Source organism: Streptomyces sp. NPDC001292, assembly GCF_042896465.1.
Classification (GTDB): domain Bacteria; phylum Actinomycetota; class Actinomycetes; order Streptomycetales; family Streptomycetaceae; genus Streptomyces.
The window spans coordinates 115,344-230,686 of the sequence record NZ_JBIAXG010000001.1; the positions used below are offsets into that span (position 1 = coordinate 115,344).

The 115,343-nt window shown below is 70.1% G+C and carries 85 protein-coding genes, 4 tRNA genes and 3 pseudogenes (2 of these 92 cut by a window edge); 74 read left to right on the forward strand and 18 right to left on the reverse strand.

Annotated features, from left to right (window positions below; all coding sequences use genetic code 11):
• Positions 1–1,102, reverse strand: partial view of an acyltransferase family protein gene (locus tag ACFY4A_RS00465; RefSeq protein WP_390827201.1) — the 5' portion only. It extends 83 nt beyond the left edge of the window; 1,102 of the gene's 1,185 nt are visible here — the first part of the coding sequence; the start codon lies at positions 1,100–1,102; its stop codon lies off the left edge, out of view.
• 489 nt (positions 1,103–1,591) lie between these two features.
• On the opposite strand from ACFY4A_RS00465, the gene ACFY4A_RS00470 reads away from it, so the two are divergent.
• Positions 1,592–1,786, forward strand: coding sequence for a hypothetical protein (locus tag ACFY4A_RS00470; protein WP_390827202.1), 195 nt, complete (start codon positions 1,592–1,594; stop codon positions 1,784–1,786).
• Positions 1,787–1,862: 76 nt separating this feature from the next.
• Here the strand turns inward: ACFY4A_RS00470 and ACFY4A_RS00475 are convergent.
• Positions 1,863–1,933 (reverse strand) — tRNA-Gly (locus ACFY4A_RS00475).
• Positions 1,934–2,147: 214 nt separating this feature from the next.
• On the opposite strand from ACFY4A_RS00475, the gene ACFY4A_RS00480 reads away from it, so the two are divergent.
• The 5 genes from ACFY4A_RS00480 to clpX all read left to right on the forward strand — a co-directional run bounded on the left by ACFY4A_RS00480 (position 2,148) and on the right by clpX (position 6,902).
• Positions 2,148–2,224: transfer RNA gene (locus ACFY4A_RS00480), tRNA-Pro, on the forward strand.
• Positions 2,225–2,417: 193 nt separating this feature from the next.
• Complete coding sequence (gene tig, locus ACFY4A_RS00485) at positions 2,418–3,791, forward strand: trigger factor (protein ID WP_390827203.1); 1,374 nt, start codon at positions 2,418–2,420, stop codon at positions 3,789–3,791.
• Between the two features lie 248 nt (positions 3,792–4,039).
• Positions 4,040–4,645, forward strand: a complete 606-nt coding sequence (locus tag ACFY4A_RS00490; protein WP_390827609.1) for an ATP-dependent Clp protease proteolytic subunit — start codon at positions 4,040–4,042, stop codon at positions 4,643–4,645.
• A gap of 130 nt (positions 4,646–4,775) precedes the next feature.
• Positions 4,776–5,456 carry an ATP-dependent Clp protease proteolytic subunit gene (locus ACFY4A_RS00495; RefSeq protein ID WP_390827204.1) on the forward strand — a complete coding sequence of 227 codons (681 nt, stop codon included), beginning with the start codon at positions 4,776–4,778 and terminating at the stop codon, positions 5,454–5,456.
• A 159-nt stretch (positions 5,457–5,615) separates the two neighbouring features.
• Positions 5,616–6,902 carry an ATP-dependent Clp protease ATP-binding subunit ClpX gene (gene clpX / locus ACFY4A_RS00500; protein WP_100566838.1) on the forward strand — a complete coding sequence of 429 codons (1,287 nt, stop codon included), beginning with the start codon at positions 5,616–5,618 and terminating at the stop codon, positions 6,900–6,902.
• A gap of 74 nt (positions 6,903–6,976) precedes the next feature.
• Here the strand turns inward: clpX and ACFY4A_RS00505 are convergent, their stop codons facing one another.
• The gene (locus tag ACFY4A_RS00505; RefSeq protein WP_390827205.1) at positions 6,977–7,951 is read right to left on the reverse strand and encodes a hypothetical protein; all 975 of its coding nucleotides are present in this window, start codon (positions 7,949–7,951) and stop codon (positions 6,977–6,979) included.
• A 136-nt stretch (positions 7,952–8,087) separates the two neighbouring features.
• On the opposite strand from ACFY4A_RS00505, the gene ACFY4A_RS00510 reads away from it, so the two are divergent.
• The 15 genes and pseudogenes from ACFY4A_RS00510 (at position 8,088) to ACFY4A_RS00580 (ending at position 31,281) form a co-directional block, all read left to right on the forward strand.
• Complete coding sequence (locus tag ACFY4A_RS00510) at positions 8,088–10,718, forward strand: valine--tRNA ligase (RefSeq protein ID WP_390827206.1); 2,631 nt, start codon at positions 8,088–8,090, stop codon at positions 10,716–10,718.
• 192 nt (positions 10,719–10,910) lie between these two features.
• Entirely contained in the window at positions 10,911–12,461 is a 1,551-nt protein-coding gene (locus ACFY4A_RS00515; protein WP_390827207.1) for a bifunctional folylpolyglutamate synthase/dihydrofolate synthase, read from the forward strand.
• Positions 12,462–12,467: 6 nt separating this feature from the next.
• Positions 12,468–12,830, forward strand: a complete 363-nt coding sequence (locus tag ACFY4A_RS00520) for a DUF4233 domain-containing protein (RefSeq protein ID WP_390827208.1) — start codon at positions 12,468–12,470, stop codon at positions 12,828–12,830.
• Between the two features lie 63 nt (positions 12,831–12,893).
• Positions 12,894–13,307: a nucleoside-diphosphate kinase gene (gene ndk, locus ACFY4A_RS00525; RefSeq protein ID WP_390827209.1), complete on the forward strand. Its 414-nt coding sequence runs from the start codon at positions 12,894–12,896 to the stop codon at positions 13,305–13,307.
• Between the two features lie 313 nt (positions 13,308–13,620).
• Positions 13,621–14,640, forward strand: a complete 1,020-nt coding sequence (locus tag ACFY4A_RS00530; protein WP_390827210.1) for a rod shape-determining protein — start codon at positions 13,621–13,623, stop codon at positions 14,638–14,640.
• A 162-nt stretch (positions 14,641–14,802) separates the two neighbouring features.
• The gene (mreC, locus tag ACFY4A_RS00535; protein ID WP_390827211.1) at positions 14,803–15,744 is read left to right on the forward strand and encodes a rod shape-determining protein MreC; all 942 of its coding nucleotides are present in this window, start codon (positions 14,803–14,805) and stop codon (positions 15,742–15,744) included.
• A gap of 14 nt (positions 15,745–15,758) precedes the next feature.
• Entirely contained in the window at positions 15,759–16,436 is a 678-nt protein-coding gene (mreD, locus tag ACFY4A_RS00540; RefSeq protein WP_390827212.1) for a rod shape-determining protein MreD, read from the forward strand.
• A 71-nt stretch (positions 16,437–16,507) separates the two neighbouring features.
• Positions 16,508–18,853, forward strand: coding sequence for a penicillin-binding protein 2 (gene mrdA / locus ACFY4A_RS00545; RefSeq protein WP_390827213.1), 2,346 nt, complete (start codon positions 16,508–16,510; stop codon positions 18,851–18,853).
• Positions 18,850–20,049 (forward strand): rod shape-determining protein RodA, encoded by a 1,200-nt coding sequence (gene rodA / locus ACFY4A_RS00550; protein WP_390827214.1) that lies wholly within the window; start codon positions 18,850–18,852, stop codon positions 20,047–20,049. The genes mrdA and rodA overlap by 4 nt, the downstream gene beginning before the upstream one ends.
• 57 nt (positions 20,050–20,106) lie before the next feature.
• Positions 20,107–21,621 carry a CHAD domain-containing protein gene (locus ACFY4A_RS00555; protein WP_390827215.1) on the forward strand — a complete coding sequence of 505 codons (1,515 nt, stop codon included), beginning with the start codon at positions 20,107–20,109 and terminating at the stop codon, positions 21,619–21,621.
• Between the two features lie 93 nt (positions 21,622–21,714).
• Positions 21,715–23,694 carry a TIGR03960 family B12-binding radical SAM protein gene (locus ACFY4A_RS00560; protein ID WP_390827216.1) on the forward strand — a complete coding sequence of 660 codons (1,980 nt, stop codon included), beginning with the start codon at positions 21,715–21,717 and terminating at the stop codon, positions 23,692–23,694.
• A 467-nt stretch (positions 23,695–24,161) separates the two neighbouring features.
• Positions 24,162–25,088, forward strand: coding sequence for an HNH endonuclease (locus tag ACFY4A_RS00565; protein ID WP_390827217.1), 927 nt, complete (start codon positions 24,162–24,164; stop codon positions 25,086–25,088).
• Positions 25,089–25,168: 80 nt separating this feature from the next.
• Positions 25,169–25,283 (forward strand): annotated as a pseudogene (locus ACFY4A_RS00570) (peptide-methionine (S)-S-oxide reductase); the annotation flags it as partial.
• A 629-nt stretch (positions 25,284–25,912) separates the two neighbouring features.
• Positions 25,913–30,139 (forward strand): NACHT domain-containing protein, encoded by a 4,227-nt coding sequence (locus ACFY4A_RS00575; RefSeq protein ID WP_390827218.1) that lies wholly within the window; start codon positions 25,913–25,915, stop codon positions 30,137–30,139.
• A 227-nt stretch (positions 30,140–30,366) separates the two neighbouring features.
• The gene (locus tag ACFY4A_RS00580; RefSeq protein WP_390827219.1) at positions 30,367–31,281 is read left to right on the forward strand and encodes a phosphotransferase enzyme family protein; all 915 of its coding nucleotides are present in this window, start codon (positions 30,367–30,369) and stop codon (positions 31,279–31,281) included.
• A 3-nt stretch (positions 31,282–31,284) separates the two neighbouring features.
• Here ACFY4A_RS00580 and ACFY4A_RS00585 read toward each other — a convergent pair whose 3' ends face one another.
• Complete coding sequence (locus ACFY4A_RS00585) at positions 31,285–32,658, reverse strand: sporulation protein (RefSeq protein ID WP_390827220.1); 1,374 nt, start codon at positions 32,656–32,658, stop codon at positions 31,285–31,287.
• Positions 32,659–32,868: 210 nt separating this feature from the next.
• On the opposite strand from ACFY4A_RS00585, the gene ACFY4A_RS00590 reads away from it, so the two are divergent.
• Together ACFY4A_RS00590 and ACFY4A_RS00595 are read left to right on the forward strand one after the other, a co-directional pair.
• A complete protein-coding gene (locus ACFY4A_RS00590; protein ID WP_390827610.1) occupies positions 32,869–33,426 on the forward strand; it encodes an ATP-binding protein in 558 nt (185 codons plus the stop codon).
• A gap of 321 nt (positions 33,427–33,747) precedes the next feature.
• Positions 33,748–34,047: a hypothetical protein gene (locus ACFY4A_RS00595; protein ID WP_390827221.1), complete on the forward strand. Its 300-nt coding sequence runs from the start codon at positions 33,748–33,750 to the stop codon at positions 34,045–34,047.
• Positions 34,048–34,457: 410 nt separating this feature from the next.
• Here ACFY4A_RS00595 and ACFY4A_RS00600 read toward each other — a convergent pair whose 3' ends face one another.
• On the reverse strand, positions 34,458–35,237 hold the full coding sequence (locus ACFY4A_RS00600; protein WP_390827222.1) for a GntR family transcriptional regulator: 780 nt from the start codon (positions 35,235–35,237) through the stop codon (positions 34,458–34,460).
• A gap of 164 nt (positions 35,238–35,401) precedes the next feature.
• Here ACFY4A_RS00600 and ACFY4A_RS00605 point away from each other — a divergent pair, with 164 nt between their 5' ends.
• From ACFY4A_RS00605 to ACFY4A_RS00620, 4 genes are all read left to right on the forward strand, one after another.
• Positions 35,402–35,746: a hypothetical protein gene (locus ACFY4A_RS00605; RefSeq protein ID WP_376608231.1), complete on the forward strand. Its 345-nt coding sequence runs from the start codon at positions 35,402–35,404 to the stop codon at positions 35,744–35,746.
• Entirely contained in the window at positions 35,746–37,047 is a 1,302-nt protein-coding gene (locus ACFY4A_RS00610; protein ID WP_390827223.1) for an FtsK/SpoIIIE domain-containing protein, read from the forward strand. Before ACFY4A_RS00605 ends, ACFY4A_RS00610 begins: the two co-directional genes overlap by 1 nt.
• The gene (locus tag ACFY4A_RS00615) at positions 37,044–37,241 is read left to right on the forward strand and encodes a hypothetical protein (RefSeq protein WP_383057226.1); all 198 of its coding nucleotides are present in this window, start codon (positions 37,044–37,046) and stop codon (positions 37,239–37,241) included. The genes ACFY4A_RS00610 and ACFY4A_RS00615 overlap by 4 nt, the downstream gene beginning before the upstream one ends.
• Before the next feature lie 296 nt (positions 37,242–37,537).
• The gene (locus tag ACFY4A_RS00620) at positions 37,538–38,896 is read left to right on the forward strand and encodes a replication initiator (RefSeq protein WP_390827611.1); all 1,359 of its coding nucleotides are present in this window, start codon (positions 37,538–37,540) and stop codon (positions 38,894–38,896) included.
• Between the two features lie 220 nt (positions 38,897–39,116).
• On the opposite strand, the gene ACFY4A_RS00625 is transcribed toward ACFY4A_RS00620, so the two are convergent.
• Complete coding sequence (locus ACFY4A_RS00625) at positions 39,117–40,679, reverse strand: recombinase family protein (protein WP_390827612.1); 1,563 nt, start codon at positions 40,677–40,679, stop codon at positions 39,117–39,119.
• 904 nt (positions 40,680–41,583) lie between these two features.
• Here ACFY4A_RS00625 and ACFY4A_RS00630 point away from each other — a divergent pair.
• Positions 41,584–42,084: pseudogene (locus ACFY4A_RS00630) on the forward strand (trimeric intracellular cation channel family protein); the annotation flags it as partial.
• Positions 42,085–42,222: 138 nt separating this feature from the next.
• On the opposite strand, the pseudogene ACFY4A_RS00635 reads toward ACFY4A_RS00630, so the two are convergent.
• A pseudogene (locus ACFY4A_RS00635) lies at positions 42,223–42,381 on the reverse strand (transposase family protein); the annotation flags it as partial.
• 196 nt (positions 42,382–42,577) lie between these two features.
• Here ACFY4A_RS00635 and ACFY4A_RS00640 point away from each other — a divergent pair.
• The 4 genes from ACFY4A_RS00640 (at position 42,578) to ACFY4A_RS00655 (ending at position 46,651) form a co-directional block, all read left to right on the forward strand.
• The gene (locus ACFY4A_RS00640) at positions 42,578–43,150 is read left to right on the forward strand and encodes an NADPH-dependent FMN reductase (RefSeq protein WP_055703566.1); all 573 of its coding nucleotides are present in this window, start codon (positions 42,578–42,580) and stop codon (positions 43,148–43,150) included.
• 221 nt (positions 43,151–43,371) lie between these two features.
• Positions 43,372–44,652, forward strand: coding sequence for a threonine/serine exporter family protein (locus tag ACFY4A_RS00645; protein WP_390827224.1), 1,281 nt, complete (start codon positions 43,372–43,374; stop codon positions 44,650–44,652).
• Between the two features lie 629 nt (positions 44,653–45,281).
• Positions 45,282–45,896 carry a DUF1326 domain-containing protein gene (locus ACFY4A_RS00650; RefSeq protein ID WP_390827225.1) on the forward strand — a complete coding sequence of 205 codons (615 nt, stop codon included), beginning with the start codon at positions 45,282–45,284 and terminating at the stop codon, positions 45,894–45,896.
• The gene (locus ACFY4A_RS00655; protein ID WP_390827226.1) at positions 45,893–46,651 is read left to right on the forward strand and encodes a DUF2182 domain-containing protein; all 759 of its coding nucleotides are present in this window, start codon (positions 45,893–45,895) and stop codon (positions 46,649–46,651) included. Before ACFY4A_RS00650 ends, ACFY4A_RS00655 begins: the two co-directional genes overlap by 4 nt.
• Here the strand turns inward: ACFY4A_RS00655 and ACFY4A_RS00660 are convergent.
• Entirely contained in the window at positions 46,623–46,868 is a 246-nt protein-coding gene (locus ACFY4A_RS00660; protein WP_390827227.1) for a DUF5958 family protein, read from the reverse strand. The two genes, ACFY4A_RS00655 and ACFY4A_RS00660, sit on opposite strands and share 29 nt — an antisense overlap.
• 532 nt (positions 46,869–47,400) lie before the next feature.
• Here ACFY4A_RS00660 and ACFY4A_RS00665 point away from each other — a divergent pair.
• The 7 genes from ACFY4A_RS00665 (at position 47,401) to ACFY4A_RS00695 (ending at position 60,092) form a co-directional block, all read left to right on the forward strand.
• On the forward strand, positions 47,401–48,711 hold the full coding sequence (locus ACFY4A_RS00665) for a hypothetical protein (RefSeq protein WP_390827228.1): 1,311 nt from the start codon (positions 47,401–47,403) through the stop codon (positions 48,709–48,711).
• Positions 48,712–49,386: 675 nt separating this feature from the next.
• On the forward strand, positions 49,387–50,478 hold the full coding sequence (locus ACFY4A_RS00670) for a hypothetical protein (protein ID WP_390827229.1): 1,092 nt from the start codon (positions 49,387–49,389) through the stop codon (positions 50,476–50,478).
• A 139-nt stretch (positions 50,479–50,617) separates the two neighbouring features.
• Positions 50,618–51,403 carry a TIGR03936 family radical SAM-associated protein gene (locus ACFY4A_RS00675; protein WP_390827230.1) on the forward strand — a complete coding sequence of 262 codons (786 nt, stop codon included), beginning with the start codon at positions 50,618–50,620 and terminating at the stop codon, positions 51,401–51,403.
• A gap of 276 nt (positions 51,404–51,679) precedes the next feature.
• Positions 51,680–56,125 carry an Rne/Rng family ribonuclease gene (locus tag ACFY4A_RS00680; RefSeq protein WP_390827231.1) on the forward strand — a complete coding sequence of 1,482 codons (4,446 nt, stop codon included), beginning with the start codon at positions 51,680–51,682 and terminating at the stop codon, positions 56,123–56,125.
• A gap of 469 nt (positions 56,126–56,594) precedes the next feature.
• The gene (locus tag ACFY4A_RS00685; protein WP_390827232.1) at positions 56,595–57,710 is read left to right on the forward strand and encodes a DegT/DnrJ/EryC1/StrS family aminotransferase; all 1,116 of its coding nucleotides are present in this window, start codon (positions 56,595–56,597) and stop codon (positions 57,708–57,710) included.
• Entirely contained in the window at positions 57,707–58,732 is a 1,026-nt protein-coding gene (locus tag ACFY4A_RS00690; protein WP_390827233.1) for a Gfo/Idh/MocA family protein, read from the forward strand. Before ACFY4A_RS00685 ends, ACFY4A_RS00690 begins: the two co-directional genes overlap by 4 nt.
• A 76-nt stretch (positions 58,733–58,808) precedes the next feature.
• Positions 58,809–60,092: a nucleotide sugar dehydrogenase gene (locus ACFY4A_RS00695; protein ID WP_390827234.1), complete on the forward strand. Its 1,284-nt coding sequence runs from the start codon at positions 58,809–58,811 to the stop codon at positions 60,090–60,092.
• Positions 60,093–60,219: 127 nt separating this feature from the next.
• Here the strand turns inward: ACFY4A_RS00695 and wecB are convergent, their stop codons facing one another.
• On the reverse strand, positions 60,220–61,311 hold the full coding sequence (wecB, locus tag ACFY4A_RS00700; RefSeq protein WP_390827235.1) for a non-hydrolyzing UDP-N-acetylglucosamine 2-epimerase: 1,092 nt from the start codon (positions 61,309–61,311) through the stop codon (positions 60,220–60,222).
• A gap of 488 nt (positions 61,312–61,799) precedes the next feature.
• Between wecB and ACFY4A_RS00705 the strand changes: the two genes are divergently transcribed.
• Positions 61,800–63,179, forward strand: coding sequence for a glycosyl transferase (locus ACFY4A_RS00705; RefSeq protein WP_390827236.1), 1,380 nt, complete (start codon positions 61,800–61,802; stop codon positions 63,177–63,179).
• Complete coding sequence (locus ACFY4A_RS00710; RefSeq protein WP_390827613.1) at positions 63,179–65,269, forward strand: glycosyltransferase; 2,091 nt, start codon at positions 63,179–63,181, stop codon at positions 65,267–65,269. The genes ACFY4A_RS00705 and ACFY4A_RS00710 overlap by 1 nt, the downstream gene beginning before the upstream one ends.
• Positions 65,270–65,361: 92 nt before the next feature.
• On the opposite strand, the gene ACFY4A_RS00715 is transcribed toward ACFY4A_RS00710, so the two are convergent.
• On the reverse strand, positions 65,362–65,958 hold the full coding sequence (locus ACFY4A_RS00715; protein ID WP_390827237.1) for an acyltransferase: 597 nt from the start codon (positions 65,956–65,958) through the stop codon (positions 65,362–65,364).
• Positions 65,959–66,571: 613 nt separating this feature from the next.
• Here ACFY4A_RS00715 and rplU point away from each other — a divergent pair.
• The 3 genes from rplU (at position 66,572) to obgE (ending at position 68,717) form a co-directional block, all read left to right on the forward strand.
• Entirely contained in the window at positions 66,572–66,892 is a 321-nt protein-coding gene (gene rplU, locus ACFY4A_RS00720) for a 50S ribosomal protein L21 (RefSeq protein WP_009188585.1), read from the forward strand.
• Positions 66,893–66,906: 14 nt separating this feature from the next.
• On the forward strand, positions 66,907–67,161 hold the full coding sequence (gene rpmA / locus ACFY4A_RS00725) for a 50S ribosomal protein L27 (RefSeq protein ID WP_030051735.1): 255 nt from the start codon (positions 66,907–66,909) through the stop codon (positions 67,159–67,161).
• Positions 67,162–67,274: 113 nt separating this feature from the next.
• Positions 67,275–68,717 carry a GTPase ObgE gene (gene obgE, locus ACFY4A_RS00730; RefSeq protein WP_390827239.1) on the forward strand — a complete coding sequence of 481 codons (1,443 nt, stop codon included), beginning with the start codon at positions 67,275–67,277 and terminating at the stop codon, positions 68,715–68,717.
• A 26-nt stretch (positions 68,718–68,743) separates the two neighbouring features.
• Here obgE and ACFY4A_RS00735 read toward each other — a convergent pair whose 3' ends face one another.
• Both ACFY4A_RS00735 and ACFY4A_RS00740 read right to left on the reverse strand, forming a co-directional pair.
• Entirely contained in the window at positions 68,744–70,132 is a 1,389-nt protein-coding gene (locus ACFY4A_RS00735; RefSeq protein WP_390827240.1) for a glycosyltransferase family 2 protein, read from the reverse strand.
• A 118-nt stretch (positions 70,133–70,250) separates the two neighbouring features.
• Positions 70,251–71,240: a CDP-alcohol phosphatidyltransferase family protein gene (locus ACFY4A_RS00740; protein WP_390827241.1), complete on the reverse strand. Its 990-nt coding sequence runs from the start codon at positions 71,238–71,240 to the stop codon at positions 70,251–70,253.
• A gap of 546 nt (positions 71,241–71,786) precedes the next feature.
• Between ACFY4A_RS00740 and ACFY4A_RS00745 the strand changes: the two genes are divergently transcribed.
• The 7 genes from ACFY4A_RS00745 to ACFY4A_RS00775 all read left to right on the forward strand — a co-directional run bounded on the left by ACFY4A_RS00745 (position 71,787) and on the right by ACFY4A_RS00775 (position 82,612).
• Positions 71,787–76,181: a glycosyltransferase gene (locus ACFY4A_RS00745; protein ID WP_390827242.1), complete on the forward strand. Its 4,395-nt coding sequence runs from the start codon at positions 71,787–71,789 to the stop codon at positions 76,179–76,181.
• Positions 76,182–76,188: 7 nt separating this feature from the next.
• A complete protein-coding gene (gene galE / locus ACFY4A_RS00750; RefSeq protein ID WP_390827243.1) occupies positions 76,189–77,157 on the forward strand; it encodes a UDP-glucose 4-epimerase GalE in 969 nt (322 codons plus the stop codon).
• Between the two features lie 538 nt (positions 77,158–77,695).
• On the forward strand, positions 77,696–78,859 hold the full coding sequence (gene proB / locus ACFY4A_RS00755; protein ID WP_390827244.1) for a glutamate 5-kinase: 1,164 nt from the start codon (positions 77,696–77,698) through the stop codon (positions 78,857–78,859).
• Between the two features lie 164 nt (positions 78,860–79,023).
• Complete coding sequence (locus ACFY4A_RS00760; protein WP_390827245.1) at positions 79,024–79,452, forward strand: hypothetical protein; 429 nt, start codon at positions 79,024–79,026, stop codon at positions 79,450–79,452.
• A 59-nt stretch (positions 79,453–79,511) separates the two neighbouring features.
• Positions 79,512–80,798, forward strand: coding sequence for a glutamate-5-semialdehyde dehydrogenase (locus ACFY4A_RS00765; RefSeq protein WP_390827246.1), 1,287 nt, complete (start codon positions 79,512–79,514; stop codon positions 80,796–80,798).
• A gap of 63 nt (positions 80,799–80,861) precedes the next feature.
• Positions 80,862–81,452, forward strand: coding sequence for a hypothetical protein (locus ACFY4A_RS00770; protein ID WP_390827247.1), 591 nt, complete (start codon positions 80,862–80,864; stop codon positions 81,450–81,452).
• An 89-nt stretch (positions 81,453–81,541) separates the two neighbouring features.
• Positions 81,542–82,612, forward strand: a complete 1,071-nt coding sequence (locus ACFY4A_RS00775) for a hypothetical protein (protein WP_390827248.1) — start codon at positions 81,542–81,544, stop codon at positions 82,610–82,612.
• A gap of 47 nt (positions 82,613–82,659) precedes the next feature.
• Here ACFY4A_RS00775 and ACFY4A_RS00780 read toward each other — a convergent pair whose 3' ends face one another.
• The gene (locus ACFY4A_RS00780) at positions 82,660–83,781 is read right to left on the reverse strand and encodes a M48 family metallopeptidase (RefSeq protein WP_390827249.1); all 1,122 of its coding nucleotides are present in this window, start codon (positions 83,779–83,781) and stop codon (positions 82,660–82,662) included.
• 89 nt (positions 83,782–83,870) lie between these two features.
• On the opposite strand from ACFY4A_RS00780, the gene ACFY4A_RS00785 reads away from it, so the two are divergent.
• The 10 genes from ACFY4A_RS00785 to ACFY4A_RS00830 all read left to right on the forward strand — a co-directional run bounded on the left by ACFY4A_RS00785 (position 83,871) and on the right by ACFY4A_RS00830 (position 89,193).
• Positions 83,871–84,035, forward strand: a complete 165-nt coding sequence (locus ACFY4A_RS00785) for a hypothetical protein (RefSeq protein ID WP_390827250.1) — start codon at positions 83,871–83,873, stop codon at positions 84,033–84,035.
• 195 nt (positions 84,036–84,230) lie between these two features.
• Positions 84,231–84,386, forward strand: coding sequence for a hypothetical protein (locus ACFY4A_RS00790; RefSeq protein ID WP_225075111.1), 156 nt, complete (start codon positions 84,231–84,233; stop codon positions 84,384–84,386).
• 70 nt (positions 84,387–84,456) lie between these two features.
• Positions 84,457–85,131, forward strand: a complete 675-nt coding sequence (gene nadD / locus ACFY4A_RS00795; RefSeq protein WP_390827252.1) for a nicotinate-nucleotide adenylyltransferase — start codon at positions 84,457–84,459, stop codon at positions 85,129–85,131.
• A 16-nt stretch (positions 85,132–85,147) separates the two neighbouring features.
• Complete coding sequence (locus tag ACFY4A_RS00800) at positions 85,148–86,902, forward strand: LCP family protein (protein ID WP_390827253.1); 1,755 nt, start codon at positions 85,148–85,150, stop codon at positions 86,900–86,902.
• Between the two features lie 77 nt (positions 86,903–86,979).
• Positions 86,980–87,426 (forward strand): ribosome silencing factor, encoded by a 447-nt coding sequence (rsfS, locus tag ACFY4A_RS00805; protein ID WP_390827254.1) that lies wholly within the window; start codon positions 86,980–86,982, stop codon positions 87,424–87,426.
• Positions 87,417–88,094, forward strand: a complete 678-nt coding sequence (locus ACFY4A_RS00810) for a histidine phosphatase family protein (RefSeq protein WP_390827614.1) — start codon at positions 87,417–87,419, stop codon at positions 88,092–88,094. The genes rsfS and ACFY4A_RS00810 overlap by 10 nt, the downstream gene beginning before the upstream one ends.
• 118 nt (positions 88,095–88,212) lie before the next feature.
• A tRNA-Ala gene (locus ACFY4A_RS00815) sits at positions 88,213–88,285 on the forward strand.
• A 283-nt stretch (positions 88,286–88,568) separates the two neighbouring features.
• Positions 88,569–88,742: a hypothetical protein gene (locus tag ACFY4A_RS00820; RefSeq protein ID WP_390827255.1), complete on the forward strand. Its 174-nt coding sequence runs from the start codon at positions 88,569–88,571 to the stop codon at positions 88,740–88,742.
• A gap of 3 nt (positions 88,743–88,745) precedes the next feature.
• Positions 88,746–88,979 (forward strand): hypothetical protein, encoded by a 234-nt coding sequence (locus ACFY4A_RS00825; protein WP_390827256.1) that lies wholly within the window; start codon positions 88,746–88,748, stop codon positions 88,977–88,979.
• 141 nt (positions 88,980–89,120) lie between these two features.
• Positions 89,121–89,193, forward strand: a tRNA-Ala gene (locus ACFY4A_RS00830).
• Positions 89,194–89,313: 120 nt separating this feature from the next.
• Here the strand turns inward: ACFY4A_RS00830 and ACFY4A_RS00835 are convergent.
• Positions 89,314–90,924: an NADH-ubiquinone oxidoreductase-F iron-sulfur binding region domain-containing protein gene (locus tag ACFY4A_RS00835; RefSeq protein WP_390827257.1), complete on the reverse strand. Its 1,611-nt coding sequence runs from the start codon at positions 90,922–90,924 to the stop codon at positions 89,314–89,316.
• On the reverse strand, positions 90,921–92,246 hold the full coding sequence (locus ACFY4A_RS00840; protein ID WP_390827258.1) for a cytochrome b/b6 domain-containing protein: 1,326 nt from the start codon (positions 92,244–92,246) through the stop codon (positions 90,921–90,923). Before ACFY4A_RS00840 ends, ACFY4A_RS00835 begins: the two co-directional genes overlap by 4 nt.
• Positions 92,247–92,692: 446 nt before the next feature.
• On the opposite strand from ACFY4A_RS00840, the gene leuS reads away from it, so the two are divergent.
• The 8 genes from leuS to holA all read left to right on the forward strand — a co-directional run bounded on the left by leuS (position 92,693) and on the right by holA (position 104,161).
• Positions 92,693–95,566 carry a leucine--tRNA ligase gene (leuS, locus tag ACFY4A_RS00845; RefSeq protein ID WP_390827259.1) on the forward strand — a complete coding sequence of 958 codons (2,874 nt, stop codon included), beginning with the start codon at positions 92,693–92,695 and terminating at the stop codon, positions 95,564–95,566.
• Positions 95,567–95,725: 159 nt separating this feature from the next.
• A complete protein-coding gene (locus ACFY4A_RS00850) occupies positions 95,726–96,460 on the forward strand; it encodes a hypothetical protein (protein ID WP_390827260.1) in 735 nt (244 codons plus the stop codon).
• Between the two features lie 83 nt (positions 96,461–96,543).
• Positions 96,544–97,389: a DegV family protein gene (locus tag ACFY4A_RS00855; protein ID WP_390827261.1), complete on the forward strand. Its 846-nt coding sequence runs from the start codon at positions 96,544–96,546 to the stop codon at positions 97,387–97,389.
• 768 nt (positions 97,390–98,157) lie between these two features.
• Entirely contained in the window at positions 98,158–98,940 is a 783-nt protein-coding gene (locus ACFY4A_RS00860) for a helix-hairpin-helix domain-containing protein (protein ID WP_390827615.1), read from the forward strand.
• 98 nt (positions 98,941–99,038) lie between these two features.
• Positions 99,039–101,633 carry a ComEC/Rec2 family competence protein gene (locus tag ACFY4A_RS00865; RefSeq protein WP_390827616.1) on the forward strand — a complete coding sequence of 865 codons (2,595 nt, stop codon included), beginning with the start codon at positions 99,039–99,041 and terminating at the stop codon, positions 101,631–101,633.
• A 207-nt stretch (positions 101,634–101,840) separates the two neighbouring features.
• Positions 101,841–102,722 (forward strand): YceI family protein, encoded by an 882-nt coding sequence (locus ACFY4A_RS00870; RefSeq protein ID WP_390827262.1) that lies wholly within the window; start codon positions 101,841–101,843, stop codon positions 102,720–102,722.
• Positions 102,723–102,816: 94 nt separating this feature from the next.
• Positions 102,817–103,062: a hypothetical protein gene (locus ACFY4A_RS00875; protein WP_390827263.1), complete on the forward strand. Its 246-nt coding sequence runs from the start codon at positions 102,817–102,819 to the stop codon at positions 103,060–103,062.
• Between the two features lie 109 nt (positions 103,063–103,171).
• Positions 103,172–104,161: a DNA polymerase III subunit delta gene (gene holA / locus ACFY4A_RS00880; RefSeq protein WP_390827264.1), complete on the forward strand. Its 990-nt coding sequence runs from the start codon at positions 103,172–103,174 to the stop codon at positions 104,159–104,161.
• 294 nt (positions 104,162–104,455) lie between these two features.
• Here the strand turns inward: holA and rpsT are convergent, their stop codons facing one another.
• Positions 104,456–104,722, reverse strand: a complete 267-nt coding sequence (gene rpsT / locus ACFY4A_RS00885; RefSeq protein WP_390827265.1) for a 30S ribosomal protein S20 — start codon at positions 104,720–104,722, stop codon at positions 104,456–104,458.
• A 220-nt stretch (positions 104,723–104,942) separates the two neighbouring features.
• Here rpsT and lepA point away from each other — a divergent pair, with 220 nt between their 5' ends.
• The 4 genes from lepA to hemW all read left to right on the forward strand — a co-directional run bounded on the left by lepA (position 104,943) and on the right by hemW (position 113,100).
• Positions 104,943–106,811, forward strand: a complete 1,869-nt coding sequence (lepA, locus tag ACFY4A_RS00890; protein ID WP_390827266.1) for a translation elongation factor 4 — start codon at positions 104,943–104,945, stop codon at positions 106,809–106,811.
• A 271-nt stretch (positions 106,812–107,082) separates the two neighbouring features.
• Positions 107,083–108,987: an AMP-dependent synthetase/ligase gene (locus tag ACFY4A_RS00895; RefSeq protein WP_390827267.1), complete on the forward strand. Its 1,905-nt coding sequence runs from the start codon at positions 107,083–107,085 to the stop codon at positions 108,985–108,987.
• Positions 108,988–109,214: 227 nt separating this feature from the next.
• Positions 109,215–111,167: a SpoIIE family protein phosphatase gene (locus ACFY4A_RS00900; RefSeq protein WP_390827268.1), complete on the forward strand. Its 1,953-nt coding sequence runs from the start codon at positions 109,215–109,217 to the stop codon at positions 111,165–111,167.
• A gap of 700 nt (positions 111,168–111,867) precedes the next feature.
• Positions 111,868–113,100 (forward strand): radical SAM family heme chaperone HemW, encoded by a 1,233-nt coding sequence (hemW, locus tag ACFY4A_RS00905; RefSeq protein WP_390827269.1) that lies wholly within the window; start codon positions 111,868–111,870, stop codon positions 113,098–113,100.
• 40 nt (positions 113,101–113,140) lie between these two features.
• Here hemW and ACFY4A_RS00910 read toward each other — a convergent pair whose 3' ends face one another.
• The gene (locus ACFY4A_RS00910; RefSeq protein WP_390827270.1) at positions 113,141–113,947 is read right to left on the reverse strand and encodes a DUF3097 domain-containing protein; all 807 of its coding nucleotides are present in this window, start codon (positions 113,945–113,947) and stop codon (positions 113,141–113,143) included.
• A 32-nt stretch (positions 113,948–113,979) separates the two neighbouring features.
• Positions 113,980–114,729 (reverse strand): MBL fold metallo-hydrolase, encoded by a 750-nt coding sequence (locus ACFY4A_RS00915; RefSeq protein WP_390827271.1) that lies wholly within the window; start codon positions 114,727–114,729, stop codon positions 113,980–113,982.
• Positions 114,730–114,928: 199 nt separating this feature from the next.
• Between ACFY4A_RS00915 and hrcA the strand changes: the two genes are divergently transcribed.
• Positions 114,929–115,343 carry the beginning of a heat-inducible transcriptional repressor HrcA gene (gene hrcA / locus ACFY4A_RS00920; RefSeq protein ID WP_390827272.1) on the forward strand. Its footprint extends 602 nt past the window's final position, so 415 of the gene's 1,017 nt are visible here — the first part of the coding sequence; it begins with the start codon at positions 114,929–114,931; its stop codon lies beyond the right edge, outside the window.

Genomic DNA, 115,343 nt, shown 5'->3' on the forward strand with positions numbered 1-115,343 from the left:
GGAAGGCCCATTTCATCTCCGGCTCCATCACGCACCGGAAGATCCGCCGCACGGGCCGCGTGCACAGCAGGGTGATGGCCGTCGCCGCCAGGACCGTGACGAGGATCTCGCCGAACGGGCCGCGCAGCCAGGCGTGGTCGAACCAGCCCTGGTAGTCGGCGCCCTTCAGGACGAAACCGTGCAGCAGATAGCCGTACAGCGTGCCCGCGCCGAGCGCCGTGAACCACATCCGGCGGCCCGGCACCCAGGCGAAGAAGCAGGCGGTCAGCACCAGCGAGCAGCCGAACAGCGCCAGTGTCATCACCGGGCCGACCCACCAGGGCGCGCCCAGATCCTGCGCGGCGTCACGGTGGTAGAACCAGGAGGCGTTCATCCGTGGCGCCGCCCACCAGGCGGTGATCAGCGCCGCCGCGAACACCGGCACCGACGCGATCCGCACCGAACGGCGGCGCACCAGCCGGAAGTGCTCGGCCTTCATCGACAGGCCCAGCACGAAGAACGGCAGGAACTGCAGCACCCGCTGCATGTCCAGGTCGTTGCCTATGGCCGGGCCGGCCGACGCCAGCATGGCGATGACGAGCGCGAGCGGCAGCGGCCGGCGGACCAGCTTCCAGAAGGGGGCGGTCAGCCGCCAGACGAACAGGGCGCACAGGAACCAGGTCAGGTACCAGGGGTCGAGGAGGCTGATGTCCTGGTCGGGGCTGTGGCCGACGTAGCGCTTGAAGAGGGAGAGGGCGGTCTCGAAGACGATGTACGGAACCACGACACCGGTGACCAGCCGTTTGAGCCGGTCGGGCCGGGCGTCGAAACTGCGCGAGAAGTAGCCGGAGATGACGATGAAGGCCGGCATGTGGAAGGCGTACACGAACATGTACAGGCCTTGCAGGACGCGGCTGTCGTCCCTGAGCGGCGTCCACGAGTGACCCACTGCCACCAGCACGATCGCCAGGTATTTGGCGTTGTCGAAGAACGCGTCGCGCTGTTTGCCCGGTCTTCCGTCCGACTCGCCCGATCCGCGCGGACTCGGTACTCCCGGGGCCGGCGACCGTGCCGGAGGGAGCGGCGTTCTTTTCTGGCCGGGGGACGAGGCAGCGTGGAACATCTGAGGCACCCTAGTGTTGTCCGGGGGTTCCGTAAAAGCCCCGCCGTCATGCGTGGTTATTCGCTGCGGCTACCCCGGATTCGACGAAGTCGGCATGCCTTCACGGGTGACGATCGACACATCTTACGAGCCTCTTCGCGCGAACAGTCACACCCTCAATGTCCGGACTCATCCTGATGAGTTGGTGCACCGGTTTGAGTCCTGGGCGACAAAACGAATTCCTTGCGAAAATAATGTGCAGGCATGGAAACGATCTCTAATGAATTCCCTGCCGGGGTGGGCGGCGACCGCCGTCGAAATGCCGTACGGATCACGGTCGGAGAAGCGCTCCGCCCCAGGAGGTGAGGGGGCCCCGGAGCGAGGGACTTGGCCGATGGTGCGTCAGCCGCCGCATACCGGGGCCGGGTTGGTGGCACGATGGTTCCAGCGGGGTGCGCGGGGCTGGCGTCCGCGGGCCGGGAGAGCGACCGACCGAGGGTGTGATCAGTTGTGGCCATTTCACTGTCAGTGGTGCTGCTGTTGGCGATCATCCTGGTGGTGCTGCTCCGAGGCGGATCCATCAAGGCCGGCCCGGCCATCATCGCCATACTCTTCGGCTTCTTCCTCGCCTCCACCGGAATGGCGCCGTCGATCAACCGCTTCCTGAACTCGATAGCGCACACGATCAACTCGATCAGTTTCTGACGCGGAAGCGGCGTGACGAAAACGATCAGGGCCGGGTCGGAGGAAGCACCCTCCGACCCGGCCCCGAGCCGTACAGAGCGGGCGACGGGAATCGAACCCGCGTAGCCAGTTTGGAAGACTGGGGCTCTACCATTGAGCTACGCCCGCACACAAGGCGCCGCTGGTCTGCCGACCGCGGCACACAAGGCATCGTAGCGGGTCGTGTGCCATCGACGCACACTCCGTTCCCGCGAGGGCCTCGCGAGCCACGTCCGTGGGCCGTCCGGGCCGCGTGGGGGCGTGCCGGGCGGCGCGCTCCCGGTGGTCGTGGAATGCGGCGTCCGCACTGCCTGCGGGCATGTACCCTACGTGTCGCACCAGACGGGGTGTGGCGCAGCTTGGTAGCGCGTCCGCTTTGGGAGCGGAAGGCCGTGGGTTCAAATCCCGCCACCCCGACCATCCGCCGGCCACCGGTCGGCGTCACCACGCGTGATCGCCTTTGGGGGCGCGGAGTGGCTGCGGTTACTATGCAAACTGCGCGCCCGTGTGTCCGGTCCTGCTGGGCCTGCGAACTCCTCCGGGCGGGGCGAAATCCGCCGGACCCGTCTGGCCCCGGCAGAATCCAAGCAGTCAGCCACAAGGAGACCGAACCGTGAAGAGCGCCGTGGAGACCCTGAACCCGACCCGGGTTCGGCTCACTGTCGAGGTGCCCTTCGAGGAGCTCAAGGACAGCCTCGACGCGGCGTACAAGAAGATCAACCAGCAGGTCACGGTGAAGGGCTTCCGCAAGGGCAAGATCCCGGCCCGCGTCATCGACCAGCGGTTCGGCCGCGGTGCGGTTCTGGAGGAGGCCGTCAACGACGCGCTGCCGAAGTTCTACACCGAGGCGGTCAACGAGGCGGAGCTGAACCCGCTGGGCCAGCCCGAGGTCGACATCACCGAGCTGAAGGACGGCGAGACGCTGAACTTCACCGCCGAGGTCGACGTCCGCCCGGCCATCGAGATCCCGGACTACTCCGGCATCGAGGTCGAGGTCGACGCCGTCGAGGTCGCCGACGAGGACGTCGACAAGGCCGTCGAGCAGCTGCGCGAGCGCTTCGCCTCGACGAGCCCGGTCGAGCGCGCCGCCGAGGACGGCGACGTGGTCACCATCGACCTGGAGGCCAAGGTCGACGGCGAGGTCCTCGAGGACGGCGTGGCCAACGGCGTCTCGTACACCATCGGCTCCGGCGAGCTGCTGGACGGCATCGACGACGCCGTGAAGGGCCTGGAGGCCGGTGGTGAGGCCACCTTCACCTCCGAGCTCAAGGGCGGCTCCGCGGTCGGCAAGGAGGCCGAGGTCACCGTCAGGGTCACCCAGGTCGCCGCGCGCGAACTGCCCGAGCTGGACGACGACTTCGCGCAGCTCGCCTCCGAGTTCGACACCCTCGAGGAGCTGCGCGCGGACAGCCGCAAGCGCCTGGAGAACATGAAGCAGTACGACCAGGCCACGCAGGCCCAGGAGCGCGTCCTGGACAAGCTGCTCGAGCTGGTCGAGGTCCCGGTCCCCGAGAAGCTGCTCGAGGACGAGATCAACACCCGCAAGCACAACCTGGAGCACCACCAGCTCGGCCAGATGGGCCTCACCCTCGACAAGTACCTGGAGATCCAGGGCAAGACCGCCGAGGAGTTCGAGACCGAGACCCGCGAGGCCGCGGTCAAGGGCATCAAGACCCAGTTCGTGCTCGACGAGCTGGTCAAGACGGAGAAGCTCAACGTCAACCAGGAGGAGCTCACCGAGCACCTCATGCGGCGCGCCGCCTCCTCCGGCATGTCCCCCGACCAGTTCGCCCAGGCGGTCGTCGAGCAGAACCAGGTTCCGCTGCTGGTCGGCGAGGTCGCCCGTGGCAAGGCACTGGCCGTCGTGGTCGAGGCCGCGACCGTGAAGGACACCAACGGCGAGATCGTCGACCTGGACGACGAGGAAGACGAGGCCGACGAGGCGGAGACCGCCGCCGCCGAGGGCGAGGAGAAGGCCGAGGCCTGATCCGTACGGCCCACGGATGCGCACGGAGGACGGGCCCCGGGTACGTTGGTGACCTGGGGCCCGTTCGCCTTTCCGGAGACCGCGCTACGCCCCCGGCGAACACTCCCCTCAGCGGGATTCGCCGAAGGGAGCCGCGCGTTAGGGTCCATGAGTACGGGGGCAGGGGAGTCCCCTGAAGCCCCTGGCAGGAACACGTGAGACGGCCCGGCGCCGTCGTAAGACGAGCAGGTGGATACGTGACGAATCTGATGCCCTCCGCCGCCGGCGAGCCTTCCATCGGTGGTGGCCTCGGCGACCAGGTCTACAACCGGCTGCTCAACGAGCGGATCATCTTCCTCGGCCAGCCGGTCGACGACGACATCGCCAACAAGATCACTGCACAGCTGTTGCTCCTTGCCGCGGACCCGGACAAGGACATCTACCTGTACATCAACAGCCCCGGCGGCTCGATCACGGCCGGCATGGCGATCTACGACACCATGCAGTACATCAAGAACGACGTGGTGACCATCGCCATGGGCCTCGCGGCCTCGATGGGCCAGTTCCTGCTCAGCGCGGGCACCCCGGGCAAGCGCTTCGCGCTGCCCAACGCCGAGATCCTGATCCACCAGCCGTCCGCGGGTCTGGCCGGTTCGGCCTCGGACATCAAGATTCACGCCGAGCGGCTGCTGCACACCAAGAAGCGCATGGCCGAGCTCACCGCCTTCCACACCGGCCAGTCGGTCGAGCAGATCACCCGCGACTCCGACCGCGACCGCTGGTTCGACGCCCACGAGGCCAAGGATTACGGCCTCATCGACGACGTCATCACCTCGGCCGTCGGCATGCCGGGCGGCGGCGGCACCGGGGCCTGAGCGGCTCCCACGGGGCCCACGAGGCCCCCTGAGCCGCTCCCGCGGAGTCCCGGCCCCGTGCGGGTGTCCGAGACCTCCGCGCAGCCCAGCCAGCCCCAGCCGACCGCCCAGCCCCTTTCCAGGAGACACCGTGAACGACTTCCCCGGCAGCGGCCTCTACGACCGTACGCGCGCCGAGTACACCGGCCCCACGGCCGAGTCCCGCTACGTCATCCCGCGCTTCGTGGAGCGCACCTCCCAGGGCATCCGCGAGTACGACCCGTACGCGAAGCTCTTCGAGGAGCGCGTGATCTTCCTCGGCGTCCAGATCGACGACGCCTCCGCCAACGACGTCATGGCGCAGCTGCTGTGCCTGGAGTCGATGGACCCCGACCGTGACATCTCGGTCTACATCAACAGCCCCGGCGGTTCCTTCACGGCGCTGACGGCCATCTACGACACGATGCAGTTCGTGAAGCCCGACATCCAGACCGTGTGCATGGGCCAGGCCGCCTCCGCCGCCGCCGTCCTGCTGGCCGCGGGCACGCCGGGCAAGCGCATGGCGCTGCCCAACGCCCGGGTGCTGATCCACCAGCCGTACAGCGAGACCGGCCGCGGTCAGGTCTCCGACCTGGAGATCGCCGCCAACGAGATCCTCCGGATGCGTTCGCAGCTGGAGGAGATGCTGGCCAAGCACTCCAGCCAGTCGATCGAGAAGATCCGTGAGGACATCGAGCGCGACAAGATCCTCACGGCCGAGGAGGCACTGTCGTACGGGCTGATCGACCAGATCATCTCGACCCGGAAGATGAACAACGCGTCCGTCCGCTGACGGGAGGCAGTATCGTCTGCCACTCCTTGGCACGGTGCACGTCAAAGCGAACCGTGCCAAGGGGGGCCCGAACGGGGGGCCCGGCAAGGTACCGTCGACATAAGGCAGCACCAGGAGCCGCTGGACGTAGGCGTCTCCCAGGCGAAGGGGAAGCACACCGTGGCACGCATCGGTGACGGCGGCGATCTGCTCAAGTGCTCGTTCTGCGGCAAGAGCCAGAAGCAGGTCAAGAAGCTCATCGCAGGGCCCGGTGTGTACATCTGCGACGAGTGCATCGATCTCTGCAACGAGATCATCGAGGAGGAACTCGCGGAGACCAGCGAGGTGCGCTGGGAGGAGCTGCCCAAGCCCCGCGAGATCTACGAGTTCCTGGACGGGTACGTCGTCGGCCAGGAGGCCGCGAAGAAGGCCCTGTCCGTCGCGGTGTACAACCACTACAAGCGCGTCCAGGCCGGCGAGAACGGCGGCGCGCAGGGCCGTGACGACGGCATCGAGCTCGCCAAGTCCAACATTCTGCTGCTGGGCCCCACGGGCTCCGGCAAGACCCTGCTGGCCCAGACGCTGGCCCGCATGCTGAACGTCCCGTTCGCCATCGCCGACGCCACGGCGCTGACGGAGGCGGGGTACGTCGGCGAGGACGTCGAGAACATCCTGCTGAAGCTGATCCAGGCGGCCGACTACGACGTCAAGAAGGCCGAGACCGGGATCATCTACATCGACGAGATCGACAAGGTCGCGCGGAAGAGTGAGAACCCTTCCATCACCCGCGACGTGTCGGGCGAGGGCGTCCAGCAGGCCCTGCTGAAGATCCTCGAGGGGACCACGGCCTCGGTCCCGCCCCAGGGCGGCCGCAAGCACCCCCACCAGGAGTTCATCCAGATCGACACGACGAACGTCCTGTTCATCGTGGGCGGTGCCTTCGCGGGCCTGGAGAAGATCATCGAGGGCCGGGCGGGTGCCAAGGGCATCGGCTTCGGCGCGACGATCCGCTCCAAGCGGGAGCTGGAGACCAAGGACCAGTTCGAGGACGTCATGCCCGAGGACCTGGTCAAGTTCGGCATGATCCCGGAGTTCATCGGCCGCCTGCCGGTGATCACCTCGGTCCACAACCTGGACCGCGAGGCGCTCCTGAAGATCCTGGTCGAGCCGCGCAACGCCCTGGTCAAGCAGTACCAGCGCCTGTTCGAACTCGACGGCGTGGAGCTGGACTTCGAGCGCGAGGCCCTGGAGGCCATCGCCGACCAGGCCATCCTCCGCCAGACCGGCGCCCGAGGCCTGCGCGCCATCATGGAGGAGGTGCTCCAGGGCGTGATGTACGAGGTCCCGTCCCGCAAGGACGTGGCCCGCGTGGTCATCACGGCCGACGTCGTCCTCTCCAATGTCAACCCGACCCTGATCCCGCGCGACGCGCGCGGCCGCGGTCCGGGCGAGCAGAAGACGGCGTAACAGCCGCCGCACGAACGACGAAGGGGCCCCGGTCGACCGACCGGGGCCCCTTCCTCGTCTGCCAGGTGCCGGCGTCAGGCCTTGACGCGCACGTCCTTGCGGAGCTTGGCCGCGGTCTCGGCCGCGTCCTCGGGGCTGCTCGCCTTGCCGGTCATGGCGGATGCGAAGTCGACCGGCATCACCAGTCCGAGGGTGCTGTGGTCACCCCAGATGCAGACCGGCATCGTCATGTTCTTGGGGGCGCCGGCCGAGCTGCCCGACGAGCCCATGTCGACCTTGATCTCCTGGCACTTGAGGACGGCGCCGTCGAGGCCGCTCGGGCTGTAGGCCTTCGGGCTGCCGAGGAGCTCTCCGCCGTCGCTCTTCTCCTTCTCGGCGTTCTTCTTCATGTCCGCGAACATGTTGTCGACGGCCTTCTCGGGGTCGTCGATGGTGCCGTAGACGCCGCCGAAGGTGATCATCTTCTGGCCGAGCGGGTTGCTCTTGTCCCCGGACTGGTAACTGGCGCTGACGTCCTTCGGGCTCTTCACGCCCCAGCTCTCGGCGTCCTTCAGGTCCGACTTGGACATGCCGTCGTTCCCGGAGTCCTCGGCCTTCTTGTACTGGCCGGCGAGAACCGTTGCGGGCGTGATCAGCTTGTGCGGGCCGTCGTCCGCGACGCTGGAACCGCCGCCACCGCCGATCAGGAAGTACGCGCCCACCGCGATCGCCGCGACGACCGCCACCGCGCCGATGATCAGTCCCGTCTTCTTGCCGCCGCCACCGGCGGCCGGGGGCTGCGGAACGGCGCCGTAGGGCTGGCCGTACGGGGGCTGCTGGCCGTAGGGAGGCTGCTGGCCGTAGGGGCCCTGCGGCGGCGGGACGCCGGGGCCCTGCTGCGGGTAGCCGTACCCTGGCTGCGGCTGAGCGGGAGGGGCCTGCTGGGGGTAGCCGTAGCCGGGCTGGGCGGGCGGTCCCTGCGGCGGCTGCTGGCCGTAGGGGCCCGGCTGGCCGTACGGCCCGGGCTGCTGGGGCTGCCCGCCGTACGGGCCCGGCTGGTTGTTGCTCATTCCTGGGTTCCCCTCCAGATGCTTATGTGTCCCTGACATCCTGGCCCAGGTACGGCGACGCCGTGTCATCGGGGTCGCCACCGTTACGAAACAAATGCGGTTCGGGACGGCGCCGTGACGCCTCTAAACTGACCCCGTGACCGACAACGCTCAGCAGCAGCCACCAGCGCCCGACACCGAACTGCCGACCCAGTACGCGCCGGCCGATGTAGAGGGGCCGCTGTACGAGCGCTGGGTGGAACGGGGTTACTTCGAGGCGGACGAGAAGAGCGACAAGCCGCCGTACACCGTCGTCATCCCGCCGCCGAACGTCACCGGCTCGCTCCACCTGGGGCACGCCTTCGAGCACACGCTCATCGACACCCTCACGCGCCGCAAGCGCATGCAGGGTCACGAGACCCTGTGGCAGCCCGGCATGGACCACGCCGGCATCGCGACCCAGAACGTCGTCGAGCGCGAACTCGCCAAGGAGGGCAAGTCCCGGCACGACCTCGGCCGCGAGGCCTTCGTCGAGCGTGTCTGGCAGTGGAAGAACGAGTCCGGCGGGCAGATCTCCGGCCAGATGCGCCGCCTCGGCGACGGAGTCGCCTGGTCGCGTGAGCGCTTCACCATGGACGAAGGGCTGTCGCAGGCCGTTCAGACCATCTTCAAGCGGCTCTACGACGACGAGCTGATCTACCGCGCCGAGCGCATCATCAACTGGTGCCCCCGATGCCTGACCGCCATCTCCGACATCGAGGTCGAGTACCAGGACGACGACGGCGAGCTCGTCTCGATGAAGTACGGCGACGGGGACGACACCATCGTCGTCGCCACCACCCGTGCCGAGACCATGCTCGGCGACACCGCCGTCGCCGTTCACCCCGACGACGAGCGCTACCGCCACCTCGTCGGCAAGCTCATCAAGCTGCCGCTCACCGACCGCTCCATCCCGGTCGTCGCGGACGAGCACGTCGACCCCGAGTTCGGCACCGGCGCCGTCAAGGTCACCCCGGCCCACGACCCGAACGACTTCGAGATCGGCCGGCGCCACGACCTGCCCGCCATCACCGTGATGGACGAGCACGCCGTCATCACCGTCCACGGCCCCTTCCAGGGCCTGGACCGCTTCGAGGCCCGCTCCGCCATCGTCGGCGCGCTGCGCGCCGAGGGCCGGATCGTCGCCGAGAAGCGCCCGTACGTCCACTCCGTCGGCCACTGCTCGCGCTGCAAGACCACCGTCGAGCCGCGCCTGTCCATGCAGTGGTGGGTCAAGGTCGGTCCGCTGGCGCAGGCCGCCGGCGACGCCGTCCGGGACGGCCGCGTCAAGATCCATCCGCAGGAGATGGAGAAGCGGTACTTCGACTGGGTCGACAACCTCCACGACTGGTGCATCTCGCGGCAGTTGTGGTGGGGCCACCGGATCCCCGTCTGGTACGGGCCGAACGGCGAGGTCGTCTGCGTCGGACCCGACGAGGAGCCGCCCGGCACCGAGGCCGAGGGCTGGAAGCAGGACACCGACGTCCTCGACACCTGGTTCTCCTCCGGCCTGTGGCCGTTCTCCACCCTCGGCTGGCCCGAGCAGACCGAGAGCCTCGCGAAGTTCTACCCGAACTCCGTCCTGGTCACCGGCTACGACATCCTCTTCTTCTGGGTCGCCCGGATGATGATGTTCGGCCTGTACGCGATGGACGGCACCCCGCCGTTCCACACCATCGCCCTGCACGGCATGGTCCGCGACCAGTTCGGCAAGAAGATGTCGAAGTCCTTCGGCAACGCGGTCAACCCGCTGGACTGGATGGACAAGTACGGCTCCGACGCCCTCCGGTTCACCCTCGCCCGCGGCGCCAACCCCGGCGTCGACGTGCCGATCGGCGAGGACTGGGTCCAGGGCTCGCGCAACTTCGCCAACAAGATCTGGAACGCCACGCGTTTCGCGCTGATGAACGGCGCGACGGTGGACGGACCGCTGCCGGACGCCTCGAAGATGTCGGCGACCGACCGCTGGATCCTGTCCCGGCTGAACTCGGTCGTCGCCGAAGTCGACGCGTACTACGACGACTTCCAGTTCGCCAAGCTGTCGGACACGCTGTTCCACTTCGCGTGGGACGAGGTCTTCGACTGGTACGTCGAGCTGTCCAAGACGACGTTCCAGGCGGGCGGCGAGCCGGCCGAGGTCTCCAAGCGGGTCCTGGGCGAGGTCCTGGACGTCACGCTGAAGCTGCTGCACCCGGTGGTTCCGTTCGTCACGGAGACGCTGTGGACGACGCTGACGGGCGGCGAGTCGCTCGTCATCGCCGAGTGGCCGACCGACAGCGGCTTCCGGGACGCGGCCGCCGAGCGGGAGATCGTGACCCTCCAGTCCGTGATCACCGAGGTGCGCCGGTTCCGCGCCGACCAGGGGCTCCAGCCGGGCCAGCGCGTTCCGGCCCGCCTGGTCCTGGACGGTACGGCGCTGGCCACGCACGAACCGGCCATCCGCCAGTTGCTGCGGCTCCAGCCGGAGGGCGACGGCTTCACCGCCACGGCGACGCTGCCGGTCGCGGGAGTCGAGGTCGCGCTGGACCTGTCCGGGGCGATCGACGTCGCCGCGGAGCGCAAGCGGCTGGCCAAGGATCTGGCCGCCGCCGAGAAGGAGAAGGCCCAGGCGCACGGCAAGCTCGGCAACGAGGCGTTCCTGGCGAAGGCGCCCGACCACGTGGTCGAGAAGATCCGTGCGCGGCTGGCCAAGGCCGAGGAGGACATCACGCGGATCGCGGCGCAGCTGGAGCGGTTGCCGCAGGCGTGATGGCCGTATGTCGCTGAGGGCGCCCGGAGCTGTCAGGTTCCGGGTGCCCTCGGTTGCCCTAGGGGTGGGTGCGCTTGCCCGCGCTTGCAGTGCGCCTCCCCCGAGTTCCCAGCCCACCCGTGCCGCCCTGGGGGTCCCCCCAGGCGTTCAGCACTGGGGGAGGCACGACTGCCCGCAGGCCATGCGGCACGCATGCCCGCAGGCTGCGTACGTAGACTGGGCCCCGTGAGTGAGCTCCCCCCGGACAGCAGCGGCCGGCCCGACCCCCTCGACACCTTCGACGAGATCATCGCCACCGAGACCGACCGCGATCCAGATCTCGCGGTGATCGAGGCCGGCAGCCGCACCCTGCGGACGCAGGGCGGCCCGCCGCAGGCGGGCGTACCCGGGCGCCCGGAGGACCCCGAGGTCGACAAGGCGCTGCGCGAGGTCGAGGCGGAGCTGGCCACCCGCTGGGGTGAGACCAAGCTGGAGCCCTCGGTCAGCCGGATCGCCGCGCTGATGGACGTCCTGGGCGAGCCGCAGCGGTCCTACCCGTCCATCCACATCACCGGCACCAACGGCAAGACCTCCACCGCCCGCATGATCGAGGCCCTGCTCGGCGCCTTCGAACTGCGCACCGGCCGGTACACCTCCCCGCACGTGCAGTCGATCACCGAGCGGATCAGCCTGGACGGCGCCCCGATCTCCGCCGAGCGGTTCGTCGAGACGTACCACGACATCAAGCCGTACGTGGAGATGGTCGACGCCTCGCAGGAGTACCGGCTGTCCTTCTTCGAGGTGCTGACCGGCATGGCGTACGCCGCCTTCGCCGACGCGCCGGTCGACGTGGCCGTCGTGGAGGTCGGGATGGGCGGCAGCTGGGACGCCACGAACGTCATCGACGGTGACGTCGCCGTGGTGACCCCCGTCGACCTGGACCACACCGACCGCCTGGGCGCCACGCCCGGCGAGATCGCGGGGGAGAAGGCCGGCATCATCAAGCAGGACGCCACGGTGATCATGGCCCAGCAGCCGGTGGACGCCGCCCAGGTGCTGCTGAAGAAGGCCGTGGAGGTCGATGCGACGGTCGCCCGCGAGGGGCTGGAGTTCGGTGTCGTGGCACGCCGGGTGGCCGTGGGCGGGCAGCTGCTGACCCTGCGCGGCCTGGGCGGCGACTACACCGAGGTGTACCTGCCGCTGCACGGCGCCCACCAGGCGCACAACGCCGCCGTGGCGCTCGCCGCCGTCGAGGCGTTCTTCGGCGTCGGCTCCCAGCGCGCCGAGCCGCTGGACGTGGAGACCGTGCGCAAGGCGTTCGCGTCCGTCGCCTCGCCGGGCCGGATGGAGGTCGTACGGCGCTCGCCGACCGTGGTGCTGGACGCCGCGCACAACCCGGCGGGCGCGCGGGTGACCGCCGATGCGGTCCAGGAGGCGTTCGACTTCAGCCGGCTGATCGGGGTGGTCGGGGCCAGCGGCGACAAGAACGTGCGCGGTCTGCTGGAGGCCTTCGAGCCGATCTTCGCGGAGATCGTGGTGACACAGAACTCCAGCCACCGCGCGATGGACGCCGACGAGCTGGCGGCGATCGCCGTCGAGGTGTTCGGCGAGGACCGGGTCCAGGTCGAGCCGCGGCTTCCGGACGCGCTGGAGGCCGCGATCACGCTCGCCGAGGAGGAGGGCGAGTTCACCGGCGGCGGTGTGCTCGTCACCGGTTCCGTCATCACCGTCGGTGAGGCCCGACTGCTCCTGGGGAGGGGCTGACCTCTCGTGCGTACGCTGTGTTCCTCGACCCTGATCGGCGAGTTCTTCGTCATCGGCTTCGCCGCGCTGGTCGCGATGAAGGATCCCGGCCTGTCCATGGCGAGCGTGTGGACGGTCAGCGGCATCGCGATGTTGCTGTGCCTGCTGCTGTGCGGCGTGGTGACCCGGCCCGGCGGTGTGGTCCTCGGCTGGGTGCTCCAGGTCGCGCTGATCGCGTCCGGCCTGGTCGTGCCGATGATGTACTTCCTCGGTGCGGTCTTCGCGGCGCTGTGGTGGGCGTCGGTGCACTTCGGGCGGAAGATCGAGGAGGCGAAGGCCAGATTCGCGGCCCAGGCCGCCGAGGCCGGCCCTCCGGCTGACGCTGCGTGACAGGGGCGGCGACACGCCCTGTAGCCTCGTCCCACCGCACATCTGCCAGGAGAAGGAGCCACCGTGACCCAGCGCACCCTCGTCATCCTCAAGCCCGACGCCGTCCGTCGTGGCCTGACCGGCGAGATCATCAGCCGTATCGAGCGCAAGGCCGGCTGGCAGATCACCGCGCTGGAGCTGCGCGGCCTGGACACGGAGACCCTGGAGCAGCACTACGGCGAGCACAAGGGCAAGCCGTTCTACGAGCCGCTGGTGGCGTTCATGTCGTCCGGCCCGGTCGTGGTCATGATCGTCGAGGGTGAGCGGGTCATCGAGGGCGTGCGCGCGCTGGCCGGCCCGACCGACCCGATCGCCGCCGCTCCGGGCTCGATCCGCGGCGACTACGGCGTGATCGTCCGGGAGAACCTGATCCACGCCTCCGACTCCGAGGAGTCCGCCGAGCGCGAGGTCAAGATCTTCTTCCCGGGCCGCGGCTGACCCCGAGAGCCCTCTCCGGCCCCGCCCCGGCTGACGATCCGTCAGCTCGGCTTTCCGCCTGACCTGGGCGGCCGCACGATCCCGGCCGCCCAGTGGCATACGCGGTGCCGATCGGGGGAACGAGTGCCCCCGATGGACCGTCTCCGGAAGCGAGGCGGTACGCCATCTGCTGACAATGGCGAAGACCCTCGCGCAGTGTTCGTGCAGGCGCGTCTACGATGGAAGCCTTCACGTCACAGCACCCACCTCGCCGTACCTGAATTGCCGTCAAACGCTCCCAGGGAAGGCCAGACGAATCCTGATGGGGAACTCAATGTCGTTCATCGGCCGTGACATGGCTGTCGACCTCGGGACCGCCAACACGCTGGTGTACGTCAGGGGTCGCGGGATCGTACTCAACGAGCCGTCCGTCGTGGCGATCAACACCAACACCGGTGGGATCCTCGCGGTCGGCGCCGAGGCGAAGAAGATGATCGGGCGCACGCCGGGCAACATCGTCGCCGTGCGTCCGCTCAAGGACGGCGTGATCGCGGACTTCGAGATCACCGAGCGGATGCTCCGCTACTTCATCCTGAAGATCCACAAGCGGCGGTATCTGGCTCGTCCTCGCGTCGTCGTCTGCGTGCCCTCCGGTATCACCGGCGTCGAGCGCCGCGCCGTCATCGAGGCCTCGTCCCAGGCCGGCGCACGCCAGGTGCACATCATCGAGGAACCGATGGCCGCGGCCATCGGCTCCGGCCTGCCGGTCCACGAGGCCACGGGCAACATGGTGGTGGACATCGGCGGCGGAACCACGGAGGTCGCGGTCATCTCGCTCGGCGGCATCGTCACCGCCCAGTCCATCCGCGTCGCGGGCGACGAGCTGGACAACGCCATCATCCAGCACGTCAAGAAGGAGTACTCCCTCCTGCTGGGTGAGCGGACGGCCGAACAGATCAAGCTCACGATCGGTTCGGCGTACGACCTCGACTCCGACGAGCACACCGAAATCCGCGGCCGGGACCTCGTCTCCGGGCTGCCGAAGACCGTCGTCATCTCGGCCGCCGAGGTGCGCAAGGCGATCGAGGAGCCGGTCAACGCGATCGTCGACGCGGTCAAGACGACCCTCGACAAGTGCCCGCCGGAGCTGTCCGGCGACATCATGGACCGCGGAATCGTCCTGACCGGCGGCGGAGCGCTGCTGCGCGGCCTGGACGAGCGGCTGCGCAGCGAGACCGGCATGCCGATCCACATCGCCGAGGACCCGCTGGACAGCGTGGCGCTCGGCTCGGGCAAGTGCGTCGAGGAGTTCGAGGCACTCCAGCAGGTCCTTGACTCGCAGCCCCGCAGATGACACAACTCATCGACTCCGCCGTACGAGATGATCTTTTCTCGTACGGCGGATCGTTGATATAGAGGCATAAGCTCCCGCAAATGGGCCCCTTGGGATTGCGCGCCCAGACCGCGCTTCGCCGGGGCCACCCAGTTCCTATGAGGAAGGGCACGGCCGCCGCACGTGAGGGACACGAAAGAGAGCCGGCTGCTCCTGGTGCTGCTGATCGCCATCGCGTTCGCACTGATCACGGTGGACATCCGCGGCGGGGAGAACTCCCCGGTGGACGGTGCCCGACAGGCCGCCGCCACCGTCTTCGGCCCGATCGAGAACGGCGTGTCGGCCGCGGTGAACCCGGTCGGCAACGCGGTCTCCGCGGTCCGCGACTCCGGCGGGCGCCACGACCGGCTCGCCGCGCTGGAGAAGGAGAACGCCGCCCTCAAGGCCGAACTCGGCAGCGACGACCGCAAACGCAGCCGCCTCACCCAGCTGAACAAGATGCTGAAGCTGGCCGGTGACGGCCAGTACGGCATCAAGGGCGCCCAGGTCATCGCCATAGGGGCGACCCAGGGCTTCTCCTGGACCATCACCATCGACGCCGGCGCCGACGACGGCATCCAGCGCGACATGACCGTCCTCAACGCCGACGGACTGGTCGGCCGCGTCACCACGGTGGGCCCCAGCACCTCCACCGTGCTGCTCGCCAACGACCCCGACTTCACCGTCGGCACCCGTATGGAGGGCAGCGACGAACTCGGCTTCGCCTCCGGCCAGGGCGACCGGCCGCTGCGCGTGCAACTCCTCAACAGCAAGGCGGACGTGAAGAAGGGCGACCGCCTGGTCACCTTCGGCTCCCAGGCCGACAAGCCCTTCGTACCGGGCGTCCCGGTCGGTGTCGTCTCCCGTGTCGACCCCTCCGGCGGCGACCTGACCCGCACCGTCTACGTCACGCCGTTCGTCGGCTTCACCAAGCTCGACGTCGTCGGCGTCGTCGTTCAGGCCCCGAAGAAGGACCCGCGCGACGAGGTCCTGCCGCCGAAGCCCAAGCCGACACCGACGCCCACGGTGACCGTGACGGTCACCCCCTCCGCCGACGCCTACCCCACCGACCGGCCGCAGCCGTAGGAGCTTCACGTCCCATGCGCCTCAACCGGATCCTGCTCTCCACCGCGTTGGTCGTCGTCGTCCTGGTGATCCAGGTGAGCGTCCTGTCCCGGCTGCACCTGCCCGGAGCCGTCCCCGACCTGTTGCTGCTCACCGTCCTCGGCCTGGCCATGGTCTACGGCCACGTCGGCGGCGCCCTGGTCGGCTTCGGCGCGGGACTGCTCGCCGACATCGTCCCACCCGCCGACCACGCCGCCGGCCGCTACGCCCTCGTGCTGTGCGTCATCGGCTACTTCGCCGGACTCATCAAGCCCGAGACCGGCCGGGTCAAGTCGGCCGCCGGCCCCCTGGTCGTGGTGGTGGCCGCCGCCATCGGCTCCACCCTGCTGTACGCGGGCGTCGGCGCCCTCGTCGGCGACACCGCCGCCCGCCATGTCGGCCTGGCCGGACTGCTGCTGACGGCCGCCGTGTACGACCTGCTGCTCGCTCCCTTCGTCGTCCCCGGAATCATGTGGCTGGCCAGACGCGCGGACAACGACCCGCTCGCCGAGTCCGGCTCCGCCGTCAAGACGACCGACATCTCCTCCGGCTGGCTCTCCTCCGGCACCGGACTGAGCATCGGCGGCCGGCGCGGCACGCTCGGCGGCCTGAAGACCAAGGCCCGCACCCGCACCACCCGGGTCGGCCGCATCAAGGGGGTCAAGCGGCTGTGACAGCACGGCAGTCGGCCGCCCTGCCGGCCGCACAAGTCCGTTACACGCACTGAGAGGGGGAGGCAGCACCCGTGACCAACATCCCTGAGACCGGCCGGACCCCACGCGTCCAGACCCGGCTCGTCGTCATCCAGATCCTCGTCCTCTCCCTGCTCGGCACCCTCGGCGGCCGGCTGTGGTACCTCCAGATCCGCGAGGGCGCCCACTACCAGAGGCAGGCCTCCGGCAACCACGTCCAGCAGGTCGTCCAGCCCGCCGTGCGCGGCTCCATCCTGGACGCCCGCGGTGTGGCGCTCGCCGACAACGAGACCCGGCTGGTGGTCTCCGCCTCCCGCACCGACCTGCTCAAGCAGAAGGACGACGGCAAGGCAGTCCTCGCCAAGCTCGCCGGCGTCCTCGGCATGGACGTCGACGAGGTCATGCTGAAGGTCCGGTTGTGCGACGCCAAGACCCCGCAGCCCTGCTGGAACGGCTCGCCGTACCAGCCCATCCCCATCACCGACGAGGCCACCCCGCGCCAGGCCCTGCAGATCCGCGAACGCGCCGAGGACTTCCCCGGCATCACCGCCGAACCCGAGGCCGTGCGCCGCTACCCCGGGCCCGGCAAGTCCAACTCCGCGCAGGTCCTCGGCTACCTCTCGCCGGTCACCGACGACGAGATCCAGCGGGCCAAGGACACCGACTCGCCCTATCTGCGCTCCGACATGGTCGGCCGCTCCGGCCTCGAACGACAGTACGACCGGGAACTGCGCGGCAAGGCCGGCGTCACCCGCTACGAGGTCGACAACCTCGGCCGCGTCATCGGCAAGTCCAAGTCGGACGACGCCCAGGCCGGCTCCAGCCTGGTCACCAGCATCGACTCCCGCGTCCAGCGGATCGCCGAGTACGAGCTGGACAAGGCGATGAAGGCCGCACGTACTCAGTGGGACAAGATCACCAACACTAACTACAAGGCCGATTCCGGGGCCGTCGTCGTGATGGAGGCCGGGACCGGACGCATCGTCGCCATGGCGTCCGCCCCCACGTATGACCCGAACGCCTGGGTCGGCGGCATCTCCGCCAAGGACTACAAGGCGCTCACCGGCAAGGACTCCAACTACCCGCTGCTGAACCGGGCCATCCAGGGGCAGTCCGCGCCCGGTTCGACGTTCAAGGTGGTCTCCACGGCCGCCGCGGTCGAGGCCGGCTACGACTTCAACGGCAACTACCCGTGCACCAGCTCCTACTCGGTCGGCAACCAGGTCTTCAAGAACTTCGAAGGGGAGAGCTTCGGCCCGATCTCACTCGGCCGGGCCCTGGAGGTCTCCTGCGACACCGTCTTCTACTACCTCTCGGACAGCGAGTGGAAGAAGGACGGCGGCATCAACCCCAAGAAGGGCAAGCCCAAGGACTACTTCTACAAGGCCGCCCACCAGTTCGGCCTCGGCAAGGAGACCGGCATCGACCTGCCCAACGAGGTCACCGGCCGCGTCCCCGACCGCCAGTGGAAGCAGCGGTACTGGGAGGCCAACAAGGACGCCTGGTGCAAGTCCGGCAAGAAGGACGGCAGCTACGTCGAGAAGATCGCCTACGAGAACTGCCTCGAGGGCAACAAGCTGCGCGAGGGCGACTCGATCAACTACTCCATCGGCCAGGGCGACACCCTCCTGACGCCGATCCAGGAGGCCGTCATCTACGGCGCGATCTCCAACGGCGGCACCATGTACACCCCGACCATCGGCAAGGCGATCGTCAGCCCCGACGGCAAGCACGTCACCGAGATCAAGCCGAAGTCCCACGGGAAGCTGCCCATCACCAAGGCCACCCGCGACATGATGGACCAGGCCCTGGCCGGCGTGGCCACCCGCGGTACCGCCGCCTGGAAGTTCTCCGGCTGGCCGCAGGACAAGATCCCGCTGCACGCCAAGACCGGCACCGCCGAGGTCTACGGAAAGCAGACCACGTCCTGGCTCGCCACCTACACCAAGGACTACACGGTCATCATGACCATCGCCCAGGCCGGTACCGGCTCCGGCGCCTCCGGTGAGGCCGTCCGCAACATCTACAGCGCCATGTACGGCGTCCAGGCCGACGGTTCCATCGACAACAAGAAGGCCCTGCTGCCCACCCCGCAGAAGAGCCTGCCGCAGATCCGGCCCGACGGCTCGATCGCCGCCCCGAAGGTCCCCGCCGACCCGGCCAAGGACCAGGAGGAGGCCGCCAAACAGGCCGCCGAGCAGGGCGGTACCGCCCCGAACGGCCAGCAGGGCGGCACGACGCCGAACGACCAGCAGGGCGGCACCACGCCGAACGACCAGCAGGGCGGCAACGCACCGAACGACCAGCAGCCGCCGGCGACCACCGCCTCGCCCCCCACAGGCAACCGCGACACCCGCAGGCGCCAGCGCCGAAAGGGAAGCCGGAGGATGACCGCATGACCGGCGCGAACAGCTTCTCCATCTCCGGATACGGACCCGAACGGGGCGGCTGGACCAGGGTCTTCGCCCGTGACTCGGCCGCCCGCCGGCTCGACTGGCCGATACTGTTCTGCGCGCTGGCGCTGTCCCTGATCGGCGCCGCCCTGGTCTACTCCGCCACCCGCAACCGCACCGGGATCAACCAGGGCGACCCGTACTACTTCCTGGTCCGGCACCTCATGAACACCGGCATCGGGTTCGCCCTGATGGTCGGCACCGTCTGGCTCGGCCACCGCACCCTGCGCAATGTCGTGCCCATCCTCTACGGGCTCTCCGTCCTCGGGGTGCTGCTGGTGCTCACCCCGCTCGGCGCCACCATCAACGGCAACCGCAACTGGATCGTCCTCGGCGGCGGCTTCTCCCTCCAGCCCTCCGAGTTCGTGAAGGTCACGATCATCCTGGGCATGGCGATGCTGCTCGCGGCCCGGGTCGACGCGGGCGACAAGATGTACCCCGACCACCGCACGGTCCTTCAGTCGCTCGGCCTGGCCGCCGTACCGATCATCGTCGTGCTGCTCATGCCCGACCTCGGCACGGTCCTCGTCCTGCTGACCATCATCCTGGGCGTGCTGCTCGCCTCCGGCGCCTCCAACCGCTGGATCTTCGGCCTGCTCACGGCGGGCGTCCTCGGCTGCATCGCCGTCTGGCAGCTGCACATCCTGGACGAGTACCAGATCAACCGGTTCGCCGCCTTCGCCAACCCCAGCCTCGACCCGGCCGGTGTCGGCTACAACACCAACCAGGCCCGCATCGCCATCGGCTCCGGCGGCCTGACCGGCGCGGGCCTCTTCCACGGCTCCCAGACCACCGGCCAGTTCGTACCCGAACAGCAGACCGACTTCGTCTTCACGGTCGCGGGCGAGGAACTCGGCTTCCTCGGCGCCGGCCTGATCGTCCTGCTGCTCGGCGTCGTGCTCTGGCGTGCCTGCCGCATCGCCCGTGAGACGACCGAGCTGTACGGCACCATCGTCGCCGCCGGAATCGTCGCCTGGTTCGCCTTCCAGTCCTTCGAGAACATCGGCATGACCCTGGGCATCATGCCTGTCACCGGCCTGCCCCTGCCCTTCGTGTCCTACGGCGGCTCGTCGATGTTCGCGGTCTGGGTGGCGGTCGGACTGCTCCAGTCGATCAGAGTGCAGCGGCCCATGTCGGCCTAGCGGCGACCCGCGCCCGGACCCCTGCCGCCGGAGCCGGACCCGCACTAGATTCGGGTCATGGCGGATATGAAGGCGAAAAGGGAGATCGAGCGGAAGTACGAGTCCGGCGACGGCCGGCTGCCCGACCTGACCGGCGTCGGCCCGGTGGCGGCCGTCGTCGACCAGGGTGTCGCCGAACTCGACGCCGTCTACTACGACACCCCCGACGAACGCCTCACCGCCGACGGACTCACCCTGCGCCGCCGCACCGGCGGCACCGACGCCGGCTGGCACCTGAAGTTCCCGGTCACCCCCGGCGTACGCGACGAGATCCACGCCCCCCTCTCGGACACCGTGCCACCCGGCCTCGCCGGGCTCGTCCGCTCCCGCGTCCGCGACGGCGAACTGACCCCGCTGGTCCGCATCCGCTCCCGGCGCGGCATCCGCCACCTCGTCGACGCCGACGGCACCCCGCTCGCCGAGGTCGTCGTCGACGCCGTACGGGCCGAACGGCTGACCGGTCACCGCGGCGCGGCCCAGTGGACCGAGATCGAGGTGGAACTCGCCGACGACAGCGACCCGGCGCTCCTCGACGCCGTCGACGAACGCCTGCGCAAGGCGGGCGTACGACCCTCCCCGGCGGCCTCCAAACTGGCCCGCGCCCTGACCGAGACCGCCCCGCCGGACCACCGCCGCCCCGCACCGCCCCGGCAGGGGACGCCCACGACGGCCGGCGACCACGTCCTCGCCTACCTGCGCGCCCAGCGCGACGCCCTCGTCGCACTCGACCCCGCCGTACGCAGGGACGAGTACGACTCCGTCCACCGCATGCGTGTCGCCACCCGCCGCCTGCGCAGCGCCCTGCGCACCTACCGCAAGGTCCTGGACCGGACCGCCACCGACCCGGTCCGCGCGGAACTGAAATGGCTCGGCACCGAACTCGGCCGCGACCGCGACCAGGAAGTCCTCACCGAACGCCTCACCGCCGGCCTCGACGCCCTGCCCTACACCCTGGTCACCGGACCCGTCCGCACCCGGCTGCGCACCTGGTCGCAGGCCACTCGCGGCGACGCGCGCCGACGGCTCCTCGCCGACCTCGACGGCGACCGCCACCTGGCCCTCCTCGACACACTGGACGCCCTGCTGGCCGACCCGCCGCTGCGCCCGGCGGCCGCCGGGAAACCGGCCAAAGTGATCACCAAGGCCGTACGCAAGGACCTCGCGGCGCTCTCCGCCCTGCTCCGGCACGCCCTCGACCTGCCATCCGGCCACGACCGCGACCTCGCCCTGCACGAGGCCCGCAAGAAGGCCAAGGCCACCCGGTACGCGGCCGAGGCGGCCGTGCCCGCCCTCGGCGATCCGGCCTCCGGGCTGGTGAAGGCGGCGAAGTCGCTGCAGGGCCTGCTCGGCGACCACCAGGACAGCGTCATGGCCCGCAGGGCCCTGCGCGAGCTGGCCGGCCAGGCACACGCGGCGGGGGAGAGCGCGTTCACGTACGGGGTGCTCCACGGACACGAGGAGCAGCGGGCGGCCGAGCTGGAGGCGCGGCTGCCGGAAACCTTGCGGACGATCAGGAAGGGGACGGCCCTCTGAGCGCTGCGGGCCCGCTTTCGGAGCGTTCGGGACAGGCCCGGGACCGGGTTAGGCTTGGTGGTCACCCCTGTCAGCTCACGAAGGTCCGTCGAGATGCCTGCCGAAGCCGCCGAGACCGTCGAGTCTGTGTTCCCGCAGCTCGAAGCTCTGCTCCCGCATGTGCAGAAGCCGATCCAGTACGTCGGCGGAGAACTCAACTCCACGGTCAAGCCCTGGGAGTCCTGCGACGTCCGCTGGGCGCTCATGTACCCGGACGCCTACGAGGTCGGCCTGCCCAACCAGGGCGTCATGATTCTCTACGAGGTCCTCAACGAGCGCGAGGGCGTGCTGGCCGAGCGCACCTACAGCGTGTGGCCCGACCTTGAGGCGCTGATGCGGGAGCACGGCGTCCCGCAGTTCACGGTGGACGGCCACCGCCCGGTGAAGGCCTTTGACGTCTTCGGCCTCTCCTTCTCCACGGAGCTCGGCTACACGAACATGCTGACGGCCCTGGATCTGGCCGGAATCCCCCTGGAGGCCAGGGACCGCACGATCGACGACCCGATCGTGATGGCGGGCGGCCACGCGGCCTTCAACCCCGAGCCGATCGCCGACTTCATCGACTGCGCGGTCATCGGCGACGGCGAGCAGGCGGTGCTGGAGGTCACGGAGATCATCCGCGCCTGGAAGGCGGAGGGCCGCCCGGGCGGGCGTGAGGAACTCCTCTTCCGCCTGGCGAGGACGGGCGGGGTGTACGTGCCCGGCTTCTACGACGTCGAATACCTCCCCGACGGCCGCATCGGCCGTGTGGTCCCCAACAAGTCGGGCGTCCCGTGGCGAGTGTCGAAGCACACGGTGATGGACCTGGACGAGTGGCCGTACCCCAAGCAGCCGCTGGTGCCGCTGGCGGAGACGGTCCACGAGCGCATGTCCGTCGAGATCTTCCGCGGCTGCACGCGGGGGTGCCGCTTCTGCCAGGCCGGCATGATCACCCGCCCGGTGCGCGAGCGCTCCATCACGGGCATCGGCGACATGGTGGAGGCCGGTCTGAAGGCGACGGGCTTCGAGGAGGTGGGCCTGCTCTCCCTGTCCTCAGCCGACCACTCGGAGATCGGCGACATCGCCAAGGGCCTCGCCGACCGGTACGAGGACGACAAGATCGGCCTCTCCCTGCCCTCCACCCGCGTGGACGCCTTCAACATCGACCTGGCGAACGAGCTGACCCGCAACGGCCGCCGCTCGGGCCTCACCTTCGCCCCGGAGGGCGGCTCGGAGCGCATCCGCAAGGTCATCAACAAGATGGTCTCGGAGGACGACCTGATCCGCACCGTCGCCACGGCCTACGGCAACGGCTGGCGCCAGGTGAAGCTGTACTTCATGTGCGGTCTGCCCACGGAGACGGACGAGGACGTCCTCCAGATCGCCGACATGGCTACCCGCGTGATCCAGAAGGGCCGCGAGGTCTCCGGCTCCAACGACATCCGCTGCACGGTCTCGATCGGCGGCTTCGTCCCCAAGCCGCACACCCCGTTCCAGTGGGCACCCCAGCTTTCCGCCGAGGAGACGGACGCGCGCCTGGAGAAGCTCCGCGACAAGATCCGCGGCGACAAGAAGTACGGCCGCTCGATCGGCTTCCGCTATCACGACGGCAAGCCCGGCATCGTCGAGGGCCTGCTCTCGCGCGGCGACCGCCGGATCGGCGCCGTCATCCGCGCGGTCTACGACGACGGCGGCCGCTTCGACGGCTGGCGCGAGCACTTCTCCTACGACCGCTGGATGGCCTGCGCGGACAAGGCCCTGGCCCCCTTCGGCGTGGACGTCGACTGGTACACCACCCGCGAGCGCACCTACGAGGAGGTCCTGCCCTGGGACCACCTCGACTCCGGCCTCGACAAGGACTGGCTCTGGGAGGACTGGCAGGACGCCCTCGACGAAACAGAGGTCGAGGACTGCCGCTGGACCCCCTGCTTCGACTGCGGGGTGTGTCCCCAGATGGACACTTGGGTACAAGTGGGCCCGACCGGCAAGAAGTTGCTGCCACTGACGGTCAAGAACGCTGGTCAGGGGCCCGCTTCGAGTGGCCACGAGCACTGACATGAGCGAGGCACTCGATCGGGTGATGGAGGCGCTGGCGGGGGCGAGTGAGGAGGAGGTGGCGGCTGCGCTAGCTGCGGTTGGCGGCGCACGTCCTCGCCCGCCGGCGCCTTCCACCGCCTCTCGGACGCCGCTGCCAGGCCCCGGAGGCGCCTCACAGATCGTCTCCGAGGTGGAGTGGCTTTGATGAGGGACAGTCCCAGATTTGTGTCCGACTGCGTTGCCGGTTGAGCCCTTTCTCTGTTGGGAGGGGGCTTGCAGGTGTCTGGTGGCGTGTGTGCCCCTGGCCGGCCGACCCGAGGCCCCTTGCGCTGTGGTGTCACGGCCGTGCCCAAGAGGCCAAAGAGTGCTGCTGCGCCCCTGAGCAGGTCTTGGAAGGCGGGGACCACGGCCAGGGGGCTCGCCCCTTCCACGCGCACTTCCCTAAACCTGGGGCTAAGCGCATCTGGTTGCGCTTTGCTTGTCGTATGACGGGCCAGGAGACGCCGCCGGTCGGCGGCGAGCCGGATCGGCGATGGACAATCAGCGATGTGCACGGCCGTGGGTCAAGTCCTCAGAAGGGCTTGGCCACTGTCCACTCCATGTTGCTACAAGCAGCTGACGGCTCGGAGTTCCGCCTTGGGCGCATCGACACGAGTGACGGCGTGGAGTACAAGGCAGAAATTGTTGCGGTGGCAGAGCCGAGACGGTTTGACTGCTGTCCGATCTGCCTCGCCCCAGATCCATCAAGTGATGAGCACGTGCCACCCAAGGCAGTTGGCGGATCGATAATGACATCGACCTGTCAACGCTGCAATAACCGGTTTGGGTCTGTGCTGGAGCGGGCGCTCGTCGACTGGTGGGAGGATGCGGTCGGTTCGGTCTCGCTCTCGCATGAGGACGTACGCGGAGTTCGCAAGACCTCCCGGGTGCTGATGCGTCAGAAGGACAGCGGCGAGTTCGTGCTTTTCCTCGATGGAGGGGCCATAGATCCAGAGATCATGCAGAGCATGATGACCCAGCCGAACTTTGCAATGACATACTCACCACCAGATGCCCGCCGCTATCGACTTGCAGCCTTGAAGAGTGCGTACCTTGGTGCGTGTCTGCTGATTAAGAGCATTCCGGAGACTCCCGAAGCTGTCGCGATACGTGCTGAGTTGATGGAAGTACGCGATCTTCCACCGCGTACACGGCCCAACGCCAGTGCTCTGTGTGACCGTCTGTCCATCACCAAGTCACAGGGGCCGGCCGTGCCAGGGGAGATCGCACTCGTCAGAACTAACCCATCAGACGGCGGAGTCCCCGAGTTCGCCATCTCGCTGTCCCGCACCCTGATGGTCAGCTGGCCAATCGGTGGCTACCTCGTATCCGTTGACGACAAGGGCAATGCCATCGGCACTGTGCAACTGTAGATGAAGCGCGCCTCGCGGTGAGCCAATCACCCGAAGATGGACAGGTTCATGCAGCTCCCTGTAGAGGCCGACTCCTTCGCGGCCGAGTGCTAGCACCAGCAGTACCTTTCGGACAGCAAAACCCGGGCGGGTACTGGGGGCTGGGCGGGACTGGGGGTCTCTTGCCCGATCGGTGTCGCGCCGGCCGATGGCTGACGGCTCGGTGCCCACGGCACAGAAGTGGGTCAAGCACCCGTCGTCGCTTCGCTCCTCCGGGCGGGCGCGGGTGACCGGCGGCGCCCGCCCAAGAGGCAGGCGCACAGAGCATGAGGTTAGAACACGTCGTGGCTGGGGCGGTCGCCTTCACGGCTTTAGGCCACATTGGCGCGAGCCTCGCAGATCACGGCCTAACATCGGGCATTAATGGACAGGTCCACAAGCCTGCCCGATCCGCGGGCCAGTGTGTGGGCCGTGATCACTCACGCCGAGGCAGTTCCAGCCCAAGCCGTTCCCCCGACCTAACATGGATGGTCAGGCCTTCGGTCGCAACGGCGCGGCGTCGGCCCTCACCGATCCCGCCAGTGACGTAAGCCTCCGCGATTGGTGACCCCCGCCCGCCGAGACCGTCCGTACGGAGTACGCATTGTGGACTTGACGAGCCGTCGGGCCCCCTGCGTAGGCGCTGGCACGATCGAAGCCTCTCTCCCCGGCCCGCGAGTGCCTGCCAGCTGACACACAGGTGTGGCAGCCATCAATCTGAACGATCACATGACGCGTCATCACATAGCCCTCTATGCTGAGTGGTCCAGCTCAAGAGGGCCACTTAGGGAAGAGGCAACGCCACTGTGCCGCAGTACAACCTCAACGCACTCGGCGCGTCGGAGTTCGAGAGACTCTCACAAGCGCTTGTCAAGAAGGTAATCGGCCTAGGCTCCATAACGTTTGGAGCAGGTCGAGACGGCGCCCGTGAAGCAACCTTTACAGGCACCTCTTCGATTTTCCCTTCCCCCAATAGCCCCTGGAAGGGAAACTGGATATTTCAAGTTAAATTCCACGACCTCTCCCTAACCACTCCCGAGAAGGCCAGGAGTTCCATACTTGCCGAGGTCGATCAAGAACTTGACAAAGTTTTCAATAAATACAAGCATCGCTGTGACAATTTTGTCATGATCACTAACGTGCCCATTTCCGCCGTCGCTGAAGTGGGGACGATTGACGCGGCACAGAAGCTCGTTAGCGCCAAGTACAAGGATTTGAAGAACTTCGCTTTCTGGGGAGCGGACGAGGTATGTAGATTTCTTGATGTGTTTCCCTCTGTGAGGCAGCCCTATCTGCACTTGCTGGTCACGGGTGACCTCATCGCACAGCTGCTTAACGAACGCAGGGCTCGACTTGATGAGCTGGCCACGACGATGAAGACGTACGTACGGACGAGCTACACCCGTGAGATGCATGCACAACTCGATCAGGCGGGAGACGTTTCAGATCAACCCGTGAGACTGCAAGATGTCTTCTTCGATCTTTATGCTGAAATTGACGAAGAGCGCGGCGTCGCACATCTCCACAGGAACCAGCAGGTACGAGATGTGCTGAGGAAGCATCAGTCACCTCAAAGATCGAGCGGAACGCTGGGGGCGAGACTTGGCAGCCTCTTGTTGTCAGAGGGGGTAAACCGGCTAGTTATCGTAGGAGGTCCCGGGGAAGGAAAGTCGACAGTCGGCCAGTACGTGGCCCAAGTCCATCGCTCGATGCTCCTCGGCCATGTGCGAGATGTGGCTTTGCGTCGGGGAACGGAAGTAGATGAGACCTACATACCACTCACACCCCGCATTCCTTTTAGGGTCATTCTTAAAGATTTTGGCCAATGGCTTGCCGAGAAAAAAGATCGAGGCCAACCAAGCGCTGGTACAATTGACGAATTCGTCTGCTCACAGATATCGGCGATAACCTCTCGGAACGTAACACCTGACGATTTTCATCACATCCTGAGGGAAAATCCAGCTCTGCTCATCCTGGACGGCCTGGATGAGGTGACGGATCCTGATCTGCGTAAGATTCTTCTTAGTCGCGTCGCCGAATTTGTGGATCGCTGCGAGACTCTGGAAGCTAACCTTCAAATCCTCGCAAGCACTCGGCCTACAGGCTACACGAAAGAATTTGACCCTGCAGTTTTCCTGCACATGCGTTTGAGTAAGCTTGAGCCAGCTCAAGTCAGGTCGTATGTCGCTCGTTGGGCTAAAGCCAAGTCTTTGGACGAATCCAAGTCCAGCCGAGTAAGACAAACGATGGACGAGTGTCTTCAGGACGAACAGATTCGCCTTCTGACGAACACTCCGCTACAGGTCACGATCCTATTGCTGATCATATCATCGGGAGGGACGCCACCGCGACAGCGAGAAGCGCTATTCAATGAGTATTTGGACATCATGTACCGGCGAGAAATGGCGAAGGGCAGGCACATTATCCAGTCCGAGAAAGAACTACTGCTCGGGCTTCACAAATACGTTGGATATATGTTGCACGAGAAGACGACTCGCGCTGAGGCAATGGCGTCTGTACTCCCTCGGCCAGACTATGAAAAGCATGTGCTCCAGTTCCTGACATGGCATGACCCATTCTCCTCGTCGAGTAAACGTCAAGCGGAGCTGAATGCAATCACCACTGAGGCCGGTGAGCGCTTGGTTCTGATCGTCGAACCAGCAGCCGACGTCTTTGGCTTTGAGCTGAGATCAATCCAGGAATTTTTTGCCGCCTGCCACCTAGCGGACACCTCTGCAGACACCGCTCAACGTTACAACAGGTTCGAGGCCATTGCGCGACTTCCGCACTGGAGAAACGTCGCGCTCTTCTTCGTCGGCCGCGTAGGCAGGAACTATGCCGGAGAAGCTGCAAATATTATCGAGGTGTGTCGAGGCATTGATCGCGACGCTCCAGACACATTTGTTCACCGCGGCGGCGCCCTAGCTCTGGAACTTGCGGCTGACCGAGCCTTCGGCCCCAACAGGAGAAGGCAGAATGCCCTCCTGGAGCTTGGTGTTGAGATTTTTGATAGGCACATCTCTGAGAACCGGCGTCAGCAGGTTCAAGATTTTCTACTGCGCCTTCCGATTGAAGATCAAAGGGATCTCGCAATCCCACTCCTTGAGAAAAAGATCGCCCTCTTGAACTCGGCGTATCTGGGTCCATTGCTGCGCACTCTTCACCGCTTGGACTCACGGAATCGACACGTTGTCCTCGCTTTTGAAAGGATGACAGAGAACGCAGATCTCATTGAAGAAGCGCTTACCCTCTATTTCGAACTCCGGCTCGGCACTGAGCAGGCCATCGAAACAGTGCGAAAGGTTGCGTCTCTTCTAGGAGCATCAATTTTTGGTCGCGTGCTGTCCCGTCTCCGCCTACAAGCGATATGGAGGGGATGCCAAGACCTGATGCACGCCGGCATGACTGACGAATTCGTGTCTCAAGCAGTACTAGAAGCCGTGCAGCGCGGGGCTTTTTCGTGGGTGAGAACTGAAGAACGTGACTTCTTGAACGACATCCTTAAACGTCCGTGGCCAGCGGACTGCGCCTCCCTAATCATGCGTTCTACGGCCCTCCTTCAGATCCATTCAGTTATCCGATCTACAGGCTCTGCGGGTTGGATTGTCCCGGAAGAGCAGGTTGTCGCATCAGACGACGTAATGGCAGGTAGCATCACACTCCTGGGATCTGAGGATTCTCCGTTCGATAGGAAACTTGCTACCACCCCGCTGTGGCTGTGCCACATTCTCCTAGGCCACGTAACGCCCGCCTCGGCAAGTGCAGCCATAGAATTCTTTCGCGCCCTACCGAAAGAATCCTCGTCTTTGGTGCCAATGTTCGGTGGTGTCTCATACGAGGTTTCTCCGGTAATTGACCTCATCTGTGTGGCAATCGAGAAGGGGGGCGAGAAGGATTGGAAAATCGCCGAGCATGCTTTGATCAAATGGGGAGGTAGGAGTGGCGTTACCCGTTGGCGCCGGCTTTGCGACGCACTCCTCAAAAGTCTGCTCGGCACACCGGCCTTGGAGCGCACTCAGGACTCTTCAGACCTCCTCCAAAGCCTTGAGGTGCGCCTATCGTCAGAACGGACAATCCTTGACATCCCCAGAGAAGTTTTTCCCACACTTATGGATTACGTGTGGGCACTCGCGGTTAAGAAAAGGCCTGGTAAGTATGCAGTAGATAGCACGGTTTTTGAACAAGCCGTGCGGCATGTGCTTGGTGGCTCACCAGTTCCTTCTGTATTGGGCGAACTCGCCATCAGGCTGTACACGGAAATGCCGCATTGGATAAGCAACCCCGAATTGCACCGCATGCGATCGGATGTGCTTACCGCTCTTCTCGACTCACCCAATAGCGCAGGTATCGCCGATATGATCCCTATCGCCGTGCGTGCGTGTCTGGAGTCAGGAGAAATCCCCGATCCCACTTTCCTCAGGGCTTGTGCCGCAGTTGGACGCAGGCACAAATTTCCTGGCTCCACCATCGTGCGAATTCCTGGGCGCAGCAACTCGGCAACTTTTAAGAGACTGCTGGGCGTTGTGTTTTCCGACGTGGAGGCGGAGATCCGAGAAGGCGCTCTGGTCATGATCAGAGACTTCAGTTACATGCACTCATACGAAACATCTCTTCGTGGAAGGCATGCTGCACGAGGGTCTCGCATTCGCGTCAACGGATTCGCGCGGATGCATCGCTTGCTAGCGAAGTCCAAGGCGGACATGGAGAGGGATGCGGGTCTGTGCATGTTCTCGGTGCGTGCGCCGAGCACACGCGAGGATTGGAGTATCCTTTACGACGCGATTCTCTCCTGTCGAGACCTGCGAACCGTGACATACGTCAGAATCGCCTTGAGGGATAACGCAAATAGCGAAAATGGGCAAGACTTGGCCGAGTGGATCTCCTTCATGCAGGAGTGCCTTCAGCATACTGAGTATCCGCCTCTACAGGCGTTGCTCACTGATACTCTCGACGAGCTCCTCGCATCGCAAGATCAAAGTCTTCGTCGATATGAAGACGACTTCGGCCTGCCGTTGTCGACGATGGTCCCATAGCGTTCGATCGAGACGCCGGGTGTTGACGACGCCGGTGCCAGATCGTGCGGGAAATCGCGGGGAACACCGGGGAGTCAACGGACCTGCTCACCAGGCTGAGGGTTCCTGCTCTCGCTGAGACAGCTTCTCCTGGGTACCGTCGTGGTCGTGTGTCCAGTGCACGTCGGGTTGGTCACCCGTAGGCGTGCGCTGGTTGATCGCGTGCAACTAGGGGAGCTGGTACGGGCATGGCGGTTGACGTTGCTCGGTCGGAAGAGGGGTTCACTTCGGCGGGGGCCACGCGGGTGATGGTGGCCGCGTGCCGGATTTCGGGGCTCGATGACAGGGGCTCGGAGTTGATCCGGCTCGGGGAGAATGCGCTGTTCCGGCTGGCCTCGGTGCCGGTGGTCGTGCGCGTGGCTCGTGGGCGGGAGTGGCTGACGACGGCTCGCAAAGAGGTAGCAGTCTCGCGGTGGTTGGCGGATGAGGGGTTCCCGGCCGCTCGTATCGTCGAGGATCTTGAGCAGCCGCTCGTGATCGACGGTCACCCCGTGACCTTCTGGCACCTGATCGTTGAGGGGGACCGGAAGGCGACGTATGGGGAGCTTGGGGCCACCCTGCGGGATCTGCACGCCTTGGGGGTGCCAGAGGGTCTTGAGCTGCCCTCGTTCGACCCCTTCGACAAGCAACAGCGGCGGCTCGATCTGGCTGTGATCCCGGAAGACGACAAGGTGTTCCTCCGGAAGCGGTGGCAGGAACTGCGGGACAAGTACGCCGAACTGCGCTTCGAGACGCCCAAAGGGCCGGCGCACGGTGACGCGCACGTGCAGAACCTCATGGTGGACGATCAGGGGCAGGTCATCCTGATCGACTTCGAAGCCTTCTGCTTCGATCACCCCGAGTGGGATCTCATGGTCACGGCCGTTGAACATCACAGCCTTGGGTGGCAGACCGACGAACAGTACGCCGAGTTCGTGGCCGCGTACGGGCGGGACCTGTATGACTGGCCCGGATACGAGACGTTGCGGGGGCTGCAAGAGTTTGGGATGACGACGTGGCTCATGCAGAACGTGCAGGAAGATGAGAGGACGGCTGCCGAGTACCGCCGGCGCATCGCTGGCCTGCGCAACGACGATGCGCCACGAGACTGGCAGCCCTGGTAACTGCTACTCGTCGTCGTCCAGACGGGCAAGCGCGTCCCGCACTTGGTCGTTGAAGGCGGCCACGATCGGGTTCGCTGCGTGGACGCTTACCTCGGCCTGGAAGTCGGTCACGTAGCGCTGGAAACGGGTGGACTGGAGGGAGTCACCGCCGTCGACTGCAAGGCTCGCGGTGGTGACGGCGGCCTCCAACTCGCCGTTGAGTAGCTGGCTCTGCGCGAGCACCATGCGACAGAACCCGAGGGTTCGGGCGTACTTCGGGTCGGTGCTGTCCACGGCGCGCTGTGCCTGTTCGACTGCTTCGCGGCGCATCTTGAGGTCACGGAAGCAGTGGCAGAGTTCGCCCATGAGTTCCGCGGAGTCAAAGTAGCCCAGCCATGCCGGGTCTTCGGCCGTGTCGGCGTGCTCGAAGTGGTGTTCTGCCTCGTTCATCGCGCGGCCTGCCGCGATGCGGTCGCCTGCGTTGGACAGGGCGCGCGCCTCCATCGCCGAGTAGTTCGCCATGGCGCGCGGGGTGGCCCGGCCCTTGGCGCCCTCGACGGCGGCGCGGGCAAGTTGGATTGCCTGGGCGTGGTGGCCGAGGTAGTTGGCCTGGTGGCTGAGGTTGCCGAGGATGCGGGCGCCGAACATGCGGTCGTCGATAACCTGTGTCAGGCGCAGAGTGGACGTCAGGTAGCGGTGGGCGAGACGGTGGTTTCCCGTGTCGTAGGCGGTCCATGCGAGCAGTTGCGAGACCTCTGCGGCGGCGCTGAATAACGCGGTGCCCGTCTTCTCGCTGTAACTGGCGTCCAGCAGGGGCAGGACCTCGTGTCGGAAGTAGTGGCGTAGTGCCTTGTGGCCGTGGCCTCCGCCGTATTTGAAGTCGAGTTGCATGAACATGCTCGCTGCGTCCCTGATGGCCCGGACGTCGCGCATGCCGACTCGTTGGTGAGCGGGCCGGTCGTCCCGGACGCCGTCGGGACGCGCGATCATCCATGACAAGACCGCTGCACTTAGATCGCCATCCGCGATGGTCAGCTGATCGGCGGCCGAGGCCTCGGCGCGCTCATCGGCAAGGCTTCCCAGCAGGGACAGCGCGTCGGGCACCGTGCTCGGGTATCCGACCGGCTGAGGGGCGGCCGGCCGCGCGAGATCGAAGAACCCGAGATCACCGGGTGTGATGCGGTGGCCCAGTTTGGCGCTCAGGACGTCAGCCATGATGGCCGCTGTCTGCGGCTGGATGCCCGCGCCCTCGCGCCATCGCTTCACGGAAACGTGAGTTGTTCCGAGGCTTACGCCGCGCTGTGCGGCGGCGTCCTGCATCCGCTTCGCCAGACCCTTGTTCGAGACCTTGGCCTCATCCATGACGGCGATCAACTGCGCGTTCGGCTCTCGGTTCATGCTCCCCTGCCAACCCGAGAATGACGGCGAGTGTTCATCGTGTCATAGCAGTCTCTCGTTGGGGGGTTCATTGGTGAACCCCCTTTGCGTTTGCCGGTGTTCACGTGAATCCCCTGGTGAACGCTCCCGGTCAGGGGCCTTCCGCCGTGTACTGGCTTGCGTGCAGCAAGCGGTGTCGGGAGAGCCGTCGAAGGCCCGGAAGGGGACATGATGGATGCGGGGAAAGCCAAGCGCCTGGCGGGCGAGTTGGACGCGTACGCCCACTGGTTCGTGGCGCCGAACGCGTCCTCCACTGGACACTTCCTGACGCTGACGCTCTTCGCCGAGTGCGGCAACACGGCACGTGTCGCACGCGATCACACGGCCGAGTTCCTGCGGGGCGCGGGCGCCTCTGACGTGATGGACGATGCCCGGCTTGTCGTCTCGGAGCTGGTCGGAAACGTGGTGAACCACGCGGTGCCGGATCGGGATCTGGCCCATCCGGGTGGCTGTCGACGCATCGACGTGATCTTCAAGGTCTGGCCGAAGTGGCTGTTCATCGGCGTTGCCGATGAGGACTCGACGCCTCCCCTGCTCCCGGTGGGCGACACCTTCTCGCCGGGCCTGGTGGCGGAACTGTCCGAGGCGGTGTTGCCGGACGCCGGGCGTGGGCTCCTCATTGCTCAGCGACTGGCCACGGCCGTGTGGTGGACGCCGGGAGACGGGGGCGGCAAGACGGTCTGGTGCCGCTTCGACCTGGACAGCGGGGCTGAGCACAGACCGCGCTGATGATCTCCGATTCGCCGCCTGGGGTTCTCCCTCGCGATCGGGAGCAGGCGGCGGACCGGACACCGATCGGAGCTTGACCTACTCCGGTCACGGGCGCGGCCTCTCGGGTCGCGGAAGCTCCCCTCTCGCCTGAGGGGACGCGCCTCACAACCACATACCGAGACCGGGCCACCCCATCAGCCCTGGAAAGCGAAGGGTGGCCCGGCTGGGAACACGGCGGTTCCCGGTGCCTGATGGTACCGGGGCCGTCGTGCTGCTCGTCTGCCCTGGGCCAAAGAGAGTTGATGATCCGTTACCTAGATCAGGGCAGAGGTGGGCAAGGTGACTGGCTCGGGTGAGAGCTGGCTGAGCGATGGCCTCGATGACGTGATGGGCGTCGACCACGGCCTGTGGGTGCCGGGGGTCGACTACGTGGCGGGCTGGCGGGAGGCTCGTGAGGTTGCCGACCGGTTGAACCGGGCGCTCCTCGGTGCGGGCTTCGAGTTGTCTGCCGTGCGGGCGGTCGCCTCGACGGGCGAGGACGGGCGCGGGGTCGTGCGGCTGGCGGGCTGGCCGGACGCGGTGGACCGGCTCGCCGGGCTCCTGGAGGCGCTTGCCGATGGCTACGGCGGTGCGCGGTGAGGGGTGTTTCCACTGGTGAGCGCGGTACGTGGGCACGTCGCTGGCCGGAGAGACTTTGGGCAGTAGCTGCCATGGGGCGAGTGAACAGGGGGCCTTACGCTGGCCCGGCGAATCGGGCAGGTACTGGACCTGCCCGCGGTTGTGTCCGATGGGCCCCCTGTTCTTCGAGGCTCGCCCCATGGGAGCTGCGTAAAGTCTCGGAGGCCGGCGACCCCCAGCCCACCACGCCCCGGCCTGCGATGGCCGGTCGACGCTGCGACTTCTCCGGCTGGCTGCGGCGTGGGGCGTCCGGCGACCGGACGGGACCGGCGGCCACGCCGCACGCCCGGCCGGGGCGGCCGGGCGCCCCGGCGCGCCGCAGGCGCGCCCTTGAGGAAGTGAAGGATGTTTCGACCGATGCCGGTTGCTGCTCAGGCGCGGGCGCGTCGCGCGGGCTGTTTGTCGGCGGTGATCCGGTAGGCGAGTTCGGCACGGTCCGCGCCGATGCGCAGCTCTTCGACGATCAGGGGGCGGTCGTCGGTGCCGTGCGTGACTCGGGCCATGTGCAGGATCGGGGTCGCATCGGGGAGCCGGAGCGTGGCGCGTTCGTCAGGCAGCGGCATGCGGGCGCGTACCGCCTCGGTCCACGACAGCTTGTGTCCGGCCTGGGTGAGTACCCAGTAGATCGCTGCCGGAGGCTTGCACGGCTCCTTGCCGAGCAGCGGGACAGCCTCGGCGATCTCGAAGGGAATCAGTGTGCGGTGCATGGCGCGCGTCCCGGTGCCGGGGTCGGTGAGCAGCCGGTCGCAGCCGAACAGCGCTTTCTCCTCGCCGAGTTGAAGCAGGCGGCCGGTGTCCTTCGTGGTGTGGGTGCGGTAGGTGCTCGGCTCCTCGGCCTCCTGCCAGACGTCGCCGTTGGGCATGACGAACTTGCCCTCGGCGGTGCGGCCGATGCGGCGTTCGACGGTGAGCACGGGCTGTCCGCTGGAGCGTACGAAGCTGCCCTTGCCGTGGCGGACATCGATCAGGCCTTCCGCGCGCAGTGCGGCGATGGCGTTGCGGACCGTGGGGCGGGAGACGCCGTAGCGGGCCATGAGCTGGGCCTCGGACGGAAGCAGGGAGTCGGGGGCGAACTCGCCCGTGAGGATCGCTTCCCTGATCGCTGCGGCCACCTGCTGGTAGAGGGCTCCGGGGCGCTGGATCTCGGTCATCTCGGCTTCTCCGGGTCGTGGTCGTAGGCACGTCGCACGCGCGACATCACTCGTCAGCATAAGTAGTTGCACCCCCGCCGTACAGAACTCCATAGTCATAACTCGTAAGGACAAGTGACGTCAGCACAACACTGGCGTCCTGACTGGCCAGGGAGGCCAAAGAAATGCAGTCCATTCCCGTGGACACGACGCGGCTGGGCGTACTGCGGTGCGCCATCGCGCCCGAAGCGAAGATCAGCAACCCCGAGACACAGGAGGTGAAGAAGGACCGGGACGGCAACCCGGTCTACACCGTCGCGGTCACCGTGCGGCAGGACCGGCGGCGGATCTCCGTCATCGAGATCGCCGTGACCGGTGAGCCCAAGGGCATCGAGGAAGGGCAGATCGTCAAGGTCACCGGGCTGACGGCGTTCGTCTGGTCGATGGGCGAGCGGCACGGCGTCAGCTTCCGCGCGGATGCGATCACGCCCGTGCCCGGTCCGGCGCACGTCAAGGGCGGTGGCGCCTGATGGGGCCGATCCTGCTCGCCTTCGCGCTCGCCGTGCTGGCCTGGGTGCTGGTCGTCGGTGATCTGGTGCGCCGGCATCGTCCGGCCTGGCACTGGTACTTCGTGGGCTACCCGGCCGCCGCGTGCCGGGTGGTGTTCACTTGGCGCAAGGTCGCCATGCTCAACGACCTCGCCGTGTCCCGGCGTCCGCCGCGTGGGCTGCTCGGGGACCTGGTGGTCAAGGGTGATCCGCTGCGGCCGGTGGCTCCGCGCATCTCCTTCCCGCGCGCCACGCGTATGGGCCTGACCGTGGTCGTGCGGCTGCACGCGGGCCAGACCCCGGCGACGTACCTGAAGGCGGCGGACGCGTTCGTGCACGCGTGGAAGGTGCACGCCGTGCGGGTCACCTCGCCGGAACGCGGGCTCGTCCTGCTGACGGCGACGGCCACGGATCCGCTGGAGCGGCCCGGTTTAGCGACGGCTCCGGCCGAACTCCTTTCCGCCCTGATCGGCGTGCTGGAGTCCGGCGGGGCCTGGGTGATGAACCTGCGGCTCGTGCCGCACTGGCTCATCGCCGGGGCCACCCGCTCGGGCAAGTCCACGCTGCTGGCACGGCTGATCACCCAGCTCGCTGGGCAGCCGGTGGCCCTGGTCGGCATCGACTGCAAGGGCGGCATGGAACTGGGCCTGTTCGCCGGACGGCTCAGCGCGCTGGCGACCTGCCGCAGGGAAGCGGTCGCCGTGCTCTCCGCGCTCGTGGTCGACATGCAGGACCGGATGAGCGCCTGCCGGTCCGCCGGGGTGCGCTCGATCTGGGAGCTGCCCGAGAGGTTGCGGCCGGTGCCGGTCGTCGTGCTCGTCGACGAGATCGCCGAACTATATCTCTCGGACGGCACCCGCGAGAGCAAGGCGGAAGCAGACCAGTGCTCCACGCTGCTGCTCCGGCTCGCCCAGCTCGGGGCCGCGCTGGGGATGCACCTGGTCGTCGCCGGCCAACGCGTCGGCTCCGACCTCGGTCCCGGCGTCACCGCCCTGCGGGCCCAGCTCGGCGGCCGGATCTGCCACCGCGTCAACGACCCCGGCACCGCCGAGATGACCTTGGGCGACCTGAACAAGGACGCCGTGGCCGTCGCCCAGTCGATCACCGCGGAGGAACGCGGGGTGGCCGTGTGCACCGGGCCGGACGGCGGCTGGAGCCGCGCCCGCTCCCACCTCACCCCCACACAAGAAGCCGTGGCGACCGCGAGGAAGTACGCGGCGACCACGCCCGAACTGCCCGGCCTGACGCGCGCCGTTGAGGCGCTGGAAGGAGACGAGAAGTGATCGGCGAAGGTACGGCGTTCACGTTCGCGGTGATCTTCGGGATCATCACCGTCCTCCTCGTCCGCTCCCGCGACGTCCGCGCCTGGGAAGCGGTCTGCGTCGGCCTCTTCGGCGTCTACCTCGGCCAGACCCCCGTGGTCTTCACCATCCACGGCCTCGTTACCTGGCTGATCAACGGCTTCTCCCACCCCTGACCAAAAAGGACACGCACACATGCCCATGCCCCGCGTGAGGTGCCCCCATTGCAAGGGCGACGGAGCCCGCAAGACCTGGACCGGACGACAGCGGCGCTGCCGCGTCTGCCGCGGCACCGGAACCATCCGCTGACCCCGCCCCCACCCGACCACGCAACGGAGGCGATCCCCATGACCCACAGCGCACCACCCACCATCCACCCGGCCGCCTCGGTGGCCCACCCCGGAAGGTCACCACCATCACCCCGCAGACCAGTCCCGCTGACCGGCGCGCCGCCCTCGACCGCGCGGCGCGCCTGCGTCAGCTCCCCGAAGCAGACCGCGACGCCATCCGCCTCGCACAAGACCCCAAGTTCGCCCGCTGGCTGGAGCAGATCACCGCAACCGGCGGCTGCTCCCACCCCGTCCACCTCTCCGGCTCCACCACCACCCTCGACGGTGCAACCGGCGAGATCCTCCACCACTACGACACCCGCACCGAGCCCGGTGAACGCCTCCTCGTCCGCTGCCGCAACCGGCGCGCAACCGTCTGCCCGGCCTGCTCCCGACTCCACGCCGGAGACACCTACCACCTCGTCCGCGCCGGCCTCCTCGGCGGCAAGAACGTCCCCGCCACCGTCCGTCACCGCCCCCGGCTCTTCGTCACCCTCACCGCCCCGTCCTTCGGCCCGGTCCACCGGTCCGGGGAGCTATGCCGCCCCCGCCGCGACGGCGCAACCTGCGAACACAGCCGTCCCCTCGGCTGCGGCGCCGTCCACGCCCCGGATGCACCGACTGTCGGGCAACCGCTCTGCCCCGACTGCTACGACTACACCGCCCACGTGCTGTGGCACGCACACGCATCCAAGCTATGGGACCGGTTCGTCATCGACGTTCGGCGGCGCCTCGCCTCCGCCGTCGGCCTCGTACAGTCCCACTTCGCCCAACACGCCCGGCTGTCCTTCGCCCGTGTCGCCGAGTACCAGAAACGCGCGGCCGTCCACGTGCACGCCGTCGTCCGCCTCGATGGCCCGAACGGACCCGCCGACGAACCCCCGGCCTGGAGCACCCCAGACCTGCTCATCGACGCCGTGCGCACCTCCGCCCGGCGCGTCCTGGTCCGCACCCCCTACAGCCCGGCCGTGGGCGAGCTGACTTTGCACTGGGGCGCCCAGGTCGACGCCCGCCCCCTGCGCACCGATGGCGACGGACCCGACGATGACGCAGTCGCCGCATACGTGGCCAAGTACGTCACGAAAGGCGCCAGCGAGACAGGCGCCGGCCTCGACCACGCGCTCTCGACCTTGGGCGACATCGAGTCGGCACCGGCCAGCGAACACGTTCGGATCCTCATGCGCACCTGCTGGCGTCTTGGCGGCCTTCCCGAGTACGCCCACCTCCGCCTCCGGGACTGGACCCACACGCTCGGCTACCGGGGCCACATCCTGACCAAGTCCCGTGCTTACTCAACGACGTACGCGGCACTCCGCGCCGAACGCGCCCACCACATGGGCCACGCGGACCTGCCCGACATGGTCACCGAGCGGCACTGGCTCTACGTCGGCTCGGGCCACACCCCCGGCGCTGCCCTCATCGCGGCCGGAATCGCCGAGGACCTTGCGGAGTCCCGATGGCTCGGCCTGGAAGCAAGGCAAGAGGGGGAGTGGTGTCGATAACTGCCCTGCCTGAACGGGAACTTCAGCAGCCTGGACGCTCGTCGCTGCCCCGGACGTCCAACGACAGGACCATGAGCCTGATTGAGAGCGAGATCGTGATCATTGACGATGACGGCACTGAAGAGCCGTTTGACCCTGTGTCTTGGTTCTCGTGAAAGGGGAAGCCGCCTCCCCGTGTGCCTCGGGAAGGCGGCTGCACTCGTACGTCGCCTGTGCTGTGTCAGAAGGCTTCTGCGAAGTCGTCCTCTCGGATCACGAGCCGCTCGCGTACGTCCCTCGGGATCAGCAGGCGGAGGTGCACCTTCGGCGCTCGCACCTTCGGCACCTTCGTGCGGGTGACCTCGCACCGGACGCCGACTCGGTACAGGTCTGCGGCCATGGCTTCCATGCCGCCTTCCTGCCAGTGCTCGCGGAAGGTCTTACCGCCGTGAACGTTGACCCAACGGTCCTTCGCCGTCTCGGGGTCGATGGCTTCCAACTCCCCGATGAGTTTGTCGAGCGTCGCCTCTGCTTGCTCCTTCGTGAATCGGGTCTTCGTGTACCGGCCCCCTGGTTCGAGCTCCTTCATATAGAGAGCGATGGACTCCTGAAGGCGCTTGATCTCCCGCCGTACCTCGGCACCCTCGGCGTACTGGCGAACCTGCACCGGGAAGTCGCCGAGGACCTTGAGCACGTCCTCCACGAGACGCCCGTAGACCTGGTCAGGGTTGGGTGCGCCGAGTCCGCCGCTCTTGCAGTTGCGGCACCGAAGGTAGTGGTAGATCCCGAACTTGTTGTTCGTGATCTTTACGGTCATGTTCGTCTTGCAGTCGGCGCACAAGAGCACGCCGAGGAACTGAGTCGCTCCGCCGACACGGCGCGGTGGCTGGTTCTTCTTGCGCTTGTCGAGAGCGGCGCCGAGGGTCTCGAACTCCTCTTCTGTGAAGATCGGGGGAGCAACCTTGATCGGCCTGCCGTCCTTGCCGAGGATCGCTTTCGAGCGCCGTTGCCCTCCCTGTTTGTCCTCCTCTACTCGGTAGCCCAGAAGCGCAGGGTTACGGAGGCGGCGGTGGAGCGTTGCCACGGTGAGCCCCTGGCTCATGAGCCCGGACCGCTTCAGGCAGCGCACCATGAACCGCGCGGAGCGTCCTCGGAGTGCCATGCGTCGAGCCCAGTGCAGTGCCTTGTGGGCATCGGGGTCTATGACGAGGACGGGCTTCCCCGAGTGGTCCTCACCCGTAACGTAGCCGTACGTCGGCTTGCCGATGATCCATTCTTCCTGGGTCTTCGCGTAGTCCCACAGGCTGGTGACTCGAGTGGAAGTGTTGGCTGCTTCGATCTCGGCGATACCGCCAATGATCGTGACCATGATCTTCCCGGCGGTCGTTGTGAGATCAAGGCTGTCGTTCTTCGAGACGAGGTTCTTCCCGCGTTTCAGGCTCCACTCGATCATCGTCGAGAGATCAGAGAGGCGGCGCACGAAGCGGTCGAGCTTCCAGAACAAGAGCTCATCGAACTCTGGGGAGCGGTTGTTCAACCAGTCCCCGAGTTCCTTCCTCTTCCATGGCGGAACCTTCGTTGCCGACACGTTCAGGTCTGAAGCGACGCCGACGACACGACAGCCTCGCTCCCTTGCCAGGATGCGGAGGTCTAGCTCCTGCCGCACCGGCGACGTGGTTTCGTCCGTCAGTACAGACAGGCGGACGGATAAGAGAGCCCGAGGAGCGTCCTCGGGCAGTAGGGCCTCAGCTGCCTTCAGGTCCTCCAGAAGTGCGAGATCTGCGTCAGTCCACTCGGCCTTCACTGAGTACTGCCTCTGGTCGGCTGCTGTGCGCTTCCGTGTACGTGTCCCCATGTCTGCGACCGTAGAGCTGGTTTTGACCGTGTGTCCATACGCCCGCAGATGGACACCGCCATACAAATCGGCCCGACCGGCAAGAAGTTGCTTCCTCTGACGGTCAAGAACGCTGGTCCGACGCCAGCTGCGAGTGGTCACGCGCACTGACGTGAGCGAGGCGCTCGATCGGGTGATGGACGCGCTGGCGGGGGTGAGCGAGGAGGAGGTGGCGGCTGCGCTGGCTGCGGCCGGCGCTTCGGTCCCTCGCTCGTCGGCGCCGTTGGCGCCCTCCCGTACTCCGCTGCCGAGCCCAAGGAGCGCCTCGCGGATGGTCTTGGAGGTGGAGTGGGTTTGAGGTCCGTACCAGCTTGTGCGTGACTGCGTGGCTCCGCGAACCTCCGCCGAGCTGCCCGGCAACAGCGCGTAGGAGGTCTCGTTGGCGGGTTGCTGAAGCTGGCCAAGCTCGGCAAGGTTGAGGAGCCAAGCAGAAGATCGGATACCGGCCGCCGTCGTGGAGAATTCGCAGGCGGTCATCCTCGCAGTCGGCGATGGCACCGGGGCGGTCCCTCGAACGTGACCCGCATGCCGCCCTGCACGGTCAGTCCGTAGCTGGTGCGGATGCGCTCGTTTGAGGGGCCGGCTGGAATCCCACTCGATCCGTTGGGCCGTCTGGGTGCCTGGTGTGGAAATGATGGCCGCTCGTTGAAACCGACCACTCCCTGCTCGGGGGTGACCTGCTCAGTCGATCTCCTCACCCATACGGCACCTGACCTGTGAGCGGACGCCACAGTCGCAGTCCGGCTGGCCAGTGGTTGGAGAAGCTGCCTCGCATGCCATGCCCGGCGGGCACGTAGCGCCTTTGGCTGCTTCGATGGCGGAAGTGCGAAGGGAGACGCTGGTGTCTGTGGCCCGGTCGTTGTCGCCTGAGAGCGTGACCGAGCTGACCCGGGCGCTGGACCTGAGCGGGGTGTTCGCCAACGGCACGCTCGGCGGGGTGCTGGCCCGGGCCAGTCGTCTGGATCTGTTCGGCTTCCTGGTCATCGGCATCGTCTCCGGCCTGGGCGGTGGAATCCTCCGCGACACCCTGTTGCAGCACGGCACGCCCGTGGCCTTAACCGACTACACCTATCTCACGGTCGCCACTGCCGGTACCCTGCTGGCTTTCGTAGCCGATCTGAGCCGCCACACGTCCGGTTGGGCCTTCAACCTCCTGGATGCCTCGGCGCTGAGCGTCTGGGCGGTCGCCGGGGCGCAGAAGACGCTCGCTGTCGGCCTGGGCTGGCTGCCAGCCGTGCTGCTGGGGACCATCACAGCGGTGGGCGGCGGGGCGATCCGGGACCTGCTGCTCGCGCGGACCCCTTCCGTCTTCGGCGGCACGCCGTTGTACGCGACCGTCGCGATCGTGGTGAGCGCGGTGATGGTGGTGTGCAGCCGGTTCGGCGCACCCACCGTAGGCGTCCTGGCCGGAATCACGGTTGGCGTCTCGCTGCGGCTGGCCGCGTTCCACTGGGCGGTTGGGGCTGCAGCGGGATCGGCGGAAGATCCGCCAGGACTTCAGGCGTGCGACGCCGCGTTCGACCGGTGCCCGTGCCGCCGCCAGGGCCCGGTTGACGTTCTTCTCCGTGAGGGTGAGTTCTTGAAGGGGCCTGCGTTTGATGCCGGTGGCCCCTGGGTGACCACCGGCATCAAACGCTGTGCCGGCGCCGAAGAATGCGGGCGGGCCACGGTGGACGCACGCAGTCACTTAGACGGACCTGTCAGCACGCGCTCCGCTCCCGACTGTGGTTTCGTTCCTTGCACAACTCCCCGCCCGTCCGAGCGGGCGATACGAACGAACGTAATACGCGCATTGAATCGAGGAAAAGATGACGACGTACCGGGTCGGCTACTTCGTGGGAAGTCTGGCGACTCACTCCATCAATCGGACGCTCTCGAAGGCTCTGATTCGGCTGGCCCCGGCTGATTTGGAATTCTTTGAGATTCCGATCAAAGATCTTCCCCTCTATAGTTACGACTACGACAGCGACTATCCTGCCGAGGGTAAGGCGCTCAAGGATGCCATCGCCTCCGCAGACGCCCTCCTATTTGTGACCCCCGAGTACAACCGATCGATTCCGGGCGCCCTCAAAAACGCCATCGACTGGGCCAGTCGCCCCTGGGGGAGCAACTCATTCGCGCACAAACCCTCCGCTGTGATCGGAGCGTCGCCGGGTGCCCTCGGCACTGCCCTCGCCCAGCAGAGTCTGCGCGGTGTCCTAAGCTTCTGCGACTCGCCGCAAATGAATGCACCGGAGGCCTATGTCAGATTCAAGCCCGATGTTTTCACCAGCAACGGTGAAGTCGTCGACGAGCATACGGAACGTTTCCTCCGAGATTTCATGGAGGAATTCCGGGATCACGTTGTCCGGGTTCTTACGGTGCTCCCGCGAAAACCCTGAGGCTTGTAGATTTGTATTCGTTACGATCAGTAAGAGGCAACACGAAAGGTTCATGCGGGTCGGCCACGGATAAACGAAGAGCGCTTCTACCTGTATCCCATGAAACGTGTAGTAGTCGTTCTGGATAACGAAGAAAAAACTATCGATTGAAGCCGTAAGGGACTACGACGCCTTTCGCGCCTTGCGCCCTGGTCTTCCCGGCGCCGGCAAAGGAGGCGGACATGGGGCATGCGGCCGCCGACCTGGACGATCTGACCGCCTTCCTGGCCCGCCTCACCGCCTTGCTGCTGCGTTCTTCCGCTGAGGGCGCTTACTCCATCGAGCGAGCTGTGGGCACCAGCGCTCAGGCCTTCGGAGGCCAGGCGTCCGTAGTCCTCGTGCCCGAAGCGGCCGTGCTCTCGATCGTCGCGGCCGACGGCCGGATGCGCACCGTCTGTGTGCACGGCTTCCCGGAGGTGTTCCGGCTCGATCAAGCCGCGGCACTCAAGCCCTTCCTGGCCGACGTAAAGACGGGCCAGCTCGGGGTAGCCGAGGCCAACCGCAGGCTGGCACGCATCGAAGCCGCACCGCCGCCGTACCCCTGGTGGCTTAAGTTCCTCGGCGTCCTGCTGTTCTCCCTGGGCTTCGCCCCGCTGGTCCAGCCCACCTGGTACGAGATCACCACCACAGCCGTCCTGGGCGCGATCGCCGCGGCACTCGTGGTCGCCGCCGTTCATGCGCCGCGACTGTCCAAAATTCTCCCCCTGGTGGTCTCGGCCGTCGTCTCCGTCGTCACCATCGAAGCGTTTGCCGGCGATCCGGCACACGGCGGCCCGGTCCTGTTGATGCTCCCGGCGCTGTTCTATTTCGTTCCGGGTGACTTCCTGAGCGCATCGACCACCGAGCTGGCTGTCGGCCTCATCACCACCGGCGCGATCCGGCTCGTCTACTCCATATTCCTGCTCGTTCAGCTCTACCTTGGCGTCCTGATGGGCATATTCGTCACCGGTACCCCCCTCAACGCCCTCTTCGACACCGCCGCCAGAGCCGACCTACCCAAGTGGGCACTGATCCTGGGCGGGATCGCCTTCACCGCTGGCACGGTCCTGGCCTTCGCAATTCCCCACCGCTTCTTCGGGACTCTCCTCGTGCTGGTTTACGCCACCGTCGGGGTGCAGTCACTGTTCACCAAGCTGATCCGGGAGACCGGGGGCACATTCGTCGCTGCCGTGGTGCTGGCCGCCGCAGCCAATCTGCTGGACCGCAACCCCGCCTGCCCACCTCGATTGATCCTCATCCTTCCTGGCTTCTTCGCCCTCACCGTCGGCTCGCTGGGCCTGCGCGGCCTGACCACCCTGGCCGGGGGCTATGTCATCGAAGGCTTCCAGGACCTGCAGAAACTCATCACGATCGTCACCGCTATCGCCATCGGACTGGTCGTCGGCATGGCACTCACGCATTCCCGCACCACAACGCGGCCCACACCTCCCCATGCCTCCTCGACGTCCCAGCGATCGCCCTGACCAGGTTTCGCCGCACCGCCCACGGCAACTCATGGCTAGACCGTGGACAGTGGCGCCTGCGTCCTGGCCAGCCGTGCGACCGTTTCACCGGTCGTCGTCGGCACCGACTCGACCGCGAAAATCGACGGTGGCCGGCCCGGGGCGCCGGAACCTCCACGACCTCAAGTGCTCTGCATACCGTCTCCGAGGTGGAGTGGGTCTGAGGGTGGTTCCAAGTCTCTGCGCGTCTGCACGGCCCCGAGCCCCCTCTCAAGCTGATGGAAGGGGGCTCGTTGGTGTGCGGTGGCGTGTGAGTGCGCGGGCCTGGCACTGTGGAGGCCTTCAACGCGGCTGAGCTGCAACCTCCTCTGCCTCGTCAAAGTGGCTCGTTGCGCTCCTCACGCGCGGCCTGGCCCCCGTCCGGCCTGCGACTGTCCTCCGCCCTACTCCAACCCGGCCGGCCCCCGTGCCGTGCGCACAGCAATGGGGGGCGCTGGTGCCCACGACCCCGTACTCCTGGTGAGTTGCACCGGCAGTGGATCTGCGCGACGAGGGATGTCGGGAATAGCCTGGAAAAAGGGACTTCGGGGTGAGATGGACCCTCCTGAGGTATCCAAATCGTCGAGGGGGACGCGAAACAGGGAGGAAGAATGCCCTGGAATCTGAGCGGCACGTACCTGGAGAGCTGCAACTGCGACGTGGTGTGCCCCTGCACCACCTCGGGCCTCACCGCTCCGGCCGACCACGAGCGCTGCCAGGTGACCTTCGCGTTCCACGTGGACAGCGGGACCGTGGACGGCGTGGACGTCTCCGACCGCAGCGTCGCCGTCTTCATCGACGCACCCCGGGTGATGGCCGAGGGCAGCTGGCAGGTCGCGCTCTACGTCGATGTTTCGGCCGACGACAGTCAGGCGGAGGCGCTGGGCAAGGTCTTCTCCGGCCAGGCCGGTGGGCCGATGGCGGCGCTCACTCCGCTCATCGGCGAGGCTCTCGGCGTGGAGCGCGTCCCCATCGACTACCGCGACGACGGCCGCCGCCACGCTGCGCGGGTGGGCGACGCCATCGACATCGAGATCGAGGACCAGGTCGCCCCGCAGTTCGGCGAGGACGGTCCGGTGATGGGCCTGACCGGCATGTTCCACCCTGCGAACAGCACGCTGACGATCGCCCGGTCCATCCGGGCGACGGGCGCCGGCGTGTACGGCCGGTCCTGGGACTTCACCGGCGGCAACGGACACTCAGCGCCCTTCATGTGGTCCGCATGACCGATGGACCGGTCACCGGCCGCCGCAGGGCGTGCCCTGCCGGGCTTCTGCTGGTCGCTGCGGCCATCGCCTGGAGCTGGGTGGTGACGCGCTGGGGCGGTATGCAGGCGACGACCGCCACCATGGGCCTGGGACTGACCGCTTTCCTGGTCGTGTGGACGCTGATGACGGCCGCGATGATGCTGCCCTCCACGGCGCCCGTCGCTGCGCTGTATGCACGCACCATCACCGTGCGCCGGTCGAGGCGCATGGTCGCTTTCACTGTTGCCTACCTGCTCGTCTGGGCCACGGCCGGGCTGCCGGCGTACGCGCTGGCCGTGGGCCTGGGCCGGGCGGCGACCCTCCCCGCCGCGGCAGGGACCGCAGTGGCCGCGGCCGTGTTCGCGGTCAGTGGCGTCTACCAGCTCACGCCCCTCAAAGACCGCTGTCTGGCGAGGTGCCGCTCGCCGATCGGGCTGATGCTTCGCTACGCCTCGTACCCAGGGCCCTCTCGCGACCTGCGTGCCGGAGCCCACCACGGTGCCTTCTGCCTGGGCTGCTGCTGGCCGCTCATGCTGCTCTTGACGGCGTTCGGTCTGATGAACCTGTGGGCCATGGTGGTACTGGCCGTCGTGATCACCGCTGAGAAGCTCGCTCCGGCCGGCCGCCTGGTGGCCCGTGCCGTGGGTGTCGCCTCGATCGCTCTGGCCGTCGCCGTGTTCTGGGTCCCGGCCCTGGCTCCGGGTCTCACCGATGGCGGTGTGATCGGCATGTGACGAATGCCGCGCCCGTGGCGGGGGTTCGCCGCCGTTGGGGCGAAGTAGACGTTGACCAGCCGGTGTGTAGGTCCGGGCGCGTCCTGAAGCATGCGATGGCATCGTTGGCGTCTTCCGCCGCGGCGTGTGCTTGCGTGCAGAACTGCGCCAGCTCCCGCAGGGCTGAGCGTTGCTCGACCGCAGCGAGGCCGGCGAACCACTCGACGCCTTGCGCCATGGGACGACTCCCTGCGCAAGCTCGCTCAGCACAGCTCTAGATCTCGCACGGACTGGGTCGTGGAGAGGCCTCGCGGATCGTCTCCGAGGTGGAGTGGGTCCAAGCGCGCGAGTTGTGCCGGTCGAGTCCCTTCCCTGTCAGGGAGGGGGCCCGGTGCTGCTCAGCGGTTCGGGCTTGCGGCAGGTGTTGCCCAGTCCCCAGCCCCGACTAAAACTGACGGACGTTATATGACAGGCGGGTCGCTCCGCTCCCCGCACGCGGCCCGAAGCTCCGGCCGGGCCGCGGCGATAGCCAGCTCACCCAGTCCGAGCAGGATGAGCCGGTCTACGCGCAGCGCGCGAGGTGTCCTCTCCCTGATCCGTGCCGAGCCCAGCAGGGCGGCTCCGCCGATGTGACGCTCCTGCGTGGATTTCCATCCGCCCACCGCCCACACGTCACTTCATATTTGCGCAATCTGGAAACTGTGCCGTTATGCTGCCGCCGATTCGCGACAGAGGCTCGCTCGCCGCGGCGTCTGGAGGGAGGACGGAACGTGCGGAACGCGGGTACGGCGGCAGGCGCGCCCAGGACCGGGGTGCGGATCGGCCGGCTCGGACGGCATCCGGTGAGGTGGCACACCGCTCTGCTGACTGTGTGGACGGCCCTCTGGTTCGTCGTGGCCGATCGCCACGGCGCCGTGTCCTGGCACTATCTGAGAACCGGTGAGGAGCTGCTGTTCGGTGAGATTCCGGGCGGCGGCCTCGCACTGTACGCCAACCACCCCGAACTGCAGATCGGCCCGGTCAGTTTCGTGGTCGCCGGCCTGTTCACGCCGTTCCCCGAGGCCGTGGGCGAGAAGCTGGCGGACGCGTTCATGTCGGGCCTCGGGCTGTACATGCTGGTCCTGGTCGGTCGCACCGCCGCCGACCACTACCGGGGGACCGGACTGAACCACCGGCGCCTCCAGCAGCGCGTACTGGTCGCCGGGGCCGCCTTCATCCCCATGTGGGTGGAGGTCGCGGTGCGTTTCGCGCATCTCGACGACGTGCTGGCGCTGTTCTTCACCACCCTCGCCGTGCGCGCGCTGGTGCGCGGCAACGCCACCGCCGTCGGGGTCCTGCTGGCCCTGGCCGTTGATTCCAAGCCCTGGGCTGTGGGCTTCCTGCCGCTGCTGCTGGCGCTGCCCCGGCCAGTACGGCTGAGGGCGGGCGCCTGGGTGGTCGGGCTGGTGGCCGCCGCCTGGCTGCCGTTCTACTTGACCCATCTGGACACCTTCGCTGCGGCGCACTTCACCATCCCCAACCAGCCGGCCTCCGCCCTGCGCTGGTTCGGCGTGAACGACCCGGGCACCCCCTGGTGGGATCGCCCCGCGCAGATGACCCTCGGCATGGCCCTGGGCGCGCTCGCGGTGCGCAGGCACCGCTGGGCCGCCGTGGTGCTGCTGGCCGCCGATGCGCGGATCGTGCTGGACCCAAGCGTGTACACGTACTACAACGCCTCGGTCCTGCTCGGCACGCTGATCTGGGACTCGATCGGTCAGCGGCGGCTGGTGCCCTGGGTGAGCTGGATCGCCCTGATCTCCCTCTACGGCAGCACCCTGCTGATCCCCTCCGACTCCGCGCGGGGCCTGATCCGGCTGGCCTTCGCGGTCGGTTCCGCCCTGTACGTCCTGTGGTGGCCGCAGCGCACCCTCCGCAGCCGACGCGGGCCGACCGGTTCCGCCGGCCCGTCGGCCGAGCAGGATCCGGTCGCACGGGTTCCCGGCGCGGGGTCTGTCAGGCGGGTACTTCCGGGGCAGCGGCCCCGGCCGGACGGTCAGGCGCGGCCGGTCAGTTCGTCGGCGTACACCTGCGACAGCGGCTGAGGTTTCACGTACTGCCGGCAGTTGCACTGCCCCGCCTCGAAGCGCAGCGGCTTCTTGTGGGGGGCACATCACCGAGGCGCTCGGCTTCGCCATCGCGGTGGCCGAGTCCGACGCCAAAGCGATGGCCGAGGCCGAGGCTCAGGGCAGGAGCGGTTCCTGAACGGCTGCCGCCGCTGACGGCCGGTCAGCGGCGGCCCTTCCACCGGATCGAGTAAGCCCCCTCCCGAACGGGACGCTGTTGGTGAATCCGGGGCCCGCGTGACGACGGCCTGTGCGTCCCCGTTGGGGTTGTGCAGGCCGTCGTCGTGTTCGGGATGGGCTCGTCCAGTCGAACAACCGGGCCTGGACTGATTACGCCACATCAACTTCACTGACGGGTCGGGCGGTTATATGAGTCAGACCGTCAGTGCCGCGCGGGTCGAAAGAAGACGGTCGGAACCACCTGGGGGCTTTCGGCGGCGGGCGGCAGCAGGATCTGCGGGTATCGGCACAATTACCCGGGGACCAAGGCCTGCGCGACGATTCACAAGTGATCCGAGGCGCGGAGCGGGTGGTTCGGCCGCTCCGTTGTCGTGTGCGGTGAGTGGGGAGCCGGGGTCCGGCTCCTGCGGCTTCCTGACGAGTGATGTGTACACCTCGTGGATCCGGCGGGGGTGCCGCTGCGTCCTCTCCGGTATGGATCTGGAGAAGCGGGGGACCGGGGAGCGGCCGCCCGAGGGGTGCCTCGTGGTGGCGGTCCGCATGCCTGTGCGGATCGTCGTGCTGGTTCTGGTCGTGCCGGTGCGCGTGGCGTGGGACGCGCTCGTCGTCGGCGGGCGGTTCCTGCGCGACACCGTGCTGCGACCGCTCGGCCGGGCGCTGACGTGGCTCGGGCGCGTACTGGTCGTCGTACCACTCGTATGGGCGTACCGGTGGCTGCTGACGCCGATCGGGCGCGCGCTCGTGTGGTTCGCGCGGAGAGCCGGGGACCTGCTGGCGTGGGTGTACGCGCGCGTGCTCACGCCGATCGGGCACGCGGCGGAGTGGCTGCTCAGGAGGCTCGGCCTCGTGCTCGCCGCCGTGGGAGCGGCAGTGCTCGCGGGCGCGGCCTGGCTCGTGCGGTGGCTCCTCGTGGCCCCCGCCACGTGGTGCTGGACGTGGATCCTCACACCGGTCGGCCGTGCGCTCGTCTGGTGTGGGAGGGGGCTGTGGCGGGTCCTCACGGCGGTGGCCGCCGGGGTCGGTGTGGCTTTGTGCTGGACCTGCCGTGTCCTGTTCGTCCTGCCCGCGCTCGCGGTGTGGCGATGGGTGCTCACGCCGGTCGGCCGTGCGCTCGTCTGGTGTGGGAGGGGGCTGTGGCGGTGGGTGCTCGTCCCCGTCGGTCGCGCTCTGGCCGTCGTCGGGCGGGAGGTGGCGGACGCCCTCGGGCACGCCTGGCGGGTGGCCGGGCGGATCTCCCTCGCCGTCGGGCGGTTCCTGGGGACCGTTCTGCGGTGGCTCGTCGTGGAGCCGGTGCGCTGGGCGTACCGCCGGGTGCTCACGCCGGTCGGGCACGCCGTCCGGGAGGCCGTACTGCGCCCCGCGGCGCGGGCCGCGCGCCAGGTGGGCCGTGCCACCCGGCAGGCGTTCGCCGCGGCACGCGGCATCGCCCGGCAGACCGGCACCGACCTGCGCCGGGCGCTCCTCGGGGAACCCCGGCCGGTGGCCCGTCGGGAACCTGTGGCGGCCGAGACGCGTACTCTAGAGACAAGGACCGGGCGCGAAGTCTCCCCGCCGACGCGGGGGTGATCCGGACGGGACGGCACCGGGAAGGTGTCGCCCGGACGCTCTCCGCCGACGCGGGGTGGCGCCACGGACCGTCCGCCGTACACGAGGAGAAGTTCCACTGGGCAAGCGACAGCCCGAAGGCCCGCCGCCCGCACCTGCGGTGCAGCGCATCCGACTGCGCTACACCAAGCGTGGCCGCCTCCGGTTCACCAGCCACCGTGACTTCCAGCGCGCCTTCGAGCGTGCGCTGCGCCGTGCCGAGGTGCCGATGGCGTACTCGGCGGGGTTCACGCCGCACCCGAAGGTCTCCTACGCCAATGCCGCACCCACCGGCACGGGCAGTGAGGCGGAGTACCTGGAGATCGCGCTCACCGCGCCCCGTGACCCGGAGCGTCTGCGTGAGCTTCTCGACGAGTCGTTGCCCTCCGGGCTGGACGTCGTCGAGGCGGTCGAGGCCCGTACGGCGGGGCTCGCCGACCGGCTGGCCGCTTCCGTGTGGGAGCTGCGGCTGGACGGCGTCGACCCGGCCCAGGCCGAACGAGCGGTCGCGGCCTTCAAGGAGGCCGAGACCGTGGAAGTGCAGCGCCTGACCAAGAACGGCGTGCGCACCTTCGATGCCAGGTCCGCGGTGGTGGACCTGGAGAGTGTTCAAACGCATGGTTCGGCGGCCGATGGGCCGACCGACCAGCCTTGTGCGATACTGCGGCTGGTTGTTCGGCACGTGACGCCTGCCGTACGACCCGACGACGTCCTGTCCGGTCTCCGCGCCGTGGCCGACCTGGCGCCGCCGGTCCCCGCAGCGGTGACCAGGCTGGCGCAGGGGCTGCTCGATGAAGAGACCGGCACGGTGACCGACCCGCTCGCGCCCGACCGCGAGGCAGACCCGGCCGCCCCGGCCGATTCAGTGGGGGCCGCCGTCCCTGCCGCCGCGAAGGCGCCTGCGTAGGGACGGTTCCGCACCGGGACGGACGTCGAAGCGCCGCCCTCGTACTTGGGAGCCACCTGGGTCGGGCAGCGCACCGACCAGAAGACTTTCGCCAGGCCGTACACGACAAGGCGTACGGAACCGGCGAGACAGGACACAGAGAGCTCCCGTGCGGCGCCCGCGCCCCGGACGGCGGCCATCGCGCACCGCGCGGCCGCGGACGTCAACGGTGTCGATCGACGTGATCGGCGCCGGACCAGGCGCGGCGCCCGGGAGCCTGACGGGAGATTCGCCCGCATGCTCGAACCGACCGAACCCATCGAGGGTTCCGAAGAACTGAACACCCCCAGCGACACCCTGCCGCCGCGTCGTCGGCGCCGTGCCGCGTCCCGCCCGGCGGGTCCGCCCGCCGCCGCGTCCTCCGAGGCCGCGGCCGAGATCACCGCTCCGGCCGTATCGGCCGCCGTCTCCGCGGAGCTCGCGGAGCAGGTGGAGGAGCTGGAGATTCCCGGGACCGCGGAGGCCGCCGAGGCCGTGACCGCCGAGACGGCCGCGGTCACCGGTGAGGAGCCGGAGGAGACCGAGGAGACGGAGGAAGCGGCCGAGGCCGCCGCCCCCGTGGAAGCCGCTGTCGAAGAGGCGGCGCCCGCGCGCCGCTCGCGCCGCCGTGTTTCCGTGCCCGCCGGGACCCCCAAGGCCATCCGGGGCGAGGCTGCAGCCGAAACCGTCGTGCCGGCGGAGGCCGTCGCCGAGACGCCGGCCACCGGATCCGGTGCCGTAGAGACGCCCGCCGGGTCCGTGGAGGTCGGCGAGGCCGCCGCTCCGCGGCGCACCCGTCGGCGTGCCACGCGCAGCGTGGCCGCGCCCGCCGCGTCCGTGGAGGCGGTCGAGACGGTCGTCGCCGCCACGCCTGCGGAGAGCGTGGAGCAGCCGGCGGGCGCCGAGGCTGTCGCCGAGCCGGCGGCGGAGGCGCCCGCGCCCGCCGCTCGTGCGCGGCGCCGCGCGACCCGGAGCGTGTCCGCGCCCGCCGGTGCCTCGGCACCGACCGAGGCCGCCGAGGCTCCCGTGGTGAGCTCCGCTGCCGGGGTCACGGCCCCCGAGACCGCTGCCGAGAGCGCCGAGCGCGAGTCCGTTGCCGAGGTCGTGGAGGACGCGGCTCCGCGCCGGGTGCGCCGGCGTGCCACGCGCCGCGGGTCCGAGCCCGCCGTGGCGGAGTCCGGGAGCGACGCCCCCGCCGACGAGACCGCGCCGCAGGCCGCTGCCGAGGAGGCCGCGTCCCAGGGCGTCTCCGCCGCCGTCGAGCCCGAGACCGCTGCCGAGAGCGCCGACGAGTCCGTTGCCGAGGTCGTGGAGGACGCGGCTCCGCGCCGGGTGCGCCGGCGTGCCACGCGCCGCGCGTCCGAGCCCGCCGCCTCCCACGCCGTCACCGAGGCCTCCGCGGCCCAGCCCGCTGAGGCTTCCGGCGAGGGCGAGGCCCCCGCCGCCGTCACCTCCACCACCCCCGCCGCCGAGGCCGGGGCCGAGGAGTCCGGGACGCGGCGGAGCCGGCGTCGGGTCGTGCGCCGTGCCGCTACCGGGTTCTCCGAGCCCGCCGCGGAGTCCGCCGTCGGCGACGGCGAGTCGCCGCGCCGGCCTGCACGGCCCCACGTCGCCGTGTTCCAGGCGCCCGTCTTCACGGAGCCGATGTTCCAGACCCCGGAGCGGGCTGCCGCCGCCGCGGCGGCCGAGGCAGCGGAGGGCGAGGCAGCGGAGGGCGAGGAGTTCCTGGAGGAGCGGGCCGAGCAGGCCGAGCATCCCGACCAGGGCGGCTCGCGCCGCCGCCGTCGCCGCCGGGGCTCCGGTGGCGAGGAGTCCGAGACCCGGGCGGCCGCGACCGCCGACGAGTCCGCCGAGGACGAGACGGAGGAGGAGGCCGCCGAGTCGGCCGAGGAAGCCGTCGAGGGCGAGGACGGCGAGGAGTCCGGTTCCCGCCGTCGCCGTCGCCGCGGTGGCCGGCGCCGTCGCCGGGGCGAGTCCGCGGAGGCCGGCGGGGACGAGGACGCGGAGGAGAGCGAGGAGCTCGCCGCCGAGCAGGCCGCGCAGGACGCCGAGGACACCGCCGAGCAGCTCGAGGAGGACGACGAGGACGCGGCCGGGGCCGCGGAGTCGGCCGAGGAGGACGAGGGCCGGCAGACGGGCGGTGGCTCCAGCAGCAGCCGCCGTCGCCGTCGGCGTCGTCGCCGGGCCGGTGACAGCGCCGCCGACAGCGAGCCGTCCGCCGACGACCCCGAGCGCACCGTCGTCAAGGTCCGCGAGCCCCGCAAGGCCGCCGAGCCGTCCGACGAGGTGCAGTCCATCAAGGGCTCCACCCGCCTGGAGGCCAAGAAGCAGCGCCGCCGCGAGGGCCGCGAACAGGGCCGCCGCCGTGTGCCGATCATCACCGAGGCCGAGTTCCTGGCCCGCCGTGAGGCCGTCGAGCGCGTGATGGCGGTCCGGCAGCACGGGGACCGTACGCAGATCGGCGTCCTGGAGGACGGCGTGCTCGTCGAGCACTACGTCAACAAGGAGCAGTCGACCTCGTACGTCGGCAACGTCTACCTCGGCAAGGTGCAGAACGTCCTGCCCTCGATGGAGGCCGCCTTCATCGACATCGGCAAGGGCCGCAACGCCGTCCTGTACGCCGGTGAGGTCAACTTCGAGGCGCTGGGCCTGGCCAACGGCCCGCGCCGGATCGAGTCCGCCCTGAAGTCCGGGCAGTCCGTCCTCGTCCAGGTCACCAAGGACCCCATCGGGCACAAGGGCGCCCGCCTGACCAGCCAGGTCTCCCTCCCGGGCCGCTACCTCGTGTACGTCCCCGAGGGCTCGATGACCGGCATCAGCCGCAAGCTGCCCGACACCGAGCGGGCCCGGCTGAAGACCATCCTCAAGAAGATCGTCCCCGAGGACGCGGGCGTCATCGTGCGCACCGCCGCCGAGGGCGCGAGCGAGGACGAGCTGCGCCGCGACGTCGAGCGGCTCCAGGCGCAGTGGGAGGACATCCAGAAGAAGGCCAAGAACGGCAACGCGCCGACGCTGCTGTACGGCGAGCCGGACATGACCGTCCGGGTCGTGCGCGACATCTTCAACGAGGACTTCTCCAAGGTCATCGTCAGCGGTGACGAGGCCTGGGAGACGATCCACGGGTACGTCTCGCACGTCGCCCCGGACCTCGCGCCGCGTCTGCAGCGCTGGACCAGCGAGGTCGACGTCTTCGCCACGTACCGGATCGACGAGCAGCTCGCCAAGGCGCTGGACCGCAAGGTCTGGCTGCCCAGTGGCGGTTCGCTGGTGATCGACCGGACCGAGGCGATGGTCGTCATCGACGTCAACACCGGCAAGTTCACCGGCCAGGGCGGCAACCTGGAGGAGACGGTCACCAGGAACAACCTGGAGGCGGCCGAGGAGATCGTGCGTCAGCTGCGGCTGCGCGACCTCGGCGGCATCATCGTGATCGACTTCATCGACATGGTCCTGGAGTCCAACCGCGACCTGGTGCTGCGTCGCCTGCTGGAGTGCCTGGGCCGCGACCGTACGAAGCACCAGGTGGCCGAGGTGACCTCGCTGGGCCTGGTGCAGATGACCCGCAAGCGGGTGGGCCAGGGCCTGCTGGAGTCCTTCTCCGAGACCTGCGTGCACTGCAACGGCCGCGGTGTCATCGTCCACCTGGAGCAGGCGAGCGTCAGCGGTGGCGGCGGGAGCAAGCGCCGCAAGCGCGCCCGCGCCGGTGCCGAGCAGCCGCACGAGTACGAGGCTGTGGCCGCCGAGGCGGTCGTCCCGACCGCCGAGGAGGAGGCGGAGACCGAGGCGGAGGCCGCCGAGCCCATCGCGGTGCCCGCGCTGGAGATGGCCCCGGACGAGGAGCTGTACAGCAGCGTCGCCGAGGCGGAGGCCGCGGCGAGCCGTGGCCGTACACGGCGCCGCGCGGGTCGGCGGGTGTCCGCGCCCGCCGGCGCGCCGAAGGCCCACGCCGACGGTGGCACCCCGGCTCCCACGGCCCAGGACGTCACGGCCGCCGAGGAGGCCGCGCGCCCGGTGCTCCAGGAGTCGGCCGAACAGGCTCAGGCCGAGCCCGTGGCCGTCGAGGACCCGGCCGTCCCGGCGCCCGCGGCCGAGGCCCCGGTCGAGGAGGCCGCCCCCAAGGGCCGTACGCGTCGTCGCGCGACCCGCAAGGTGTCGGCGCCGGCCGGTTCCCCGGCGGGTGCCGGGGAGGCCGTGGTGACGGTGACGGAGACCGCGCCGGCGGCGCCCGCCGAGCCGCAGGACGCCGCGGTCGACGCGGCTCCGGTTCCGGCGGGGCAGCCGGAGGCTCCGGCCGAGTCCGCCGCCCCGGCCCGTCCGCGCCGCCGCGCCGTGCGCGAGACCACCGCTCCGACCGCGCCCGAGGACACGGCCGTCGTGGTCGTCCCGTCGGGCACGGCGGAGGAGGCCGAATCGGCCGCGGCCGCTCAGGCCCCCGCGGAGGAGCCCGCCTCGGAGGCGACTCCGGCCAAGAAGGCGGCGGCCCGCAAGACGGCCAAGAAGGCGACGGCGAAGAAGGCCGCCACCAAGAAGACCGCGGCCAAGAAGACAGCCGTGAAGAAGGCCACGGCCAAGAAGGCGGCGAAGACGACGACCGCCAAGAAGACCGCGGCCAAGAAGACGACGGCTAAGAAGACGACGGCGAAGAAGACCGCGGCGGCGGCCCAGCAGGCGCCGTCCTCGGCCGGCTCGTCGGTGGAGGAGTGACGAGGGCCTAGCCCCGGCCGCGTGCCCCGGCCCGGACACCCCTGCGGTGTGCCGGGCCGGGGCACGCGGCTGTTTCCGGCCCGGCGGGGTGAGCGGCGCGCCCGGTGACGCGCCGCCGCCCGCGCGAACGCACCCGGCCCGCCCGGGCCCCGGTCGAACGCCTGAGGTAACGGAGAGGTGGCGAACAGGGGAACACACGTGCACCTTTGATAGCCTGAACGGCGGTATCGGCCGCTGCCGAGACGTACGCCCAGGCGTTTGCCGAGGACCACAGCCGACGAGCACACCGGACATCTCGCTCGCGGCTGACTCTCCCTCAGGGCTCCCCGTCGGCGGGGGGATTCGGGGGAGAGCTGTACGCCGTCCCTGAGCACCGGTGATCCACGGGAAGCGGACGAACGTGCCAGGCGGCCACCTCCCGGCTCAGGTACGTCGTGCGGCTGCAAGGCCGTTGAAGAGGAGGACGCCGATGGCGGACGCCCTGGAGCCCATCCCGGCTGCCCGGCCGGTGATCGGCGATGAGGAGATCGAAGCCGCGGTGCGCGTGCTGCGCAGCGGCAGGGTCGTGCAGGGGCCCGAAGTGGCCGCCTTCGAGTCGGAGTTCTCCGAGTTGGTCGACGGACGCCACTGCGTCGCCGTCAACTCCGGGACCTCCGCGCTCCATCTGACCCTGATGGCCCTCGGTATCGGCCCGGGCGACGAGGTGATCGTGCCCTCGTTCTCCTTCGCTGCCTCCGCCAACGCCGTCCGCCTGGTCGGTGCCGACGTCGTCTTCGCCGACATCGAACCCGGCAGCTTCTGCCTCGACCCGGACGCGGTCGAGGCGGCCGTCACCCCGCGCACCGCCGCTGTCATGCCGGTCCACCTGTACGGGCACCCGGCGGCCATGGACCGGCTCCTGCCGATCGCCGAGAAGTACGGCCTCGCCGTCGTCGAGGACGCCTGCCAGGCCCACGCGGCACGGCTGAACGGCACCCCGGTCGGCGCGTTCGGCACCGCCGGAACGTTCAGCTTCTACCCGACGAAGAACATGCACGCCCTGGAGGGCGGCATGGTCACCACCGCCGACCCTCAGATGGCGCGCACCCTCAGGCTGCTGCGCAACCAGGGCATGGAGCAGCGCTACGCCAACGAGATCGTCGGAGCCAATACGCGGATGACGGACGTCGCGGCGGCGATCGGGCGGGTGCAGCTCGGGCGGCTCGCGGAGTGGACGGACCGCCGCCGCGCCAACGCCGCCCACCTCGACGAGCACATCACCGCGCTGGTGACGCCACCGGTCGCCGGGGGCGCGCGGCACGTCTACCACCAGTACACCGTGCGGGTGCCCGAGGGCATGGACCGGGACGCGGTGCAGGAGCGGCTCACGGCCGCCGGAGTGGGCAACGCGGTCTACTACCCGACTCCCATCCACCGGCTCACGCCGTACTGGGAGCCGGACCGCAAGGCCGGCCGGACCTGGGACCTGCCGCAGACCGAGCGGGCCGCCGCCCAGGTCGTGTCGCTGCCGGTTCACCCGTCGCTGACCGACGCCGACCTCGTGCGCATCGCCGACGCCGTGAACACCCTGGGAGACACACTGTGAGCAGGGCGAAGCTGCGGGCCGGTGTCGTCGGCCTGGGGTCCATGGGCCGCCACCACTGCCGGATCCTGTCGGAACTCGACGGCGTGGAACTGGTCGCCGTCGTCGACCCGATGGGCGACAAGTTCGGTAGCGCGCGGGGCGTGCCGGTCCTGGAGTCCGTCGAGCAGCTCGTCGCGCTGGGCGTCGACTACACCGTGGTGGCCTGCCCGACCGCGCTCCACGAGGAGATCGGCCTGCAGCTCGCCGAGGCCGGAGTGCACGCGCTGGTCGAGAAGCCGGTGGCCGACACCGTCGAGGGCGCGCGGCGCCTGGTCGAGGCGTTCGAGTCCCGCGGCCTGGTGGCCGGCGTCGGCCACATCGAGCGCTACAACCCGGCGCTGCAGAGCCTGCGGGCCCGCCTGGAGGCGGGTGAACTGGGCGAGGTCTTCCAGGTCGTGACCCGCCGGCAGGGGCCGTTTCCGCACCGAATAGCCGACGTGGGCGTGGTCAAGGACCTGGCGACCCACGACATCGACCTGACCGCCTGGGTCACCGGCAAGCCCTACGCGTCGGTCTCCGCGCACACCGTCTCCAAGAGCGGCCGCCCGCACGAGGACATGGTCGCCGCCGTCGGGCAGCTGGCCGACGGCACCATGGTCAACCACCTCGTCAACTGGCTCAGCCCGCTCAAGGAACGGTTCACCTCGGTCACCGGCGAGCGCGGCTGCTTCATCGCCGACACCCTCACCGCGGACCTGACCTTCCACTCCAACGCGGCCGTCGCGACCGAGTGGGAGGCCCTGCAGGCGTTCCGCGGTGTCGCCGAGGGCGACATGATCCGCTACGCGATCCCCAAGCGGGAGCCGCTCCTCGTCGAGCACGAGTTCTTCCGGGACGCCGTGCTCGGCCGCTCGCGCCAGATTTCGACGCTTCGCCAGGGCCTGCGGACGGTCGAGGTGGCCGCCGCGGTGCTCGAATCCGCCGCGACCGGCGACACCGTGCGGCTGGACACGGCCGACGACGCCGTGCCGTCCGGGGCCTGAAGCCTCAGCCCACCGCTTCCGGCCGGGTCCCGTGTCCCGGCCCCGCAGACCGCCCCGAGAAAGAGGCACCCCGTCCATGAACATCTGCGTAGTCGCCCTGGGGAAGATCGGCCTGCCGCTCGCCGTGCAGTTCGCCTCCAAGGGCCACCGGGTGATCGGCGTCGACGTCGACGAGAGGGTCGTCGACCTGGTCAACGCCGGTACCGAGCCCTTCCCCGGCGAGCACGCCCTCGACGTCCGGCTCAAGCGGGCCGTCGACGACGGGCTGCTGTCCGCAACCACCGACACCGCCGACGCGGTGGCCCGGTCCGAGGCTGTCGTCGTGGTCGTGCCGCTGTTCGTGGACGCCGAGGGGGTGCCGGACTTCGGCTGGATGGACGCGGCGACCAAGGCCGTCGCACAGGGCCTGAAGCCGGGCACCCTGGTGTCGTACGAGACCACGCTCCCTGTCGGCACGACCCGCGACCGCTGGGCGCCGATGCTCGCCGAGGGCTCGGGGCTGACCGCGGGCGAGGACTTCCACCTGGTGTTCTCCCCGGAACGGGTCCTCACCGGACGGGTCTTCGCCGACCTCCGGCGCTACCCGAAGCTGGTCGGCGGCATCGACGAGGCGTCGACGCGGCGCGGCGTGGACTTCTACCGGCAGGTCCTCGACTTCGACCAGCGCGACGACCTGCCGCGCCCCAACGGCGTGTGGGATCTGGGCACTTCGGAGGCGTCCGAGATGGCCAAGCTCGCGGAGACCACCTACCGGGACGTCAACATCGGCCTGGCCAACCAGTTCGCGCGGTTCGCCGACACCGTGGGCATCGACGTCAAGAAGGTCATCGAGGCCTGCAACAGCCAGCCCTACAGCCACATCCACCAGCCGGGCATCGCGGTCGGCGGCCACTGCATCCCGATCTACCCGCGGATGTACCTGTGGAACGACCCGCAGGCCACCGTGGTGCGCGCCGCCCGTGAGGCCAACGCGGCCATGCCGGTGTACGCCGTCGACCTCCTCGCGGCCGCCTACGGCGACCTGACCGGCGTGAACGTCCTCGTGCTGGGCGCCGCCTACCGGGGCGGAGTCAAGGAGACCGCGTTCTCCGGCGTCTACGGCACGGTGGAGGCGCTGCGCGAGCGCGGCGCGGTGCCCTGCGTCTCCGACCCGATGTACACCGCCGAGGAGCTGACCGCGCACGGCCTGCCCCCGCACGAGGGCCAGACGGTGACCGCCGCCATCCTCCAGGCCGACCACGCCGAGTACCGCGAGCTGTCGGCAACCGACCTGCCCGACGTACGCGTTCTGGTCGACGGCCGCCGCACCACCGACCCGGCCCGCTGGGAGGGCGTGCGCCGCGTCGTCATCGGCGGCTGACCCGGCCCACTGAGCACGACGTGGACCTCCTGCCCGAGCACGACGTGGGCCCCTTGCCCGAGCACGACGTGGGCCCCTTGCCCGACGATCCTCGGGCAGGGGGCCCACGGCCGTCCGGTGACCCGGGTCAGGCGCCGGCCGCTTCCTCCATGAGCCGCACCACGCGGCGGGCCGCGGTGCCGTCACCGTAGGGAACGCCGCGCGGCGCCTCGGGCGCGGGGCGGCACGCCGTGGCGGCCCACTGAGTTGCCGGCAGTTCGTGCGGGTCGGGCACGAGGACGTTCCAGCCGCCCTCCAGGGTCTCGACCCACTCCGTCTCCGGCCGCACTGTGGTGCACGCCCGGTCGAGCAGGTACGCCTCCTTCTGGAGCCCGCCGGAGTCGGTGACCACGCCGGCGGACGCGAGCACCGCGGCGACCAGACCCGCGTACGGCAGGGGACGGCCGACGCGGACGGATCCCTGCTCCAGCTTGATGCCGTGCTGCTCGGCGCGGGCCACGAGGCGCGGATGGGCGAGCAGCGCCACGGGCAGCGGAAGCCCGGCAAGTGCCCCCACAAGCGCGGAAAGACGCTCCGGGGCGTCGGTGTTGTCCGGCCGGTGCAGGGTGGCCAGCAGGAACGGCTGCGCCGGGTCGATGCCCTCGGGCAGCGCCGGCGCCGGGTGTTCCCCGGCGAGCACCGCGTCCCGGATGCGCAGGCAGATGTCGACCATGACGTCGCCGGACAGCCGAGCGCGGTGCTCCAGTCCCTCGCCGACGAGGTGGCGCATGGCCTCCTCGGTGGGCGCGAGCAGCAGGTCGGCGCAGTGGTCGGTGAGCACGCGGTTGTGCTCTTCCGGCATGCGGCGGTTGAACGAGCGCAGCCCCGCCTCGAGATGGGCGACCGGGATGTGCTGCTTCACGGCGGACAGAGCGCCCGCGATGGTCGAGTTGGTGTCGCCGTACACCAGGACCCAGTCCGGCCGGTGCGCGTCGAGGACGGGGTCCAGGGCGGACAGAACCGCGCCGGTCTGCACGCCGTGGCTGCCGGAGCCGACCCCGAGGTGCACGTCCGGGTCCGGGATGCCCAGCCCGCTGAAGAAGACGTCCGACAGGTCGGCGTCGTAGTGCTGGCCGGTGTGCACGATGACGTGCTCGTGCTCGGTCTGCGCGAACGCGGCGGCTATCGGGGCCAGCTTGACCAGTTGGGGACGGGCTCCGACGATGCTGATGACTTTCACGGCGTCTCTTCTTCTCGGTCAGGGGGGCGGTGGCCCGGGCGGGCGGCCTCACTCGGCGGGTGCTGTCCGCGGTCGCGTCCTCGGCACCGAAGGGCGAGGTCCGATTCTGCGCAGCGTGCGTTCCGCGGGGCGTTCGAGCCACTGGGCGGATGACTATTTTCATGGATCAGGTTCGGGGCGAACGACCAGTGTCCCAGCGGCAGCGGCATGCGGGGACGCAACGATGATCCGCCCGGCGACGCGTGGCGGGGAGTCAGGAGTTGCCGTGAGACGGACGGTGGCCGTCGGCGAGGGAAATTCTCGTCGAACGTGTGTGATAATCCCTCCATTTGGAGGCGGCGGGACCGACACGTCACCGAAGGGTGGAGGAAGGCCACGACCACCAGGGAACCGGCCTGGCCCCCAGTCCGTGTGCGCCCCCGCTCTCACCATGGCTGAGCGAGGAAGCACGGCCGCCACAGTCAACCACTCCAGTCGAGGACAAGTCTGTGCCACCCGCCGACCTGACATCCGCCGAGGGCCAGGACAAGCCGCATCTGCTGTACTTCGCGATCGGTTTCCCGCCCGCGGCCAAGGCCTGTGCCTACCGCATGCGGGAGACCGCCAACCAGTTCGCGGCTCACGGGTGGCGGATCACCGTGGTCACCATCGAGGACGAGTCCTGGATGATCGACACGGGTATCGACCCGACGCTGTCCGCGCCGGTCGACCCCAGGATCGACGTGGTGAAGCTGCCGCTGTCCCGGGACGACCTGGAGACGGACCTGCGGAAGTTCTCCCGCGAGCGCGCGGTCGACCCCGACGCCTGGCTCCGCAAGGCCCGCGAGGACGTCCAGGAGGTCTTCCCCGACCCCGTGTTCGGCGACTGGCGCCCCGACCTGGAGGAGGCCGCCCTCCGCATCCACGCCGAGAATCCCGTGACCCTCTCGATGGCCAGCTGCCTGCCCTATGTGCAGCTCGCCGCGATCCGGCGCCTCTACGACGATCACCAGGTCCCCTACGCGGTCGACTTCCGCGACGGCTGGTCGCTCGACGTCGTGGAGGGTGTCGAGGCGTTCCTGGAGGACTCTCCCGCGGGTGTCTGGGAGTCCCGGATGCTGGCCGACGCGGTGGCCTTCTGGTGCGTCAACGACCCGATCGCCGAGCACTACCGCAAGCGCTACCCCGACGCCCGCTCCCGGATCCACGTCGTGCGCAACGGCTACGACGCCGACAGCGTCGACCTGCCGGCCACCGTGCGCGACCCCGACGCCCCGCTGGTCTTCGGCTACCTCGGGACCGTGACGTTCCCGGCGCCTCTGCTGGCCAAGGTCCTCGACTCCTGGAAGGCGGCCCGCGAACGTGAGCCGCTGCTGGCCGACGCCACACTCGAAGTGCGCGGACACATCGGTGCCGGAGCGCGCCAGGGGGCGAACCGGCACCTGGAGATGCTGTACGAGGCCGCCGCCGACGGCGTCGTCGTCGGCGGACCGGTGCCCAAGGGGCAGGTGTCCGAGCTCTACGGACGGTGGAACGCCCTGTTGTTGATCATCGTCGGCGGCAAGTACGTCACGTCCGGGAAGGTCTACGAGTACATGGCCACCGGGCTGCCCGTCGTCTCGGTCCACGAGCGTGAGCACGACGCCTCGGACCTGCTCGAGGGCCATCCGCTGTGGACCGGCGCGTACGGCCTCGACGTCGAGAAGCTCACGGAGTCGTTCTGCCGGGCCGCGCACATGGCGACGTCGGCCACGGACGAGCAGCGCCGGGGGGCCAAGGCGCACGGGGCGTCCTACCAGCGGGGCGCGGTGATGGCGCCCGCGGTCCGCGAACTGACCGAACTGGTTCTCGACGCGCGGAACGCGGCGAAGGAGAAGGTGGAATCGTGATGGACGTGCTCGTCGTGGTGGGGCGCACGCCCAACACCGACATCCTCCGGACGTTCGTCGGCGAGATGAAGAAGCTGGACGTCCGCGTGCATCTGGTCGGGACGTTCGCGCAGAACCGGATCGACGCGGAGTGGGGGATCGACACCGTCCACCGGGTCGCGACCGACGGCGCCAACCTCGACTGGCGCGCCCGCGGCCGCGCCGTGCACGCGCACCCGCACGAGCGCTTCTGGGCCTACGTCGGCGCGGACGACAAGGTCCTGCGCCTCGCCAGGGCGGCCGGTGTCATCGTCGCGGTCGACTCCAAGGCCTGCTACAGCGGCTGGGAACTGGCGCGGCTGAACACCGGCGCGCACGCCTGCGTCGGCCTCGGCGCGGCCCAGCGCCTGGTACGGGCGCTGAAGGACGGCAACGCCCCGGCCGTTTCCGTGCCCGACGCGGTGGACGACGGTCCCCGGCGCGACCGGATCTCCGACGGCGCGCTGCTCCTGGGCCACGAGAAGGTGCTCGGCTCCCGGATCGGTTCCGCCGTCGCCCGGCGGGTGCCGCTGCTTCCGCTGCCCCGCCGGACCCGGGTCGATGTGACACGCAGTGTCATGACCGGCCTGTTCGGCCTCCGCGAGGCCCGGGCGGCGGTGACGACCGCCGGCGCGGTCGCCCAGCGGCTGCGGGACACGGAGTCGCGGGCCGAGGTGCTGCGCACGGCGACGCGGCGTGCGTTGAGCCAGGGATTCACCCCCGACACACTGCTGGCGTCCGCCGAGGCCGATCTCGCCCACGCCGACAGCCTGTTCGCGGCTGGCGACGCGGCCGGTGCGGCGGAGTTCGTGCACCACGCGCTGCAGACGGCGTTCCACCGGGTCGCCCACATAGATCAGCGGGAGAGCCCGCTGCCGAAGCGGGCGGAGGAGTTCGCCCGTCTGACCGCGGCGTCGACGGCCGCGTCCGCCGTGACCGCGGGGCGCGGCCGGGCGCATCCGGTGGCGGAGCCGGAGCCGGGCCGGCCGCGGCGCCTGCTGGTCGTGACGGACGGCAACGACAACTTCCTCGGCCTGATCAGGGATCACTACGAGTCGAATCCCGACGTCGAGCTGAGGTTCCTCGACATCGCCGACTACCCCGGCATCAAGCGGCTCGCCGGCAACCGCCGCCGTCTCCTGGAGAACCGCCTCGGCGGCGATCCGATGTACGGCTTCACCGCCGAGCAGCACCTGCGTCCCTACCTCGACTGGGCCGACACGGTGTTCATCGAGTGGTGCGCCGCGGCCGCGGCGCTGTTCACCAGCGTGGACCCGGGCACCGCCCGCATCGTCGTGCGGCTGCACCGCTACGAGGCGTTCTCCTACTGGCCCCGGCTGACGGACTTCTCCCGCGTCGACGATCTGGTCTTCGTCGCGGACCACATGCGTGACCTGGCCCTGCGTTCCGTGCCGGCCCTGACCGGACCGCGGGCGCCGCGCACGCACGTCGTCGACAACGGCATGGACCTCGCCGGCTTCGCCCTGCCGAAGAACCCCGACGCCCGCTTCACCGTGGGCATGGTGGGCTTCGGGCGGGTCGCCAAGGACCCCCTGTGGGCCCTGCACGTCATCCGGGAACTGCGCCGCCGCGACGAGCGCTACCGGCTGGTGATGATCGGCGGCGCCATGGACACGAAGGCGAGTCAGGCGGCCGCCGCCTATCAGCGCTCCTTCCAGCGCAAGGTGACCGCGCTGGAGGCGGAGGGGGCCGTGGAGCGCCGGGGAGCCACCACCGACGTGCCCGGCCAACTGCGGGACGTCGGCGTCATCCTCAGCAGTTCCGTGAGCGAGGGCTGCCACGTCGGCGTGATGGAGGGCGCCGCCAGCGGGGCGGTTCCCGTCGTCCGTGACTGGCCCTTCTTCGCGGGGCAGAAGCACGGCGCCTCGACGCTCTACCCGGCGGACTGGGTGGTGAGCACCCCGGAGGCGGCCGCGGACCGGATCCTCGCCGTCACCGCCGACGAGGAGACGTGGGCGGGGCACGGCCGCGAGAGCGGGAAGTACGCCCTGGCCAGGTGGGACTGGCCGGTGGTCCGGGGAGAGTTCGACCGGCTCTTCGGCATCGGCTGACGTCGAGAGCCGGCCCTTGGTCCAGGAGGGCATGAGACGGCCCGTGGTCCGCAGGCACGCTCCTGCGGACCACGGGCCGTTCGTCCACTCCCTCAGGCGTCGCGCTCGCTGAGGACGCCGTCCTCCTCGTCGTACAGCGCACCCGTCTGCGGGCACTGCCACACCCCGGCCTCCTGCTGCACGAGCTTGTGCCCGGCGCGCCCCACCCAGCCGGTCTGCCGCGCCGGCACGCCCATCACCAGGGCGAAGTCCGGTACGTCCTTGGTGACGACGGCTCCAGCGGCGACCATGGCCCAGCGGCCCACGCGGACCGGGGCGACGCACACCGAGCGGGCCCCGACGGACGCCCCCTCGGCCACCGTGACGCCGACGGCCTCCCAGTCGCCGCCGCGCTTCTGCTTGCCCTCGGGGTCGACGGAGCGCGGGTTGTGGTCGTTGGTGAAAACGACGGCCGGCCCGATGAAGACGCCGTCGCCGAGTTCGGCCGGCTCGTAGACGAGTGCGTAGTTCTGCAGCTTGCAGTTGTCGCCCATACGCACGCCCGAGCCGACGTACGCGCCGCGGCCGATCACGCAGCCCTCGCCCAGACGGGCGTCCTCACGGATCTGCGCGAGGTCCCACACGCTGCTTCCGGCACCGATCTCGGCGCTCTCGTCGACCTGGGCGCTGGGCTGGACCCTGTAGTTCACCTGGCTGCCTTCCCCTGTTGGCTTCGGCAGCGAGCATATTCCCCGCCGCGGGAGGACCCGCGCCCGCCCGCTACGCACGCGGACCCCAGCGGCGTGATCATCCCGGGCCCGGCAGGCGGGTGGACGCCAGCGAGTGGCGCCGCCTGGAGGCGTCCGGCCAGGTTGTCATGCACGAGGCTGCCGACCGGTTCCTCGTGGAGCTCCGGGGTTGTCCTCTCCCTCGGCGGGCACCGGCATTTCCATGGCACGCCCGCCCTTCGAACCGGATCCCCTGCTGTGCATGTTCCATCAGGTGATCGACGTACTGAGCCGCTTCGGGGAGGGGCGTGCCGGGGTGGAGGGCCTGATCCTGGGCATCGCTCCGAAGCCGCTCATCGACTGTTCGGCTGAGCCACCCGCCGAGGCAGGCAGAGGGGGCGGGGCCCGGTTTGACCCCTCGAGCCGGGCCCCGTAATCTTGACCGTCGGCGTGTCGCCAGACCCGCCTCATCCCCGTAAACCTCTTCCTCCCGGGAACGGGCCCGCACGGGCCGTGGCCGGGAGAGGCCGTTCGCGTCTGTCGCAGGGCGGCTGGACTGCGGGGATGCCGTTCCGAGCGAGAGAGTGAGATCCGCGTGTACGCCATCGTGCGCAGCGGTGGTCGCCAGCACAAGGTTGCTGTCGGCGACATCGTTGAGGTTGACAAGATTTCCACCGCCAAGGTTGGCGACACGGTCGAGCTCTCGACCCTGCTCGTTGTCGACGGCGACGCTGTGACCAGCGACCCGTGGGTGCTGGCCGGCATCAAGGTCCAGGCCGAGGTCGTGGACCACCACAAGGGCCAGAAGATCGACATTCTGCGCTACAAGAACAAGACCGGCTACCGCCGTCGGCAGGGCCACCGCCAGCAGTACACGGCGATCAAGGTCACGTCGATCCCCACGGCTGCGAAGTAAGGGACTGAGGAGACATGGCACACAAGAAGGGCGCATCGTCCACCCGGAACGGTCGCGACTCCAACGCCCAGCGGCTCGGCGTGAAGCGCTTCGGCGGTCAGGTCGTCAACGCTGGTGAGATCCTGGTCCGCCAGCGCGGCACCCACTTCCACCCGGGCGCCGGCGTCGGCCGTGGCGGCGACGACACGCTGTTCGCGCTCCAGGCCGGTGCGGTGGAGTTCGGCACCAGCCGTGGCCGCAAGGTCGTGAACATCGTTCCGGTCGCCTGATCGGAAGCTTTCGCGAGGCGGACCTCACTTCCCCGGCGGGAAGGCGGGTCCGCCTTTCGCGTGTTACGCAGTAACCACATCCGTACATTTGCGCAGTGCTGGAGGCACACACCATGACCACCTTCGTGGACCGCGTCGAACTGCACGTCGCCGCGGGTAACGGAGGCCACGGCTGTGCCTCCGTGCACCGTGAGAAGTTCAAGCCGCTGGGCGGCCCGGACGGCGGCAACGGCGGGCGCGGCGGCGACGTGATCCTCACTGTCGACCAGTCCGTCACGACGCTGCTCGAGTACCACCACTCCCCGCACCGCAAGGCCACCAACGGCAAGCCCGGCGAGGGCGGCAACCGCTCCGGCAAGGACGGCGAGGACCTGGTGCTGGCGGTGCCGGACGGCACGGTGGTACTGGACAAGCGGGGCAACGTGCTCGCCGACCTGGTCGGCCACGGCACGTCGTTCGTCGCCGCGCAGGGCGGCCGGGGCGGCCTGGGCAACGCGGCGCTGGCCTCCGCCCGGCGCAAGGCTCCCGGCTTCGCGCTGCTGGGCGAGCCGGGGGACCTGCAGGACATCGTCCTGGAGCTGAAGACCGTCGCCGACGTGGCGCTGGTCGGCTACCCGAGCGCCGGCAAGTCCTCGCTGATCTCCGTGCTGAGCGCGGCCAAGCCCAAGATCGCCGACTACCCCTTCACCACCCTGGTGCCCAACCTGGGTGTGGTGACGGCCGGTTCGACCGTCTACACCATCGCCGACGTGCCTGGACTGATTCCGGGTGCCAGCCGGGGCAAGGGCCTGGGCCTGGAGTTCCTGCGCCATGTGGAGCGGTGCAGCGTGCTCGTGCACGTGCTGGACACGGCGACCCTGGAGTCCGACCGCGACCCGGCGTCCGACCTCGACGTCATCGAGGAGGAGCTGCGACAGTACGGCGGCCTCGACAACCGCCCGCGCATCGTGGTCCTGAACAAGATCGACGTTCCCGACGGCAAGGACCTCTCCGAGATGGTCCGGCCCGATCTGGAGGCGCGCGGCTACCGCGTCTTCGAGGTGTCGGCGGTGGCGCGCACGGGGCTGAAGGAGCTGTCCTACGCGCTCGCCGACCTGGTCGCGAAGGCGCGTGCCGCCCGTCCGCAGGAGGAGGCGACCCGGATCGTCATCCGGCCGAAGGCGGTCGACGACGCCGGCTTCACCGTCACCCGCGAGGACGACGGCCTCTTCCGCGTCCGCGGCGAGAAGCCCGAACGCTGGGTGCGGCAGACCGACTTCAACAACGACGAGGCGGTCGGTTACCTCGCCGACCGGCTGGGCCGCCTAGGTGTCGAGGAGGCGTTGATGAAGTCAGGCGCCCGGTCCGGCGACGGCGTCGCCATCGGACCCGAGGACAACGCGGTCGTCTTCGACTGGGAACCGTCGGTCATGGCGGGTGCGGAGATGCTGGGACGGCGTGGTGAGGACCACCGCTTCGAGGCGCCGCGTCCGGCAGCCCAGCGGCGCCGGAACCGGCAGGCCGAGCGGGACGAGGCGGAGCAGGGGTACGAGGGGTTCGACCCCTTCGCCTCGTAGACCGGCTTCATGGTGCCGGCGCCGGGTCATTCCGCCGGTGCCGGCACCGGCAGCGGCCATGCCATCGCCGACAGGTCGATCCAGCCCGGCAGGGCCTCCATGCGGGGCAGCGACAGGGCCAGCACGCCGCCCGGTGAGATCTGCAGAGTGGCCACGTTGACCGTGGACGCCGGCAGGGTCTGCAGCAGAGCGACCCCGCGGTGGGTGCGGGCCGGGCTCACCGCCGTGTCCAGCACCGCGCTGACGGGGGTCGTACTCGAGGTCCACCGGGATCCGAAGCCGCCGCCGTCGGCGGGGGCGATCGAGCCGGTGAGTTCGACGCGGTCGCCGTTCAGCCGGTAGCGCGGCGGGTCGCCGTGAGCGGCGACGGCCGGATTCAGCGGCAGGTCCCGCCATACGCGGTCGGCCGGCCGAGTGCCCTCGGGCAGCAGGGGCCAGGGGCCCGCGAGCCAGTCGCCGAGCCTGCCCGACTTCGCCGCCGCCTGGAGCGCCGCGTCCCCGCGGCCGGTGACGAACTCCCGCAGAACGTCGTCGCGGATGCCCCCGTAGAGCCTGCCCACGTCGGGCAGGAGCGCTGCGACGTCGAGTCCCGGCGGAGCCTCGGGGAGCCTTCTGAGGAAGCCTAGATAGGTGAAGGCGGCGTACCGCTCCATCAACCGCCGCACCCCGGGGCCGTGGCGCGTGCCCACGTCGAGCAGGTGCAGGTTGAGGTCGAGGTGGTCGCGGTAGTTTCCCGCGTCGGCCCGCAGGGAGTCCATGATGGAGGAACCGTCGCCGCGCTGCCGGTAGAGGTAGACGGAGCGGTCCAGCAGGTTGACGCGGCGCGCGGACAGCAGCGCCGGGACACTGAACCAGGCGTCCTCGAACAGTACGCCCTCAGGGAAGGCCGCCCGGATGCGCCGCAGGAACGGCACGGAGAACAGCTTGTTCCACACGCTCGCCGAGAACACCAGGTCCGGGTACTCGGTGATGTCCTCGACGCACCGGTCGCCGTCTCCGAAGTACCGCTTCCAGCGGCCGTAGGGGCGCAGCGGGACGTTGGTGAAGTCGGCGACGACCAGGTCGGCGTCGTTGCCGCGGGCCGAGGCCAGCATCGCGGACAGCCCGTCGGGCACCATCACGTCGTCCGCGTCGGCGAAGGCGACATGGGCGGCGCGGACCTCGCGCAGCCCACGGTTGCGAGCCGCCCCGGGGCCCGCGTTGGGCTGGGTGATCAGTTCGGCCTGCGGATGGCGGTCGGCGAACGCGGCGAGCAGTTCGCGGGTGCCGTCGGTCGATCCGTCGTCGACCAGGATCACCTGGGTCCGGTCGAATCCGTCGAGGGCGGCGACCGAGTCCAGGAATCGGGGCACGTACCCGGCCACGTCGAAGCAGGGCACGATGAGCGCGGCGTCGTACGAGGGCTGGTCCGTCACCGAGGGCTCCAGTGCTGGGGAGGGGCGATGCCTGCGGGGACGCGGCGCGGGAAAACGCCGATGCCGGTCTCCGACGTGTTCAGGAGACCGGCATCGGGGTGGGCCGCGTGCGGGGGCGTCAGCCGTCGACCGAGGCGGACACGGTGACCGGCTCCACGGCCGCGGTCGCGGCCGCGGCGGTACGGCGGTACGAGTCCATGGCGCGCTCGAAGTCGCGGGTCGAGAGCATCAGTTTGTAGATGATGGAGAGTTCGAAGAGCACCAGCAGGATGCCGGCCCCGATCGTCACGCCCATGATCGCCCCGACGAGCGGGGCGATGATGAACACCGCCATCTGGAACTCGATGCCGCTGACCAGGTGGGTGCGGATGCGGTGGCTGATCAGGAAGTCGCGGACGCGGTTGTAGCGCGTGAACCGGCGCACGAACGACTGCTGCGTGACCACCCCGAGGGAGGGGGCGGCGGGCTCCTCGGCGCGCGGGCCGGCCACCGTCTCCTCCTCGCCGGCTTCCACGGCCTCGTCCTTCGCCTCGGCGGTGATGCGTGCGGCCGCGGCGACGCGGGGCGCGGGCGCCCGGGTCACCTCGGCGACCTCGGCCGCGGCCTGCTGGAGCTTGGTCCGCATGCCCTGGCGGACCTTGTAGATCTGCAGGGCGTCGATGTACCGGAGCATGTCCAGGAAGACGACGGCCAGCGCCAGCCAGATGTACGTGACGTCGCCGGTCTGGTGGTACTGGCCGCCCATGAGGGCGACGGCGCAGACGAGGACCCGGATGCGGTCGAAGACGTAGTCCAGCCAGGCGCCGAACTCGGATCCGTTGCCGGTGAGCCGGGCGAGCTTCCCGTCCATGCAGTCCAGGATGAAGCTGCAGTGGTACACGACCGCGCCGACGACCAGCCAGGGCCACTCGCCCTGGGCGAAGCAGGCGGCCGCTCCGAGGCCGAGCACGAGCGCGGCCCAGGTGATCTGGTTCGGAGTGACCCTGGTCCACTTGGCGGTCCACCGGACCAGGGGCGTGGCCACCGGGTCGACGAGGAGAACGGTCCACCAGGCGTCCCGCTTCTTCTCAGTGCGGCGGCGCACTTCGGCGAGCGGAGGTATGTCCATGGTCGGCAGGAAGCCCTTTCGGGGGTGGCCCTCGGCGAGGCACCGAGGAGCGCGCGGAGTGGTCGGACGTGCCACGCGAGGCGACCGGGGCATGCCGGTGCGCCTTACGTCAAAGGACGTTGGTTTTACCACGGTAATCCAACAGTCAAAGGCCATCCTAGGGCGGACCGGGCGCGGCCAACCATACGCCGTTCGCCAAGGCTTAAGGCAATGCTCAGGCGATAGTGGTTGCCCCGTTCACCCAAAGCTGTGTCAAGAATCACATGTGGCCGGGACATAAGGTGGATGGTGTCTGAATCGTCCCTGATTGGGGGCCAAGTGGGCGCGCGGGTTAGGCTAATCTGCTCTTGAGTCAGCCGCTTCCTCGCGCCACTTGGTCTTTGCCGCCTGGCGCGCCTCCGTGGGGGGTTCCTCCCGGAGTCGCCTTGCCGTGCGAGCCGAGGTTCGGGCACCTTCCAGGCCAGTGCCGACGCGAGGGCGTCCGGCGTGGGAGCTGTGATCTCCGACTTTTCAGTGCTTGGCAATGGAGGCGTGATGTTCCCGCGCGTGGACGCTGCACCTGGCATCACCGTCGTCGTCCCCGCGTACAACGCCGCGGCGACTCTCGGCAGGGCCCTCGACTCCCTGGTGGTGCAGACGTGCCAGGACTTCGAGGTCGTGGTCGTCGACGACGCGTCGCGAGACAGTAGCCGGGCCGTCGCGGAGAGTTACGCGGATCGAATTCCGCGGCTGAGGGTCATATCCCGGCAGACCAACAGCGGGGGCGTGGGAGCACCCCGCAATGACGGAATTCGTGCGGCACGCGGCGAATACGTCATGTTCCTGGACTCCGACGACGAACTGCCGGTCAAGGCATGCGAACTGCTGCTGGAGTCGGCCCGGAACACCGGCGCCGACATCACCGCCGGGCGTGCCCACCGGATCAACCTCCGGCGTGACACGACGCAGGTGTGGCAGTCCATGCTCTACGGCGCGGACCGGACCGTGGACGGCATCCGGAACTGGCCGGAGCTGATCAACGACCCCATCGCCGCCGCGAAGCTGTACCGGCGGGACTTCCTGCTCGAGAACGAGATCTTCTTCCCCGAGGGAGTCTTCTACGAGGACACCTTCTTCTCGGCCAAGTCCTACACCCTCGCCTCCGGTATCTCCGTCCTCGCCGAACCGGTCTACCGGTGGATCTGGGAGGACGCGCGGGACGGCACCGCCTCGATCACCAACCGGCGCGCGGAGATCCGCAGCATCTCCGACCGGGTGGCGGTGCACCGGCTGGCGGACGAGTTCCTGCGCGATGCCGGCGCCGGGGACGTCAAGGTCTACAAGGACGCTCGCTTCATCAGCCACGACGTCCGGCTGTACGCGAAGGAACTCCGCGCGGGTGACGAGCAGTTCCGCACCGCCTTCCTGGACGTCGTCTCGGAGTACCTGACCGAGATCGACGAGCGGGCCTACCCGCTGTGCGGGCCGCTCGACCGGGTGCGTGCCTTCTACCTTCGGAACCGGCTGGTGGACGAGGCCCTCACGGTCGCCGACTTCGAGCAGCGCCGCGGCGTCGTCTCCACCGACCTGGTGCGCCGCCAGGACCGCGTGTACTGGTCGGCACGCCATGCCGACCTGCCGGGGGCGGACGAGTTCCTCGACGTGACCGAACTCGGCCTGCAGGACGAGTCGTTCGAGAACTGCAAGCTGTTCAATCGGGTCACCTCCCTCGCCGTCGACGGCACGACGGTCACGCTCGAGGGCGAGATCCTCAATCAGTTCCAGCGGATCGGAACCGGCGACGCGGTACGCCTGGCGCTGCACGTACGTGCCAAGGAAACCGGCGAGCGGACCGTCGTGGAGGTGCCGGACGTCCGGGTGGACGAGTCCCGGATCTCCTACCAGGTCTCGTTCGACCTGGGTTCGGCGGCCGCCGTGATCGCCTCGCGGAGCCTGGTCAACCTCAACATGCAGGTCCTGTGGCAGGGGCGCAAGCACACCACGGCCCTCTGCGTCCGCGGCAGCAACCTGGCACCACTCGGTCGCGTGCTGGAGCCCTCCGGTCTGTGGCCGGACGTCACGGGCAGCGGCAACCTCGTGTGGCGTCCGGCCGAACCGGACGACGCCAGGGGGGCGACGCGCAAGGCGCCGGACGCCGCGCACTGGCAGTGGTGGCAGGGGCGCGAGCTGCCGGCGAACACCCCGGAGCCCGCCGAGCCCGCCGCGACCGTCGTGGTGTTCTGCGCCGGATACGGCGACGAAGCGCTGCGGGCCGCCCTGAACTCCCTGGCCTGCCAGGAGGAGTTCGGCCGTACCCGGGTGCTCCTGGTCACCGCCGGGACCGGTACGGACGCGCCCGCCGCGGTCGAGTTCGCCGACCGCTACGGCAACGCGAGCCTCGTCCGCACCCCGGACGGCCGCGACGCCGGGGCCTCCAGGCAGGTGGTCCTCGACCGACTGGCAGGTCCGTACGCGGCTTTCATGGACGGATCCGGTGTCCTGGCCGAAGGCGCGCTGGCCGGGCTGCTCGCCGCGGCCGCGGACGACGTCGACGTCGTGGTCGCCGACACCTGGCAGGCCTCCGAGGCGCTGCGCGAGGCCGACGTGTTCCTGTACGAGTGCTTCGCGGCCGGTGACCGGACCGTCGACGGCCTCGCCGACGCCCCCGACCTGCTCTTCGCCGCGTCGCCCGGCGGCAAGCTGTTCCGCTGCGACCTGCTGCGCGAGTGCGGTTTCCACGTCGGGGACGGCTGGGACCTCGAGCACATCACCCCCGTGGCCACCGCTCTGCTGAGGGCCCGCCGCATCCGCGTGACCCCGGCGCTCGTCTACGGCGTCACCGACGACGCCCGCTCCGGGCTCCCCGCCCGTGACCGCCGGGAGACCGTGCGGAGCCTGCTGGCCCTGCACCAGTCGCTGCTGGACGGCCACGCGACGGCGGGCCCGGAGCGGCGGGCCGCGCTCCAGCGCTTCGTGGCGGGAAGCTTCCACCCGTACCTGGTGAGCCTGCCCAAGATGATGGTCGGCGAGGAGCTCGAAGCCCTCTACCCGAAGCTGCGGACCCTCTACCGCGACATCCCGGACGATCTCGTCCTGGACTGCGCCGGTCCGAACGCCTCGCTCCTCGCGCATCACGCCGTGAAGGCGGGCAACGCAGCGCTCTTCACCCGTCCGTTCGAGGAACCCCGTTTCCTGCCGGAGCTGTCGGTCGCCGGACCGGTGCTCTTCCGCAGGATCGAGGGCGACGTGGACGTCTCCACGCTGCTGCGCGTCAAGTCCCGGTCGGCCCAGGCGGAGTCCGTCCGTCCCGTCGACGGCGAACTGCGCGTCGAGGGGTTCCTGACCCTTGGTCACGTCGACATCTCCGAGGACTTCGGCAACCGGCTGGAACTCGTGTTCAGCGGGCCCGGCGGCCGGGAACACGCCGTACGGGCGCAGCAGGTGTACCGCCGCGACCGCTGGCACATCCGCAAGCAGCGGGATTTGCACAGCGGCTGGCGGGCCGACCTCGGCCGCGAGGAACTGGCGGCTCTGCACGGCGGCGCGTACTCCCTCGCGGTCCGGCTGCACGGCCCCGGCGGCTTCGTCGACATCCCGGTGACCGCCCGCCCCGCGTTCCACCGCTTCAAGGGCGTCGACCGCATCGGCGCCTTCCGCTACGAGGTGTCGGCGGACACGGAGAACGTGGCCCACGTGCGGGTGGCCCGGCGGCGCTCGGTGGCGGGTGTCGCCGACCGGATGCGGCGCCTGGGCCGCGAGACGGGCCGGATCGTCACCCGGCAGCCGGGCTGGCTGCTGCGGCTGCTCTACTGGCTCACCCGCCCCGTGCTCGCCCGCCGCGACATCTGGATCGTCGGCGAGCGCCACGACACCGCGCAGGACAACGGCCACCACTTCTTCCGGTGGATGCGTCAGAACCACCCCCGGCGCAACGTCTACTACGTCATCGACGCGAAGGCGGCCGATCGCGCGAAGGTCCAGGACTGCGGCAACGTCCTCGCGCTCGGCTCGCTCAAGCACCGGCTCTACCTGCTCAACGCGGCCCGGCTGATATCGCCGTACGACCTCGAGGCCTACCTCGCGCCGCCCAGCATGGGCAAGCTCAACTACCTGCGCATCTTCGGCGACCTGCTGAAGTACCGCCGGGTGTTCCTTCAGCACGGCGTGACGTACAACGACGTCTCGCAGTCCGCGCACCGGCAGGCCACGAGCGTCGACCTGTTCGTGGCCGTGTCCCGGGACGAGGCCGCCTACATCCGCGAGGAGATGGGCTACCGCCCCGACGAGGTCCAGGCCCTGGGCTTCCCCCGGTTCGACAAGCTGCAGCCCGTCGAGGGACAGCCCACCGTGCTGCTCATGCCGACGTGGCGACGCGACATCGTGGTGCCGTCGTACAACCGCAGGCGCCGGCCGCGCGTCCAGTTCCCGGCCTCGGAGTACTTCCGGTTCTTCTCCCGGCTGCTGGAGGACGAGCGGCTGCGGGCCGGGCTGGAACGCTCCGGCGTCCGGCTGGAGTTCTACCCGCACTACGAGATCCGTCCGTACCTGCGCCACTTCAAGGTCGACCACCCCAACATCACCGTCGCGGACCAGACCAAGCGTGGTGTGCAGGAGGCGATGAAGGAGTGCTCGCTCCTCGTCACCGACTACTCGTCCGTCTTCTTCGACGTGGCCTACATGGGCAAGCCCCTCGTCTACGTGCCCTTCGACGAGGACGACTTCTACGGCCAGCACTACCGCCGCGGCTACTTCGACCTGACCCGCGACGGGTTCGGGCCGGTGTGCCGGACGGTGGAGGACGCCGTCGACGAGATCGTCGCGGCGATCGACCGCGGCTTCTCGGTCGGCGAACCGTACGCTCAGCGCGTCGACGAATTCTTCGGTCAGCGCGACACGGAGAACTGCGCACGTGTCTTCCGGGCCATCGACGGCCTGGACGGGCGGCGCGACGGAAAGGGATGACCCAAGCATGTGGATGATCACGGGTGGTGCCGGTTTCATCGGGGCGCACGTCGTGCGCGCGATGACCGAGGGCGGCCGGAAGGTCATGGTCTACGACGATCTGTCGACCGGCAGCCGGGACCGGGTACCCGCCGGGGTGCCCCTGGTGGTCGGCAGCGTGCTCGACCGGCCCCGGCTGGAGGCGGCGATCCGCGAGCACGGCGTGACCGGCGTCGTGCACATCGCCGCCAAGAAGCAGGTCGGCGAGTCCGTGGAACGCCCCCTGTACTACTACCGGGAGAACGTCACCGGCCTGCAGACCCTGCTGGAGGCGATGACCGGGACCGGCGTCGAACGGCTGGTCTTCTCCTCCTCCGCGGCCGTGTACGGCATGCCGGACGTCGACCTGGTCACCGAGGAGACCGAGTGCGTCCCGATGAGCCCGTACGGCGAGAGCAAGCTCATCGGTGAGTGGCTGATCAACGCCGCCGCCCGGGCCCACGGCATCCGCAGCGCGTCACTGCGGTACTTCAACGTCGCCGGTGCCGCGTCCCCGGAGCTGTCCGACTCCGGCGTGTTCAACCTGATCCCGATGGTCTTCGAACGCCTTGAGGCCGGCGAGGCGCCGCGGATCTTCGGCGACGACTACGCCACGCCCGACGGCACCTGTGTCCGCGACTACATCCACGTCCAGGACATCGCCTCCGCCCACCTGGCCGCCGCCACACGTCTGGAGACGGCGCCGGCGGGCACCGCATTGACACTCAACGTCGGGCGTGGCGAGGGCAGTTCGGTCCAGGAGATGGTCGACCGCATCCTGAAGGTCACCGGCCGGGAGGGCACGGTCCCTGAGGTGACCGAACGCCGTCCCGGGGACCCGGCCCGCGTCGTCGCCTCCGCCGACCGCGTCCGTGAGGAACTCGGCTGGTCCGCCCGCTACGGCCTGGACGACATGATCGAGTCCGCCTGGCAGGGCTGGCGCCACCGGCACGACTGACCGGCCGGTCGGCGGGTTCCGGGCTGCGGGTGCCCGAAGGCGTCCTGGCCGGGCGTCAGGGTGTCCTTGTGGCGCTTCGGGCAGGGCGCGCCCCACGGCTGCCCCGGCCGGGACGGCGCTCCTGTGGCGTTCCGGCTGCTGAGGCGGGGGCGTCCGCGTTTCCGTCGCCGCCCCCGCCGTTCCGAAGACCGCCGCCGAAGCCGCCCCCGGCGTTGCTCCCCGGGGGCTGTCCCGAGGCCGTCCGCCCGGAGCGGCCGGGCGTGTCGGGACCAGTGCCGGCAGTGCTCCTCGGCGTTGAGCCGACGGCCCCGACGGCGAGTCCTTCGCCCTGCCCCACCGCGGGACGCTCCGGCGGGGCCTTTCCCGGCAGCCCCGGCCGGAGGAACCGGAGAGGGCGTGCACCCGCCGGGCGGCCCGCCCCGCGGGCCCCCGGCCCACCGCCCTGTCCGGTGAGTGGACCGGCGCGCGGCCCGCGATCCCATTCGCGTAGATTGCCAGGCAGGGCAGCCGGAAACCGGACGAGGGGGCACAGGGCAAGGTGACAGGGGCAAGGCAGGCCGTGCGCGAGGCCCGCAGGATCGTCGTCAAGGTGGGTTCCTCGTCGCTGACCACCGCCTCGGGCGGCCTGGACGCCGACCGCGTGGACGCGCTCGTGGACGTTCTCGGCAAGAGCCTCAAGGAGGGCGTCGCCCGAAGGGACTCCGCCGAAGGCGGCGGAGGACGGAGGGAGATCGTCCTCGTCTCCTCCGGTGCCATCGCCGCCGGCCTCGCCCCGCTGGGCCTGCGCCGCCGCCCCCGCGACCTCGCCCGTCAGCAGGCCGCGGCCAGCGTCGGCCAGGGCCTGCTCGTGGCCCGCTACACCGCATCCTTCGCCCGCTACGGCATCCGCGTCGGCCAGGTGCTGCTGACCAGCGACGACACCAGCCGCCGCGCCCACCACCGCAACGCCTCCCGCACCCTCGACAAGCTCCTCGCGATGGGCGCCCTCCCGGTGGTCAACGAGAACGACACCGTCGCCACCGACGAGATCCGGTTCGGCGACAACGACCGGCTCGCCGCGCTCGTCGCCCACCTGGTCCGCGCCGACCTGCTGGTGCTGCTGTCCGACGTGGACGGCCTCTACGACGGCGACCCGAGCAGGCCGGGTACCTCCAGGATGGCGGAGGTCCGGGGCCCCGGCGACCTGGCGGGCATCGAGATCGGCAGCGCCGGCAAGGCCGGCGTCGGCACCGGCGGCATGGTCACCAAGGTGGAGGCGGCCCGGATCGCGGCCGCCGCCGGCATCCCCGTGGTGCTCACCAGCGCCGTCCACGCCGCCGACGCCCTGTCCGGCGGCGACACCGGCACCTACTTCCACCCCACCGGCAAGCGCTCCGCCGACCGGCTGCTGTGGTTGCAGCACGCCTCCACCCCGCAGGGCTCGCTCACCCTCGACGACGGCGCGGTCCGCGCGGTCGTCGACGGCCGCAAGTCGCTGCTGCCCGCCGGGATCGCGGCCGTGGAAGGCGAGTTCACCGCCGGCGACCCGGTCGAGCTGCGCGACGGCGCGGGGCGCGCGGTGGCCCGCGGGCTCGTCAACTTCGACGCCAAGGAGATCCCCCGGCTGATCGGCCACTCCACCCGCGAACTCGCGCGCGAGCTGGGACCGGCGTACGAACGCGAGGTCGTACACAGGGACGACCTGGTGCTCCTGGAGCCGTAATGCGCCGAAACGTCCGGCCACCCGGGTGCCGAAGGTGGGGGACGTTCCGTAAAACCGCCCCGCGGAGCCGTGCGGCCTGTTCCACTTTGAGGCAGGGACGCATTCCGCATGAGCGGGACCAGCGGTACAGCGATGCCAGCGAGCGCTGCGTGAAGGAGGACGTCGTGAGACGAGTGCGCCCTGGGGCGGCGGCGTCCCGCGGTGGCCTGACGAGCGTGGCGGCCGCAGACGGCTACGAGGAGCCGCAGGACCTGCCCCGGCTGTGGCACGTCACACTCAGCGTCTCCGGCGCCCAGGCCCCGCTGAAGGAGGTGCGGCGCGGTCTGGAGCAACTCGCTCACGACCACCCCTTCCTGCTGACCAGCCGGTACGCGGGCGACCACGCCGAGATCCGCTACTGGGAGGAGGCCCGCGACCTCCACGACGCGGCCGCCGTCGCCCTGCGCCTGTGGGGCGAGCACCGGCAGAGCGCCCAGCTGCCGCCCTGGGAGATCGTCGGTCTCGAGGTCGTCGACCGCGAGACCTACCACCAGCGCCTCGCCGAGGGGTACGGGGCGCCGCCGGCGACACCGGTCGGGGTGCACCCCTTTTGACCCGTCTCGGGGTGTGGGATGACCGGTGGCCGCCCCTCGCGGCGCACTACCCTTCCCTCATGACCACGCTCTCGCCGTACGACTCGATGCCCCCGGTCACCCAGGCCGCGTACCGCGCCAAGGCCGCCGCCGCCGACCTCGCGCCGCTGCCGCGCGTGGCGAAGGACGACGCCCTGCTGGCCGTCGCGGACGCCCTGGAGGTCCGTACCGGCGAGATCATCGAGGCCAACGCCAAGGACGTCGCCAAGGCCCGCGAGGCCGGCACCAGCGACGCCATCGTCGACCGGCTCACGCTCACCCTCGAGCGGGTGCGCGCCATCGCCGCCGACGTGCGGGACGTGGCGGCGCTGCCCGACCCGGTCGGCGAGGTCGTCCGCGGCAACACGCTGCCGAACGGGCTGGACCTGCGCCAGGTCCGCGTCCCGCTCGGCGTGGTCGGGATCATCTACGAGGCCCGCCCGAACGTCACCGTGGACGCCGCCGCCCTCTGCCTGAAGTCGGGCAACGCGGTGCTGCTGCGCGGCTCGGCCTCCGCCTACGAGTCGAACACCGCCCTGGTCCGGGTCATCCGCGACGCCGTGGGCGGGGCGGGGCTGCCCGCCGACGCCGTGCAGCTGGTGCCCGGCGAGAGCCGCGAGAGCGTGCGCGAGCTGATGCGCGCCCGCGGCCTGGTCGACGTGCTGATCCCGCGCGGCGGCGCCTCGCTGATCCGGACCGTGGTGAACGAGTCCACCGTCCCGGTGATCGAGACCGGCACCGGCAACTGCCACGTCTACGTCGACGCGCAGGCCGACCTCGACACGGCCGTCGACATCCTGATCAACTCCAAGGCGCAGCGGCCCAGTGTCTGCAACGCCGCCGAGACGCTGCTGGTCCACCAGGACATCGCCGCCGAGTTCCTGCCGCGCGCCCTGGACGCGCTCGCCGAGGCCGGGGTCACCGTCCACGCCGACGAGCGGGTCATGGCCCACGCCAAGGGCTCCCGCGCCACGGTCGTCGAGGCCACCCCGGAGGACTGGGAGACCGAGTACCTGTCGTACGACATCGCCGCCGCCGTGGTCGACTCCCTCGACCGGGCCGTCGCGCACATCCGGCTGTGGAGCTCCGGGCACACCGAGGCGATCGTCACCACCTCCCAGCAGGCCGCCCGCCGCTTCACCCAGCTGGTCGACTCCACGACCGTCGCGGTCAACGCCTCCACCCGCTTCACCGACGGCGGCCAGTTCGGCTTCGGGGCCGAGATCGGCATCTCCACGCAGAAGCTGCACGCCCGCGGCCCGATGGGGCTGCCCGAGCTGACCAGCACGAAGTACATCCTCACGGGGGACGGGCACACCCGGCGCTGACGCTGTCCGGCCCTTGGCGGGGCGTCTCAGCGGGCGGATGAATTTCCATACCGTCTGCCCAAATTGACCCGTCAGGTCTACTCTGGATCCGTGCCGGAGGACGTGGGGGGCACGCCGTTCCCTGACGGCTGGGAGCCCGACGACGACCACGACCGCGGGGTGTCGGACGAAGAGTTCGCCTCCGTGGTCTTCGACGAGGCCTTCGTACGCGCGGCCGTGATCCACGAGCCGACCGCGGTCGAACGCCTCCTGGCCGCCGCGCAGGCCAGAGCCGAGGCCTCCGAGGCGGAGGCTCGCCGCGCCCACGCCAGAGGCGAGCGCTACGAGGACGGGTACGGCCCCGGCCTCGGCCCCGACCACCCCTACGGCGACCTGGACGACCCCGACGTGCTCGAAGGCCGCCCCGGCGCCCCGGGGACCTTCGGCAAGCACGTCCGCTGGCACCGCCCCGTCGCCTGGGTGCTCGCCCTCGTCATGGGCATCGGCATGGTGGCCCTGGCCTTCGCGGCGGTCTACCGGGGCGGCTCCTCGGGCAGCCGGGACCAGGTCCCGCCGCCCGCCTCGACCGGCCTGGAAAAGGGCAGCGCGGCGGCGCCCTCGGCCTCCGCCGACTACTCCCAGCCGCCCGTCCCCGCGGCCCCGCGCACGCCCTGACGGCGGGGCGGCGGTTCTGGTGAGAACCTGTCAGAACTTGTCGCACATCAGGGCGTTTACCAGGGCTTGCGGAGACCTACCCTGAAGATATGGGAGGGCCTGGAGAGCCACCTGAGGGGACACCCGAGGGCGTCCCGGGAGGTGCGGAGGACGAATACCGATCCGTCGTCTTCGACGAGTCGTTCGTGCGGGCTGCCCGCCTCCAGGAGTATTCCGCGCGGGAGCGGATGACCGACCACACCCCGGCCGTGCGCCGCCGCCCGCCGCTGCGCCGCGGGCTGTCCCGGCAGGCGCTGCTGCTGGTCCTGCTGATCATCGTCGCCTTCGGCACCGCGATCTACATGGGCGTACGCCATCCCTACCAGAGCGCGCAGGCCCAGCGGCCCGTGGAACCGCTGCGGATGACCGTCGTCCCGCTCGCCCCGCAGGGCAAGGTGCCCGGCGCGGCCGACCCCGAGCACCTGTACGCGCACAGCCCGGCCGCCCAGTTCGCCATCGGCGCGGAGGGCGTACCGCTGCCCGCCGTCCGGCGCACCGCGCACTTCTCCGACAGCCAGGTCGTCGCCGCGCTGACCACCGCGAAGGAGTACATCGTCGCGTCCTCCCTCTACCCGGAGGTGCTCACCGGCGGCCAGCCCCGCCCCGTCCGGGCGCTGCTCGACCCCAGCCAGCTCGACCAGTTCGACCAGAGCTTCGACCGCCCCGCCGCCGACGGCCGGCACGCGCCCACCGGCTGGCTCGTCCGCTTCGACCCGGCCCGGGCCGAGCTGGCCGACCGCAGGATCCGGGTGCAGGGCAGCCTCCAGGCCGCCGAGGCCGACTCGTCCACCCTGGCGGTCAGCGCGGACCACACCTTCGTCTACGCGCTGAAGCCGGCCGGCTCCGCGGCGCACGCGCCGGCCTCGCTGTTCACCGTCCGGCGCGAGCTGCAGTTCCGCTTCACCCAGGACGACCTGCGGCTGCACCAGGTCCAGCTCGTCGTCTCCTACGTGCAGGCCGGCCCGCTCTCCTGCGTCGGGGACTCCGCGGGGCGCTTCGAGCCGCTGCTGGCCGGCCAGACCGCCAAGGCGGGCAGCCCGCCCGGCACGGACCCGTACGCCACGGACACCGCGGCGGCCCTGTGCGGCTCCCTGGCGCGCAGCGCCGAGCCGAGGGTGTGACGCCGCCGCGGACGGTGTCCGCGCGGACCGGTCCGCGCCCGGATGGGTCAGTCCCCGTCGCGGGGCGGGGTGTCGGTGGGCGGCTGGTCCTTGCCCCGGTCCTTGGGCGGGGCCGATCCGGTGAAGCCGCCGAAGCCGCGCCGCACCCGGTCGCCCAGGTCGCCGGCGCCGCCCGCCAGGTCGCTGACCAGCTTCATCAGCGGGTCCTTCGAGCTCTTGACGTGGTTGGCGTAGTGGGCCGCCGACTCGCGGAAGGAGTCGCTGACCGAGGTGTCCTTGTCCTCCGTGCGGCGCGGGTAGTGGCCGTCCATGATCCGCTGGTAGTCGCGGGACTCGGCCCACTTCTTCAGCTCGGCCGCCCGCACGGTGGTGAAGGGGTGCGAGCGCGGCAGCACGTTGAGGATCTTCAGCACGGAGTCGCGCAGGTCGCCCCCGGCCTCGTACTCCTCGGCCTGCTGGAGGAACGCGTCCACGTTCATCTGGTGCAGGTGGTTGCCGCCCGCGATCTTCATCAGGCCCCGCATGGAGGCCCGCAGATCCTGGCCGACGAGCAGACCGGCCCGGTCCGCCGACAGTTCCGACTTGCGGAACCACTCGCGCAGCCCGGTGACGATCGCCATGATCGCGAGGTTGCCCAGCGGGATCCAGGCGAGCCGGACGGCCAGGCTCGTCAGGAACAGCAGGATCGTGCGGTACACGGCGTGCCCGGACAGGGCGTGACCCACCTCGTGGCCGACGACCGCCCGCATCTCCTCCTCGTCGAGCAGCTCGACCAGGCCCGTGGTCACCACGATGATCGGCTCGTCCAGGCCGATGCACATCGCGTTGGGCTGGGGGTCCTGGGTCACGTACATCGGCGGGACCTTCTCCAGGTCCAGGATGTAGCAGGCGTCCCGCAGCATGTCGTTCAGGTGTGCGAACTGCTGGTCGGAGACGCGTACGGAGTCGGACAGGAACAGCAGCCTGAGACTGCGCTCGGGCAGCAGGCCGCTGAGGGCCTTGAACACCGTGTCGAAGCCGCTCAGCTTGCGCAGCGCGACCAGGGCGGAGCGGTCGGCAGGGTGCTCGTACGCGCGCGAGGAGATCTCCGCGAAGCGCCTGCGCTGCCGGCTCGGCAGGTGCTCCTGCCCGTCTTGTTCGCGGCCGTCGTCGGACATGTGGTCCCCCATGTGTGTCAGTGTCCCAGTGCGCCCCCGAGGCAGGGTCCAGCCTAGGCGGAGTTACCGTGGACGGGCAGTGCAACGAAGGAGTCCACGCCATGGAGCACCATCCCGCAGCCGCCTGGCTCACCGAGGCCGCGAGCGCCGCCGTCCAGCACCAGGGGGCGGGCTACCTGCTCCGGGTCGTCCTGATCGTGATGGTCCTGGGCTGTATCCTCACCGGCTGGTTCCTCCTCCGCGGCTACAAGCGGGACGACGACTGACGCGGCGGAAAGGTTCCCGAGACGGCTCCCGAGGGCGCCGGGCCCGCACCGCCGGGGACGCCCGCGGTCACGCGGGTGCGTGGGGCCTGAGGGCCAGGAGTGCAAGGGTGGAGTCGGGGTGAGCGGTGCGTCGGGGGTTGCTTACGATGGGCCGACATCCTTGTCCCGCTCACTCCCGGATAGGTCCTGCCAAAGATGAGCTACCCCAGCACCGCTGCCCAGTTGGTCAACCTCGCCGAGGCCGAGGGGGGCAACCACGAGAGCCTCAGCCCCTTCCTCACCGGAGGCGGCGCGCTGTTCATCCTGCTGCTCCTGCTGTGGATCACCACGCGTTTCAACCGCGACCGCTGAACCCCTGTCCGGCCCGTCCCCGGGATCTGCCTCACGGAGTCCTCAGGCCGGGCCGGTAGGGTCTGCACGCATGGGAGAGCAGGACATGCCTACCGGTCCGGCGAGTGACACGGTGAAACCCCTCGAACACGGGCCCGGCGGCGGGCCTTCGGCGTCGGGCAAGCGGCGCCTCGGCGTCATGGGCGGAACGTTCGACCCGATCCACCACGGGCACCTCGTGGCGGCCAGCGAGGTCGCCGCGCAGTTCCACCTGGACGAGGTGGTGTTCGTACCGACCGGGCAGCCCTGGCAGAAGTCCCACCGCCATGTCTCCCCGGCGGAGGACCGCTACCTGATGACGGTCATCGCGACCGCCGAGAACCCGCAGTTCTCCGTGAGCCGCATCGACATCGACCGCGGCGGTCCCACCTACACCGTGGACACCCTGCGCGACCTGCGCGCGCTCAACCCCGACACCGACCTGTTCTTCATCACCGGCGCCGACGCGCTCGCCCAGATCCTCACCTGGCGGGACTCCGAGGAACTGTTCTCCCTCGCGCACTTCATCGGCGTCACCCGGCCCGGCCACCACCTGACCGATCCCGGCCTGCCGGAAGGCGGCGTCTCGCTCGTCGAGGTCCCCGCCCTCGCCATCTCCTCCACGGACTGCCGGGCGAGAGTCGCCAAGGGCGACCCGGTCTGGTATCTGGTGCCTGACGGAGTCGTGCGCTACATCGCCAAACGCCAGCTGTACCGAGGCGAGTGAGCCGAGAGGGGCACCGGTGAACGACCGATACGACGCTGGTCACGGAGGCGACCAGTACGAACTCGTCGGCTACGACGAGTACGGCCGGCCTGTGTACCGGCAGATCCCCGTCCAGCAGACCCCGCAGCAGACCTACGACGCGTACGGACAGCAGGGCTACGGCTACGACCCGTACGCGACCGGTGGCCAGCAGCAGCTCGATCCCACGTCCTACCAGGGCGGTCACGACGGCGCCCACCACGGCGGCTACGACACCGGCTACGACCCGGGCCGGCAGGCGCCCGACCCCTCCGCCCACGGCGTCCACGGCTCCTACGACCCGTACGGCTCCGGCGCGACGGCGGCGCCGTACGACCCGTACGGCCGGACCGCGACCAGTGGGCAGCAGCCACGGGTCACCGAGCAGACCGCCCACATCCCGCAGCAGACCGGCCCGGCGGACGCCGACCGGGCGGCGCAGGGACCGGACCGCGACGCCGCGGACGAACCCGAATACCGCACCGAGCAGTTCGCCTTCGTCGAGGAGCCGAGCGACGACTCCGAGGACGTCATCGACTGGCTGAAGTTCACCGAGAACCGCACCGAGCGACGCGAGGAGGCCCGCCGTCGCGCCCGCAGCCGCGTCATCGCCCTGACCGTCGCGCTGGCCCTGGTCGCGGTGGGCGGCGTCGGCTATCTCTGGTACGCCGGAAAGCTGCCCGGTCTGTCGTCGTCCGGCTCCGGGGCCGGCACCACGACCGCGGCCGGCGCCCAGAAGCGCGACGTGATCGTCGTCCACCTGCACGACACCGAACGGGGCGGCACCTCCACGGCGCTGCTCGTCGGCAACGCCACCACCAAGCAGGGCACCACCGTCCTGCTGCCCAACTCCCTCGCCCTGACGGACGACGACGGCACCGTCACGACCCTCGCCGAGTCGGTCAAGGGCGACGGCTCCTCCGGAACCCGCGACCAGCTCGACACGGTCCTCGGCACCGACATCGAGGGCACCTGGCGCCTGGACACCCCCTACCTCCAGAACCTCGTCGACATGGTGGGCAACGTCGACGTCGACACCAACGCCGACGTACCCGACCCGGACGCCAAGAAGAAGGGCACCTCGCCCCTGGTCCGCAAGGGCAAGGCGCAGACCCTCAGCGGCAGGATGGCCGTCGCGTACGCCACCTACCACGCCTCCGGCGAGGACCAGAACGCCCAGCTCGAACGGTTCGGCCAGGTGATGCAGAGCGTGCTGCGCAAGACCTCCTCCGACGCCTCCGGCGCGACGACGACGGTGCAGACGCTTCAGCAGATCCTCGACCCCTCGCTCACCGACGAGGACCTCGGCACCTTCCTCGCCAAGCTGGCCGAGTTCGCCAAGGGCGGCGACTACAGAACGGCGCTGCTGCCGGTGCAGACGGACGGCACGCTGAGCGCCCAGACCAGCGAGAGCGTGGTCAAGGACGTCCTGGGCGGCACCGCGAAGAGCCCCGACCAGTCGTCCGCCGTCCGGGTCTCCGTGCAGAACGCCACCGGCGCCAAGGACAACACCGAGAAGGCCCGGGTCGTCCTCCTGGGCGGCGGCTTCACCTTCCTCGAGGGCGGCACCGCGTCCGCCGTCCGGTCGGCGTCCGAGGTCGTCTACGCGAACGCCGCGGACAAGCAGAAGGCCACCGAGGTCGCCAAGACCCTGGGGCTGCCCGACACCGCGGTGACGAAGGGCAAGGTCACCTCGAACGCCGACGTCTCGGTCGTCCTCGGCCAGGACTACAGGGGCGCGTCGGAGCAGTGATCCCTCAAATGCGTCGGGTGTCCTCGGCGGTCCGTGAGACCCTTGGTGTCAAGTGACCGCCGAAGGAAAGCCCTGTAGTGACCGCGACCGATCGCTCTCTCGACCTCATCCACACCGCCGCCCAGGCGGCCGCCGACAAGCTCGCGCACGACATCATCGCGTATGACGTCAGCGACGTGCTGTCGATCACGGACGCCTTCCTGCTGGCGTCCGCGCCCAGTGACCGCCAGGTCAAGTCGATCGTCGACGAGATCGAGGAGCGGCTGCTGAAGGAACGCGGCGCCAAGCCGGTGCGCCGAGAGGGCGACCGCGAGGCCCGCTGGGTCCTGCTCGACTACGTGGACATCGTCGTGCACGTCCAGCACAGCGAGGAGCGCGTCTTCTACGCCCTGGAGCGGTTGTGGAAGGACTGCCCCGAGCTCGAACTGCCCGCCGACGCCAAGGCCACCCGGGGCAAGGCCGAGGAGCATGCCAAGCGGCAGGCCGCCCAGGAGGCGGCCGAGCCCGGCGGTGACTGGCGGTGAGCGCAGTCGCTGAGGGGCCCGGCCGCACGCCGGGCCGGGGCCGCCGCATCATCCTGTGGCGCCACGGCCAGACTCCCTGGAACGTGGAGCGACGCTTCCAGGGCAGCACGGACGTCGAGCTGACCGAGAGCGGCGTCGGCCAGGCCCGTCGTGCCGCCCGCCTGCTGGCCTCCCTGCGGCCCGACGCGATCGTCTCCTCCGACCTCGCACGGGCCACCCGCACGGCCGCCGAGCTGGCCGCGCTCACCGGCCTGGAGGTCGCCCGGGACGAGGGCCTGCGCGAGACCTACGCGGGCGTCTGGCAGGGCCTGACGCACGAGGAGATCATCGACCGGTACGGCGAGGAGTACGCCGCCTGGAAGCGCGGCGAGCCGGTGCGCCGCGGCGGCGGCGAACTGGAGACCGAGGTCGCCGACCGTGCCGCCCCCGTCGTGCTGCGCTACCTCGAGAAGGTGCCCGAGGACGGCACGCTCGTGGTGGTCAGCCACGGCGGCACCATCCGCACCACCCTCGGGCGGCTCATCGGCCTCGAGCCCCGCCACTGGGAGAGTCTGGGCGGCCTGTCCAACTGCTGCTGGTCGGTCCTCGGCGCGGGCGCCCGGGGCTGGCGGCTGCTGGAGCACAACGCCGGCACGCTGCCCGAGCCCGTCCTCGGCGACGACGACTGAGCCGCCCGCGGCCCGTGCGACCCGGATTTCACTTTCCGGCAGGTCGCAGGCTAAAGTTCTTCTTGTTCGCCCCGCCGAGCGGAGCGAAACACCACGCGGCCGGGTCGCGTGGCGGCAAGGGGCTATAGCTCAGTTGGTAGAGCGCCTGCATGGCATGCAGGAGGTCAGGAGTTCAATTCTCCTTAGCTCCACAAACCGGCACTCCGTTGAGTCGCCGAAGATCGTTTGTCAGGATCCCGTCCCTCACAGGGGGCGGGATTTTCTGTATTCCTCCGAACCGGCTTGAGTCACTTGGGGCCCCGGGGCGTATACCTCTGCGAGCGCGCTCTCGGGGTGCATGGACGCGCCGGCCCGGACGGTCCCGCGGCGCAGGTCGTGGCCGTACTGGTACCGAGGCGTCGCTGACCGTATCGGCCCGGCCGTGGCAGAATCAAACGGCCGGAAGGGGGCGCGGCCCGACGGGAGGGAGTAGCGATGCCTGCCTGCATCCTCGAGGAGGTCGGTGACCTCCTCGGTGCGGCGTTGATACGGGACACGGTCACCCGCCTCGTCTGCCCCTCCTGCGGCTCCCTCGATGTGGCCCAAGTCCTCGGCGACAACGGGGGGATCTCGTACGTGTGCACGACCTGCGGCCACAGCTGGAGCTGACCCATGGGTGCACACAGGCGGAAGTGCGACTGGTGCGGCAGCGGCACCCCGATCGTCCGCGACATGGAGCCGATCAACTCCGACTACCAGTACTGGTGTGAGGAGTGCGCACGGGCGCTGATCATAAAGGGCGACCCCATCGAGACCTACCGCGAACTCGAGGGCGAGCCGATCTACGGTCGGCTCTTGGAGGAGCACTGCACTCTGAAGCGGTTCTATTCGTTCGTGACGGCGTGATGCCGCCCCTTCGCCCGGCGGCCGTACGGGGCGGAGCGAAACCGATTTGGTGTTCCACCCCCTGGACCGTGTAATGTTGGCGTCGCCGCCGGGGAAACCGGGCGACGCGGTCGAATACGCGGCTTGGCCGCGTGGCCACAAGGGGCTATAGCTCAGTTGGTAGAGCGCCTGCATGGCATGCAGGAGGTCAGGAGTTCAATTCTCCTTAGCTCCACAGGAAGTGAGGGCGAGTCATCCACCGGGTGACTCGCCCTCGACGTATGCCCGGACGCGTACCGAGCGACAGCGCGACGGCGGGTCGCCCCCTGGGAGGGCGACCCGCCGTCGCGTGCGCTCAGCGTCCCAGAGCGCGGCGGCCGCGGCCCTGGGAGAGGACCGGCAGATTGCGCGACGGGGCCTGCGAGCGGGTGTCCTCCACGAGGCGCAGGGCCAGCGCCGGGCAGCGGCGCACGGCGCGCAGGGCCTTGGCCTCCGCGGAGCGCGGAACCTTCGCCTGGGCGACGGTCGGAAAGCCGTCGGCGCCCAGTTCGAAGACCTCCGGGAGGATGTCCGCGCACAGGCCGTGTCCTCGGCACAGCGTCCAGTCGACGTAGATCTTCTGACGGCTGGACCCGGACTCCTCGGCCTCGACGCCGCCCGGGACGCCGGTGGGAGCCCTGCCGCCCTCGAAGAGCGGCAGGACGCCCTCCACGGGCCGTCCGCAGCCGTTGCCGAGGACGTGCGCGGCCAGGTCGTCGGTGAACGCCTTGATGGTCGACTCCAGGAACATCGCCGAGCCGTCGGGGTGCGAGCAGGCGCCGCGCCGCTTGACGTTCTTGGCGACCTGCTTGAGGGCCTCCAGAGCGGCCGGGCCGCCGCCGTTCAGGATGTCCTCCATGCCGCGCGCGGCGGCCGGCAGACCGAGGTAGCAGGGACCGCACTGGCCCGCGCTCTCCTCCGCCAGCCACTTCGCCACCTGGAGCGACTCGCCCAGCGGGCAGGTCTCCTGACTGATCGGCAAAATCGCCCCGGCGCCGAGCGAACCGCCCACCGCGTCCAGGGAGTTGCGCGAGACGATCGCCTCGTTGACGGTCGCCGCGTCGATCCACTTGCCGTGGTAGCCGCCGGTCAGCACGCCCTGCGGCACCGGCGGGGCGCCGGCGAGCTGGAGGACGTAGCGCAGCGGCACGCCGGCGGGGGCCTCGACCACCATGGGGCGGGCGACGGCACCGGAGATGGTCAGCATCACGGTGCCCGGCTCGTCGTACAGGCCGGTGTTGCCGTAGCGCTCCGGGCCGATGCGGGCGGCGATCGCCAGCTGGGCGAAGGTCTCCGCGTTGGACAGCAGGGTGGGCGCGCCGCCCACGCCGTTCTGCGAGGCGCTGGTCTTGCGGCCCGGCGGGATCGCCGGACCGCCGTCGATGGAACGGATCAGCGACGCGGCCGCGCCCGTGACCATGCGCACCGGGTTGCGCTGCACGCTCGCGCGCAGAGCCGACCTGCGGCTGTTGCTCAGTCCGCGTTCGGCGAGCGCCGCCTCCATGGAGCGCTGGGTGGAATTCCGCGTGACGCCCACCACGAGGGTGCGGGCGCCGAGGGCCTCCGCGCACAGCAGGGCCCCGTCCAGGATGAGGTGCGGGGCACGGTTGATCAGGACCGTGTCCTTGCGGCAGGCCGGCTCGTCCTCGCTGCCGTTGACGACGACTACCGGCCGTACGCCGCGCTTGATCGCCGACTCCGCGACCGAGCGCAGCTTCCTGTGGAAGGGGAAGCCCGCGCCGCCGCGGCCCTTCAGATTGATGGCCTCGGCGAGCTGCGCGAGCTGCTCGCCGCCCATCGGTTCGAGCGGCCCGTGCACCTTCAGGTGCATGGGCAGACCGAGTCTTTCGACAAGGTCGAAGCCCGACGTGAGCTGGGGAAGCCCGACCACGCGGACTTCGGGGACGTCGGGCAGGGCCTCGTTCACCTGTAGCCTCCGGAAGGCGTGTTCCAAGGTTCGCCCGAACCCGGCGCGTCGTAGGAGGCGCCGGGCGGTGTTTCAGTGGCGGGACCGCCGTTGTACGTGTCGTTCGGGTTGTACGCGTCGTAGGGGGCGTTCGTCTCAACGGTGTCGTACACATCACGTCCGCCGTACCCGGTGGCGCCCGCGGCCGCGCCCGGATTGTTGTAGGCCGGGATGTCGTACCCCGTGTCGTTCAGCGGGTCGTGGGCCGATGGCGGCGCCTCGACGACCGGCGGCGGCGAGGGGATCGGCCAGCCGCCCGAGGTGCTGTCGGGGCCGTCCACGCGCGGCGTCGCTCCGGTGGCCTGCGGGTCGAACGGCATGTTCATGCGCGCGGTCTGGTCGGCCGCGAAGGGCTGCCGGTCGTGCGGGGGCGTCGCGACGGCCCGGTAGGCGGCCGCGAAGCCGGGGGTGGGCTCGGGCTCCGCGGCGGGAACCGGGGTGTCGTAGAGCGGGGAGGAGGGACGCGGACCGCGCGGCGCCGGTCTCGTCGCATCGGCGCGGGAGGGTGTCACGCCGCGTGCGTTCTCGTAGCCCGGCCGCGCGGACTCCGACGCCCTGGCCCGGCTCGCGTCCAGGTGCTCCAGCTCCGGCCGCTCGCCGCCGCCCAGCACCGACACGAGCCGGTCGGCGAGCCTGCGCTTGAACGGGCGCGGCGCCGCGCGCACGGCCAGGGCCGCCATGACGCCCAGAAGGGACAGGCCGTAGAGGATGAAGAAGATCGGCTTGGCCTCCCGGCCCGCGTACAGGCCGTGCACCAGCGCCGCGCACCAGGCCGGGTACGCCAGCATGTGCATCGCCCGCCAGCGCGCCGCGACCGGGGCCGGGCCGGCGAAGCTGCTGCGCAGCGCGCCGGTGATGCCGACGAAGATCATCAGTATGCCGGCCAGGGAGCCGAGGCCGACCAGGCCCTCGATTCCGGTGACGCCGAGCGAGAACGGGATCAGCGCGGCGATCAGCTGGGTGTGCCCGAGTACGATCTTGGTGGTGATGTGCACCAGGAGGAACGCGATCGAGGCGACCGCGGTGGTCCGGTGCGCTGCCTGGCCCACGATCCGCTGGCGCGTGTTGAGGATGATCCGGTCCTGGGCGACCAGGCCCCAGATCACCGAGCAGCTGAGCGAGACGAGGGAGAGCACGCCCGCGCCGAAGTTCAGGAACTCGCGGAACTGGCTGCCTCCGGCCAGCACGGCCACGGGTATGAGGAGCAGGACGACAGCCGACGCCACCCCATAGGCCGAGCGGCCGGGTTTGGGGAGCGAGCTGTTACTGCGACGAGGGTTCATGGGGGCGACTCCGAGCGGTTCGGGAAAGCGGTCCCGAGCACGCACTGTAGGTGGCTCCCTACCGACCAGTACGCCGTTTGAGTTATTGCGTTGTCATCAACGGAGCTCCCCGGCTCGTGTTGTCCCCATAGGCTCCGTTACGCCGGGTGTAAATTTGAACGATGTTCAGTTTTCTGAACCTTCACAAACGAATCCCCGGCCCCTCACGACTCGCCGGGGTCCGTGTCCCGCTCCGCGGACGCTCGTCGCCCCGCACTCGACGGCTGCGGTACCCTGACGCCATGCGTGCCGTACGCCTTCTGCTTAGCGAGCCGCGCTGATCAGTCCCGACCGCCGGACCAATCGGATGGTCGGCATCGGCGCGGCGTCCCCTCCTGTGCGAGGGGATTTTTCGTTTCCGAAAGTCGCAGCCGTGGGCAGAGACGATCGATGGAGCTTTGAGGATCATGAGCGAGACGAACCCCGCTGCCCCCTCCGAGGTGGCAGCGCCGCACCGCTACACGGCCGCCGTGGCGGCCGACATCGAGGCACGCTGGCAGGACTTCTGGGACACCGAGGGCACCTACGCGGCGCCGAACCCCAAGGGTGACCTGGCGGGCGACCCCGAGCAGGTCGCCCGGCCCAAGAAGTTCATCATGGACATGTTCCCGTACCCCTCCGGTGCGGGCCTGCACGTCGGTCACCCGCTGGGGTACATCGCCACCGACGTGTACGCCCGCTTCCAGCGGATGACCGGCCACAACGTCCTGCACACCCTGGGCTTCGACGCCTTCGGCCTGCCCGCCGAGCAGTACGCCGTGCAGACCGGCACGCACCCGCGGGTGTCCACCGAGGCCAACATCGAGAACATGAAGGCCCAGCTGCGCCGGCTGGGCCTGGGCCATGACAAGCGCCGGTCGTTCGCCACGATCGACCCGGACTACTACAAGTGGACCCAGTGGATCTTCCTGCGGATCTTCAACTCCTGGTACGACGACGAGGCGAAGAAGGCCCGTCCGATCTCCCAGCTGATCGCCCAGTTCGAGTCCGGTGAGCGGGCCGTGCCCGGGCACACGCGCGCGTGGCCCGAGCTGAGCGCCGCCGAGCGCGCCGAGGTCCTGGGCGAGTTCCGCCTGGCCTACGCCTCCGACGCGCCCGTCAACTGGTGCCCCGGCCTGGGCACCGTGCTGGCCAACGAGGAGGTCACCGCAGACGGCCGGTCCGAGCGCGGCAACTTCCCGGTCTTCAAGGCCAAGCTGCGCCAGTGGAACATGCGCATCACCGCCTACGCCGACCGGCTGCTGGAGGACCTGGAGGAGCTGGACTGGCCCGAGGCCATCAAGCTGCAGCAGCGCAACTGGATCGGCCGCTCCGAGGGCGCCCGCGTCGACTTCCCGATCGACGGCGAGCGGATCACGATCTTCACCACCCGCCAGGACACCCTGTTCGGCGCCACCTACATGGTGCTGGCGCCCGAGCACCCGCTGGTGGAGAAGTTCACCCCGGCCGCCTGGCCGGAGGGCACCCACGAGGTGTGGACCGGCGGCCACGCCACCCCGGCCGAGGCCGTCGCCGCCTACCGCGCCCAGGCCGCCTCCAAGTCGGACGTGGAGCGCCAGGCCGAGGCCAAGGACAAGACCGGCGTCTTCACCGGCGCGTTCGCCACCAACCCGGTCAACGGCGAGAAGGTCCCGGTCTTCATCGCCGACTACGTCCTGATGGGCTACGGCACCGGCGCGATCATGGCCGTCCCCGCCCACGACAGCCGCGACTTCGCCTTCGCGCGCGCCTTCGAACTGCCGGTGCGCTGCGTCGTGGAGCCGAGCGACGGCCGCGGCACGGACCCGTCGACCTGGGACGACGCCTTCGCTTCGTACGACGCGAAGATCGTGAACTCCACCGGCGACGACGTGAAGCTGGACGGCCTGGGCGTCGCCGACGCCAAGGCGCGCATCACCGAGTGGCTGGAGCGCAGGGGCATCGGCGAGGGCACCGTCAACTTCCGCCTGCGCGACTGGCTGTTCAGCCGTCAGCGCTACTGGGGCGAGCCCTTCCCGATCGTCTACGACGAGGACGGCGTGGCCCACGCTCTGCCCGAGTCGATGCTGCCGCTGGAGCTGCCCGAGGTCGAGGACTACTCGCCGCGCACCTTCGACCCGGACGACGCCGACACCCAGCCCGAGACGCCGCTGTCGCGCAACGAGGACTGGGTCAACGTCACCCTGGACCTGGGCGACGGGCCGAAGAAGTACCGCCGCGAGACCAACACCATGCCCAACTGGGCCGGTTCCTGCTGGTACGAGTTCCGCTACCTGGACCCGCACAACGACCGGCAGCTGGTCGACCCGGAGATCGAGCGCTACTGGATGGGCCCCCGCGAGGGCATGCCCCACGGTGGCGTCGACCTGTACGTCGGCGGCGCCGAGCACGCCGTGCTGCACCTGCTGTACGCGCGCTTCTGGTCCAAGGTCCTGTACGACCTGGGGCACGTCTCCTCCGCGGAGCCGTTCCACAAGCTGTTCAACCAGGGCATGATCCAGGCCTACGTCTACCGGGACGGCCGCGGCATCGCGGTGCCCGCCGCCGAGGTGGAGGAGCGCGACGGCGCCTACCACTACCAGGGCGAGAAGGTCTCCCGGCTGCTGGGCAAGATGGGCAAGTCACTGAAGAACGCGGTCACTCCGGACGAGATCTGCGCCGAGTACGGGGCCGACACGCTGCGCCTGTACGAGATGGCGATGGGCCCGCTGGATGTTTCCCGGCCGTGGGACACGCGCGCGGTGGTGGGCCAGTTCCGGCTGCTGCAGCGGCTGTGGCGCAACATCGTCGACGAGTCGACCGGCGAGGTCACCGTCGTCGACGCCGAGCCCGACGAGGAGACGCTGCGCGCCCTGCACAAGGCGATCGACGGCGTCCGCCAGGACCTGGAGGGCCTGCGCTTCAACACCGCCATCGCCAAGGTGACGGAGCTGAACAACCACCTGACCAAGACGGGCCGGCCCGTGTCGCGCTCGGTCGCCGGGGCGCTGGTGCTGATGGTCGCCCCGCTGGCCCCGCACATCGCCGAGGAGCTGTGGCACAAGCTGGGCCACACCGGCTCGGTCGTCCACCAGGACTTCCCCGTCGCCGACCCGGCGTACGTCGTCGACGAGACCGTGACCTGCGTCGTCCAGGTCAAGGGCAAGGTGAAGGCGCGCCTGGAGGTCTCCCCGGCCATCTCCGAGGAGGAACTGGAGAAGGTGGCGCTGGCCGACGAGAAGGTCGTCGCGGCGCTGGAGGGTGCGGGCATCCGCAAGGTGATCGTGCGGGCGCCGAAGCTGGTGAACATCGTTCCGGCGTGAGCGAGCGTTCGGCGTGAGCGTGTGAGGGGCGGGGCGTGAGTGCCTCGGGGTAGTCCCCTACGGGCAGGTTCGGGGTTCTTCCGGAACCCGGGGCCTGCCCGTTGCGTTTACCGTGGAAGGGCGGCGCGCCGGTGCCGCGCGAGCCGGAGGAGGAGCGCCGTGGAAACAGTCGGCACCGTCCTCGTCCTCCTCTTCGTGGTGTTCGTGGTGCTCGGCGCCTACGCCGCGGTGAAGGTGGTCGGGGCCGCCAAGCGCAGTGTGGACCGCACCATCACCCAGGCCCGCCGCACGGTCGAGGACCACACGCTGCGGGCCAAGTCCTTCGCCCAGCCCGGTCCGGCGGGGGAACTGGCCCAGCTGCGGCTCACCCTGCGCACCTCGATGCGCGCCACCCAGGACGCCCTGTACGCGGGCGTGCGTGAGGACGAGTCCCTCAAGGAGTCCATCGCCCTGTTCGAGCGGCTCAGCGCGCACGGGCGCGAACTGGACGGCGACCTCAAGCGCCTGGAGGCCGAGCCGGACCGGGCGACGCTCACCGAGCGGCTCCCGGCCCTGCGCGAACGCACGCGGCGCATCACGGAGTCGGCCGACTCCCTGCGTTGGGCGGCCCGCGACCGTGCCCGCCGCTTCGCCGACGACGACCTGGACGCGCTGAGCGCCCAGATCGACGTGGAGGCCGGCGCGCTGCGCCACTGGACCAAGACGGAGCCGACGACCGGGCCGACGACCGGGCCGACGACCGCGCCACCGGGTGCCGCGGCGGACCCGCAGGTCTGGCCCGGGGGCCCGCGGCAGGCCTCCGCCGAGGAGCCGACCCAGCCCGCCATCACCCCGCCGGGCCGTCGCCCCACCTACCCCTGGCAGAAGAAGCCCCGCCCCGAGAGCACGACTTGACTTCGGTCCGATCCGGCCACACGTGACCCGGTGAGAGGGGGCTGGGCTGCCGTCGGGGCACTACGGCAGGTAACCTCCAGCTCATGTCCCGCCATGTCGCGATCGTCACCGATTCAACGGCCTACCTGCCGCCGCGGACGATGGAGCGCCACGGGATCACCGCGGTTCCGCTGACCGTGGTCCTCGGCGACCAGGCGCTCGAAGAGGGCACCGAGATCTCGACGCGTTCACTCGCTCAGGCGTTGCAGAAGCGGCGGCCCGTCACCACCTCGCGGCCCAGCCCGGAACTGTTCGCCGAGACCTACCGCAGGGTCGCGGCGTCCGGCGCGAGCGGCATCGTCTCCCTGCATCTGTCCGCGGAGCTCTCCGGCACGCACGACGCCGCGGTGCTCGCCGCGCGTGAGGCTCCGGTGCCGGTACGGGTGGTGGACACCGGGATGGTCGCGATGGCGCTCGGCTTCTGCGCCCTGGCCGCGGCCGAGACCGCGGAGGCCGGCGGCACGGTGGACGAGGCGGTCGCCGCCGGCGAGAAGCGTGCCGGGGGCACCTCCGCCTTCTTCTACGTCGACACCCTCGACTATCTGCGCCGCGGCGGCCGCATCGGCGCGGCGCAGGCGCTGCTGGGTTCCGCGCTCGCAGTGAAACCGCTGCTCCAGTTGCAGGACGGCCGTATCGAACTCCTGGAGAAGGTGCGCACCGCCTCGAAGGCGATCGCCCGCCTCGAGGAGATCGTGGCCGAGCGCGCGGCCGGCGCCGACGTCGATGTCGCCGTCCACCATCTCGCCGCTCCCGAACGGGCGTCGGCCCTCGCGGACCGGCTGCGCACACGGGTGTCCGGCCTGGCCGACCTGCACGTCAGCGAGGTCGGCGCGGTGATCGGCGCGCACACCGGTCCGGGGCTGCTGGGGGTCGTGGTCTCGCCCCGGTGACCCGTACGGGTGAGCGAGTTGTCCACAACCGGGCGGTAGTCCCCGGAAATTGAGCAAGATCATCGCGACTGTGCCGGGTGGGCCGATGCTCCTGGCATGGCACTTCGATCACGCTCACGCACAGCGGCGGCGACCAGCGGCCCGGGCCGCGCCCCCGACTCGGACGGCCGTACCCGCCACCGCCGCCCACCGGCCCGCCGGGGCTCACACGCCTCGGCGGAGGATCTGCACCGACGCGCGCGGGCACTGTTCGCCGAACGCGTCACGCGGGCCGGGGAGCCGGGCAGCGCCTCCCCGGAAGCAGCGCCCAAGCCGAAGACCGGCGCTGACCCGGCGCCGCCGATACGGCCTCTGCGCCCCAGCCCGTCCTGGGCCACCGCGACGCCGGACGGGACCGACCGCCCACCGGACGAGACACACGCGGGCCTGCTTGGGGTGGGCGGCACGGGTTCGAACGGCGTGGCCGATGTGGGTCTTGGCGCTGCGGGGAAGACAGGCGTGGCTGCCGAGGGTCCGCTTGCTGTGGGCGACACGGATTCGACTGCCTTGGGCGAAGGGGGTTTTGTCGCCGTGCGGGAGGTGCCCCCGGCTGTGGTGGCCAGTACAGGCTCGGCTTCGGTGGCCGATGTCGGCCCGGCTGTGGTGGACGACCGGGGTTCGGGGGACGGGAGTCCGTCTGGCGCGGGTCGTGCGAGCCCCGATGCTGTGGGCGAAGTCAGCTGCTCGGCCGCGCCGGTTGGGGCGGGCCCCGTGGCTGTGCGGGGTGTCGTGGAGACGGGCGCCGGCGCCGAGGCGGGGCGCGTGGGTCCTGCCGGGGTGCCGGACTGGCGGGAGCGGGCCGGGGCCGCGGTGCGCGAGCGGATGCCATTGTGGTTGCAGACGCGGTGCGGGCTGGAGCGCAGGAACGTGGTGGCGCTCACCGCGCTGTTCGCCGTCGCCGCGCTCTTCGCCGTGCAGCACTTCTGGACCGGTCGCACACAGACGGTCCAGGCACCCGAGGTGGTGCGTGCCGTGGCTCCCCACGAGGGCCAGGCACAGGGAAAGGGCACCCCGGCCGGGGTCCCGGTCACCGCGCGGGGCGCCCCGCCGTCCCCCGGCACGGAGATCGTGGTGGACGTCAGCGGCAAGGTCCGGCGCCCCGGGATCCAGCGCCTGCCGGCCGGGTCGCGGGTCGCCGACGCGCTCCAGGCGGCCGGCGGGGTGCGTCCCGGCACCGATACCGACGGCCTGAACCGGGCCCGCTTCCTCGTGGACGGCGAACAGGTCGTCGTCGGCGGCCCGGCCCCCGCCGCCGTACCGGACGCGCCCGGGCCGGGCCTCGCCGGAGCGACCGGTACAGGTGCGGCGGGCACCTCCACGGCCCCGGTCTCCCTCAACACGGCCACCGCGGAACAGCTGCAGACCCTGCCCGGCGTCGGTCCCGTGCTGGCCCGGCGGGTCATCGACTACCGCACGCAGCACGGCGGCTTCCGTTCGGTGGACCAGCTACGTGAGGTCAGCGGCATCGGCGCGCGCCGCTTCGCCGATCTGCGCGACCTGGTCAGCCCGTGAACCCCGACACCCACACCGACGGCGAGCGAGGCCCCGCGCTTCCCGGCCGTCCCGCCTTTGCCGAGCCCCCACTCACTCCGCCCCACGTCCGCCCGGCGGTGCACGCCGCCTCCGGCAAGCGGCTGGGAGCCGCCCATCCCCGGCAGGAAGGACCGGCAGATCTCCGGCTCGTCCCGCCCGCCCTCGCGGCCTGGGCGACGGCGGCGGTGGCGCTGGACGCCTCCACGGGCCGGGTGACCGGCTTCGTGGTCGCCTGCCTCGCCGTTGCCGCCGTACTCCTGCTCGGCCGACGACGCGGAAGACGTGGAACACCCGCGGTGGGACAGCCGCCCGCCCCTACCGCAGGGCGGACGTGGGCGCGTGCCGCCTGGGCGCGTTCCTCCGCTGCCGCCGCGCTGCTCGGTGCCGCCGCTGCCGCCGCGTCCGCCGGGCTCCACGGAGCGGACGTGCGGCGGGGTCCGGTGCCCGCTCTGGCGCGGCAGTTCGCCACGGTGACCGCCGAGGTGGAGCTGACGTCCGACCCCCGTCTCACCCGCCCCCGGGTGCGTGGCGACCGCCAGGCACCCGCCTCCGTACGGATGGACGCCGTGGTGCTGCGCGTCGAGCGACTCGGCCGGGCGGAGGCCGTGGTGACCCGGACTCCGGTGCTGATCCTCGTCAACACCGGCTCGCAGACGGCGACCCGCGCCGAGGGCCCGTCAGGGAGCCCCGGACGCCCGCAGGACGGGCACGACGGGCACCCGGCGGAAGGGGCGCGGCGCTCGCCCTGGCTCGGGCTGCTGCCCTCCACGCGGCTGAGAGTGACCGCGCGGCTGGAGCCCCCGATGACGGGTGGCGACCGGATCGCGGCGGTCCTCCGGGTCCTGGACCGGGCGGCGCCCGAGGTGGTGGCGGAGCCGTCCGCGCCGCAGCGGCTGGCGGGCCGGCTGCGAGCCGGGCTGCGCGCGGCGACCGACGGTCTGCCGGCGGACGCGCGGGCGCTGCTGCCTGGCCTGGTCGTCGGGGACACCTCCCGGATCACCCCCGAACTCGACGAGGCGTTCAAGGCGACGGACCTCACGCACCTCCTGGCCGTCTCCGGGAGCAACCTCACCATCCTCCTCGTCGTGTTCCTGGGGCCACCGGGCCTGGCCCAGCGGGTGGAGCGCCGCGGTCTCGCACCGCGGCTCGGCCTCCCCCTGCGCGGCACCGCGCTGCTCGGGGCCGCGCTCACCCTGGGGTTCGTCGTCGTGTGCCGGCCCGACCCGAGCGTGTTGCGGGCCGCGGCCTGCGGAGCGGTGGCGCTGCTCGCCCTCGCGACCGGGCGCCGCAGATCGCTGCTCCCGGCCCTGGCGACGGCCGTCCTGCTGCTGGTGCTCCACGACCCGTGGTTGTCGCGCAGTTACGGCTTCCTGCTGTCGGTGCTGGCCACCGGAGCCCTGCTCACCCTCGCACCCCGCTGGAGCGCGGCGCTGCGCCGGCGCCGGGTGCCCGCCCGGGCGGCCGAGGCGCTGGCCGCGGCGGCCGCGGCGCAGGCGCTGTGCGCGCCCGTCGTCGCCGTGCTGTCGGCCCGGGTGAGTCTGGTGGCGGTGCCGTGCAACCTGCTCGCGGAGGCCGCCGTCGCGCCCGCCACCGTGCTGGGTTTCGCGGTGCTGGCGACGGCACCGGTAGCGATGCCCGTGGCGAAGGTGCTCGCCTGGTGCGCGAGTTGGCCGGCCGGGTGGATCGCGGACGTGGCCCGGACCGGGGCGGCCCAGCCCGGCGGGGGAGTGGACTGGCCGGACAACTGGACCGGGGCGCTGCTGCTGGTCCTCGTCACGGCGGCGGCCGTGTTCGTGGGCCGGTGGCTGCTGAGACACCCATGGCTTTGCGGGGTCTGCGGGGCACTGCTCCTGCTGGTGGTCGTGCAGCCGCCGCCGCTGACCCGCGTGATCACCGGCTGGCCGCCGCCGGGGTGGCGGTTCGCGATGTGCGATGTGGGGCAGGGTGACGCGACGGTGCTCGCCGCGGGCAGCGGCGCCGGTGTGGTCGTGGACGCCGGACCCGACCCGGCACTGGTGGACCACTGCCTGCGCAAGCTCGGCGTCACCAGGATCCCGCTGGTCCTGCTGACCCACTTCCACGCCGACCACGTGGCCGGCCTGCCAGGCGTGCTGCGCGGACGCGCCGTGGGCGCGATCGAGACGACCGGATACGAAGAACCCGCGCAGCAGGCCGAGTTCGTACGGAAGGAGGCGGCCCGCCGCGGCGTCCCGCTCACCCAGGCAGGTGTCGGGGAACAGCGCGGCACCGGTGACGTGACCTGGCAGGTGCTGTGGCCGCCACCGTCCCCAGCCCGGGACCCGGACGGACCCAACGACGCCAGCGTCACGCTGCTCGTCCACTCCGGCGGACTGCGGCTGCTGCTCCTGGGTGACCTCGAACCCCCGGCCCAGCAGGCGCTGTTGGACTCCCCGATGAGCGCACGACTGGCGGGCGTGGACGTGCTCAAGGTCGCCCACCACGGCTCGGCGTACCAGAGCCCGGACCTGATACGCGTGGCAGCCCCGCGGCTGGCCCTGATCTCCTGCGGCGCGGACAACCCCTACGGACACCCGGCTCCCCTCACCGTCGCGGCCCTGCGCGCGCTGGGTGCGGTGGTGCTGCGCACGGACCGGGACGGGGCGCTCGCGGTGACCGGGACGGGTGCGGAGGTGCGCGTGGCGCTGGACTGAACGCCGGGAGTGCGTGCCGATTGTGAGGAAGGTGACGTGAAAATGTTCACTTTCTGTCAATGAGCAGCCAGTTGATGCTCCTTGTGTGCAGTCCCATGGCATGTGCCGGATTCTCGCGATGTGGGCTCGTGTTGCCGGTAATGCCCTGTTGGTGATCGAATACTTCTTCGGCAACAGAGATGTCGAGGCATGCATGGGGTGGCGTAGATGTTCGGCCGCTGGCTGGGAAACCGGGGGAACCGGGTGCAACAGGCGAGTCCGCTCGCGGCGGTGCGGACCCCGCCCGACGCCGGGGTGCTGAGCTGCCGGGTGCTCGATCCGGTCAACGAGCCGGTGACGCACGCGGAGTTCACCGTCAGCGACACCATGGGGCGCACGGTGGTCAGCGGCGGCACGGATCCCTACGGGTTGTTCCTGGCGACGGTGCCGGCGGGGGAGTACCGGCTCGCCATCTCCGCGGAGGGGTACACGCCGCACCGGGCGACCGTGTTCGTCGGCGAGAACTCGCTGGCCCCGTTGGGCGATGTGACCCTCCAGGTCGCCCAGCCGCCGGACCTGCCGGCGCCGGGCGACTGGGAGATAGAGGCGACGCATTCCTCGATCGGCTTCACCGCCCGGCACATCGGGCTGGCCCGGATCCACGGGCGGTTCAACTCCTTCGCCGGGGCGGTGCGGATCTCCGATCCCGTGGAGCGGTCCGCGATGCACGTGGTGATCGACGCCGCGTCCATCGACACCAACGTGCGGATGCGCGACGACCATCTGCGCTCGGCGGACTTCCTGGACGTGGCGAACTTTCCGACGCTCGAGTTCTACAGCGAGCGGTGCGTGCACAGGGGCGGCAGCCGATGGGCCGTCACCGGCGCGCTGTCGCTGCACGGGGTGACGCGCACGGTCACACTCGACACGGAGTACCTCGGGCTCGGCAACGGCATCCAGGGCGAGGTGCGGGCGGCCTGCCGGGCCACCACCGAGCTGCACCGGGACGACTACACGGTGAGCTGGCAGACGATGCTGGCGCGGGGGATCGCCGTGGTCGGGCCCACCATCCAGGTGGCCCTCGACGTGCAGCTCGTCCCCAAGGCCTGAGGGCCCACCGGGCACGGCCGTTCGGCAGACGGCCGGGCAGGGCCGTTCGGCGCCGCCCGGCCGCCGTCATGGCGGGGTGCCGGACAATGGCCCCGTGAGCGATGTGAGACACGTGCTGGTGCTGCCCGACCGCGATGCCGCGGAGGAGGTGGCGCATGCGCTCGCGGAGCGGTTCGCGGTCGACGAGGAGCCGCGGATCGTCCGCGACGCGCTGGCCGGTGAGGACGACGCCGAGGACGCGCAGTGGCTCGTCGTCCTCCGTGACGAGGAGGAACGGCTCGATCCGGCGGAGCTGGACGCGTTCGCGGCGGAGTGGGAGGGCTGGCGCGAGGAGCCCTAGGGTCTCTCGTTCGGATCAGGCCGGAAGGGCGTCAGTCAGTGGCTGGGCCGCGACCGCCGGAACCCGCCTACGAGTATCGATGTCAGTGGTCCGTGGGATGCTTGTCGCGATGGCCAGGAAGACTGCGAACGACGACCCTCTCGCCCCGGTGACGCTAGCCGTGGGGCAGGAGGACCTCCTGCTCGACCGTGCCGTGCGGGAGGTGGTGGCCGCCGCCAGGGCCGCCGACGCCGACACGGACGTACGGGACCTCACCCCGGACCAGGTGCAGCCCGGCACGCTCGCCGAGCTGACCAGTCCGTCGCTCTTCGCCGAGCGCAAGGTCGTGGTCGTACGCAACGCGCAGGACCTGTCGGCCGACACGGTCAAGGACGTCAAGGCGTACCTGGGGGCGCCCGCCGAGGAGATCACGCTGGTGCTGCTGCACGCGGGCGGCGCCAAGGGCAAGAGCCTGCTCGACGCCGCGCGCAAGGCCGGTGCGCGCGAGGTGGCCTGCCCGAAGATGACCAAGCCGGCCGACCGGCTCGCCTTCGTGCGGGGTGAGTTCCGCGGGCTGGGGCGCTCGGCCACACCTGAGGCGTGCCAGGCGCTCGTCGACGCGATCGGCAGCGATCTGCGGGAGTTGGCGTCGGCGGTGGCGCAGTTGGCCGCCGACGTCGAGGGGACGATTGACGAGGCCGTCGTCGGTCGCTACTACACCGGGCGGGCCGAGGCGTCCAGCTTCACGGTCGCCGACCGGGCCGTCGAGGGGCGGGTGGCGGAGGCGCTGGAGGCGCTGCGATGGTCGCTGGCCACCGGCGTGGCACCGGTGATGATCACCAGCGCGCTCGCCCAGGGCGTGCGGGCGATCGGGAAGCTGTCGTCCGCGCGCGGCGGCCGCCCGGCCGACCTTGCGCGGGAACTGGGCATGCCGCCCTGGAAGATCGACCGCGTCCGGCAGCAGATGCGCGGCTGGACCCCGGACGGCGTGGCCGTCGCCCTCCGCGCGGTGGCCGAGGCCGACGCGGGTGTCAAGGGTGGCGGCGACGACCCCGAGTACGCCCTGGAGAAGGCGGTGGTCACCATCGCCCGGGCGGCCCGCTCCAGAGGACGCGGCTGAGGCGGCCCGCGACCCCACGGCATGACGGCCCGCGCCACCCCACGGCGAAGGCCTCTCTTCACGCTTCCGCGACCTCCACGCTTCCGCGACACGCCGAAGACCCCGTCGCTCTCCCTGGGGAAAGGGAGTGTGACGGGGTCTGCGGGTCACGCCGTTCGGTTCCGCGCCCGCGTGGCGAACGCAGGCCGCGCGCGGATCCGGGGGTGCCGGTCGGGGGCGGATGAGAGAGGGCCCGCCCTCGGTCCTTCCGGCCAAGTCGGATCCCTGGGGATCCGTTCAGATCAAGGAAGGGGCTCAGCCCTTGAGGGCCGTGACCTTGGAGGCCAGCGCCGACTTCTTGTTGGCGGCCGCGTTCTTGTGGATGACGCCCTTCGAGACGGCCTTGTCGAGCTGACGCGCGGCAGCGCGCTGGAGCTCGGTGGCCTTCTCGACGTCACCCGCGGCAGCGGCCTCGCGGGCCTTGCGGATCGCGGTCTTCAGAGAGGACTTGACGGCCTTGTTGCGCAGCCGGGCCTTCTCGTTGGTCTTGTTCCGCTTGATCTGGGACTTGATGTTCGCCACGAATGAGCCTTTTCAGGTTCTGGTACGGGGCCGCACGGGTCCCGTACCGGTGATTTCTTGAGATGTGCCTCGCGCGAAGAGGGCATGAGACACAGTCGCCCAGGCTACCAGCGGCCCGCCGGGCGGCCCAAACCGGTCGCCGGTCCCCGCCCGTGGGACCATGGAAGCTACGTATCGTTCCGACCCGAGGCATAAGGCGCCTCAAGAAACAGGACCCTGCGTGCCCGCGACCCCTGACAACGTGCCCGAGCCGAGCCGTACCGCCCCGGCTCTGATCCGCAATTTCTGCATCATCGCGCACATCGACCACGGCAAGTCCACGCTCGCCGACCGGATGCTCCAGCTGACCGGGGTGGTCGAGCAGCGGCAGATGCGCGCCCAGTACCTCGACCGCATGGACATCGAGCGCGAGCGCGGCATCACGATCAAGTCCCAGGCGGTGCGCCTGCCGTGGGCCCCCACCCACGACCCCGGCAACACGCACATCCTCAACATGATCGACACCCCGGGGCACGTCGACTTCACGTACGAGGTGTCGCGGTCGCTCGCCGCCTGCGAGGGGACCATCCTGCTCGTCGACGCGGCCCAGGGCATCGAGGCGCAGACCCTCGCCAACCTCTACCTGGCGATGGAGAACGACCTCACGATCATCCCGGTCCTCAACAAGATCGACCTGCCGGCCGCGCAGCCGGAGAAGTTCGCCGAGGAGCTGGCCAACCTCGTCGGCTGCGAACCCGACGACGTGCTGAAGGTCTCCGCCAAGACCGGCCTCGGCGTCGAGGCGCTGCTCGACCGGGTGGTCAAGGAGATCCCGGCCCCGGTCGGGGTCGCGGACGCCCCCGCCCGCGCGATGATCTTCGACTCCGTCTACGACTCCTACCGGGGTGTCGTGACCTACGTCCGTGTCATCGACGGTCAGCTCAACAAGCGCGAGCGGATCCGGATGATGTCCACCGGCGCCACCCACGAGCTGCTGGAGATCGGCACCAACTCCCCGGAGATGCTGCCGGCCGACGGCCTCGGCGTCGGCGAGGTGGGCTACCTGATCACCGGTGTGAAGGACGTCCGCCAGTCCAAGGTCGGTGACACCGTCACCAGCCAGCACAAGGGCGCCGAGGAGGCGCTGGGCGGCTACAAGGACCCCAAGCCGATGGTCTTCTCGGGCCTGTATCCGCTGGACGGCTCCGACTACCCCGAGCTGCGCGAGGCGCTGGACAAGCTCCAGCTCAACGACGCCGCCCTGGTCTACGAGCCGGAGACCTCCGCCGCCCTCGGCTTCGGCTTCCGCGTCGGCTTCCTCGGCCTGCTCCACCTGGACGTGATCCGCGAGCGGCTGGAGCGCGAGTTCGGGCTCGACCTGATCGCCACCGCGCCCAACGTGGTCTACCGCGTGATCATGGAGGACGGCGTCGAGTGCACGGTCACCAACCCCAGCGAGTTCCCCGAGGGGAAGATCGCCGAGGTGTACGAACCGGTCGTGCGGGCCACGATCCTCGCGCCCACCGAGTTCATCGGCGCGATCATGGAGCTGTGCCAGACCCGCCGCGGCACGCTGCTCGGCATGGACTACCTCTCCGAGGACCGCGTCGAGATCCGCTACACGCTCCCCCTCGCCGAGATCGTCTTCGACTTCTTCGACCAGCTGAAGTCCAAGACCCGCGGCTACGCGTCCCTGGACTACGAGCCCACCGGTGAGCAGAGCAGCTCCCTGGTCAAGGTCGACATCCTGCTGCACGGCGACAAGGTGGACGCCTTCTCGGCGATCACCCACAAGGACCAGGCGTACGCCTACGGCGTCCGGCTCGTGGCCAAGCTCAAGGAGCTCATCCCGCGGCAGAACTTCGAGGTGCCCGTCCAGGCCGCCATCGGCTCCCGGGTGATCGCCCGCGAGACCATCCGCGCCATCCGCAAGGACGTCCTCGCCAAGTGCTACGGCGGTGACATCTCCCGTAAGCGGAAGCTGCTGGAGAAGCAGAAGGAGGGCAAGAAGCGGATGAAGATGGTGGGTTCCGTGGAGGTTCCGCAGGAGGCCTTCATCGCGGTGCTCTCCAGCGATGACGGTGCGGGACCGGCCAAGGGCAAGAAGTGACCGCCCGGTAGCCGAGGGCGTGCGCCCGGCACCCGGTGAACCGGGTGAAAAAGGGGCCCGTCGTGCGAAAGCGCGGCGGGCCTCGGCGCATCCGCGCGGTAGCTCTCTGTGGGAAGTGACCCGGCACGGGCCCTTACGCGGTGGCCGGTCGCGCCTTAGTCTGATCCTGCTCGTTGGTTACTCGTGAGTTAAGCAGCAGTCCGAACCACCACCCGTGAGTCACCCCAGCCGCAAAGAGCCAGCCGCACTGTCGCGGGCCCCGGAGGATGTCGTGAGCGACGCACAGACCCTGTTCGAGAACCGTCCGCCGTCCGTGGCGGCCCTCTTCCTGGAGCGCGTGGCGGCCACACCGGACGCCGAGGCCTACCGCTACCCCGTACCGGCTTCCCCCGCTGCTGAACGCGCGGGCGGTACCCCCACCGGCGAAGGTCCGGACGAGTGGAAGTCGCTGAGCTGGGCGCAGGCCGCCGAGCGGGTCTACGCGATCGCGGCCGGACTCGTCGAACTGGGCGTGCGGCCGGAGGAGCGGGTCGCTCTCGCCTCCTCCACCCGTGTGGAGTGGCTGCTGGCCGACCTCGGCATCATGTGCGCGGGCGCCGCCACGACCACGGTCTACCCGCAGACCAACGCCGACGAGTCGGCCTTCATCCTCTCCGACTCCCAGAGCAGGGTGCTCATCGCGGAGAACGCCGGGCAGCTGGCCAAGGCCGAGGAGAAGCGCGCCGAACTGCCCGAGCTGCACCACGTCGTCGTCATCGACGCGGACGGCGTCGAGACCGGCGACCGGGTGCTCAGCCTGGCCGAACTGGAGCGGCGCGGCGCGGCGTACCTGGACGAGCACCCCGAGCTGATCAAGGAGCGGGTCGGCGCGATCACCAAGGACCAGCTCGCCACGCTCATCTACACCTCCGGCACCACCGGCCGCCCCAAGGGCGTCCGGCTGCCGCACGACAACTGGTCGTACATGGCCAAGGCCATCGCCGCCACCGGCCTGGTCGGCGCCGACGACGTGCAGTACCTGTGGCTGCCGCTCGCCCACGTCTTCGGCAAGGTCCTCACCTCCGGCCAGATCGAGGTCGGGCACGTCTCCGCCGTGGACGGCCGCGTCGACAAGATCATCGAGAATCTGCCGGTCGTCCAGCCCACCTACATGGCGGCCGTCCCGCGCATCTTCGAGAAGGTCTACAACGGCGTCGCCGCCAAGGCCCGCGCCGGCGGCCCGGCCAAGTACAAGATCTTCCAGTGGGCCGCCGAGGTCGCCCGCGAGTACGCCAAGGTCACCCAGGACAACTTCAAGCGCACCGGCACCCGCTCCGCGCCCTTCGGCCTGGCCGCCAAGCACAAGGTCGCCGACGCGCTCGTCTACGCCAAGATCCGCGAGGCCTTCGGCGGCCGGCTGCGCGCCTGCGTCTCGGGCAGCGCCGCCCTCGCCCCGGAGATCGGCTACTTCTTCGCCGGCGCCGGTATCCACATCCTCGAGGGCTACGGCCTGACCGAGTCCTCCGCCGCCTCCTTCGTCAACCCCGGCGAGGCCTACCGCACCGGCACGGTCGGCAAGCCGCTTCCCGGCACCGAGGTGCGCATCGGGGACGACGGCGAGATCCTGCTGCGCGGCCCCGGAATCATGGAGGGCTACCACAAGCTGCCCGAGAAGACCGCCGAGGTGCTGGAGGCCGACGGCTGGTTCCACACCGGCGACATCGGCGAGCTTTCCCCGGACGGCTATCTGCGCATTACCGACCGCAAGAAGGACCTCATCAAGACCTCCGGCGGCAAGTACATCGCACCCGCCGAGGTCGAGGGCCGATTCAAGGCGGTGTGCCCGTACGTCTCCAACATCCTCGTGCACGGCGCCGACCGGAACTTCTGCACCGCGCTGATCGCCCTCGACGAGGTCGCGATCCGGGAGTGGGCCAAGGAGAACGGCCTGGAGGGCAAGCCGTACGCCGAGGTCGTCGCCGCGCCGCGGACGGTCGAGATGGTCGACGGCTACGTCAAGCAGCTCAACGAGGGCCTGCAGCGCTGGCAGACCATCAGGAAGTTCCGCCTGCTGCCGCGCGACCTCGACGTGGAGCACGGCGAGATCACCCCGAGCCTGAAGCTGAAGCGGCCCGTGGTGGAGCGCGAGTACAAGCATCTGATCGACGAGATGTACGCGGGCGCGCGTGAGGCGTGATCACTGAGCCGGCACGGCCGGTGAACTCCCCGCGCGCCTGGGGTGCGCGGGGAATGATCGCCGAATACGTTCGCGGGCGCCCGGATCTGTCCGTATTTGATCACTCCGGTGGTGCAGTTTCCATGCAAGGCGGCACACTTCGGTAACTCGTTGCTTATGGACGCAGTCGGTCTGTCACCCTGTCGGCATCGACGAACCGATTCGTCCGGACCGCCGGGGAGCCGCAGATGGGGGCCATTCCGACGCAGCGGGAGACCGTCTCCCGCGTCTCCGAGGTGCCCGCGCACGCGTCCGGAGCGGCCGCGCACGGCGTGGGGGCGTGTCCGCAGGCGCACGCGACACTGCCCGGGGGCTCCCCCGCACCGGGCTCCGCCCGCGCGCTGCTGCGCACGGCGCTGGCCGAGTGGACGGACCTCGGGTTCGAGATCGGCGAGCGACTGGCCGACGACGCCCTGATCGTGGTCAGCGAGCTGGTCACCAACGCGGTCGTGCACGCGGGCACCGACGTCGAGCTGACCTGCCGGCTGGAGCCGGAGACCGGCGCCTGCGTGGTCGAGGTGTGCGACCGCCATCCCTCGCGCGCCCCCCGCGACCACGGCTCCGGGGCCCCGCACGAACCCGCGGAGTACGGCCGCGGTCTGCGGCTGGTCGCCACGCTCTGCGAGGCGTGGGGCGTCACCTACCGGACCGGCGCCAAGACGGTGTGGGCGCGGCTGCCCGCCGAGGCCGCCGGCACGGCGGAGGAGGACGAAAAGGCGTACGGCGCGGAGCGTGGGCTCGGCATCGCCGAGGTCCTCGCGCCCGAGCCGCAGGGGGCCGGGCGGGACCGGGACTGGCTGGGGCGCGGCGCGCTGTCCTTCCTCGCAGAGGCCTCCGACCTGCTCGCCGGACAGCTCGACGAGGACCTGGTCGCCTCGCTGACCGGACAGCTGCTCGTGCCCCGGCTGGCCGACTGGTGCGCGGTGTGGCTGGAGGACGAGTCCACCGGCCGGTGGGGGCCCTCGCGCTGGGGCGGAGGCGAGGGCGGCGGAGGCTGGGGCGACGGGACCGGCGCGGCCGGGCCGCGGCTCGCCCGTGTCTGGCACGGCAGCGAGAGCCGTATCGAGGAACTGCGCCGGGCCCTGGAGAAGGACCCGCCGCGCCCCGCCGACGGCCTGCGGTCCGGGCCGGGCCCCTATCCCTGGCCCAGGGAGGCCCTCGGCCCGCACGCCGCCCACGGCGCGGCGCTGGCGTACCGCCTGATCGCGGGCGGCCGTCCGCTGGGCACGCTGGTCATCGGGCGGACCGGGCTGATCCGCTTCCCCGACGAGGTCACGGGGCTGGTCGAGGACCTCAGCCGCCGGGTCGCCCTCGCCATCGGCGCGGCCCGGCAGTACGCCCGCCAGGCCACCATCAGCGCCGTCCTCCAGCGCGGCCTGCTGCCCGGCGCGGTCGCCGAGATCCCCGGTCTGCGCAGTGCGCTGGTGTACGAGCCGTGCGACAAGGGCGGTCCGAGCGGCGACTTCTACGACCTCTTCCCGGCCGGCGACGGCCGCTGGTGCTTCGCCGTCGGGGACGTGCAGGGCAAGGGCCCCGAGGCCGCCGTCGTCATCGGGCTCGCCCGGCCCTGGCTGCGGCTGCTGGCCCGCGAGGGCTACGGCGTCGCCGACGTCCTGGACCGCCTCAACCAACTCCTCCTCGACGACGCCACGGAGGCCGCCGACGCCGCGGCGCGCGTCCTGGTGGCGGCCGGCGGACGGACTCCGGTCCCCGGCGACACCCAGACGCGCTTCCTGTCCCTGCTGTACGGCGAGCTGGTCCCCTTCGACGGCGGAGTGCGCTGCACCCTCGCCTCCGCCGGGCACCCGCTGCCGCTGGTCCTCGGGCGCGAGGGCGGCGTCCGTACGGCGGCCCGGCCGCAGGCGCTGCTCGGGGTGATCGAGGACGAGACGTACGCCTGCGAGACCTTCGAGCTGAGGCCCGGCGACACCCTGCTGTGCGTCACCGACGGAGTCACCGAACGGCGCTCCGGCTCCCGCCAGTTCGACGACGGCGACGGCCTCGCCACGGCCCTCGCCGGCTGCGCCGGGCTCGACGCGGAACCGATCGCCGAACGCATCCGCCGCCTCGTGCACGACTTCGGCACGGGCCCACCGGAGGACGACCTGGCCCTGCTGGTCCTTCAGGCCGAGTGCGACTGACGGACGCAAGGGTGCCGCATACGGAGCCGCCCCGCACCGATCCGGCCGCCCCGGCTCCCGGGCCTCCGGCTCCTGGCCCTCCGGCTCCTGGGCTCCTGGCCCTCCGGCTCCCGGGCTCCCGGGCTCCTGGTCCTCGGGCTCCCGGGCTCCTGGTCCTCGGGCTCCCGGGCTCCCGGTCCTCCGGCTCCCGGGCTCCCGGGCTCCCGGTCCTCCGGCTCCCGGGCTCGCGGTCCTCCGGCTCCCGGGCTCCCGGTCCTCCGGCTCCCGGGCTCCCGGTCCTCGGGCTCCTGGTCCTCGGGCTCCCGGTCCTCGGGCTCCCGGGCTCCCAGTCCTCGGGCCTCCGGCTCCTGGCCCTCCGACTTCCGGTCCTCGGGCCTCCGGCTCCCGGGCTCCCGGTCCTCGGGCTCCTGGTCCTCGGTCCTCGGGCTGCTGGTCCTCGGTCCTCGGGCTCCTGGCCCTCCGGCTCCCGGGCTCCCGGTCCTCGGGCTCCCGGCTCCCGGTCCTCCGGCTCCCGGGCTCCCGGTCCTCGGGCCCTGGGCTCCCGGGCCTCGGGCTCCCGGCTCCTGGCCCTCCGACTTCCGGTCTTTGGGCCTCGGTCCTCGGGCCTCGGTCCTCGGGCCCCGGCTTTCGGGCCCTGGGGCCTCGGGCGCGGGTCCTCCGGCCCGCGGGCTTTCTCCCGTGGTGCTGGACAATGGAAGGCATGCCTTCCGCACTTCCCGATGGTGAGCCCGTTCCCGATGACGGGGCGCTGCCCGTGCAAGCGCTCCACGGGGCGGCCGAGCGGCCCCTCGGGTTCTATCTGCACGTCCCCTACTGCGCGACCCGCTGCGGCTACTGCGACTTCAACACCTACACCGCCACCGAGCTGCGCGGCACCGGCGGGGTGCTCGCCTCCCGGGACAACTACGCCGGGACGCTGACCGACGAGGTCCGCCTCGCCCGCAAGGTCCTCGGCGACGACCCGCGCGAGGTCCGCACGGTCTTCGTCGGCGGCGGCACGCCCACGCTGCTGGCCGCGGAGGACCTGGTGCGGATGCTGGGGGCGATCCGCGACGAGTTCGGCCTCGCGGCCGACGCGGAGGTCACCACGGAGGCCAACCCGGAGTCGGTCGACCCGGCCTACCTGGCCACGCTCCGCGAGGGCGGCTTCAACCGGATCTCCTTCGGCATGCAGAGCGCCCGGCAGCACGTGCTGAGCATCCTCGACCGCTCGCACACCCCCGGCCGCCCCGAGGCCTGCGTGGCCGAGGCCCGCGCCGCGGGCTTCGAGCACGTCAACCTGGACCTGATCTACGGCACCCCCGGCGAGTCCGACGACGACTGGCGGGCCTCGCTGGACGCGGCCCTCGGCGCCGGCCCCGACCATGTCTCGGCGTACGCCCTGATCGTGGAGGAGGGCACCCGGCTCGCCCGCCGGATCCGGCGCGGGGAGATCCCGATGACGGACGACGACGTGCACGCCGACCGCTACCTGATCGCGGAGGAGACGCTGGCCGCGGCGGGCTTCGAGTGGTACGAGGTGTCCAACTGGGCGACCTCGGAAGCGGGCCGCTGCCTGCACAACGAGCTGTACTGGCGCGGCGCCGACTGGTGGGGCGCGGGACCCGGCGCGCACAGCCACGTGGGGGGCGTGCGGTGGTGGAACGTGAAGCATCCCGGGGCGTACGCGGCGGCCCTGGCGGACGGCCGCTCCCCGGGCGCCGGCCGGGAAGTCCTCACCGAGGAGGACCGCCGGGTGGAGCGCATCCTGCTGGAACTGCGGCTGCGGGAGGGCGTCCCGCTGGACCTGCTGCGCCCGGACGGCCTGGCCGCGTCCCGGCGTGCGCTGTCCGACGGGCTGCTCCAGGAGGGGCCGTACGAGGCGGGGCGCGCCGTGCTCACCCTGCGGGGCCGGCTGCTGGCGGACGCGGTGGTGCGGGACCTGGTGGACTGAGGCACCCGGCGCGGGCCCCGGCGGAGTACGCCCGCCGCGGCTACGCGGGCGGGACGGTGACGAAGTCGATCAACTGTTCGACCCGGCCCAGCAGCTCCGGTTGCAGGTCCTTGTAGGACCGCACGTGGGACAGGATCCGCTGCCAGGCCGCGCCCGTGTTCTCCGGCCAGCCCAGGGCGCGGCACACACCCGTCTTCCAGTCCTGGCCGCGGGGCACGCGGGGCCAGGACTCGATCGCCAGCGAGGACGGCTTCACGGCCTCCCAGACGTCGATGTACGGGTGGCCGACCACCAAGGCGTGCTCGCTGGTCACCGACTCGGCGATGCGCCACTCCTTGCTGCCGGGAACCAGGTGGTCCACGAGGACGCCGAGGCGGGCGTCCGGACCGGGCGCGAACGCCTCGGCGATCGCCGGCAGGTCGTCGACGCCCTCCAGGTACTCCACGACCACCCCCTCGACGCGCAGGTCGTCGCCCCAGACCTTCTCGACCAGTTCGGCGTCGTGCCGGCCCTCGACGTAGATGCGCCCGGCGCGGGCCACGCGCGCGCGTGCCTCGGGCACGGCGACCGAACCGGATGCCGTACGGGTGGGCCGTACCGGACCGGACGACGGCTTCACCAGGGTGACCACCCGGCCCTCCAGCAGGAAGCCGCGCGGCGCCAGCGGGAACACCCGGTGCTTGCCGAAACGGTCCTCCAGCGTCACCGTGCCCGCCTCGCAGCGGATCACCGCCCCGCAGAAGCCGGTCCCGGGCTCCTCCACCACCAGACCCGGCTCGGCGGAAACCTCCGGCACGGCCCGGGGCTTCTTCCAGGGAGGGGTGAGGTCGGGCGAATACTGGCGCATTCGAGTGACGATATGGACAGGCCCGTGTCCGATCAGCGCGACACGCCGAAGCGCGCGGCCAGGGCGTCCCGCTGGGCGCGGACGAAGGCGGCGTCCACCACCGCTCCGTGACCGGGGACGTACAGGGCGTCCTCGTCGCCGAGCGCCAGGAGCCGGTCGAGGGCGGCGGGCCACCGGGACGGCACGGCGTCCGGGCCCGCCTGGGGTGCGCCGGACTCCTCGACCAGGTCCCCGCAGAACACCACCGGCGGCTCGCCCGGCACCACCACCGCGAGGTCGTGCGCCGTGTGGCCCGGACCCACGTTCACCAGCAGCGCCTCCCGCCCGCCGCCGAGCGGGAGGGTCAGCCGGTCGTCGACCTCGCGGCCGGGCCGCACCAGCGCGTCCGCCGCGTCCCGCGCCGCCCGCGCGTCCAGCCCGTGGCGCACCGCGTCCGCGCGCAGCTCCTCGCGCCCGCCGATGAACACCGCGGCGGCGCCCGCGGCGGCGAACACCTCCGCGCCGCTGAACTCCGCCGCCCCGAAGACATGGTCGAAGTGCGGGTGGGTGAGCGCGAGAAGTGTCACACGGCCACCGGAGAGCTCCCGCGCTCGCGCGCGCAACAGCGCGCCCTCCGCACGGCTCGACCCCGCGTCGACCATCAGCGCGGCGTCCGCCCCCACGACCAGCCCGGCCGTGCAGTCCCACACCGGGAGGCGGCACCGCCCGACCCCGTCCGCCAGCCGTTCCCATTCCAGTTCTTCAGGAGGTTCTTCCCGGGGTTCCTCCCGCGCAGCCGTCATACGGCGACGCTAGCGGGGATCGGCCGGGTACGACATCCCGGCCGATCCCGGGTGATCCCGGTCCCGACCTCGCAGGCTGTCGCGGCCCGGCCTTGCCGGGGGCGTACCCGGCGGCCGTACACTGGGCCGGGTAGAGCTGGCACTCGTATGCGCAGAGTGCCAGGCGGGTGGCCGAGGAACGACCCTGGAGGTGTGCGCGATGCTCAGCGAGCGGCGGCTTCAGGTGTTGCGCGCCATCGTCCAGGACTACGTCGGCACCGAGGAGCCGGTGGGCTCCAAGGCCCTCACCGAGCGGCACAGCCTGGGCGTGTCACCGGCCACGGTCCGCAACGACATGGCGGCCCTGGAGGACGAGGGCTACATCGCCCAGCCGCACACCAGTGCCGGCCGCATCCCCACCGACAAGGGGTACCGCCTGTTCGTCGACAAGCTGGCCGAGGTCAAGCCGATGACCGCGCCCGAGCGGCGCGCCATCCAGAACTTCCTCGAAGGCGCCGTCGACCTCGACGACGTGGTGGCCCGCACGGTGCGGCTGCTCGCCCAGCTGACCCGGCAGGTCGCCGTGGTGCAGTACCCGTCGCTGACCCGTTCCACCGTGCGGCACGTGGAGCTGC

Coding starts and splice junctions, on each gene's coding strand:
- ACFY4A_RS00900 (WP_390827268.1), top strand. CDS start 109,215: ATGGGGGCCATTCCGACGCAGCGGGAGACCGTCTCCCGCGTCTCCGAG.
- ACFY4A_RS00855 (WP_390827261.1), top strand. CDS start 96,544: ATGTCCCGCCATGTCGCGATCGTCACCGATTCAACGGCCTACCTGCCG.
- ACFY4A_RS00670 (WP_390827229.1), top strand. CDS start 49,387: ATGGATCTGGAGAAGCGGGGGACCGGGGAGCGGCCGCCCGAGGGGTGC.
- ACFY4A_RS00910 (WP_390827270.1), bottom strand. CDS start 113,947: ATGCGCCAGTATTCGCCCGACCTCACCCCTCCCTGGAAGAAGCCCCGG.
- holA (WP_390827264.1), top strand. CDS start 103,172: ATGGCCAGGAAGACTGCGAACGACGACCCTCTCGCCCCGGTGACGCTA.
- ACFY4A_RS00600 (WP_390827222.1), bottom strand. CDS start 35,237: ATGACCGAGATCCAGCGCCCCGGAGCCCTCTACCAGCAGGTGGCCGCA.
- obgE (WP_390827239.1), top strand. CDS start 67,275: ATGACCACCTTCGTGGACCGCGTCGAACTGCACGTCGCCGCGGGTAAC.
- galE (WP_390827243.1), top strand. CDS start 76,189: ATGTGGATGATCACGGGTGGTGCCGGTTTCATCGGGGCGCACGTCGTG.
- ACFY4A_RS00870 (WP_390827262.1), top strand. CDS start 101,841: ATGTTCGGCCGCTGGCTGGGAAACCGGGGGAACCGGGTGCAACAGGCG.
- ACFY4A_RS00590 (WP_390827610.1), top strand. CDS start 32,869: ATGGATGCGGGGAAAGCCAAGCGCCTGGCGGGCGAGTTGGACGCGTAC.
- ACFY4A_RS00610 (WP_390827223.1), top strand. CDS start 35,746: ATGGGGCCGATCCTGCTCGCCTTCGCGCTCGCCGTGCTGGCCTGGGTG.
- ACFY4A_RS00775 (WP_390827248.1), top strand. CDS start 81,542: ATGGGAGGGCCTGGAGAGCCACCTGAGGGGACACCCGAGGGCGTCCCG.
- rodA (WP_390827214.1), top strand. CDS start 18,850: ATGACCGGCGCGAACAGCTTCTCCATCTCCGGATACGGACCCGAACGG.
- ACFY4A_RS00645 (WP_390827224.1), top strand. CDS start 43,372: ATGGGGCATGCGGCCGCCGACCTGGACGATCTGACCGCCTTCCTGGCC.
- ACFY4A_RS00515 (WP_390827207.1), top strand. CDS start 10,911: ATGCCCGCAGGCTGCGTACGTAGACTGGGCCCCGTGAGTGAGCTCCCC.
- ACFY4A_RS00505 (WP_390827205.1), bottom strand. CDS start 7,951: ATGAGCAACAACCAGCCGGGCCCGTACGGCGGGCAGCCCCAGCAGCCC.
- ACFY4A_RS00565 (WP_390827217.1), top strand. CDS start 24,162: ATGACGGGCCAGGAGACGCCGCCGGTCGGCGGCGAGCCGGATCGGCGA.
- ACFY4A_RS00695 (WP_390827234.1), top strand. CDS start 58,809: ATGAACATCTGCGTAGTCGCCCTGGGGAAGATCGGCCTGCCGCTCGCC.
- ACFY4A_RS00685 (WP_390827232.1), top strand. CDS start 56,595: ATGGCGGACGCCCTGGAGCCCATCCCGGCTGCCCGGCCGGTGATCGGC.
- ACFY4A_RS00640 (WP_055703566.1), top strand. CDS start 42,578: ATGACGACGTACCGGGTCGGCTACTTCGTGGGAAGTCTGGCGACTCAC.
- ACFY4A_RS00680 (WP_390827231.1), top strand. CDS start 51,680: ATGCTCGAACCGACCGAACCCATCGAGGGTTCCGAAGAACTGAACACC.
- ACFY4A_RS00840 (WP_390827258.1), bottom strand. CDS start 92,246: ATGAACCCTCGTCGCAGTAACAGCTCGCTCCCCAAACCCGGCCGCTCG.
- ACFY4A_RS00490 (WP_390827609.1), top strand. CDS start 4,040: ATGCCCTCCGCCGCCGGCGAGCCTTCCATCGGTGGTGGCCTCGGCGAC.
- ACFY4A_RS00710 (WP_390827613.1), top strand. CDS start 63,179: ATGGACGTGCTCGTCGTGGTGGGGCGCACGCCCAACACCGACATCCTC.
- leuS (WP_390827259.1), top strand. CDS start 92,693: ATGAGCGAGACGAACCCCGCTGCCCCCTCCGAGGTGGCAGCGCCGCAC.
- ACFY4A_RS00655 (WP_390827226.1), top strand. CDS start 45,893: ATGACCGATGGACCGGTCACCGGCCGCCGCAGGGCGTGCCCTGCCGGG.
- ACFY4A_RS00555 (WP_390827215.1), top strand. CDS start 20,107: ATGGCGGATATGAAGGCGAAAAGGGAGATCGAGCGGAAGTACGAGTCC.
- ACFY4A_RS00605 (WP_376608231.1), top strand. CDS start 35,402: ATGCAGTCCATTCCCGTGGACACGACGCGGCTGGGCGTACTGCGGTGC.
- ACFY4A_RS00530 (WP_390827210.1), top strand. CDS start 13,621: ATGTCGTTCATCGGCCGTGACATGGCTGTCGACCTCGGGACCGCCAAC.
- hemW (WP_390827269.1), top strand. CDS start 111,868: ATGCCTTCCGCACTTCCCGATGGTGAGCCCGTTCCCGATGACGGGGCG.
- ACFY4A_RS00765 (WP_390827246.1), top strand. CDS start 79,512: ATGACCACGCTCTCGCCGTACGACTCGATGCCCCCGGTCACCCAGGCC.
- nadD (WP_390827252.1), top strand. CDS start 84,457: ATGGGAGAGCAGGACATGCCTACCGGTCCGGCGAGTGACACGGTGAAA.
- ACFY4A_RS00560 (WP_390827216.1), top strand. CDS start 21,715: ATGCCTGCCGAAGCCGCCGAGACCGTCGAGTCTGTGTTCCCGCAGCTC.
- ACFY4A_RS00780 (WP_390827249.1), bottom strand. CDS start 83,781: ATGGGGGACCACATGTCCGACGACGGCCGCGAACAAGACGGGCAGGAG.
- ACFY4A_RS00650 (WP_390827225.1), top strand. CDS start 45,282: ATGCCCTGGAATCTGAGCGGCACGTACCTGGAGAGCTGCAACTGCGAC.
- ACFY4A_RS00820 (WP_390827255.1), top strand. CDS start 88,569: ATGCCTGCCTGCATCCTCGAGGAGGTCGGTGACCTCCTCGGTGCGGCG.
- ACFY4A_RS00740 (WP_390827241.1), bottom strand. CDS start 71,240: ATGGACATACCTCCGCTCGCCGAAGTGCGCCGCCGCACTGAGAAGAAG.
- mreD (WP_390827212.1), top strand. CDS start 15,759: ATGCGCCTCAACCGGATCCTGCTCTCCACCGCGTTGGTCGTCGTCGTC.
- ACFY4A_RS00915 (WP_390827271.1), bottom strand. CDS start 114,729: ATGACGGCTGCGCGGGAGGAACCCCGGGAAGAACCTCCTGAAGAACTG.
- ACFY4A_RS00580 (WP_390827219.1), top strand. CDS start 30,367: ATGGCGGTTGACGTTGCTCGGTCGGAAGAGGGGTTCACTTCGGCGGGG.
- ACFY4A_RS00660 (WP_390827227.1), bottom strand. CDS start 46,868: ATGGCGCAAGGCGTCGAGTGGTTCGCCGGCCTCGCTGCGGTCGAGCAA.
- ACFY4A_RS00825 (WP_390827256.1), top strand. CDS start 88,746: ATGGGTGCACACAGGCGGAAGTGCGACTGGTGCGGCAGCGGCACCCCG.
- rpmA (WP_030051735.1), top strand. CDS start 66,907: ATGGCACACAAGAAGGGCGCATCGTCCACCCGGAACGGTCGCGACTCC.
- ACFY4A_RS00785 (WP_390827250.1), top strand. CDS start 83,871: ATGGAGCACCATCCCGCAGCCGCCTGGCTCACCGAGGCCGCGAGCGCC.
- ACFY4A_RS00790 (WP_225075111.1), top strand. CDS start 84,231: ATGAGCTACCCCAGCACCGCTGCCCAGTTGGTCAACCTCGCCGAGGCC.
- ACFY4A_RS00585 (WP_390827220.1), bottom strand. CDS start 32,658: ATGAACCGAGAGCCGAACGCGCAGTTGATCGCCGTCATGGATGAGGCC.